Genomic DNA, 96,899 nt, shown 5'->3' on the forward strand with positions numbered 1-96,899 from the left:
CGCTGCGCTTCCTGGCGGAACTGCTCCAACTCCTTCTCCAACTCCACGGACCACCTCCTGGCGTGTGGCACACGGAGGTCTCACGCGCGGCTCGGCACGTCACGACGGGGCACGGCGAGGTCTTACGGACAAGTCACCCCGGGAGGTGCGCCGACTCGCCCGCGTGGGCGGTGCTCGTCAGCAGGTGTGCGACCTCTACGAGAGCGGCCATGTTACCCTGAAGCAGGCCGAGGCCCTGGCGACTGGGCGCCTGAAACTGCTCAACCTGAAGAAGACGAACAGTGACCAGCGGCTGCTCGATGCTCTCCGCTACGTCCTGAAGGCCATCAGTACCGAACGGCCCCAGGCAGCAACCCGCAGGCAAGCCCTGAAGCTCATTGGTGAGATCGAGGAGGCACTCTCGTGAGGGCGCCCGGTGTTCGCTTCGAGCCTGCAACCGCGAACCGCAAGCTGGCGCCCGTCGGTCTCACGCCCGACACGGGAGGTGTTCGGCCCCGACCCATGCCGCTTGGGCCCTTCTGTGCGACGACTGCGGTGAGTATGGCCAGTTCCTGTCCGAGTAGCTGCCCATGGTTGCCCACCCCTGGGTACCCCGGGAGCTGCTACGCCAGCAGCGGGTTCACATCGCACGTCGCTCGGGCACTGGACCGAGAGGCTGAGATGATGGACCCCGTGGAGGTCATCCGCGCCGAGGCCCAGTTGATCAAGGACAGCTTCCGCGGGGGGCCGGTGCCCCAGGATGGCCCTGCCGGCCGAGGAAGGGCACTGAGACTCCACACCATCGGTGACGTCGAAGGCCGTTCTGGCGCCGAGGCTCTGTCTGATGCTGCCCAGGACTGGATCGAGCGCCAGGGATCGCGGCCGTTCTCGTACACACACCGATGGGCCGAGGTTCATCGCCGACACTGGGGACCCATCTCCGTGCTGGCCAGCATCGAGGACCCTGCCGATCTGAAACATGTGGCTCGCCAGGGCTACGCCCCGGCCCTCGTCGTCGAGAGCTTTGCGTCGGAGCACGCCTTCAAGCTCAAGGGCTGGAAGTTCATACCCTGCCCCTACGAGGCCCACCCCACCGCGCCACCCTGCACAAGCTGCCGGTTATGCTACGACGCGGAGCGCCTGCTCGCCTCGAATATTGGGATCGCTTTCGCACTGCATGGGCCTAGGCGACGGAAGGCCACGGGTGGCCCACCGTGAGCGCGTGCGAGGTCATCAGGCCGGCAGCCGCTTGAATCGGGCCATGAACTCCGCCCGGTCTTTGGGCACCTGCACTTCCCTCTGCTGCGACGCCTGCGCTTTCTCGCTCTTGCGCCGGAGGATCTCTGGGAGCCCGAACTCCTCGAACAGGTGGCGTGACAAAGAGTGGGGCTCGGCGCTGGGGTGGGCAACGGCCATCGCCTGAATCTGCGCCTGCTCGATGCCCGCGGCGAACCTTCTGGCCAATGACCGGCCGAGGTCAGGCATCCCCTCAGACGGGGCTCTGGGAACAAGCCCCTCCTCGACCAGGCGCTCTCGGAAGTCTTCTTCCAGCAGCGCTTGGAACGTCATGCCGGGCTGAACCATAGTTTTCAGCGTCAGTGAAGGCCCCTCCTCGGCCTCGGCAAGGGTCTTGATGCCAGTGATGTTCGTCCACAGCTCCGAAAGACGCTCGATCAGGCCTTGGAGCCCGTAGCCTCGGGCTCGCGATCTCGCGGCGGTAGACACCCACTTAGGCAAATGCTGGAGGCTGCGCCTCGCGTTCGAGCGGTCGATCAGAAGAACCTTCGCCAGGAACCGCTGAGATAGGAACGGCTGGGGGTCCTCGCGCGGGTTCCAGAGCGCAGCGAGGAGCAGCAGCACGCGGGCATGGCGGTGGTTCTCGAGCTCCAAGCCAGCATGGACCTGAAGCCACACCCAGGGTATGCGCGCGTACTGCGAGCCGTCGTACTTCGTCCAGAAGCCAGTCGCATCGACGGCGCCATCCTCAAGCCTGACGATGCCGAGGTTCAGCGACACGACCTTCGAGATCGACGAGCTGACTGCCGGGGCGCGCAGTCCAAGGTCGGCGGCGAGAACAGATGGCTCCGGCCGCCAGACCGGACTCTCCTTCGTGGCGCGGCCCAGCATGGCCGTCAGCACCAGGAACTGCCTGTCGGTGAGGACGTGCTGGTCCTCCAGGAGGAAGGGCCGCGGAATCGCAATCCATCCCTCGGCCTGTAGGTGTTGGGGGAGCATCGAAAAGAAATCGGACTGGGCGTCGTCCTTCTTGGGGCTGCGGCAGGATGGGGTGGGGGGGGCGCGAAAGTCGGTCATGCCAACCTATAACGAATCGCTTCCAGGCCCTTTCCGGGCCACACGTGGGCAGCGCGCGCCGGACTACGACCCTTCAAGGCGATGCTCGACGGGTTCGTCACCACCAACGCGCAGAGCGTGGCGCGTTGTCATCAACGCCCCCGACTACCTGACTAGAAGACCAGCCCACCAACCGACCAAGCCGACAAGAAGACATGAAAACCGAAGTGTAGGTGACTCTGTGTAATTGAGATGCGTTCGCCGCCTGGATGCCCTCGGGGCCGAGCGGCCGTCACCTCATCAGTTGGTTCAGCCTTGCGACCTCGAACTTCGCCCTGAAAGCAGGTCGCCGCCAGCCGAGCTTCATCCTGCCGGCGGAAGACGGTTCTGCGGAGGCAAGCCGGCGGCAATCTTCATGGTGATGCTGAAGATCAACGACCAGCTCCGTGCTGAGACTGTGGCTGCGTACCTGAGTGGAACCGTCACGCAGAAGGAGTGCTGCGCCATTTTCGAGGTGCAGACTGGCCACCGGCTATCCGTTAGGACTTTGAGGTCATGGGTCGCCCGATTCGGTGCATCTGGTCGTGTCGATGCGCGGATCCAGGATCTACTCGCTGATGCACTTGACCAAGTACGAGCCCTGGCGGCTTGCCTCCAGGCGGTGCTGGACCGCCTTGATGGCGAGGCTGCCGCTCCAATGCCGGCTCGACACGTAGAATCCAGCGACGAGCCCCTGCCGCCGGCAGCCTCATCGGCAGGTCCCGCGACCGCCAGCGCCGCTTCGGTCGAGTCTCGATGGGCGGCTGCCGCTACACTGCCACCCGGCACTCAGGTGGTCGCTGACGCCGATGAACGGACCTCGATCAAGAGCTTCTGGGACTGATGCGCTTGCTCGTTGCCCATCACCACAGGCAGAAGCCCTTGGCGGATGGGCGGCGCCGGTGAGTCAGCTATTCCGAGGCGGCGATGCTCTCGGCAGCCAGCGGCAACAGCCGCTGGAGAGCCGCTGCCCATCCAGCGAGATGCTCGGCCACGGACTCGATGCGAGGGACCTTGTCGCCGATTCGGACCTGCCACTTGGTGCCAGCGCCCCAGGGCGATTCGTGGGCGCTGCCGTGCCATGCGCTAGCGAGCGCCTTGTTGTACTCGCGGGCAAAGCCGTCACCGAGCACGAACCCCGATTCACTGGTCCACACCTGCCCATCACGCTGGATGATGCCAAGGTTGGCGATCTTGCCGTTTGGTGCCGCCCACTTGAGGTTCAGGGCCCGCCGGTACTCCGGGTAGACCCCCAGCGGCGATAGGGCATCCAGGAACGCCTTCAGCCGCTCGGGAAGGGCAGGGTGGCGGTCCCGCATGGCCTCGAAGAACTCCTCGGTGCTGATACTGCCGGGCACGGACTTAGGAGTAGAGGCCGCGGCGGCGCTGGGAGCACCCGCCGTAACCGTAACGCCGTTGCCCTCGATGCGGACGACGCCCCGTTCGATGAGCTGCGTCCGAACCAGGGTACGGGGCACGACCAGTCGCTGGCCGGTCCCGGGCAGGTCGAAGATCGACAGCTCGACAAGGGCAAACGTGAACCGGAAGCCGCCGTGCGACTGGAGCGACTCCATGAGCCGCTCCGTCTCGGAGCGGATGCCGTCACCAACGATGAGAACCACAATTCGACCGGAACGTAGGTTCCCGTTCACGGCATCCACGAACTCCTGTTCCGGCAGTCGGTCTGGCTCCGGGATCAGGGCCCAGAGGCTAGACGGCTTCGGACGTCCGCCGAACTCTCCGCGAAGGGCGGCAGCCTCGAAGTCCGAGTAGCGCATCTCGAAGATACAGCTCGCGTAGTCCAGGGCCTGTGCGACAACCCTCCGTCGGGATTCAGGGTTCCGCCAGAGCTTCGCCTCGACGATGACGATGTTTCCGTCCGGGGTAATGAAGAGGTTGTCCACGGGGCCGTGCTTCGTTGGGAACTCCCGGCACACCGGCACCAGCGTCTCGAACGCCGGCTCGATCTGCTCTAATGGGAGAACCTCCGGGTGCTCGAACAGGAGTTCCTGGAGGAAGGACTCGTCGATGCCGCCGTTGTCGGCCTTGGTGCCAAGCTCGACCTTGGTGAGCGCCACTGCGCCCTCTTTGGTGACGAGCACTGGTGTTCCATCGCGCTGACTCACTAGATCCTCCAGTCCATTGAGAGCACGTCCACGAGTACGACCAGCCCCAGGAGGGCCTCCACGCCGCCCCGGCGATGCGGGTGGTGTGCATACGCTGCCCCAGCGCAGGGGAATCGGCAAGGCGGGCATGCCCCGGGGCACATGGAGTCCGTTCCCTGAGGTTCGGCCTTTGGAGCACCCGCCGTGCCTCAGGCAGTGTTGGCATCGCCCTGCCTCCCATCAGTGGGAATCAGAGCTGGGGGGCTTGGGGGCCTGCTCTTCGGAACCGTTCGGCGATTCGGGGGGCGCCTCCTTCCGACCCCTCTTCTTGGGTTCCTTCGGTGCCCTCGGAGCCTCCTCCTGTGGATGTGGAGTCCCCGCCACCACGGGCAAGCGGGGGGTGTTCCAGGAGAACAGGACGATGTCCTCGGGGAAATCGCTGCTTGTCGCTGGAGCCTCCACGCTGTTGTGAGGGGCCCTGAGGTGGGCCGGGTCCTCCTCGTTGCGGACCACGCGTCGAAGCTGCCCGATGCGCTCAATCACGAGGGCCAACATGGACATGATGCAGGCGGGGGCAGCCCGCTCCAGCTCTTCATCTGGAAGTCCATGCTGGGCCTGGAGGTTCGCTAGAATCTGGGCCCCCCGAGTCGCGCTGGCCAGAGTGTTCAGCTCCAGGTCCAGGCTCAGTGCCAGAGGCGAGGAGAGGCTTCCGTTCTCTTCGGTCATGTCGGCCGTCCTTTCGTGGGTCAAGACCTGCTGGGAGTGTAGCTCATGAGCTACATCCTGCCATCCCGACCACGTGCGGCCAAGTAGTTCATGAGCTGTGTAGTTCATGAACGACCCTCAGTATGTCCGGCCTGTGCCTACAGCAGGGGATGCGCCCACCAAGCGCGGTCGTTCGGAGGTCTGGACCCGAGGTCCGACAGCCCGTGCCATCAAGCGAGAGTTGCGCCGACTAGGGGTACGGCTCCGGGAGCTGCGGTTGGAGCGGGGGCTCACTCAGGAGCAGGCCGCCGAAGCCATCGGTGTCCACCCGAAGCACATCATCAAGATGGAGCAGGGGGCCGCAAATGTCACGGTGGCCACGCTGGTAGCCGTGTCCGTGGCTTTCAAGGTGCCACTCCGGGATCTGTTTCCTGATCCTGATGAGGAGGACACCAGCAACAAGTGACGTGATGGGGCTACCGCCATCCAAGAAGCATGTAGCTCATGAACTGTGTAGCTCAAGAGCAACCTTGGATAAGCCCGTAGCGTGCCCACAGGGAAGCCCCCCGTTAAGCGTGGTCGTTCGGAGGTCTGGACGCGAGGTCCGACATCTCGTGCCATCAAGCGGGAGCTACAGCGTCTCGGGGTGCGGCTCCGGGAGCTGCGGTTGGAGCGGGGGTTCACGCAGGAGCAGGCCGCCGAGGCCATCGGCGTTCACCCGAAGCACATCATCAAGATGGAGCAAGGGGCAGCAAACGTTACAGTGGCCACCTTGGTGGCCGCGTCCGTAGCCTTCAAGGTGGCACTCCGCGACCTCTTCCAGGAGATCGAGGAAGAGGATAGCGGTAAGTGACGAATTGGGCTCTTGGCCCAACATTTAGATCGCCTGCTGCACGAAGCCTCGCTTGGGTCATCCCGGGGGCTGGAGGGGCGTGACGTTGGCAATGGAGAGCTGAGGAGTTGCTGGATTGGGGCCCACCTACTACCGCCAGCGGCGGGGCTGCGAGCTTCATCCTTGCGTGGTCCGCCTGGTGGGTTTTTCGTGCGGACCCCATGTGACCTGCCAGGCGAGATTGGTCCAAATCAGCCAGGACTAGGCGGGAGCGAAGGTGGGCGCTGCCGTAGGGGAACCGGGGTAACAGTTCGACTGCACTCAGCTTTTCCCCTCATCGGAGACACTTCGTAACCCGGTTGGCCAAGCGGTGGTCTGCTTGAGAGGCCGGCGTGTGCCGGAGGTCGTCGTGGCGGGTCTTTGCTGACCGCGCGCTCCGTCCGCCATGCTCTAGATGCCCCTGGAAAATCATGACAAAGTTTAGAACGGGAGGTGGGGGACCTGATGCCGACGATGGGCAAGGTGCGACGTGTTCTAACGGTCAGATTGGGGTTCGTGATCAACGGAGCGGCGGTTTACCCGACGCCCCCGGAGAGGAAACGGCTGCTGCTCCGGGACCGGAGGCCCTGCTTCCGCGCACGAGCCGCCCCGTGACCAGCGCGTCTCCGGTGCTGGTCTCGTGGGTCGCCGTCAACAACGACCCCTATGAGCGCAATACAAAGACCGGCGAGTTCCTCCAGGAGGGCGGCCAGCCGGTCCCGGGTCCCACGCTGACCTGTCTGTTCGACGCGGACTCCCCCTTTTCCGGTCGGATCAGGGACGTCGTCCTGCTGCATCGCACGGGGGACGGACAGGACGATGCGCGAGAGCGACGTGCCATCTCGGAGTTGGTTGGCGTGCTCGAGCAGCGCGACGCGAGCCTTCGCGTCCATCACGAGCCCTGGAAGAGCGCCGACCCCACCGACCATCGGGGTATCTTCGAGTTCCTGCGCGAGCGACTCCCGGCCATCCGGAGGCAGTTCGCAGGGAGCGAGCTCGTGCTTCACATCAGCCCCGGCACGCCGTCAATGCAGACGGTCTGGGTGCTGATGGCCGAGACGGGCTTCGTCGAGCCGCCGTTCCAGATGGTGAAGTCGTACCGCCGCAGCGAGCGGCTCGGCCGGCTGCCGGTGGTCCCGGTCGAGCTCGGCATCGACACCTTCTACAAGGTCTATCGCTCGTCGCATCCGAGCCAGGTCGCCTCCGAGGAGCAGGTTGTCTCGCTGGACCCGGGGAAGTTCCGGACCGAGCGCATGCGGAGATTGTTCGACGAGGCCCGACGGTTCGCGCAGGTCAAGGTCCCCGTCCTCATCCTGGGCGAGCGCGGCACGGGCAAGTCGACCGTGGCAAGCTGGATGCGGCTGCACAGCCCGTACAGGAAGCAGCAGCTCGACGCCCACTGGCCGGCCGTCGCGTGTGGCCAGTATAACCCCGAGACGATGCGCTCGGAGCTCTTCGGCTACCGGCGCGGTGCGTTCACGGGGGCCACCTCCGACAAGGACGGGCTCCTCGCTGCGGCGCACGGGGACACGCTCTTCCTCGACGAGATCGGTGACATCAGCCGCGATCTCCAGCGCTTGCTTATCAAGGCCGTCGAGGAGAAGCGCTTCTTCCGACTCGGAGATGACAGGCCCATCGAGAGCGACTTCCGCCTGCTCTCCGCCACGAACCTGCGGAACGACGAGCTTGAGCGGCGGCTCGACCCCGACTTCCTCGACCGCGTGAACGCGCTCACCCTTCGCCTGCCTGCGCTGCGGGAGATCCGCGACGAGCTCGGCTGGCTCTGGGAGTCCACCTTTCACGAGGCCGCGGCGCGCGCAGGCGTGGGCCGGCGCCAAGTGCAGTTCGCCGAGACGCACCACCAGCACGTCGTCGCGCGCCTGCGCCAGCATCCACTGCCGGGCAACATGCGCGACCTCTTCCGGGTCGCCTACCGGATTGTGGCCGCGCGCGGGGATGCGTACGCCCCCCTGTCACCGACAGATGCCGTCGAGTACGGCCTGGGTGCGCTCTCGGCCGACAGTGCCCCCTCCGGTGAGACGTCGCGGGCAATCGCCCGTGCCTTTGCCGACATGCTTCCCCTGGACGGCGTGATTGCGCTCACCGGAACCATCTCCACCAGGTCCCTCGAGCGGGACATGCGCAGCTACGTGGCGCAGGAGTTGCGGCGGATTGCGAAGGAGCGCTCCTTGACGGTCGAAGACCTCTGCGACGTCACTGAGCGCTCTCTCCGCACCTGGGCAAGCGGCGGCAACGAGCTTCCGCGCAGCGGAAGCCCGGATCCGGAAGCCTTGAGCGCACGTCCACCTCGGGGTCGTTCATGAGGGCCGGGGCAGAAGCATCGGCCCGAATTTCAGGCGGTTGGCGTCCAGGGGGCGCTCGCGCCGCCGGCTGGCACGCCCTTCGCTTTGTCCGTCTCCCGTGAAGGCGAGCAACGCCAGCGCTCGCCACGTGGCACTGGGGGGCTGCCGGCCGCGGGCCCCGAGGAAGGAAACCCATGGCTCTGAAGCGATTCGACCCCTCCAAGTTCACCGCCAACACGGCCAAGCCGTTGCCGGTCATGCTGCTCCTGGACGTAAGCGCGAGCATGGGCGAGGTGCTCGACGGCACCTACGCGCGGACGGGAAGGACCGTCTACGAGGACGGCCAGAAGTGGGAGCTCGTCAAGGGCGGCCGCACGCGGATCGACGTCCTGAATGAGGCTGTGCGCGAGATGCTCGCCTCGTTCGCGCGTGAGGAGCAGCTTGAGCACGAGTTCCTCGTGTCTGTGATCACCTTCGGCGGCTCCGCCCTGGTGCACCTGCCCCCGACGAAGGCGTCCAAGGTGGAGTGGAAGCCGCTCACGGTGGCCGGCGAGACGCCCCTCGGTGAGGCCATCGCGCTGGCCAAGAAGCTCATTGAGGACAAGGAGACCACGCCCTCGCGGGCCTTCCGGCCGGTCGTCATCCTGGTCTCGGATGGCAGGCCAGACGCCGGCTGGGAGGCGCCCCTGGAGGCCTTCGTTGCGTCCGGCCGCTCGATGAAGTGTGACCGGATCGCACTCTCAATCGCGGAGGGCACCGACGAGCAGGTGCTGAGGCGTTTCATTGCCGGCACGCCGAACCCCCTGTTCCGTGCGACCGACGCGGGCCAGATCCTCGAGACATTCCGGCGCGTGACGATGTCGGTGACGCTCCGCAGCAAGTCCAAGGACCCCAACCAAGCCCCTGCAATCGAGAGCGTGGTGGCGGCGTCGCCGCCAGCGCAGACGCAGCCACCGGCGCAGGCACCGGCGCAGGCGCAGCCGCCCCCGCCGGCGGCACCTCCGCGCCCCGTAGGCGACCCCGATGACGGCTACTGGTGAGGGCGCTCCGATGGTCGACGAGCGTAGGACCATCGTCGTAGCCGACACCTCGGGCAGCATGTCCGAGCACGGCAAGCTCATGCTCGTGCGCAACCTTCTCACCCACGTCCGCCAGTGGGCGCGGGAGGCGGATGGAGCACTCGCCGCGCGGGCACCGTTCCTCGTCCGCTGGAGCACCGAGGCCGTGGTCTTGGAGGTGCCCGCGCACGAGGACCTCCCCATGCTGCGGGCGGACGGGCGGGTGGCGGTGGAACCGTTGCTGGCGCTGCTGGACTCGCTCACCAGTGATGGAGGGCCAGTGGCGCTCCTCCTCCTGTCGGATGGGCACCTGGCGGCCGCGGACGTCAGTGCGTTCCGCGCCTGGCTGCGCCGTCATCCGAACGTCTCGGTGCGTGCGATCGCCGTAGGACCGGACGCCGTGACCACGACGCTCGCGCGCCTGTCGAGCGCGGTTGACGTCGGCGAGCGGCGTTCGTCTGAGACGGCGGTCGCGGGCAGCCGGGGATGGTTTCCTCCAGAGGAGATCCTCTGTGCGCTCGAGGCCTGGCCGCTGTCCGGGCCGGCTCCGCTGCCGGAGCGGGTCGCCGAGGTCGTCGGTGAGGGGCAGGGTACGCGCACATGAGGAGCGCGCGGTGGTCGGGGTGGGGCGTCAGCGTGACCGGCCCCTCGCATCTGCGCCTGGGCGAGCCGAACCAGGACGCCTGGGCCATGCGGCGCTTCCGCACAGGCGTGGTGGCGACCATCTCCGACGGGCTGGGGAGCTGTCGGCACGCGGACCTCGGCGCTCGTGCTGCCTGTAGCGCGGTGATGGAGGCTGCCCGCCTCCACCTCCGCCTGGGGGCTCCGTCCCTGTGCTCCATGCCAATGCTTGTGCAGCAGCTCTGGCCGCTGATGCTCTTGGGGCATGCTCCCGGGGACTGCTCGGCGACGTGCACGTTCGTCGTCGCCCGGCAGGGTGGGGGAGCGTTCCTCGCGCAGCTCGGTGACGGGCTCCTCGCGGCGTGCCGCACTGATGGCACGGTCGATCTCCTGATGCCCGACAAGAGCGACTCCTTCGCCAACCTGACTGTCGGGCTCGCCTCCAGCAGTGATGCGGCCCCCTGGCGAACGGTCAGCGTTCCGGACGACCGCTACTGCGCCTTCGTCCTCTGCACGGATGGAGTCGCCGACGACCTGGAGCCGGATGCGGTCCGTGGCTTCGCCTGGAGCATCGTCTCGCACTACCGGCAACTGCCAGGGGCCCAGCGCCGCCGCGAAGTGCGCCGCTGGCTGCAGGACTGGCCCGTGCCCGGACACACCGATGACAAGACCCTCGCCTGCGTCTACCGGGAAGGAGACCTCCATGAGTAGCCAGAGCTCGCGCTTCGTCGACGAGTACTTCAATGTGCACGAGCGCGGCACGGAGCTCGGTCGCGGCGGCCAGGGCATCGTGTTCCGCACGAAGGACCCCGGTGTCGCGGTGAAGCTCGCGCTCGACGGTGAGGGCCGTCCGGTGACGCACGCTGGCTACGCCGAGAAGCTGCGGCGGGTCCGCGCGCTTCCGGTGCCGCCCGGGCTCAACCTCGCGGCGCCCATGGCAGTGCTCCAAGGGACGGCCGGCTACGCGATGCGGCTGTTGACCGACATGGTCCCCTTCGCCTCCTTCTGGCCGGACCCGAGCGGCCGCACGCCCGAGCGGCTCGCGGGTCTGCCACCCTGGTTGGCGTCGATGCCGGAAGAGCTTGCCTTCAGCCTCGTCTGGTACCGCGACTCCGGCGGGCTCCAGCGGCGGCTGCTGGCCTTCTACAAGTGCGCGTCGATCCTCTCGCGGCTCCACGGCGCGGGGCTCGTCTACGGGGACGTTTCGCCGGCCAACGCGTTCATCTCGCAGGACCGGTGCTCGCGTGAGGTCTGGCTCATCGACGCCGACAACCTCCGGTACGAGACGCCACGCCCGGGTGGAGGGGTGTACACGCCGCGGTTCGGTGCACCGGAGCTGGTGCAGGGGCTCGACGGTGGGCGCCAGCGCACGGACTGCCATGCCTTTGCGGTCATGGCGTTCTCGGGCCTCACGCTCCTGCACCCGTTCATCGGCCGCCACGTCGAGGCCGGTGGCGACGCCGACTGGGCCGACGACGACGCCAGCGCGACCGACCTGGACGAGCGCGCCTACGCCGGTCACCTCCCGTGGATCCTCGACGCGCAGGACGACCGCAACCACAAGGACAATGGCCTCATCGCGCTGGTGCTGACCGATGGCCTGTTGGCGCTGTTCCAGGCGACATTCGGCCCGGGCCGCACGAAGCCCTGGATGCGTCCGACCATGGCGCGCTGGGCCCGGGAGTTCGCGCGCGCGGCCGATCAGGCCGTGCTCTGCGGGGGCTGCGACATGAGCCACCTCTTCGACTTCGACGACGGCGCCCAGGCCTGTCCGTTCTGCGAGGCGCCCCGTCCTTCGACGTTGGTGGCGACGGCGCACGACTGGCTCGGCGAGCCTCCCCAGCACAGGGCACCCGCGTGGCGCCTCGCGCGGAGCCTGCGGCCCACGGAGTCCACCCTCGTGCTGCCCCACCGGCTGTTCTACCCCTTCTCCGTCGTCGACGGTGACCGGGACCTCCTGGAGCTGCGCTGGGAGCGCGACGAGCTGCGCCTGACGTGCCGCGACGTGGGGCGCAGCCACCGCCTCGCGGTGGCGGTCGAGCTCGAGGGGAGCGACGCGTTCGTGGAGTTCGAGGGCACGGCCGCCATCCCCCTGCCTCTGCCGGAGAGCGGGTTCTGGCTTCGTGTGGGTGGCCTCTATCCGAGGGTGGTCCACTGCACCCTCCAGGGAGGCCACCCATGAAGCCTCGCGACGTACTCACCCCAATGACCCTGTCGCTCTGGCTGACTCCCGAGCCGGGCGGACCGGAGCTGCAACCGGGCGGGGCAGAGCTGCGGTTCGGCGATGCGCCAGGCGTCTACTTCATCACGCAGGGCAAGCACCTCGTTGCCGCCACCCTGAGGGCCTCGCGACAGGGCCAGGCGCTCGACGCGCAACTCGGGAGCGGCCGCGCCCGACTGACCTCCATCGATCAGGTGTCCAAGGACGGCACCGCGGTGCAGCTGACCGTCCGCTTCTTCAACGGCCAGCTCGTCGAGATGGGTGACGTCGAGGTCGGCATCGACGACCGGGTGCACGCATCGGCGAGGAGGCTCCTCAGGACGGGGGACGCGAGCGTTGGCGCGGTGGGCCGGTTCCTGGCGGAGCTCTGCGTCCTCGAGCCCGAGCCGGGAAGCGACGTGGGCTTCTTCCTGATGACGACAGGCCCGGCGGCCGACAGCGAGTTCGAGACGGCGCGGGGCACCGGTGACGCGGAGGCCCCACCAGTCGTCGTCTCCGGCGCCGAGCGTGCCTTCTGCATCCACGGCAAGGGGCTCCGGATCGCGGTGGCGCGCAAGCGTGTGAGCCCCGATGAGACGAAGTACCTCGCGATCCGTCTCAACGGCGCGCTGGGAGGCGACCCCGACGGGGCGGTGCGCCTGGCGCGGGGGCGGCTGAGCTTCACGGACTTCACCCGGACGGGAGCGGTGCAGGCGCTGGCGGCCGGCACGATGGCCCGCCTCATGGAGGGACAGAACGGCTACCTGAAGAAGTGGGACGAGTACGGCGAGGTCGAGGGGGACCTGCTTCTTGCTCGCGCGCGCAAGGTGGGCGCGCTGAGGTGGACGGCCGCCGATCACCTTTCGCGCGGTGCGCCCGGGGTGAAGCTGTTCCTCGCCGAGCCCCTGCCGGAGCTCCTCGGCGTCGACGACACGCTGGAGATCGTTGACAAGATGCCGGTGCACCTCGAGCGGCCGGAAATGACGTGGAAGGATTACCTCCAGCAGGTCGAGAAGGAGTCCGAGGCGCAGAGCCTCCGGCAGGAGCTCAGGGACGCGGGCGGTTCACGGCCCCAGGAGGACGACGCGTTAACGCTCGTCGCCGACGTGCTGGAGGTCTCGGAGCAGAGCCTCGTCCTCGACCTCCCGGTGCCCCCCAACCGCGAAGGCCTCTTCCTGGTGCTCTCGCTGAGCGGCGAGCGCACGCAGATCGAGCGTCGCATGGAAGCGCGCCGCCGTGTGCTGGAGGGCCGCAGCGCCAACCCGATGCTCGGGCTCCTCATCGAGGAGGGCGGGAAGCCTCCCGTGCCGTCGCGCCCACAGAAGATCAAGCCCCTCACTGCCTTCGTGAAGCGGAAGGTCTTCCCGCGGCGGCCACCGACGCCCAGGCAGGAGGAGGCCGTCTCGATCGCGCTCAACACGCCCGACATCGCGCTCATCCAGGGCCCGCCCGGCACGGGGAAGACGACCGTGATCGCGGCCATCGTCGAGCGCCTGAACGAGCTCGCGGACAAGGGGGAGGGGATCCAGGGAGAGGTCCTGCTCTCCGCTTTCCAGCACGACGCCATCGAGAACATGATGGCGCGGCTGGCCGTGAACTCCCTGCCGGTGCCGAAGTTCGGCAGGCGCTCCGGAGAGTCCGGGCCCGACGACCGCAACGCCGAGCAGACGCGTCGCTGGTGCGGCGAGCTCGCGGCGAGGCTGCGCGCGCAGAACCCCGGCCTCGGGGCCCCCGAGCAGCTGCTCGACGCGAAACGACGCTGCCACGAGTACGTGCTTGCCCCCTCGCTGGACAACGCCGTCGCGACGATCCGCGCGTTCCTGCAGGTTCCGGAGGGCCACCTCCCGCAGGAGCTCGTCGAGCGCGCCCGGGTGCTCGAGGGACGGCTGCGCCAGGAGCGCGAGGGCAACCATGAGCAGGGGGAGCCGGAGCTGCTGCGCGGCGTGTGGAGCCTGCGCACGAGCGCCGAGGCCCTCCAGGACGACGGACCGGCCATGGCCCAGAGCCTCCTGGACAGGTGTGGAGACCAGCTCCTGCCAGGGGAGCGGAAGCTGCTGGAGCAGGTCGCGGCCTGGCGCTCCGAGGAGCCTCCGCCCTTCCTGCACGAGCTGCGGGGCCTGAAGGCCACCCTGCTGGAGCGCTTCCGTCCGCGGGCGACCTTCCGGCTCGATAAGCCCCGCGTGGACGTCCTGGAGTTCGTGGAGGAGGCCGCCCGTGCGCTTGAGACCGGGAGTGGCGCCAGCAGACGAGACCGTATCCTCGCGGAGTTCCTGCTGGAGCTCGAGAGCCACCCCGCGGCGGTGCATCGTGCGGTCGAGGAGTACGGCTTCGTCTTCGCGGCGACCTGCCAGCAGTCCAAGGGCCGGGCCATCACGCGCAGGAAGCGCAAGATGGCCGAGGGCAAGGGGCTGGTGGACTACGACACGGTCATCATCGACGAGGCCGCGCGGTCCAGCCCGAGAGATTTGCTCATCCCCATGGCGCAGGCCCGCCGTCGGATCATCCTCGTCGGCGACCACCGCCAGCTGCCGCACATGATCAACGAGGAGATCGCGCGGACCCTCGAGGCACGTGGCGGCGGGAGCGGAGAGCGCGCGGCGAGCCAGGAGGACTCGTACGTCCGGCGCAGCATGTTCCAGTACCTGCTCTCGCGTCTGAAGCAGCTGCAGGCGAGGGATGGCTTCCAGCGCTGGGTGACACTCGATCAGCAGTTCCGCATGCACCCGCTCCTGGGCAACTTCGTCAGCGACCACTTCTACCGGGTCCACGATGCGCGAGAGGCGTTCGCCTCGCCGCTGCCCGCGGACGGGTTCGCCCACGACCTGCCGGGCATCGGGCCCGTCCCGGCCGTCTGGATCGACGTCCCGGCGCGCCACGGAGAGGAGACCCGCAGCGGGACGAGCTGGAAGCGGAGCGCGGAGGCTCGCGAGATCAGGAGGCGGCTGAAGGCCTGGATTGATTCCCCGACGGGCCGCCGCCTCACCTACGGCGTCATCTCGTTCTACAAGCCCCAGGTCAACGAGGTGTTCGAGGCGCTGTCGGGCGCTGACCTCACCCTGCGCGACGGCCCGAGCGGTCAGTGGAGGGTCGCGGACTCCTACACCCTTCGGCCGCCGGAGGAAGGGTTGCCGACGGAGGAGCGGCTGCGCATCGGCACCGTCGACTCCTTCCAGGGCATGGAGTTCGACGTGGTGTTCCTCTCCATGGTGCGCTCGCGCAGAAAGCTGCCCGGCGTGCCGGCGGACCTCGCGGAGCTGGCGAGGCTGGAGCGCTCGGTCTACGGCCACCTGACGTCGCCCAACCGCCTGTGCGTCAGCATGAGCCGGCAGAAGCGGCTGCTGGTCGTGGTGGGCGACAAGGCGGTGGTCGAGCACGACCTGGCGCGGCAGGCCGTCCCAGGCCTCGTCGGCTTCCTCGAGCTCTGCAAGGCCCACGGGGCCGTGCTGAGCGGTGGAGGCGCGGATGAGTGAGAGACCGCAGGACCGCCGTCCCCGCGTCCTGGACTACTCGCGGCCCGTCGACGACGTCCGGGCTGTCCAGAACCTCGGCTGGCAGTGCCACGCCTTCCGGGTGACGACCCCCGTCCGGCCTCCGGCACACCTCAACCTCTTCGAGGAGCTGGTCCTGCGCCTGCTCGACGACGCGCGCATGGACGAGCGGCGGCTCGCGGAGGTCACGACCCTGGACCCCTCGCTGCTGAGGCTCGTCTTCAGCCGGCTGCGAGATCAGGAGTTCATCACGGAGCAGAACGAGCTGGCCGACGGCGGCCGCGGCTACCTGGCGCAGCGGGAAATGGAGGAGCCCCGGTACGAGGTCCGGACCGTCTTTCGCGAGTGCATCTCCGGCGCGCTGCTCCCGGTCATGCTCGCGGGCTCACTCGGCTACGAGGAACTGGCTGACTGGAGCCATACGCATGCACGGATCCGTCAGGGGGAGCGGACGGAGTTCCTGCGCCTGCTGCGCCCTCCGCGCGGCGAGACGCTGCTGCCGCCGACCCCAGCCGATGTCCTGCGCGTCGCGAAGCGCCACGCCGAGCTGGGGCGCCAATACGCCGTCCTGCGCAGTGATGCCGCCTCTGCCGCGCCAGAGCTCACCCACGTCCGCCAGCTGAGCGTGGACCCGGAGCCGGAGCTCGTCTTCCTGCGCTGCCGCGTCGTCATCCCCGCCGCGAGCGACGACTACCGGATCTGCGACCCCTTCGGGCTCGGCTTCTCCGACACGCTGTTTCGCGCCTACGAGTCCCTGCGGAGCGACTCGCAGGAGGAGCAGGAGTTCATCCGCGATCTGCGCAAGAAGTCGCTCACCGTCCGCGCGCGTCCCCCGAAGGGTGGTGAGCGGGAGCACGAGGCGGAGAAGGTGGTCCTGGAGCGGCTGGGGGACGCGGTGTCGCGCTTCCGAGAGCTCTTTTCGAAGCTGCGTCAGGCCGAGCGGGAGATCCTCGACAGCGGCCAGCCGCCGCGCAACTCCGATGAGGAGGCCCACTTCCGCTACGCCGCGCAGCAGGCGGCGCAGTCGCTCGCCCAGGCGCTTGAGCTGGCCCTGGTCCACGTCGTCTCTGGCGCGCGTGCCCCTGCCTGCGAGACCCTGCTCGCAAGCCAGGCCCAGCTGTCTCGGGACAACGCGGCACTGCTGGTCCGCCTTGCCCAGCGCCTGGGGTTCCAGACCGAGGACACTGGAAGCCTGCTGCACGTGGCGCCGGGGCGGATCCGGGGCCTGCGTCAGGGCGACGTCGACCTGCAAGCCCTACTGGCCGTGGCGCTCGCCGCGGCGGACGAGAGCCCCGAGCACCCGCTGCGCGCGCTGGCCGCACATTTCCCCCAGTGGCTCGTGTTCTTGCGCGCGCTGAAGCACATGCGGGATGCGGGAGCCCATGGCATGGCGCGGAAAGACGGCCGCATGCAGCTCGCCGCTCTTCGTGAGGGCACGTATCTGTCGCTCGAGGGGCTGCTCCCGGGGCTCGGGCGCCGTTCGGCCGGGCCCGGGCCGGTGCACAGCGAGCAGAGCATGGACACGGCCCACGACGACCGTCGTCAGGCTCTGACGAGGCTCGAGGAGGTCTTCGGAGTCCAGTGGTACACGCGGGTGCGGACCGACACGGCCGAGCTCTTCATCCAGGCCGAGCTCTTCGCGAAGTCGCTCCGAGCCGAGGCCGAGCCGCACGACGTCTCCCGCTTCGTCAATGACCTGTCCTCGCTCGTTCAGGCGCTGGTCCACCGGTGCGTCCCCGCGGCCAGTGAGGCCCCTGTGTCCGTCGAACGGCCCAACGACGTGGCGCAGCGGCACGCGATCGAGGCGGGCCTGCTGCGCGCCGGCGAGGTGCTCCCGGAGACGCTCAGCAGGGTGCAACAACGGCGCATCGAGGAGGCCATGCAGGGGCTCAGCCCGAGCCTGGGCGCCAACGTCGTCGCGCTTCTCGTGCGCTCGCGCCTGGAGTGGCTGCAGCGCCTGGCGAAGGCCTCGCCAGAGTTCCTGAAGCAGACGTCGCGCCTGCTCGAGCTGCGAGGGCATGGCAACCGGCCGGTCCTGATGTCGGGGGCACAGGCCGTACTTTGGAAGGACGCGGTATTCCAGCTGTGTGGCGCGCTCATGGAGGCGTAGACGATGGCGCTGTTCGCGACGATGTCCGAGGACGAGATCCGCAAGCGGGAGGCGCAGCTGGATGAGCGCCAGCATGAGCTCGAGCGCCGACACGCCGAGCTCGCGCGGCGGGACGAAGGGGTGAAGCAGGACGAGGAGCGCATCCGCACGCTGCAGTCTGTCCTGGACAGGGACCGGGCCACGTTCCAGGACGACGTCGTGGCCAAGCAGCGCGAGCTCGCGGAGGCCGAGCAGGCACTGGCGCTGCGAGAGGCGCAGGCGCGTGCCGGCTTCGTCGAGCAGCAGCGCGCCGCGTTCCGTGAGGTCTTCGAGGCGCGCACCCGGGAGCTCGACGCACGGGAGGCAGCGCTCGACGCCGAGGAGGCCCGGCAGGTGCGCGCCCTGGAGGGCCGGCGGGCCACGGTCGCCGAGCAGGAGGAGGCCCTGGCGCGCCGGGAAAGCGAGGCGCGCGAGCGCCACCGGCTGCTGGAGCAGCGCGCAGCGGCGCTGGCGGTACGCGAGACGCAGGTCGCGCAGGCGGAGGCCGAGCGCGATTCGGGCTTCGCCGAGCGGCGCAGGGCCTTCGAGCAGGAGCTCCAAGCCCAGGGCGCTGTGCACGAGGCGCGTGCCGAGGCGCTCCGTGCGCGCGAGGCGCAGGTGGCGCTGGCCGAGCAGGCGCGTGACGCCGGATTCACGGAGGCCCGCCGGCGGGTGGACCTCGAGCTGCACGAGCGCCGTCAGCAGGCGGAGCAGGCCCTCGCGCAGCTGCACGAGCAGCGGGTCACCGCGATGCAGCAGGAGCTGGCCGAGCAGCGGCGCCGCAGGACCGAGGCGCTGGAGCACGAGCTGGACGCGCAGCGCGCCCGTGCCGATGCGCGCCTGGTGAGCGAGCGCACGGCCTTCGAGGCGGCGCGTGACCAGACGCTGGCCTCGCTCGGCGAGGCCGAGGCACGCGCGGGCAAGCGGGTCGCGGAGCTGGCCGCGAAAGAGCGGGAGCTCGGCCAGCGTCAGCAGCTTCTCGACGCACGCGAGGGCGAGCTGGAGACGCGGCGCAAGAAGCTCGACGAAGAGGTGCGCCAGCTCGTGGCGCACCGCCAGCGGGCGCTGGACGCGGCGGAGACCGCGCTCGAGGAGCGCAGAGAACAGCTTGAGGAGGAGGTCGAGAAGGCCGTCGCCACGCGCCGGGGCTCTTTCGAGCAACGGGAGGCGACGCTCAAGGCCGACCTCAGCCGTGTGCAGGGACAACTCCAGAGCGCGGATCGGCTGATCGGCCAATTCGAGAGCCTCAAGCGGCAGCTCGGCGGGCGCGATGCCGAGCTCGTCCTCGCGGACCTCAAGGCGTACCAGGAGCAGCTGAGCACGCTTCGGGAGGAGCTGGCGCAGCAGCCTCTGGCGATGCGCGAGGAGTTCGAGCGAATCCGCCTGGAGCGGGACCGGCTGCAGGCCCTCTCCGGCCAGCAGAGCCAGGATCTCGAGGACCTCAAGGCGCGGATGCGGGGCGAGGATGCGCTGCGCCGCGAGTTGCTGGACGCGCAGAGCCAGACCCAGTGGCTGACCACCCAGAAGGACTCCCTCCAGGGACGGTGCGACCAGCTCGTGGAGGACAACAAGCGGCTGCGCGCCGCCTACAACCGCGAGGAGGACCGGGCGGCACGCATCCGGGACATCGAGACGGTCGACCTCACGGAGCTGGCGCGGCGCCCTCCCGAACAACCGGTGAACGAGAAGGAGTGGCTTGAGGGGATCGACGCGCGGTGCAAGGAGTATGGGCTCCACTTCAACCCGCGCATCCTCAAGGCCTTCCACACCTCGCTGAAGACGGCCGAGTGGGCGCCCCTCACCGTGCTTGCCGGCGTGAGCGGCACGGGCAAGTCCGAGCTGCCCAGGCTCTATGCACACTTCGGCGGGCTCACCTTCATGAGCCTGCCCGTGCAGCCGAACTGGGACAGCCAGGAGGCGATGCTCGGGTTCTTCAACTCCATCGACAACCGCTTCGACGCCCAGCCGGTGCTGCAGCTGCTGGCGCGCAGCCAGAAGCCGTGGGACGAGACCAACCACGGGCTGCGGGACTCGCTGGTGCTCATCCTACTCGACGAGATGAACCTCGCGCACGCGGAGCTGTACTTCGCCGAGTTCCTGAGCAAGCTTGAGTCCCGCCGCGGGACGAAGGGGGACCCGCCGAAGCTCGAGGTGAAGCTGGGCTCCGGCATGGAGCGCTACAACCTGCCCCTGGGGCGGAACGTGCTGTGGACCGGTACGATGAACCAGGACGAGACGACCAAGTCGCTGTCGGACAAGGTCCTCGACCGCTCGATAGTCATCCACTTTCCGCGACCGGTGCGGCTCGAGCGCCGGCTCGAACTCAAGCCGCTGCCCGCTCCGGCGCCGCTCCTGCATCGCAAGACGTGGGAGTCGTGGTGGTCGCGCAGCAGCGGGTTCACCGACGAGCAGATCGCTCCCTTCAAGCGGATGATCGAGGACATCAACGACGCCATGTCCACGGTCGGCCGGGCTCTGGGCCACCGCGTGTGGCAGTCCGTCGAGTACTACATGGCGAACTACCCTGACACGCGGGAGGCACAGCGGACAGGTGATGCACAGGCCCTCCGCCTTGCCATGCGGACTGCCTTCGAGGATCAGCTCGCCCAGAAGGTGATGCCCAAGCTGCGTGGCATCGAGACGCGCGGGCGTAGCAAGACTGGGTGCCTTGACAAGATCCGCACGCTGCTGATCAACGAGGCCTACGGCATCGTCCAGGACTTCAACACCTCCCTCGAGTCCGGCTACGGGCAGTTCATCTGGCAGACGGCGAGCTTCCTCCAGGAGGCTCCACCAGAGGTCGCCGGGCGCACTGGGGCGACGGCCGGCGATTCAGTCGAGGCGTCAGTTGCCGCCGCTCCTGTTTCGGTCCCTGCCCAGTCCACAGCGGCTCCGAGGGCACAGGAACTCGGCGCGAAGCCTGCTGAGGACCACCCGCCCGAGAAGTTCCTGCCGGGCAAGCCGGACCGGGTGGAGAAGTGGCGCCAGTTGAACCCTGACAAGCGGCAGAAGTACCTGCGCGCCCAGAACGGAACGCCCCAGTGAGGACGCCACCCCGAGCCGTGGGCCGCGTGTCCGTCGAGTCATGCCACGCCGCCCTCCGGGGCGGTGGGCCCGAGCGCATCGCGGTCGAGGCGCTGCTCGGGAGGAGGCACTGGCTCCACGGCCTGGCGGACTTCGACCTGCGGACCGGGCAGATGCTACTGGGTTCGCTCGAGAGCATCTGCGCTCGCATTCGTGCCGCGCCTCCGCGAGGGGTGGGTGAGGGCTTCAAGGACCGGCTCTACCGGATCGTCGAGCACGCCGACAGGCCGCTCCGGGAGATCCTGCGCCACCTGAACGAACGGATGGTGCGCGAGCATGCCACGCTCCCCATCCGTGCCGTCCGCGAGCTGGACAGCACCAGCATCCTCGCGCTCGGTCGCCGACCGGGCCGCACCGTCCGGGAGAAGGTCGCGGACCGCCCATACCTCCTGGCCGTCGAGCGGCGCTGGACCAGCGATACGTCCGAGAACCGCCTCGTCAAGGCACTGTGCCTGCGGCTCGCCCAGCTTCTCGACGAGCGACGCCAGTCGCAGGAAAGCGGCACCGAGTCGGTGGTGGACGACTTCAGTGCCCTGGTCGAGAGGTGGCTCCAGAGCCCCGCGGCACAGGAGATCGGGCGCTGGGAGCACGTCCCGCCGAACAACATCCTGCTCCAGCACCGCGACTATCGACCGCTATGGGACGCCTGGTCCTGGTGTGAGTCGCTCGACGAAGACCTCCAGCGGGATCAGGACGAGGGCCTGCTCCAGTGGACCACCCTGGTCTTCTGGTCCATCGTCTCGCGCCTCGCGGGCGCCGGGGGTGTGCGGGTCCTCGAGCAGCCCTGCCATCCGGACTACGAGGCGTTCTCGATCCTTCCGGCGCGCGGGGCCTCCCAGGGCCGGGTGACCGTGGAGGGAGTGATGACCGCGGCGCGGGGAACGCACAGTGCCGCGGCCGCCGGGGAGCGTCCGGGCCAGCGAGAGGTGAGCGCCCCGGCGCCTGAGCCCTTCCGCATCGTGTTGACTCCGGGCGTTGACATCCACCTCGAGGCCGCCCGAGGCGCCAGGCTCCAGCTCCGGTTCAGCCCCTCCGGGCCGTACGCCCGCGTGCAGGCAGGGGCGAAGGTGGCCATCGCGGAGATGACCGCGGAGGAGGCTGTCACCATCGCGGCCAACGCCGTGTCGGGCGCCTTTGGTGCGGGGGCCCTGCGGCCCGGACCCGCGGCCATCGCCGCGCCGAGCGCCCCGCTCCCGGCTCCCTTCTACGCCGTTGATCTCTGCCACCCGCAGCCGCGATTCGCGGACGAGGCGCGCAGCGGCACGCTCCCGTTCCGGCTGCTCTGGCAGCTCTGGGACAGCCCAGGGCAGGAGGCGGCCGAACTCGATCTGGGCACTGCATGCGCGGTCGCGCTCGGCTCCGAGCTCACGACGGTCAGCATCCTCGACCTTCTCGCGGCCGAGACGGAGCTCCCCGCGGACGTGCTCAGCCGGGCAGGGCGCTTCTTTGCCACGAAGCTGGCGCAGGCCCTACCGGCCCAGGCGCTGGCGTACGTGGTCCCCGACGCGACGGATGACTTCGCACTGGGTTTTCTGCGGCGGAGCATCAACGCCGAGTTCCGCGCCGCCGAGCCCATTCCCCGGAGCGTGGCCGCGGTTTTCGCGTGGCAGTCCTCGACGGGCTTTCCTGCCACCGGGCTCGACGAGGACGACTGCGTCCTCGTGCTCGACACCGTGGGGAGCAGGCTCAGCGCCACGCCGCTGCTGGCGCACCGCAACGGCGAACTCGCGAGGCGCCTGCCGGAGTCGGCGGGCCTCTCGTGGAAACGCCTGCCGACTGTTCTCTGCGAGGCCTCCGTGACGTCCACGGCGCTGGCCACGGCGACGCTGGAGCAGCTCGCCTGTCCATTCCCCGCGGAGCCGGCGCGCCTGCTCGGCTTCCAGGGACTGACCAGCGAGGGCAGTGGGCTCAGCTGGCAGGGCGAGGACGGCGCGTGGTTCACGCTTCCGGACCCGCGGAAGACCGCGGAGCAGAGCGTGTTCGGTGCTGGCCCGGACATCTGGAGCCAGCTCGTGAGCGGACTCACCCCCGAATTCCGTCGCCTGGCTGCCGGGAAGCGGGTCTTCGTCCTCCGGGCAGTTGGTGCCCTGCAGGGTGCCAGACTCGGGGTGCCGGGCGTCCACGAGGGACACGCGGTCCGCCTGGTCGGCGACTACGAGGCGCACCTTGGCGCTGCGGTCCTCCATCGCTGGCAGGCCCGCGCTGGCGACATCCCGCTCTGGCGCGACCACCTGCCAGACCTGAGCATGCGGGTCGTTCAGGACGGACGCCACTCCCGCTTCGAGCTGGTGAAGGACGTGAGCGTGGCTCCGCGGCGCGGCCAGGCGGTCCGTATCGAGATTCGGGACCGGTTTCTCCTTCCCGCGGGGCTGCCGGACTATCGCTTCCCGCTGTTGCAGGGGACGGGCGGAAGCGCCCTGCGCTACGAGGCCTTCCTCCGCTCGCCCGCCTTCCCGCTCGCGCAGGACCTCGAGGTCGAGGTGCGACTCACCTACACGTACGGGTCCGATACGCCCTATGAGCTCGTGTTCAAGCCCCTGGTCGAGGTTCCCGGTCTGAACGGGGTCCGTGCCGAGTGGCGCCTGCGTACCGAGGTCGAGGACCTGCCCGCGCACTTCCCCACGCTGCCGTCGGCCGTGCCGTGGAGCACGATGGAGCGGTATCCCAAGCGCGACTCGTCCGAGACGAGCGACTTGCTGGCGTGGATTCGAAAGGAGCTTGAGCGTCACCGCCAGAGCGGAGCGGCGCTCGCGTCACCGAGGACCGGCGTCGTCGTCGACGGTCCGAGGACGTTTCCGAAAGGGGGACGGTACTTCCTCGCGCAGCTCGATAGCGGGCGCATCCGCTGCCAGGAGGCGGACTTCCTCGTCCGCGGCACGTTCGACGCCGTCAAGCTTGGTGACTCGCTCACGTTTGTGGTCGAGGCGGACAACGCGAGCCGCGCCCGTGCCATTGCCGCCGGGACCGACACCGAGAGGGGGAAGGAGGTCCTGGAGGACCGGCGCCGGAAGCTCGCGCAGGATCTCAAGCGGGGGCTCCGCTTTCCCTTTATCACCATCTGGTCGGGAGGGCGGACGCTGAGCTCCCCGGAGGCGCCCGGTGCATTTCGAGAGTTCATGTGCGAGGGCATGGCGACGTTGCTCTCGCTTCGCGCGTTTCAAGAACGAGGACGTACAGCGGGAACAGTCGCACTCGCGGATGAGGCGCTCTTCCTGCTCTGCTGCATGCACGCGGACGCTCCTACGGAGGTGGTAACCTTCCTCAAGGCGGTGTTTCCGCCTGAAAGGTGTTCGGTCCTTCAGCTCAAGCGTTATCATCGGCACATCGCGCTCGCGCTGGGGGCGTGCCAGACAGACTGGCAGCGCGAGCTCCTCGAGGCGGTCAGCTCCGCCATCGCACGCGACGCGTCACCAGTCGAGGTCCATGGCCTGTGCCTGGGCATCCTCGGAGTGGCGCTGTGGCGCTGCGGAGAGGCGCTCGACGAGCTCTCCAACGAGGCGCTCGTGGCGATCATCGAGCGGCTGACGCAAGTTCTCGGGCAGGCGCACGCGAACATCGAGAACAGACGCCCGGGCTGGTCGCCGCTCATGCTGAAGGACCACCTCGAGCTCGTGCTCGCGCTCCTCAGGACGCGGGGGGCGGAGGACCCCGTCCGGAAGGGGCTCCTGGCCCCTGGAAGGCCCACGACGCGGGCGCTCGCGCGCACCATCGAGGACATCGTCGACTCGGTCTCCAAGCACGACATCGCGCTTGAGTCGCGACTCTCTCTCGACGTCGAGAAGCCACCAGCGCTCTCCCGGACGCCGACGCTGCTCTACGCCCTGAAGCTTTACCTCACCGGTGACGACAGTGCGCGCGCCATTCGGGTCATGGAGGTGCGAGATGATGGCCGGGACGGTGTGTGACCGAATGCAGGAGCCTGGGACTCTGGAGACAGCGACCATGAAGCGCTTCCTTCTGACGTGGTACGGCATCACGGACCTAAGGGCTGCGCTCGGGTTCGAGGAGAACGGCGGACCGATCCTCGCCGCGCTGATGACGCGCGAGTACTCACACGTCCTCGTCCTGGCCTACAGCGATCCGGCCAAGACGGGCCCCGACATCGAGCGGGCGCAGCAGCGCTACACCACGAAGCTCGCGCCTGTCCTGGCGAACCCGGCCTCGGAGAAGCCCAGCCGAGCGGAGCAGACAGAAGCGGTCGACGCCTTCAGCAACACGCCGGAAGGACACGCGCTGTTCCGCGCCTGGCTCCACGAGGAGATCCGGCGGCTTGACCTCGGAGTCGCGATGCGGTTCGTGCCCAAGGAGCTTGCATCACTCAACGACGCGAAGGGCATCTACGATGCGGCGGCGGAGGCGCTGGACGTCGTTCTCGCCACGGAGGGCGAGAAGGAGGTGTCGCTGTATCTCAGCCCGGGGACGCCCGTGATGGCGTTCACGTGGGCATTCGTCTCGCTCATGAACCCGGAGCTCGGGATCCGGGCCATCGTGTCGCCGGACCCCCGTCAGCCACCGGCCCAGGTTCGGCTTCCCTACGAGCTGCTCGATCCGTCGAGGCGGCAGAGGCGTCCGGGCAATGCGGTCGCGGAGGGTGGGTTCGACACTGTCTTCCACCTCTTCGGCGAGCAACGGCTCCCGGGTCTCCTGGGGGTGCTGCAGTTTCCGTCGAAGCATCACGTCTTCGTGAGCAGTCCGAAGTACCCCGCGGAGTGCATGCGTCGCTTCCTGCCGCAGGATGCGTCTTTCGCAGAGCTGCATGTCAACCCCTTCGATCCGATGAGCACGCACCAGGAGATTCTCGGGGCAGTTGCCGCCATGCCCGGGAGTCAGCGGGTCGGCTTCAACTTGACGGGGGGCACCAAGCTGATGTTCGCGGGCGCCCAGGCGGCATGTCGAAAGGTCGGCGGGGTACCGTTCTACTTCGAGACACGTGACCACTCGCTCGTGTTCCTAGACGACTTCTCGATGATGGAGGTGCGCGGCGTCCAAAACGTCGAGACGTTCGTAGAACTCAACGGCTTCGTCGTCTCTCGCCCCGGCCACTGGGCCGACAATCCTGCCCGGGAGCGGAGGAGGGAGCTCACGAGGCTTCTGTGGCGTGAGCGCAGACTGATCGCCAGGCTCTACCAGGCCCTCGCCGAGGTGAACTGCAAGCCCTTGGGGCCCTTTCACGTCAAGAGGGAGGGCGTCGAGGCGAGCCTGGACTCCGAGATGCGGGGTCACCTGCGGCTGGGCAATGCCGTCCAGGTCGTCCCCGGGTGCCCCGACTTCGCCTTCTACCTCTGCGGTGGCTGGCTTGAGGAGTACGCCTTCATGTGCCTGGAGCCAGCGCTCAAGAGCGGCCGGCTCCGCGACCTGCGCATCGGACTCGAGGTGGCGTGGCCCGGAATGCCGAATGGCACAGGGCGTCATGCGGCCCAGGAGTTCGACGTCGCGCTCACCGATGGGCGGCGGCTCTTCCTCCTTGAGTGCAAGGCGGGAAGGGTGCTGAGCGAGGACATCTACAAGCTGGAGAACTCCGTCAGGAACTACGGCGGTCTTGAGGCACGGGGTATGTTGGTGGCTGCCTTCCCGCCACCGGACGCATCAAGGCGGAGGCTGGAAGGGGCAAGGAACCTGACCTGGCTGGATGGCAATCGGGTTCCTTCGCGGTTGATCGACGAACTCCTTGCGCACGGCAAGCCCTGAGCGTTCGATGGCTCGGAGGGACGGCCCAGTTGTGCGGCGGAAACAGGCTTCCGGTGGCAAAGAAGGTGGCTTCCGAAGCCGCGTGCCCCGAGACGGCTGTCGACGCCGAGTTCGGCCGTATCATGTTGAAATCACTGGGAGCGGGCCTCGGGGCGGCAGTTGGCACGCCGTGCGCTCTGCTGGGCGCGTGCTGCGATCGAGCAGCACCCAGAGAGGGCAACGCAATGCCGACAAGAAACCAGAAGGTCCATGGAATCGTTCACACCGCGTCGACTGCAGCCGCAGCCGTGGGGGCGGGGCTCGCACAACTTCCCGGCTCGGATGCCCCGGTCCTCGCGAGCATCCAAACTACGATGATCATCGCCATCGCGAACGAGCACGGCGCGGCGATCTCGAAGGCGACGGCCGCCGATCTGCTCCTGACGTTCTCCGCGACGCTTGTCGGGCGGGGCTTCAGCCAGTGGTTGGTCGGCTGGGTGCTGGGATGGGGCAACGCGATCAACGCGACGACGGCTGCTGCGCTGACTGAGGCCGTGGGCTGGGCCGCGGACGCTTACTTCTGCGACGAAACGCAGGCTGCAGCCTGACTGGAGCGTGGCGCGCCGATCGCGCTGGTCCCGGCCTGGGGCGCGGTCGGGCCCACGGGCGTACGTGGGCCCGCCCTTCGCATCGGGCGCGGGCGTGTTGATCGCCGGGGTGCCGTCACAAAGCTCCTGCGCACGCTCTCATCTCGCCGCCGCTGCGATGCCCGCGCCCTCAGCCCACGCGAGGGTCACGACGCGGGACGCGAGGAACGAACGCTCGCCGTCCGTGGCGTCCGGAGCCAGCATCACGACCTTGCTGCCGTCGCTGCCTTGGCGCACGTCGAGGACGACGCGGACGCGGGGGGATTCGTGAGCGCTAAGAACGACCAAGTCCCCTGGCATCACACGCCGCGCGGTCTGTCGGTGCTCATCCGGCGTGAGCGCCACCAACGCGAAGGTCTCCAGCGCCGCACGATGCACCGCACTCCACCGCTCCCCATCGACTCGGAAGCGGGGTGTGCGGGCGATGCTTTCCTCGAGGATGGTCAACGCTGCATCGTCGTCCACGAGCCACGAGCTTAGCACCGCCAAGAGCTGGACGGCGTACCACTGCTGGTCCTCAAGCCCTTCGAGGCCGCCTCGCTGCGAAGCCACACTGATGTCGGTCTCGACGTCCCACGCGAGCCACGCGAGGAGCCCAACGACCATCGACAGCTCGGCGAAGCCCTCGCCGCCTGCTTCAGCGACGGCTCTCGGGGCGAGCGCGTCAGGCCCCCACGCGACCGCGATGGCAGCCACCTGCAAGAGGTTCCACTCGTCGGTCCTGTCGACGAGCTCGCGATGCATGCGCTTCCACTCGGGGCGCTGCTCGACGAAGCGCAACGTGCGGATAACGCCGAGCACCGCCGCCAACTGCACGATGCCTCGACGCGCACGATCGGGCGCGGCGGCAAGCTCGAACTGCTCCTGCATGCGCTTGATGAGGCGACGCACCTTCCCGCGGCAGGCCTTTGCCAGCACATCGAAGTCCGGCACCTCCCGAGCGAGCTCGCCCCCTTCTTCGTCGTCGGCGCCGATCTCCTCCTCCTCGCTGCGCAGTCGTGACGAAGACGTCGTCGTGAGCCCCTCGCCAAGCCGACGCATGAGGGCGTCTAGCAAGACGACGATGTCGCCGCTCGCGAGGCTCCTGGTGCGCCGCGACGAGGACCTCCGTCCGGCAGCCTCCAACGCGAGCGAGGCCGGCGCAGGGGGTGCCTCCGCGTCCGCACCGGGCCCGGCCGTCGGGCGGAGCGGCGTCGTGCGCACCACGTCGTCAGAGTCGAAGATGACCTTCTCCGTCAGTTTCAGCAGCGCCTCGAGCTGCGTCGGATCTTCCTCGAGCGTGCCAAGCGCCTGTCGCAAGGCCTTGCGCGTGTCGCCGCCGAGGTTCTTCGCGATGTCCTCGGTGCGGTGAACGACGACTAACGTGTGCTCGTTGGGCGAGCGAACATCGAGGTAGCGAGCACCGTCGCGCACCGCGTCGGTCGCATCGACGACCCCCGCCTCGCGAACGATCGCGTCACCAAGCGGTGCATCCATGTCGCCTGCACCGTGAAGCACAAGGCCGACCCGCAACGGCTCCTGCGCCAGGAAACCGGTTGGCGTGGGCGTGGCGATGTAGATGCGCCGCGACTCCTCGGCGGTCGCGGAGGGTGCAGCCTTCCGGCGTGCGATGACGGCGTTCCAGTCCGTCGCCGTGACGGCAGGCGCGCCAAGAAGCGCATCCATGCCGAGCAGATCGGCCGCGCCCTTGCGGCGATCGGCGACTACCGCCTCCGCATTTCGCGCATTTGGTGTGGCGAAGAACGCTGCGACGCTCGGGTTCGCGCTTCCCGTGACGAGCAGATCGTCCTGCTTGCTACCGAACCAAAACACCTTCGCGTGCAGGTAGCGCGACGCTCCTTCGCGCCGCTGCGGGATGATCGGGACGCCGGCGATGTTCACCCACTCGACGCCCTCGAGCTTCGCAGCCTCAACCGGATCGATCTCCACCGACTCCGGGTCGATGCCGATGACGAGCCGCTTCGGCCTCACCTCCCGTTGAAGACGGCGAATCAGCGCGAGCGCCGGGTCGAAGAACGGGCCGCCGATGAAGGCGGTCGTGACGTCCTTCGGGATGAGGGGCGTGAGCTTCGACCAGAGGTCGGGGCCCGCACTCGCCATCGTGAGCAGTTGCCGATCCTGCGGGTCAGTCCCGAGCGGCCCGTCGAGCCACGGCACACCAATCTTCACGCCTTCGAAAGCCTCGACCACGTCTGGAAGGTTCGCGGGCACGAACCCGGCGAGATAATCGAACGCCTGCCGGAACGGCGCGCCGCCCGCGCGCAGCGCCGCTCCCTCAAGGCGGAAGACGTTGGTAACCTCGTCGTTCAGACCGAAACCCGAGAGCGTCATGTTGTGACTGCCGACGAGAAGCGAGCCCTTCGACTTGCTGAAGCGCAGGAACAGCTTCGGGTGAAAGGCGCGGCCGACCTTCACAGGGATGAGCGTGTAGTCGCGCCCTGCGCGACGCGGCCGCAGCTCCTCGATGGCGAACGCCTCGGCACAACGGGTGGCATCGACCATCAACACATTGTGCGTGCAGCCCGCCGCCATCAGGCGTCGGAGGACCACCTCCTCGTAGAACGGGAAGTAGCAGCTATAGGTCGTGATGACCGACGCGCGGAAGCCGGTCTCGGCGACGTGGTCAAGGAGCGACGTGGACGCGAGCTCACCCGACACGGCACGCCTCCAGCTCGGTGCGTCCACGGTCGGTCAGGACCATCACGCCCTCGGCGTCGTACTCGACCAAGCCGAGGTCGCGGAGGATCTGCTGCGCCCGACTCACCCGCGGGATGGTGAAAACGGGCGCCGGGGCTTCGACGACGCGCAGCTCGCCCTCAAGCGGTCGAATCCGGAAGGTGTCGCGCCGCTCGCCACGCAGTTTACGGAGCGCTACGCGTAGATGCCGGGCGACGCCCCACTGCACCGCGACCCAGCGAATCCAGGCTTCGACCGTCAGCCCGATCCACTCGTTCTTCGAGGCGTGACGAAGCGAGAGCAGGTGGACCTCGCGCGGGTCGAAGTACTCCGGGTTGAGCTCAAAGTCGCCGTAGGGGTACTCGTCGACGCCGCGCGCTAGGAGCGCCAAGAGGATCTCGACGCTCTCACGCGCGATCTCCTCGAGATTCGTGTCGTCGTCGAGCCGCAGGCTCTGAAGGCGCCAGCCGCGCTGAAGCTCGTGGTCCTCGTGCTTCCAGTCGGCCAACGCGGGCAGAGACCCGCGAACGCGCGTGACGAGCGCGTACAGCGGCAGCTTCAGGTTGGCGCCGAACGACGAGAGCAGCCGGATCGCAACTTCGGCAGCCTCGCTGGCCTGCCGGATCTTGCTGGCCTCATCACGCTCGATGGCGCGAAGGATCGCCGCGAACAGCCCCTGCACGGAGATCGAGAGCAGCTCGTTGCGCTGGTATGTTCCCCAGCCACGCAGCACACGCTGGTGCGCCTCGGTGACCTGCCACGCCGCGCCGTCGACCAGCGCGCCCGTGTAGGCAGCCCCGCGAAGCAGTCCCTCGAAGGCGTACTCGGGATCGCGCGCTTGCTGACTCGCGAGATCGAGCATCAGCCCGAGGGACGCGCGCCGCTTGGTCCCTCCGTCGCCCTGAAACAGCTCGGTGCGCGCAAGGAACAAATCCAGCAGCAGCTCATGCTCGGCGGTGTTGTCGCGAAGCCCGCACGGGCAGAACGCCACCAGCTCGTCGAGCTCCTCCCACGTGGTGGTCTCTTGCTCCAGCACGCGGAAGAAGGCGTCCTCCGGGACGGCGCTCGCGAACGCTTCCGCGAGTTTCCGGCCGCGCTGGTCGTCGTAGCCCGGATAGCCCGCGCCCTCGTGGTGGTCCAGCACGCGCAGGTCGCGCAGCGGCCCGAAGTAGTACTGGCCGAGCCCGCCGAGCTTGTTCTTGAAGTAGCGGTTCGGGCCCTCGAGCGTCGCGTAGTCCTCAAGGGCGAAGCCGTCCGCGTCCTCCTCGATGCGCAGAAGCTTGTCGCGTCCCACCATCGCGCGGCCATGAAGCCCATCGTCCCGGTCGCCAACGACGCGGGCATGACGGATCGCGATGAGCGCGAACAGGCACTCGGCACGACGAAGGACACGCCGGAACTCGTCGACGGAGTGGTCGGAGTATTGGCGCTCGAAAGCCCAGAGCACCCACGGGTGGAACGAGTAGTAGCGAGCGCGATCGGTGACGTTCGTGATACCAGGGAGGAGTTGACCGTAGAGCGCGATGCAGGGCGCCTGCACGCCGAGGTGGTCGAGGCCTCGGATCGGCTCGGGCGGCTTCACCCACGCGACTGTCTCGAGAGGCGCAGCCACTACACGCCGCCCTTCTGAAACACGCGCTCTCGGTGCCACGGCAGGTAGCCCCGATGTCCATCCGCGAGGCCGCGAACGCGAAGCGGCTTGTCGAGCCCCAGCACCGCGCGGGCGTCGGCATCGAGCGTCTCGCTCACGACGAGCGCGCCGTCGTCGGCCACCGTGATGAAGCCACGGTCGAAGGCGGCGTCGAGGTGCGGCGCGAGCAGGATGCCGTTGTAGACGTCGAGGCGTTCGGCGTCGGTCTCACAGTCGGCCCACGGCTTGATGTGGCTGGCTCGAAGGAGCGCGGACACTGTGAGCCCGGTGACGGCGCACCGCCCCTCCCACAGGTCGAGGAGGCCGTCGCGGAACAGGTTCTGCCCGACGCGCTGGACGACGAGCCGCTCGGCCTCCGTCGCCTTCGGCAGTGCGGCGACCTGCTTCTCGAACGTGTGAAGGAGTTCGTTCGGCAGCGCCTTCGAGAGCTGGAGCGCGCGTCGGAGGAGCCGGTGCAGCGCGGGCACGTCCGGCACCGTGCGCCCGCCCGCGGCGCCCTTGGGCATCGGGGGGGCCATCGGCGTCCCGTAGTTGCCGAGTGCGCGAGCGACGTTCTGCTGCGAGAACGCGGCGAGGAAGACGGCATCCCCAAACGCTCCGAGCCACACGCGCAGAGGGCATTGCGTGCTCGCTACGACGAGCCAGTCGCCCTCGGGCTCGAGCGCTTGGTCGAAGCCGTTGTCCGTGGCCGCCTTCTCGAGGCGCGAGGCAAGGATGGGCGAGAGCGCCGTCGTCACAGGTCGCTCCTCAACAGTCGCTCTTCAGCCGGGATGCCGGAGAGCTGAAGCCGGAGCCACGGAGTATTGGGCTGGGTGAATGCGGCCGGAGGCTCCGTGGTCGTCGTGAGGACGTACTGGAACGCCGGTTCGCCCTTGAAGCACTTCTCAAGTTCGTGAGCGAAGAGGAACAGGCGCTCGTACACGTCGGGCGCCATGTCCGCCTCGCGCGGCCCGTCGTGGATGAGGAAACGAGGGTGCGCACCATCGCCCTCGATGCTCGTGACCACGGCAGCGAGGTCGAAGGCGAGGAGCTTCACGGTAGCGATGGCGGCGCTGTCGCGTTCCCCGTGCTCCTCCACCGTCAGCGCCAGTGAGCGCCCCGCGGTGTCGACGCGACCCGTGACCTTGTCACCGATGATTGCCCGCACGACGTAGTCGAAGCGCGCCGAGAAGCGGCTGATCGCTGCCTCCTGCCCTTCGCGAATCTCGTCCTGCAGCTTGTAGGACTCATCAATGTCGCGCGTGAGCTGCGTGATCGACTCGGCCTTCGTCGTCGCATCCTTGGCCGCCCCTTCAGCGGCATCGACGAGTTGGACGAGTTGACCCAACCTCGAGCGCTCGTCCCGCAGCCTCGCGCTCGCCTCTTCGTGGTCCGTCTGAGCCTTGAACAGCGTGCGCCGCGCCACTTTCGTGCGCTCCTGCGCGGCCTTGAGGGCTCCCTCAAGTCGCGTGACCTCCTGCTCGATCGACGCGGCGACAAGGCGCTCGGCAGCGAGGTCCTGCTCGGCCGACCTCTCGCTACGTTTCGCGGAGAGGTCGCTGGGGCGAGCCACAGCAAGTGGGCATCCTTTCTCGTGCGCGATCCGAAGAGGCACGTTGCAGAAGCCGCGCGACGGAGGAAGTGAAGCCAGCAGGCCAGACTGGTTCTGTCCCGCAAGCTCACCGACCGATCCCTGAACGACCGCAAGCCGGTCCTTTGTCTCCTTGAGAGATTCGCCGAGAGCACCCTCGGCCTGGTTTGCTTCATCGAGAGCGGCCTGAAGGTCCTTGCGCCGGTCGCCGTCCTTGAGGGCCTTCTCGCGCACCTCAAGGTCGGCACGCATGCGCGCCAGCTCGGCGCGGGCTTCGGAGCCGAAGAGCGGCGTCGACGACAGCGGCAACTCCTTGCCGAGCGCCTTCGACAGACGTCCACGGTCCGTCTCTGCCTGATGCCTAAGCAAGGGCTCCAACCGCGCAGCTTCCTTCTTCTCCGCGACCAGCCGGGCGTTCCTCTGCTGCTCGGCGCGCTCGGCATCGGAGATCAGCCCGAGCACCGCACGCACGATGAACTGCCGTTCGTCGACGTTGAGCGACGGCGCCTCCGAGCCGCTGGAGCTGTGGCGCCATTCAAGGAAGTCGGCGAAGCGGCATTCCTGATCTCGCGCGAGCCACGGGAGCACGTGCTCCCACCGCACCTCCTCGTCGCTCGCGGGGAATCGAGCGGCCGGAAGTTGCGCGGTGGTCGTCGCCCCGAGGGCGGTCAAGAACTCCTGGTACTCAAGCCGCTCGGTCGCGTCAGCGACAGACGCGATATCGGCGCCCCGAAGGCAGAACGGGCGCGGACCGATGCCAAGAGGACGCGCAACAACCCACGTCACGTCGTTGATGACGACCTCCGCGACGACCCACGCCGTCGGGAGCTTCGACCGAATCCGACGACGCACGCTGTCGGGCGCGAAGCCGCGCTCACCGAGGACATGACGAAGGAGGCGGCAGAACGTGCTTTTCCCCGCCGTGTGGCCAGCTACGCCGTCACGGAAGAGCGCGTTGTCTTTGCCCGCCGAGTGCGGTGGCGCCCAGACGATGTTGAAGCCCCGCCGCAGCTCGACGTCGCGGACGACATACTCTTCACCCGTAGCCAGCTCGCGCAGGACGCGGAGACGTCGAACCCAGAATGCAGGGGCGGGACGCTCTGCGCTCGGGCGAACCTGGCGCGGAGGATCGATGCCGGGCAGCCGCATCTGGGTCGCGGTCATGACGCCTTCCTCTTGGTTTCGATGAGGCTGCGATCATCACCAGCCAGCGACTCGTCGATGGTCTTGAAGGCGCTCGTCGGTTGAGCCCGAAGCACCTGCAGCGCGATGTTCGCCTCGAATCGGAACCACGGATCGATGCGGTCTTCCGGCGGCGTGTTCTGGCTCGCGCTGACGGTGGACTTCGACTCGACATTGACCCCGAGCGTTATGCCGTCTCGAGCGGCGAGCGCTCGTAGCGTTGCAGCGAGGCCCCCCTGAGCCACAGAACGTGCCGCGACCTTCGCTGCCCACTCGCTGACTTGCGGAATGCTTGAGGGAGCGAGCTGGGCGAGGAGCGCTGGACGGGCGCGTAGTGCAAAAGCGCGCGCGAGGTCGGTGCGAGTGATCGTTCCTCCCGCTGCATGGACGATCGCCCAGATGACGATGGCCGCCTCGTCTGCCGGCGGGAGTTGCGGCACGACGGTCGGCATGACCGGCAGCGTGGTGCCGACGTCAACCGCCAAGTCCGCCTTCGCTCGCTCGACGGGATCTCGCGGCGGCAGGTTCTCGACGAGCGTCTTCTCCTCGGTCGGCGTCATCTCGAACGCGCGCATAACGGCTTGGTCAAGCGCAAGCTCCAGACGGGCCCTTGCCGCCGCGCTTCCTTCGCTCATGATCTGCTGACCGAGATTCGCGATCTCCGCGCGCAGTTCAGGCGACACCACCGGGATCGGCAGCTTCTTCAGGTACTGGACGTCGACGCTAAGTCCCTCGTCCTTCATGTGTTGGAAGGTCCGATTGACGATCCACCACACCAAGCGAGAGTTCAGCACGGCCACCAAGAACGGGTCGTCGCTCGGGACGATGAGTACCTTGTTGTTGACTACGTGGCCGCCGTGATCGAGCGCGAACTGTGAGTAGTACGCGATGCACTGGACAAGGATCTTCGGCCCATCGAGGACGTCGTAGTAGTCGCAGGAGCGAAGCTCCCACCAGAACGTCCCTCGGTCCTGTCGGGTTCGAAGTGACGACTCAAACTTCTTCAGGTGCTGGTGAACCGAGGGATGCGTCTTGGCGAAGACGCTCTCGGCCTCCACCTCCGTCGTGCATGCGGACCAAGGCCAGGTACGATTCTGGCTCGACGCGATCACGATATGCCACAACTCAGCCCACTCCGGCGACCAGCGCTTGATGTCGCGGCCGCGAAGCATCTTCTTGAAGAGCGAGGCCGACGACGGATCGAGCGCGACCAGAGCGTCTCTCGTGGGGCCATCGACGTAGAACGCGTCGTTGAAGCCCGTCTTCAGGCCGCTCAGCAATCCACGCGGCAACGACGACTCAAGCGTCTTTCCCGTCCCAAGCAGTCGATCGAGGAGGCCCGTGACTGCCGCATCTTCGAGATGCCAGTGCTCGCGCTTTAGGCTCGCGTGGGAGACCGCGACGCGTCCAGTCGCGATTCGTTCCCTCAGCGATTGCTTCGCGAGATCCGCGTCGTGTGCACGAACAAAGGTGGCCGTTTCGGTATCCGCTACGGGCGACTTGACAGGTCGGAATGCAACAAGGGCAGGAAACGTATCGGCGTCCGGGAAGAGCGTTCGAGAGTGCCCGAAGTCGACGATGAACGTGACGCGGCACTTCTCCCTTACAAAGGTGCGCAGTCCTTCAGCGTAAGCGGCTCGAAACCACTTGTTCGGCGTGAGCATAGCGACGAAGCCGGTCGCGCTTCCGACTTCGATCCCTCTCTCGATGAAGTACACCGAGGAGTCGGCGGTGCTCGCAAACGACGCGAACTGCGCAAGGAAGCGCTTCTCGACCTTGAGCAGCTCCTGACGCACCCACGGCGGGTTCCCGAGGACGATGTCGAAGCCACCCTTCGCGGCGATCTGGGGAAACTGAAGGTGCCAGTGGAAGAAGCGGAGCTTCTCAGCCAGCACTCGGACAGTCTTCGTCGTGAGCGAGGGCGCCTCGCCTTGCCCATCGCGGAGCTGTCGCCACAGCTCGTTCGTTGGGGCGGCATCCGCCATTTCGCCCGGCTGCTTCGGCCAGAAGAAGGCCGAGCACCATGCATCGGCAACGAACTTCTGGTGGAGGTACTCGGGCGAGCCGAGGATGCCGTCCCAGCGCTGTTCTTTCTTCGTGAGTGCTTCGACGCTCGCATCGCTCGCCGCGTCGAGTTCCGCGACCGCACGCGTAACGGTTTGCGCCTCAGCGTCCCCCGGTTTGGACCACAGGGTGTCGAGCGAGCGCTGTCCCTCGGTGGCCTTCTTGTTCCGCTTCTTCAGCGCGGTCGCGGTCTTCTTGTCATCTCCATCGCCGGCATCCCATGCGGCGTCGGGTATGCCCTTCGCCATCAGGCCGGGCGTGGCCCCGAGCAGCGCGTTGCCGTGCTGGATGTGAGAGTTGAGGAAGGTGAGCGGCAGGCCGGGCTCGACCGCCTCCATCCACAGGCCGACCTTGCAGAGCTCGACGGCCATCGGGTTCACGTCGACGCCGAAAATGCATCGCCCGACGACCTGACGAAGCGCGTGGCGATATTCACCAGCGGACGGCGTGCCGTTCGCTTGGAGTCGCGCAACATGAGCCGCGAGACGACGCGCGGCGGCGAGGAGGAAGTGTCCCGAACCACACGCTGGGTCCACGATGGAGAGCCCGAGAAGAGCGTCGATCGGATTCGCAGGGTGCTTGGCGATCGCGTCGGCGACGACGGGCTCTAGCGCATTGTCGAGGAGCACCTGCACCAAGCTGTCGGGCGTGTAGTAGCTCCCCGTCGTGTGGCGAGCGTTGCCCGTGACATCGTCACCGGTCGCGAAGCCGAATTGGCGGCCGTCCTTCGCAATGCGAGGATCGAGTTCGAGGAGGCTCTCGTAGACCGATCCCAGCTCCTCGGGCCCCATGTCGCGCCAGTTCACGCGCGACAGGCTGCCGTCTTCTCTGAGCCACGCGAGCTTGAACACGGCGAGCAGCAGCGCGCGGTTCTCGAGCTTCGCCCCGTCGAGCGCCGGGCACTGGTTGGCGGCGAAGATGCCCGCGAGCGCCGGAAGCCCGAGGCGCGGCTCCCCCACAGCGAGGCCACGGCACACGACCTTGGTCGCGTCCCACAGGTCGGCGAAGCGATCATGCGCGCTGCGCTTCACCGAGCGCTCGCGCAGGCGGCGGATGCCGTAGCCGTTGGCGTAGAGCGCCTTGGTCGCGTCGCTCGTACCGCCGGAATGCAGGAGCCCGCGCTCCTCGACGGTGAGCAGGAAGATGAGGCGGTAGACCAGCCGCAGGAGTTGGTTGAAGTAGTCTTTCACCGGCAGCGTGCCGTTCTGCAGCTCGGCGCGCAGTGCGACGTTCTCGGCGTGTGAGAGGAAACCCTGGCCGAGCGCGACTAGCGCCTCCTCGACTCCGCGCCGGAGGTGTTCGCGAGCGCGCGTCCCTTCCTCACGACCGGCGCTGCGCCAGACTTCAAGCGCGCACTCCGTGACCGGCTGGCCCTCGCGACCGAAGCGCGTCTCGTGGCAGAGCAGCCAGAGCGCTGCGAAGTCGGCGTAGCGGTCCTCCGTGAAGATGCGCTGGAGGTCGGCCTGGATCCACGCCGGGCGTGTGAGGCTCGCGTTGTCGCGCACGATGCGGAGTGCGACGCCGTCGCTGGCGATGCCCCAGAGCGCGCCTTCCTGCGCGTTCAGATACTCCTGCGCGAGGCCGAAGGCGCTGCGCCGACGAGCACCATCTCCGAACGCCGGAGAGAGCGTGTCGAGTCCGCTGTCGGCAGGAGCGACGACGACGGGCACCCGCCCGCCTAGCGTCGCGTGGCCGATGGGGTACGTGCGCTCCTGCAGGACGGAGGGCTCCACGGGCGTGAGCGCCGTGAAGCCGAACGCGTCGCGAAGCAGCGCGAGCACGAAGCGTTCGGCGGTCGCCTTCGCGTCGGCCTTCGCCTCGCGGCCGGACTTGAAGTCGGCCCAGTGTGCCTGCGCGATGCGCCAGTAGCGGCCGATCTCGTCGCGGAGGTTGAGCCCCTTGTGGATGCGGTAGTTGGCCTCGGCCTGCGTGCCCGCCTGAAGCTGGGCCACCTTCGAGAGCCACTCGGGTGACAGGAGGCCGCCTTCGATCGAGAGGGCTTCGAAGGCGAGCTGCGCCTCGCGAGCTTTCGTCTTTCGCTTTGCTGCCATGTTCAGTCCACCTTCGGCAGCAGGACGAAAAGTCCGATGACGTCCGCAGGGAGTAGAGCCTTCACGCCGTAGCGGCCGAGGGCTTCGGCGGCTTCCCGCACACGACGATGGTCGGCGAGGAGAGCTTCCGCGCGTCGCTGGGCGAACGCATCAAGCTCCGGCAGGCGCGTCTGGAGCTGGCCGAGCGCCTGCGTGACCGCGCGCTCGCGCACGTGCGGGGGCGGGTCGGAAATGGGAACCGGCGACAACAACGCGAGCGCGTCGGGCCCTTCGAGTGGGATCGGAGCACCGGTCCACGCGATGGCGGTCGCCTCCTCGACGAGGAGCGTCTTCTGCTGATGTCCGCGCTGCGAGGTGAGCTGGTGACGCAGCCGAACGAGCGCGACGAGCGTGCGCGCCGTGATGCCGTCGGCGACCCAACAGCCGACGCGCCCGAGCACGCCCGGGTCGTTTACGTCGGAGATGGCGTCGCTGCCGAGGGTGCGTTCGAGCATCGTCTCGGCGAGGACCGAAACAAGCGGGTGGCTGCGCTGCACCGGACGGCAACGCGGTGCGGGCGGGTACTCGAAGTCGATGAGGAGCGAGCCTTCGAGCCCCTCGACCTCAAGGCGCTCGCGCACGTCCTCGGGGAGCGCGGTGAGCGGCGTCTTGAAGCCGCGATGCTTGCTGCTCCCCACGGGCTCCAGGGCCCCGCCCAGACGGGCCAGGGCGCGTCCCGTGAAGCGCTGCACGTCCTCCTTGCCACCGAGCGCGGCGAGGGATTTCTTCCACTCGGGGAGCACGTCCTCGGGCTTGAGGCGGCGCTGCGCGAAGACGGTGCGGTTCTTCTTCGCCTTTTCGGCGGCGTCCAACCAGCGCGTCTCAATGGCCTTGGCTTCCTCCATCTCGACGAACGAGAATGCCTGCTGCCGTTTGCTGTCGCGCTCGCGGTCGCGGAGCAAGACGGCCTTCATCAGCGCTTGGCTGAGCGTGTGCCCGTCGTCGGGCAGCGGCACCGGTACGCCCAGCTCCTCGCGGATCTTGTCCGCCTTCTTGAGAATGACCTCGAGCACCGCTCCGTCGACAGGGTTGTTCGCGCCGTAGATCAACGTGGCGCGTACGACGCCGCTCTTCTGGCCGAAGCGGTCGACGCGCCCTTCGCGCTGCTCGTGTCGCGTGGGGTTCCACGAGAGGTCGTAGTGGACGACCGCGTCGAAGTGGTCCTGGAGGTTCACGCCCTCCGAGAGGCAGTCGGTGGCGACGAGGATACGCTGCTCCGCGTCCCCGAGCAGCTCGACCTCCTCCTTGCGCTCGTCCGAGGTCAGCTCGCCGGTGACGACGCCGACCGTAACGTTCTTGATCTTCGCGCCGAGGTGCTGCCCGAGGTAGTGGGCCGTCGCGATGTAGCGGCAGAACACAACGGGGTTGAAGCCCTCCTTCACCAGCTCCGCGACGTGGTCGGTGAGGAGCTTGAGCTTCGGATCTCCTGCCTGACCCGCGAGTTCTTCGGCCTGCGCGATGAGCGCAGCAAGCGCCTTGTCGTCGGAGGCAGCGGGCGGCTCGACGTCGTCGTCCGGGAGCGCGTCGGCGGCGCCGTCGAACACGCGTGCTTCGACGTCGTCCTCAGCCACTTCGTCTTCTAGGCCCGCGCGCGTACGCAGGGCCTGGACTGCGGCTGCAGGGCTCGACGCCACGCAGCGCATGAGCGCCAACGTGCCCCAGAAGTTGAGCCGCTGCTTCTTCGTGTCCTCGCCAGCCGCCGCGACGACGGAGGCGCAGTAGTCGAGGACGGCGTCGAAGAACTTCTCCCACGTACCGGTGAGCTTGTAAGTCAGCTCCTTCGTCTCGCGGCGCGGAAAGATGTTACCTTCCTTCCATTCGGCGATGTCCGGACGACGGCGCTGGACGAGGTGAGCCGCGAGGCGGTCACGAAGCTTCTTGTGCTCATCGCCCGCCGCGCCCGAGAGCGCGGTGAAGTCGGGGTGCAGAAGCCCGAGGAGCCGGAAGTATGCGTCCTCATCACCGCTGTGCGGCGTCGCCGTGAGCATCACGAGGTGGCGCGCCTTCTCGCTGACGAGTCCCTTCAGCAGCTCGTAGCGCTGGTGGCGCCCCTGGCCGGTCGACGCGCAGGTGTGCGCCTCGTCGACGATGACCAACTCGGGGCACGCGCGAAGAAACTCGGCGCGGCGCCGCTCGCTCTTGATGTAGTCGAGGCTGACGACCGTGTGCGGGTGCGTCGTGAAGATGCTCTCGCTCGGCGGGAGGTTGCGCTCGAGGCGGGCGGCACTCGCCGCTGTGACTGCGACGGGCCGGAGGTGGAAACGCCCCTCAAGCTCGGTCACCCACTGGTCCACGAGGTGCGGCGGGCAGAGCACCGCGAAGCGCTCGACGTCGCCGCGGTCGAGCAGCTCGCGCGCGATGAGCGCGGCCTCGATGGTCTTGCCGATGCCGACGTCGTCGGCGATGAGCAACCGGACCGGATCGAGCTTCAGCGCCATGAGCAACGGCACGAGCTGGTAGGCACGCGGCTCGATGGCGATCTGGCCGAAGCTGCGGAACGGCCCTGCGCCACGTCGAAGCGACAGCACGAGGGCGTCGCGTAGGAGCAGCGCCGCGTCGTGGCCGGCCTTCTGTGTGGGCTCGGGTTTCGGAAACGAGGCGTCGGCGATCGGCACCGCCTCAAGCGCCATGTGGATGTACGTCTGGTCCTCCTCGGAGCCCGATACCGGGCGCACCCGAAGCACCTCGGCGTCGCTGCCCGAGAGTACGATCCACTCTCGGCCGCGCGCGCGAACGAGGCTGCCGGGGCTCCATCGTGCTGCGGCGTGGGATGCGGGCGGTGTCGAGGTCGTAGCCGTCGTGCTCACGCCGGCCTCCCGAGGAGCTTCGCGAGGGTCGAGGTAGGACCGGCCCACACCGCTTCGCTCTCACCCAGGACCACGACTTCGAACCCCTTATTCTCCAGCTTGCTTGAAAGGTCGCTGCTCTCCGTGAAGATCGCGGCGACGTAGTGGCCTCGCCACACGAGTGCGACGGCCTGTCCATCAATCACAAGGGGCTCCGAGTCAGGTGAAGGAAGCTCGCGTCCGCGAGCGTAGGTGCACCACGCGGATGCGAGGTCGCCGTTGGCAGAGATGGGAGGCGGCTCCGCGGGCCGCCGCGTGACCGGCGCTGCGAGGCCCTCGAGCCTGCCGCGTGCGAGGCGCAGCAAGAGCGCGCGGGCGTCCTCGTCGCGGCGATCGAGTTGCTCATGGTCCGGCTGGTTGAAGTACGACATCACGCAGCGGTAACAGGCCGCGACACACGCGGTGCCGGGCTGGTCGACGAGCGTCGTCGCGACGGTTGGCAGGTCGTTCGACAGGTCGAAGTGCATGATCTCGAGCGCGCTCTTCGCCACCTCGGCAAGGCGCTCGGGCTCGGCGACCAACCGTGTGAGGACACCGGCGCCACCTTCGGTCGCTTCGTAGAATAGGAAGCCCGTGCGCGCGTCGCGCTGGGGCATCGGCTCGGCGAGGATTTCGCCTTCCTCAAGCTGGAACACAGCATCAATGCCACGCAGCAGCGCGTGCTGCAGGGTGGTCAAGGTGACCTGCGAGAGTTCAGCGTCACTCGGCTGAAGGAGCAGCGCGTTCTTGCGGTCCTGCACGCTCGGGACGATCCACTGCCGGGGGGACGTGGTCGGATCGGAGGTCTCGTCGCCTTCGTCCTCGTTCTTCGCCCAGTATCCCGAAACCGGGTCCATCATGAACCCGAGCTGCGTGCGTTGCTTCCGGCGGCGCAGGCCCTTGTTCAGGCGCGTGATGGTGGCGCCCGGTCCGTACGCGAGCCGAGCGATCTCGCCGTCGTCGTCGAGGGCGACGCCCCGACGCACGTCGAGCGCGTAGTCGCGCGTGGCCCACTCGAACGTGGTCTGCAGCTCGAAGCCTTGGCGCTGGCGCTCCTCGTCGTTCGCAGTGATGCGCTCGGCAGGCTGTGTCGAGACGTTCTCGATGCGGTACGTGTGGTTGACGATCTCCGCGTCGCCGAGCGACGCGCTGCACGCGTGGCACATCGACACTTCGTCGGCCCAGTGGCCCGCACCGCACGCCTTGCAGATGCGGACCGTCTTCGTCGGGAGACGCACGTCCGTCGTGGCGCCCGCCTGATGGTTGAGCGACAGCATCGCCCGCACGACGCGGTACGCGCGTCCCTCGTGGTAGACGAGACTCCTCGGCCCGAACTCCGAGAGCGCGAGGAAGCGAGGCCGCTGCAAGTACGTCTGCCGCCCGCGTCCGTCGTTGGTCGCCGGGATGTACGCCATCAGCGGGAGGCGCGGGAAGTTGTAGCCCGGCAGGAAACCCTCGGTCGCGAGGTAGCGGTACGTGTTGAAGTCGCTCGACGGACTGTTCGAGTTTCGCGTGTTCGACTGCAGCAGGTTGAGCTGGTCGATGGCCTGCGCGTGGCGGCTTTGCGCGGCGCGCTTCTCGTTCTGCGGTGCGGAGTAGTCGTCCATCGTGCGGCGCGCGGCGTCGCGCTGCCGCTCGGCGGCGGCGAAGAGGTCGCGCCAGCGGTTGAAGGCCTGTTCGAATCGCCTGAGCGCGCGCTCCACGACCTCGTCGGCGAAGACGTCCCGGCCCGGGTACCAAGGCGCGAGCGCGGGCGAAAGGTCCTCCTCAAGCAGGTTGAGGACACGCTGGATTCGACGACGGGCTTCGTCGGCCACCTTCGGGAGCGCCATCGGCTCCTTCACTTCTTTCTTGAGCGGGCGCCCCGTCTCCGCGAGCACGAGCAGCTCGGCAATCGACGGTTCGAGCGGCAGCTCCGTGCAGGCAAGCCAGACTGCCGAGAGGTGGCTCTCGACGAGGTCGCGGTTCGCGAGGTCGAGGAGCGGCGGGCGAACCTCGCCATGTACCATCGCCTTGGGGTCGCGGAAGAAGTACTGGTCGTGCGGGCTCTGCGAGGAACTGTACGTCAGCACCAGCGCGGCCTGTCCGCTGCGGCCCGCGCGACCGCTGCGCTGCGCGTAGTTCGCGGGCGTCGGCGGGACGTTGCGCAGGTATACGGCGTTCAGCGCCGAGATGTCGACGCCGAGTTCCATCGTCGGCGAGCAGAAGAGAACGGGCAGGAAGCGGTTGGCCTCGCCGATCTCGCGGAGGTGCTTCTCGTTGGAGCCGAGCTCTTCGCGCTCCTTCGCGCCGAAGCGGAAGCGCTTCTCGCGCACCGCGCGCTTCTCGCCGTCGACCTGTGCGGTGTGCTCACGCGCCTCGAATCCGAAGAGCGGGTGGACGGGCTTGCGCAGCGTGGCCGCGAGGTTGGCGTAGAAGTCGCGGAAGAACGCGTCTTCGTTCGGGTGGTTCGGGTCGATGACGGGCGTGCCGCGCTTGAAGAGCACGCAGGCGTCGTTCAGGCGGAAGCCGGTCTGGTCGCCGAACGGCGTGACCTCCTCGGACACGAGCCCGTGGGTGACGGCGGCCTTGAGCAGCGCCTCGATGAGCGCGTCGAAGTGCTTAGAGTTGAGCGCGCGCACCGCCGCGGGCTCCGACCAGAGCTTGCGCCCATCGGGCTCCTTCGACGTTCGCGTGCCGCGCGACGACTTCAGGAGCTTTCCGAGCGAGCTGCGCGAGCCGCCGCGAACGATGAGATCCTCGTCGCGCAGGCTGGTGTCCTTGCGTGGCGGCGGCGAGATGAGCAGCCAGCGTGCCTTGCGCGGCTTCTCGTCGTTGCCGAAGCCCCAGGGGGCACGGAGGCGGCTGTGGGACTTCTGCAGCATCTGCTCAATGACCGTCGGGTCGAGCACCTGGCTGCGGATCGCCATCCACTTCCGCAGATGATCGAAGACCTCCATGTAGACCGCCTTGCGCACGGCGGGCGACGCGAGCCGCAGGACGTCGGGCGCGGCCGCGAACAGCTCCTCGTCCGAGGCCAAGTCGTCGATGCCGAGGTACTCGACGTCGACCAGCCCGAGCTGCTCAAGGTTCGGGTTCGTGTACCGCCAGCCGCGACGTTGATCGAACCACACGCGGTACGAGAGCACCTGCCGGAGCGCGCTCTCGGCCTCCTGCAGGTTGAAGCCCTTGAGCGACGGCTCAAGGAGCCACTCGCTGCGCAACTCCGGCGCGGGGCGGTCGAATCCGAGCGCTCGCTGCTGAGCGGCGCCGAGCTCATCGCTGCGCAGCCCCTTGTCGCCTACCATGTCAAGTGCGCCGAGAAAGGCGGCGCGGATGACGCTCACGAACAGGAAGTCGTTGAAGTGACCCGACTGGAGCGCGGCGTCCTGGCGGTTGTCGGTGAAGCCGAGCAGCTTCCTCGTGTGCGTCGGGAGGCCCGAGTCCTTCCCGTGCATCCACCGGAGCGCGCTTGAGACGAGCACCGTGGTCGCTGAACTTCGGCCTTCCGCCGAGAGCGACGCGAGGCGCGTGCGATCGCGGGCCGACGTGCTGTGCGTCGCCCCGCAGCGAAGGCAGAACCGGAAGCGGCCAGGGATAAACCATGCCTTCGCGCCGGAGCCCACCTTGCCGTTCGGGGCGACGATGACTTCGCGAGCGCGCGCCCTGCGGTAGTGGTTCTTGATGCGCGGGTTGCCGGCGGCGTCGAAGTCGAGCCAGGTCTCGGGGTAGTCCTCGTCGCGGTCGTCGAACGTGAACTCGGTGTCGCGCGCGTGCAGCGTGATGAAACCGAAGACCTCGCGATCGGGCGACTCCTCGTCCTCGCCCTCTGGCTCGTCGTCGTCCGACCTCGCCGGGGCGGCGTCGTCGATGTCGCGCGCGAGGAACCTCCGCTCGCCGTCCTCCGAGACGAAGCGGACCGGATGGTACTCGTGCCCGCATTCGCGGCAGAAGTGTACCGGGTAGAGCCGCTTGTCGGGATCGCCGGGCAGGTACTGCTGCCCCTCCACCGTGACCATCCGTTTGCCCGGAGGCTCGAAGGTCGCGAAGGCATGGCCGGCGCCCGAGATGAACTGGTGCAGCTTGAAGGCGAAGAAGCTCCGATGGGACGCCGACTCGTTGCCCGTGCGGTCTGCCTCGGGGAGGCTCGACACGAGGAGCAACGTGCGGAGCGCGTCCTTGCACGCCTGTTCGTCACGCCCTGCCTCGGCGGCAAGCTCGCGCGCGGCCTCATCGAGCGTTCGCGGGCGAGCACGGTGCCACGCAGGGTTCGCGTCCGTCGTGGTGATGCCGAGGCGCGTCTCGGTCCAGATGGCGAGCGGATGGTTGCGGAGCGCGTCGTCGGTTATGTTCGACGGGATACCAGCGTCGATGGCCGGGCCGAGCGCGCTTCTTACCGACTCGGCGCGTTTCGACTTGTCGGTGACGCGTTCGAGCTCCTCGATGATGACGTGGCTCGGATCGACCGCCGTCGAGAACAGCTTGGACGCTACATTGGCGACGACCTCCTGCTTGTTCCGCGCGGTGCCCTCGCTGGCCATCGTTGCCGACGTGCCGATGCACTGGAGCTTCTCGGGGGACAGGCGCTCGCGGACGCGGCGCACGAGCAGCGCGACGTCGGCACCCTGGCGGCCTCGGTACGTGTGCAGCTCGTCGAGCACCAGGAAGCGCAGTCCCTGGCAGTTGCCGATCACCTTGCGATCGAGCTCGTCCTGCCGGGTCATCAGCAGCTCGAGCATCATGAAGTTGGTCAGCAGGATATCGGGCGGGTTGTCGGCGATGCTTCGCCGCTTCTCGTTGTCCTCCTGTCCCGTGTAGCGCGCGAAGGTGATGGGCTTTTCGCCCTGGACGTTCGCGACGAACTTGTCGAGCTCCTCAAGCTGGCTGTTGGCCAGCGCGTTCATCGGGTAGATGATGATCGCCCGCGTGCGGCGAGCGGCGCTCGCGCGCTTCTCGGCGAGCACGGCGCTCACGATCGGGATGAAGAAGCAGAGCGACTTGCCCGAGCCCGTGCCCGTCGTGACGACGTAGCTCTCGCCCTGCGAGGCGAGGACGACGGCCTGCTCTTGGTGCTTGTAGAGGGAGAGCGGCGCTCCGTCGGCACGGAAGACGTCGGCAGTGCGCGGGTCGAGAGCGCCGTTCGCAATGAGCGTCTCAAGGTTCAGCCCGCGCTTGTAGCTCGGGTTGATCTGTAGGAGCGGGTCCGGCCAGAAGCGCCCCTCCGAGTAGATGGCCTCGACCTGCGCGCGGATGTCCTCCGCGTGGATGGTCGTGAACGAGGTCGCGAACTTCCGGTACTCGCCGACGATCGAGTCGCGCAGCAAGAAGACGTCCATGCTCTTTCCACTCACGACCGCCTCCTCTTGGCCTTCGGGGGCTTTTGGGAGGCGGGCTTCTCGCCGCCATCCGCACCCCCAGCGCGGACCCACTCGTCGACTTCGGAGAGCTTGGACTTCCAGAGTCGGCCGATCTTGTGAGCTGGCAGATCTCGGGCCTCGATCCAGCGGTAGATCGAGTCCTGCGCCACTCCCAAGTGTTTCGCGACCTCGTCCACCGAGGACCAGGGCTCCGTCATCTCAAGTTGCTCCATGGGCACACGAGTGCCCATGCGACGGTATTTCACGGAGGGGGGCGTCGAGAAGAGCGGGAGAGGGTCGGACAGGATCGGTTTGGGGCCAGCGCCCCGTGGGTACCGTCAGACCTCGGCTTCGGCGGCAAGATACTGGAACGACTGGGGCGGCGTCGGAGAGCCTGAGACGTCCTCGATGTTCTTCGGCTTGGCGTACCGCTTGGGGTTTTTGACCGCGATCGCCATCGCGTGCTCACGGCCGTCGAGGTAGCTGTCGAAGAACGCGCGCGTGATGCCCGAGTCGAACACGTTGTGCTCGGTGAGGTCGGCGCGGGTCAGTCGCTTCTTGAGCGCCGCGTTGTAGGTGAACCGGATCAGCGTCGGGTACCGGCGGTTCGCCCAGAACCCGCGCAGCTCTTGCTCGGTGCTTAGACGGGGAGGGGAGGGGCAATTTCTGAAGGCCATTTCCGTACGTAATCCGTACGTAATCGACCGAACTTCAGTGAACTCCCCTGAACGGTTCAGCCCCGTAAGTACCCTGTGTTTCCGGGTACTTACGGGGCTGTTCCAGTGTCCCCGACGGGATTCGAACCCGTGTTACCGGCTTGAAAGGCCAGCGTCCTGGGCCTCTAGACGACGGGGACGTCGTCACGGCTTGAGTCGCGGGGGGCTCGAACCCCCGACCCTCGGCTTAAAAGGCCGGTGCTCTACCAGCTGAGCTAGCGACTCGCTATTCTTTTTTGGGCAACGACCGCGGATCCGCCAGCGCCTCCGCGAGGCGCTTCCTACCAGCAGCGCCCGGGGAGTTCCACTGGCGATCGCAGTCGCCCCGTTCTGACACGCTCCGGCCCGACCCACGGTGAACATCCGCCCGCCGGTTCCCGCCACACGTCAGCGTCCGGCGCTATACACGGAGCATGTCCCAGGACGTCTCCGAACCGCCCGACACCCCCGAGGACGAAGAGGCAGGCGAGCAGGCCCCGCTCCGCCGCTACCTCACCCGCACGGGCGCCGAGCGCATGCACCGCGAGCTGCTCCAACTCATCAACGAGGCCCGCCCCAAGGTCACCGCCGAGGTCTCCGCCGCCGCCGCCCAGGGCGACCGTTCAGAAAACGCCGAATACATCTACGGCAAGAAGCGCCTGCGGGAGATCGACCGGCGCATCCGCTTCCTCCAGAAGCGCCTGGACACCGCCACCATCGTCACCCCCTCGGAACAGGGCGACCGCTCGAAAGTCTACTTCGGCGCCACCGTCACCCTGGAGGACGAGGACGGAAACCGCAGCACGTACCAGATTGTGGGTTCGGACGAGATCGACGCCTCCGGAGGCCGCATCAGCGTCGAGTCCCCCATGGGGCGCGCACTCCTGCGCAAGAGCCCGGGCGACGCCGTGGAGGTGCGGCGCCCTCGGGGTGAGATTGAGCTCACCCTGGTGGACATCCGCTACGACTAGGACACCCGCCATGCCCCGGACGCCAGAGCCCAGCCCCCATGCTCGCCGCACCTACGCGCGCCTGAGCAGCCTGGACCTGGCCGCGTCCGCGGCCGGGCCCCTGTCGCTCGACGACCTGGGCCTGGACTCCGGCGGTGACCGCGTGAGCCTGGCGTTCGGCACCTACAGCCGCGAGGGCCTGGCGCACGCCCTGAAGGCCTATGGCTTCACACGGCGGCTGGAAGAGCGCGTGGGCCCCGTGGAGCTGCGCCTGTCCTGCCAGGACCCGTTCCTGCCGCGCATCACGCTGCTGAGCCGCCGCTACCACTCGCCCGTCGTGGACCTGTCCCTGCGCCGGGCCCCGGGCTCGGAGGTGGGCTTCACCCACGCGGCCGCGGAGGCCCCGCTGCTCTACGTGGACAGCCTCCTGTTGCAGCACCCCGGCCGGCCCTTCGACTGGAACCGGCCGCCGCTGCCCGGCCAGCTCCACCCCGGCCTCTCCCTGGCGCGCGACCTCCTGGAGCTGTTGCAGCTCATGGGCCGCCGCATCGGCGCGAAAGGCGTGGCGCTGATGCCCGCGACGTTCGCCGCCGCGTGCGTCTACGAGCCGCGCTTCACCTTCGTGGACGGCGCCGCGCAGGGGCACTTCAGCGCCCTTCGCCGCGCGGGCCGCGGCTGGCCCCGCTGGCTCCTGGCATGGGCGGTGGAGCTGGGCTGCATGCGGGACGCGCGAGGACAGCCGGCCCTCTTCAAGCCCACGCCGATGATCAGCCCCCTGTCGCGGCGGCTGGCCCGGCGGCTCGACACGCGCGGCTGGCACGAGGCCCGGCGCTCCCAGGCGAAGCAGGGGCTGTCCCTGGACGAGGAGGCGCTCCAGGCGCGCTTCCCCTGGGCCCGCATGCCCCCCGGCCCCCCGCCCGAGAGGCTGGTGGAGGTCCTCGGGTATGATCCGCTGGCGCCCGCGTCGCCGTACCAGGATGCCGGGGAGTTAGCGCCCGCTCCGCGGCGCACGGCCGCGACGTCCTGAGGGGCGCTGTAGCGTCCTGTTCCGTCGGAGAGGGCCGTGCTGTTTCGGACGGAGGCGCGCGCTTTCAGCCGGGAATGCGGCTGCTGCCCCCTCGTTCGGTGCCTATATTGTGCGGCGTCGGTCATCCTCGGTCGTCGCTCGCCGTCCGCAATCGCACCCGAACCACGTCAGGTCGCGAAGCCCTCGATGCGAAAGAACTTCATCCTCGACACGAACGTCCTCCTCCATGACCCCCGCAGCATCTACGGGTTCAAGGACAACAACGTCATCATCCCCATCTACGTCATCGAGGAGATCGATCAGTTCAAGCGCGACCTCTCCGAGCTGGGACGCAACGCGCGGCTGGTGGCGCGCTACCTGGATTCCTTCCGCGCCGAAGGCTCCTTGAAGGAGGGCGTCCCGCTGCCGCACGGCGGGATGCTCCGCGTGGCCTTCACCGACCGTTCGCTGCCGTCCTCGATGGCGGACAGCAACCTGGTGGACAACCGCATCCTCGCGGTGGCCCTGGACCTGATGGAGACCGAGCCGGACACCCAGGCCGTCTTCATCACCAAGGACACCAACCTGCGCATCCGCGCGGACGCCCTGGGCCTGTCCGCCCAGGACTTCGACACCGAGCGCGTCGAGATCACCGACCTCTACACGGGCTTCACGGAGCTGCTCGTCCCCACGGAGATGGTGGATCAGCTCTACAAGCCCGGCGGCGAGGTGGAGCTGCCGGCCCAGGACCGGCTCTTCCCCAACCAGCTCGTGCTGCTCAAGGACGAGCTCAACCCGTCCCACACCGCCATGGCCCGCTTCCACGGGACCAAGGCCCGGCTCGTGCCGCTCGCGCGCAACAGCAAGGAGGGCACCTGGGGCATCCGGCCGCGCAACATGGAGCAGGCCTTCTGCCTGGACCTGCTGCTCAACGACGACATCAAGCTCGTCACGATTGTCGGCAAGGCGGGCACGGGCAAGACGCTGCTCGCCATCGCCGCGGGCCTGCAGAAGGTGACGGAGGAGGGCCTGTACCACAAGCTGCTGGTCAGCCGTCCCATCTTCCCCCTGGGCCGGGACATCGGCTACCTGCCGGGCAGCGTCGAGGAGAAGCTCAACCCCTGGATGCAGCCCATCTTCGACAACGTCGAGTTCCTCATGAACCTGAGCCGCGCGGACAAGAAGGCCGGGCGCGGCCACCACGAGCTCATCGACCTGGGGCTGATGGAGATCGAGCCGCTCACGTACATCCGCGGGCGCAGCATCCCCAACCAGTTCATCATCGTGGACGAGGCGCAGAACCTCACCCCGCACGAGGTGAAGACCATCCTCACGCGCGTGGGCGACAACACGAAGATCATCCTCACCGGCGACCCGTTCCAGATCGACAACCCCTACGTGGACTCGACGAACAACGGGCTCGTCCACGTGGTCAACCGCTTCAAGAACGAGAAGATCGCCGGCCACATCACCATGGCCAAGGGCGAGCGCAGCATGCTGGCCGAGTTGGCGGCCAACCTGTTGTGAAGCGCCCACGGCCTGTGCCTGATAGAGACGAGTCATGACCCAGGACGGCACCGACAAGCCCGACACCCCCGGCGAGGAGAAGAAGCCCCTCGTCGAGTACCCCTCCGTCTACGAGTACAAGGTGATGGGCAGGGCGACGGTCGAGGAGACGCCCGACTTCGAGGAGCACGTGCGCTCGCTCTTCCGGCGGAAGCTGGGGACGGACGTGTCCCCGGACTCCATCCACGTGCAGCACAGCCGCAAGGGGAAGTTCGTGTCCCTGAGCGTGTCCGTGCTGCTCCTGTCCGAGGAGCAGCGCCGGGCCATCTACGCCGAGCTGCACCAGGACCCACGCATCGTCTACTACCTGTGAGGCAGGCGGTGCGGGGGCGGATGCCCCAGGGCGCCCGGAGCCCGCCGGCGGCTGGAAGTCCGGCCGGGGTGCGTATATGAGGGTGGAATGAGCCCCGCCGAGCATTTCCCGCTGTACCACCCGCCGGGGGCGCAGCGCGCGTTCGGATCCGACGACGCCACGCGCCGCTTCGCCAAGGTGGCCCAGCTCGAGCCGGGCTCCCGCGTGCTGGTGCTCGGCTGTGGCCCCGACGGCGGCGCCGCCATGCTGCTGGCCCAGGAGCTCAAGTGCTCCGTGGTGGCCGTGGACGTGGACGAGGCGCTGGTGTCCCCCGTCCGCGAGCGCGTCCGCGCCCAGGGCCTGTCGGACCGCGTCGAGGTGCGCCGCGTGGCGCCGGACGCGCTGGGCCTGCTGGATGGCCCCTTCCACGGCATCCTCGTGCCGGGGCGCGTGCAGTACCCCTTGGACGTGTCGCTGCGCGTGTTCCGCCCGCTGCTGGGCAAGCGCGGCCGCGTGGGCTTCACCTTCCCGGCGCGCGTGGGCCGCTTCACGCCCAAGTCCGTCCTGGACTTCTGGGAGAACCGCCTGGGCGCGCCGCTCCTCCTGCCGCGCGAGCTGCTCCAGGCCCTGGAGGCCGCCGGCTTCGAGCCGGAGTCCGTGGAGTCGCTGCACGACACGGAGCTGGACGCGTTCTACAAGGAGCTGGAGGCGCACCTGCCGGAAGGTGACGCGCCGGAGAGCGCCGCCTTGCGCGAGGAGCTCGCCCTGCACCGTGAGCACAACCAGCGGCCGGGCGTCAGCTACGCGTTCGCCGTGGGCCGGCGCAAGGAGCCGGGCGAGAAGCCCCCGGCGTCGCGCGACCGCGGCTAGGGCTCGCGTCGGGGCTGCTTCGTGAAGCGTGGGGGAGGGCCGGAGGCTTCGGGCCCTTCGAGCGCCGGAAGCTACTGCACGCCGTTGAAGTCGAGCAGCTCGATGGACTCGGGCGCCACCGACAGCGTGACCTGCTCGCGGTAGCCGGCCGCGTCGCCGCCGATCTGGAAGGGCATGGGGCGCGCGAAGCGGATGGTGACCTCGCGGGCGTGGAAGTCGTGGAGGCCTTCCGGGGACCAGCGGCCGTTCCACAGGCGGGGCAGGTTGGCCAGCACCTGCGTGGGCGTCACCTGGCCCAGGCGCAGCTGCAGGAAGCCCCGGCGGTCATTCGCGTGGGGGAACATGCGGAAGCCGTAGCCGTAGAAGGGCATGGTGCCCGCGGCCGCCATCATCAGCTTGCCCCGGAAGAGCAGCGCGCCCGGCGCGAGCGGCGCGCCCTCGGCCTGCCCCTCCGCGCCCAGGCGCCAGGCCTCCGACGGGCCGTTGACCACCTCGCACTCCACCTGCACGGAGCTGGTGAGGTAGTGCGGCACCGTCTTGAAGGCCACCGCGGAGAAGTAGCCGCCACCGCCGGACATGACCCGCTTGAACATGCCCTTGCCCAGCGACTCCTTCACGGAGATGTAGTCGTTGAGCACCTTGCCATCCACGCCCAGGCCCGCGAAGGGCGCGCGCTGGCCGTCCACCTGCACCAGGTCCATGGTGCGCACGCCCGGGACCTCCGCCGCGCGGGCGCGCACCACGTCGTTGAGGATGCCGTCGCCCCGCGTGCTGGACGCGTTGACGAACGCCGCGATGCCGTTGCCCGTGCCCAGCTTGAGGATGCCGAAGCGCGGCGCGGCCTGGCCGGCGAACTTCCCGCGCGGGCCCACCTGGTGCAGCACCTCGTTGACGAAGCCCATGAAGGTGCCGTCGCCGCCGCCGGTGAAGACCGTGGGGTAGCCCCGCTCCAGCACCGTCTGCGCGATGCGCCGCGCGTCCAGCGGCGAGCGAGACAGGAACAGGTCCTCCTCCGGCACCACGTGCGACAGCAGCTTGACCACCCGGGCGTCCACCTTGCGGGCGTTCGCGTTCAGCAGCACCGCGACCTTCGGCTCGGCGGACGGGAGCGCCGCGGGGGAGCGGCGGAAGTCCGTGGAACGCAGGGGCTGGACCAGCATGGACGACTCCAAAAGGGGCGGGGAGCGGTATGACAGCGATGACGCGGTTCGGACTGTGCACTTTTCTCGCCAACCCCTGACGCGGGGTGTCAGGCGGACAGGTTGAAGTGATTCCGAGGGGTTGAACGGTCCGCTGGTGTCCAAAATGCCCGCCCGGTTGCTACCCCGAGGTGACGGCGGTGTAGAGCGCGTTACGCACCCGTGGCGCGTGGATGGCGTTCCAGTGACGGGCGGCCTGCCAGGGCTGCGCACTGCGCTACGCAGCGGGCGTCATCACCTTTGCGCTGGGTGCCCGGGCCTACGGGGAAACCCGCCCTCGCGTTTGACACGCCAGGGGGGGTGGTTACGTTGGGCATACATCGGGATTTCGTAGGAAAAACGCAGTAATTTCCAGAGGATGGGAACCGTGGGCAAGATTATCGGAATCGACCTGGGCACCACGAACAGCGTGGTGGCGATCATGGAGGGTCGCGAGCCCAAGGTCATCGTCAACGAAGAGGGAGCCCCCACGACGCCTTCGGTGGTCGCGTTCACAAAGGACGGGGAGCGCCTGGTCGGCCAGGTGGCGAAGCGCCAGGCCATCACCAACCCGGAGCAGACCGTCTACTCGGTGAAGCGCTTCATGGGCCGCCGCGCCGAGGAGACGACCGAGGAGGCGAAGCTCGTCCCCTACAAGGTCGTGAAGGGCCCCAACGGCGACGCGCGCGTGGAGATCGCCGGCAAGCAGTACAGCGCGCCGGAGATCAGCGCGCAGGTGCTCCTGAAGCTCAAGCGCGCCGCGGAGAACTACCTGGGTGAGAAGGTGACGGAGGCGGTCATCACCGTCCCTGCGTACTTCAACGACGCCCAGCGCCAGGCCACCAAGGACGCCGGTGAGATCGCCGGCCTCAACGTGCGCCGCATCGTGAACGAGCCCACCGCGGCCGCGCTCGCGTACGGCATGGACAAGAAGAAGGATGAGAAGATCGCCGTCTACGACTTCGGCGGCGGCACCTTCGACGTGTCCATCCTGGAGGTGGGCGAGAGCGTCGTGGACGTGCTCGCGACCAACGGCGACACGCACCTGGGCGGCGACAACATCGACCTGGAGATCATGAACTGGCTGATCAGCGAGTTCAAGAAGGACACCGGGCTCGACGTCAGCAAGGACAAGATGGTCATCCAGCGCCTGAAGGAGGCGGCGGAGAAGGCCAAGATCGAGCTGTCCAGCGCGACGCAGACGGAGATCAACCTGCCGTTCCTCACGGCGGACGCCTCCGGTCCGAAGCACCTGAACGTGAAGCTCACGCGCGCCAAGTTCGAGCAGATGATTGGCCCGCTGGTGGAGCGCTCGCTGGAGCCGTGCCGCAAGTGCCTGAAGGACGCGGGGCTGGACCCCAAGGACCTCAACGAGGTCGTGCTGGTGGGCGGCACCACGCGCATCCCCATGGTGCAGGAGGCGGTGAAGAAGCTGTTCGGCAAGGAGCCCAACCGCTCCGTGAACCCGGACGAGGTCGTGGCGGTGGGCGCCGCGGTGCAGGCGGGCGTGCTCTCCGGCGAGGTGAAGGACATCCTCCTGCTGGACGTGACGCCGCTGTCGCTGGGCGTGGAGACGCTGGGCGGCGTGATGACGAAGCTCATCGAGCGCAACACCACCATCCCCACGCGCAAGTCGGAGACCTTCTCCACGGCGGCGGATGGCCAGACGCAGGTGGAGATCCACGTGCTGCAGGGTGAGCGCGAGATGGCGAGCGACAACCGCAGCCTCGGCCGCTTCCACCTGACGGGCATGCCCCCGGCGCCGCGCGGCGTGCCGCAGATCGAGGTGACGTTCGACATCGACGCGAACGGCATCCTCAACGTCAGCGCGAAGGACAAGGCGACCGGCAAGGAGCAGAAGGTCCAGATCACCCACTCGTCCGGCCTGTCGAAGGACGAGGTCAGCAAGATGGTGGAGGACGCGCGCAGCAACGAGGCCGCGGACAAGGCGCGCCGCGAGCTGGTCGAGGTGAAGAACCAGGCGGAGAGCCAGGCCTACGCCGCGGAGAAGATGCTCAACGAGAACAAGGAGAAGCTCTCCGCTGACTCGGCGAAGGCCCTGGAGGAAGGGGTCGCGGAGCTGAACCGCGTGCGCGAGGGGCAGGACAAGGACGCCATCAAGGCGGCCCTCGAGAAGCTCCAGCAGGCCAGCTACAAGGTGGCCGAGGAGATGTACCGGGCCACCGGCGGCGCGCCGGGCGCCACGCCTCCTCCGGGCGCCGAGCCCTCCGCGGCTCCGGGCTCCAGCGCCCAGCCGTCCGCGAAGGACGACGTGGTGGACGCCGAGTTCCGCCAGTCGTAAGGCCGTGAGCCTCCCGCCGCGCGGCGGGGGCTGAAGTCCCAAGGGCCGGTGCTCCGACGGGGGGCGCCGGCCTTCTTCTTTCTCCGCGCCGGTGGACGGGTGTGCCGGACGCGGGATGAGGGGCGGGAGCAACCCCGCGGATTCACGCGGGACGCGCGTGGCGGAGTCGCTGCAAGGGGCGGGTGGGTTCCTCGCAGTCCACCTCGAAGGTGTTCCGCCATGTCCCGCATCGACTCCCCGTTGTCCGGCCTGCTCCCCGACCTCGCCGCCCCCGAGGGCGCCTCCCTTCCCCTGGCCCCGCGCGCGGAGGTGCCTTCACGGGCGTCGGCCGCGCCGGCCAACTCCGTGGAGGTGTTTCGGGGGACGGGCGGGCCGGCCCCGGCGCCCACGCGGGCGCCGCCGGTGGCGCCCCGGGCGCGGGAGGGCAACGGCTTCGACTTCGGCGTGGGGGGCGCGTTCCCTCCGAAGCCCACGGGCTCCCTGATGGAGCAGCTGAAGCAGGGGGCGCGGCTCTTGGAGCAGACGCAGGTCGCCGCCTTCAGCGTGACGTTGGACAAGGGCCCGGCGATGGATGCCTACGCGCGCACCCTGCTGGCGGGCCTGGACCCGAGCCCGCCCATCGCGGGCGCACCCACGGCGCTCACCGACTACACCAGCACCCTTCCGGGCGTGTCCGCGAAGGAGGCCTTCGAGGCCTTCGTCAGCAACCCGGAGCTGCTCTTCGGCGCGGCGGGCATCTCGCTGCGGCCGGCGGCGAGCGCGCTGACGGACGGCGCCCGGCTGTTCCTGGAGGAGGCGGGGCCGCCGCCGGTGTGGGCCCCCATCACCGTGAAGCTCAACGAGACGGAGCGCGTCGTCCACATCACCACCCTGGACGGCCACCCGCTGCGCGGCACCAATCAGTTCGTCTTCGACGATGATGGCGGCGGAGGCACCCGCATCCGACAGTACTCGGCCTTCCAGGGCAGCTCTCCGGCGACGTCGGTGGGGCTCGCACTGATGGACCCCATCGAACGGCAACACGACATCTGGCGCAGCGTCCACGGACAACTGCATGAGATGCTCAGGCCGCGTTGACATACTGTGCCCACGGGAAGGTGACGCATGACGACGCTCCACACGACGCCGCCGGGACATGACGTGGTCCTCTACGACAGCCACTGCCGCGTGTGCAGCGGCGCGGCGCGGGAGATGCGCAAGCTGGTGGGGGGGCAGGGCACCCAGCTGCTGTCGTTCCGCGACGAGGGCGTCCTGGACGCCTTCCCGGGGGTGAGCTTCGAGCGCTGTGAGAAGGCCATGCAGCTCATCCAGGCGGACGGCCGGGTCCTGGAGGGCGCGGAGGCCATCGTCCGCGCGCTGGGCCGGCGGCCGTTGGGGCGGCTGCTCTACGTGTACTACGTCCCGGGGCTGCGGCAGCTGGCGGACGCGGTGTATGGCGTCGTCGCCCGCTACCGCTTCCGCATCGCGGGTCGCAACTGCCCCGACGGGGCCTGCGCGGTGCACTTCAAATAGGGGGAGGGGCGCGGATAGCATGCGGCCTCCCCCGCATCCTCCTCTGGCCCTTTCGTGACCTCGCCTTCTCCCAACCTGCTGGCCGCCCAGTCCTTTCGCCGCTTCTTCGGAGAGCTGAGGGAGACGTACCTGGAGCGGGAATCGCTGTTCACGCAGATTGAGCTGGCGCTGCTCTGCCGCGAGCACGTGCTGGTGGTGGGGCCGCCCGGGACGGCGAAGAGCGCGGTCGCCAGCGCCGTCCTGGGGCGCATCACCGACGAGGTCTCCGGGCTGCCGTCGCTGTTCTCCAAGCAGATCGCGGAGACGACGCTGCAGACGGACCTCATCGGACCGGTGGACTTCAAGGTCCTCACGGAGACGGGGCGCACGGAGTACCTCACCGACGAGGGCATGCTGGGCGCGGTGCACGCGTTCCTGGACGAGGTCTTCGACGGCCGGGACATGCTGCTGCGCTCCATCCTCAACGTGATGTACGAGCGCGAGCTGAAGCACGGCCACAAGGTGACGGCCGGCCGCACCGAGTGCGTGGTGATGACCAGCAACCGGTACCTCACGGAGGTGCTCGCGCGCTCGCCGGAGCTGCTCCTGGCGTTCGCGGACCGGCTGAGCTTCATCAGCTTCGTGCCCAAGGCCTTCGCCCGGCGGGAGAGCCGGGCCGCCATGCTGCACCGCTTCGTGCACGGGACGCGGCCGGAGCTGCGCGCCACGCTGACGCTCCAGCAACTGGACGTGCTCCAGGACGCGGTGGCCCAGGTGAAGGTGCCCGGCCACGTGCTGGAGGGCGTGGAGATGCTCACGGACGCGCTGGAGCGCGCGCTCGTGGCGCAGGTGTCGAAGCTGCCGGACTACGTGCCCACGAAGTACTTCTCCCAGCGCTCGGTGGTGAAGGCGCTCTGGACGCTGAAGGCGGCGGTGGTGCGCGATCAGATCTACCGCCGTCCGGACCGGCCGCTCGAGGCGACGGTGGAGGACCTGGACGCGCTGCGCTGGTTCTTCCTCCTGGGCGGTCCGCCCGCGGCGGAGGTGGACGCGCTGCTCAAGACGGCGGTGGACCCGCGCGAGCGGGCGCAGCTGGAGATCGTTCGGCTGGAGCAGCGCACCTTCGACGAGGTGCTGGGCAAGGTGCGCCAGGAGCTGGGCGGCGGCGTGGAGCGCGAGGCGACGACGCTCGCGGCCGCCGACGACGTGAACGCCGCGGAGGGCCTGAGCCGCAACTGGCAGGCGGGCGTGGTGTCCACCACCGCGCGCGCCGTGCTGGGCAAGCTGGTGCCCGGGCCGCGCCACGCCCAGAACCGGGCGCCGCTGCTGGCGGCGGCGCGCGCGTTGGTGGCTGCCCTGGAGCAGCGGCTGTCGCGCGGCATGACGGCGGGGCAGGGGGAGGGGCGCGGCGGGGTGGCGCTGCTCATCGCCATCCGTGACGTCCTGGAGCTGAGCCGGGCCGTGCCGGAGCTGCGGCCGGGCTACCCCGCGCTGTGCGAGGCGGCCGCGCGCTTCCTCGCGCAGGCGCTGGAGCTGAGCGCGTCCGCGGCGGAGGGGCTCGCGTTCGAGGACAGCGTGAAGATGGAGTGGCTCGTCGGCCTCGCGGAGAACCTGGAGGAGGAGCTGGGTGTGATGGGCTCGCTGGCGGCGATGCTCGGCGAGGCGGTGCCAGCCCTCCAGGAGCGGCTGCGCGACGCGGACCGGGACACGCGCCGCCGGGTGGTGGCCGCGCTCCGGCGCCGGGTCTCCGCGGCGTTCCCCGCGCAGTCGCCGCGGGGCCGCAAGGATCCGCTGGACGCGCTGTCCGCGGACTCGCGGCGCCTCACCCAGCTGGAGAACGCGCTGACGGCGCTGGACCCCTCGCAGGCGGGGTTGAAGCAGGAGCTGCTCCGGCCGCTGAGCCTGGCGTACGCGCGCGAGGTGCTGGGGGCGACCCCGTTCGAGCGCATCGAGCAGTACGGCCGCGCGGTGCAGGCGGTGGCGGAGAACCTGCGGCGCGAGGGCGTGACGGCGGAGCCGGTGCTCGCCGAGTGCCGGGACCTGATGGAGAACCGCCTCCGGGAGCACGCCCGCGTGCTGTCGCGCGAGGTGGCCAGCCCGCCTCCGGCGCCCAGCGCCGTGCTCAACGGCGACGCGTACACCTACTACCGGGGCGAGCTGTCCGCGCAGGCCCCCGACGGTGAGCTGTCCGCGCTCGTGGGCCTGGACGGCCAGCTGATGGCGGCGCGTCCCCCGACCGCGTCCTCGTTCCTCTCCGACACGGTGCGCGCGGCGGTGGCCGAGGCGGAGCTGTCCTTCCTCCTGTCGCGCATCAAGTACCTGCGCAGCTGGCTCACCCAGCTGCTGACCGCGCTGCCCGCGCCCGAGGCGCTCCACGGCCGCGCCGAAGCGGAGCGCACCTTCGAGCGGCTGGTGCGCAGCCGCTTCCCCCAGCTCACCCTCAAGGAGGGCGAGCTGGTGCGGCTCAAGGCCACGCTGGGCATGCTGGAGGCGCTGCCGGGCGAGCTGGGAGAGCGCGCGCGGAAGCTGTCCGCCCAGCTTCGCGGCATCGACGAGGACTTCGGGCACTTCAGCCGGCAGGTGCTGGAGCGGCGGACCGAGCAGTGAGGGGCCGGGGCTCGCACGGAAGGCGGCGCTGAGACGTGCTGGCGCGTCGGCTCACTCCCCTGCGGCAGCGCCTGGATGCGCTCCGCCAGCCCGCGGTGGCCCGCGGCGGCGCGTGGTCCTGGCCCTTTGGCCGCAAGCTGAAGGGACCGGAGGACCTGGCCCTGCCGGTGCTCGTGGCGCTCGACCGCGAGCTGGACCGCGTGGGCGTCCACACCGCCGCGGATGCCCGGCTGCTGCTCGCGCTGGGCACCCAGCGGGGCAGGGCGGGGGCGCTCGCGCAGGGGCTCGCGGCGCGCGCGAACCAGGCCCTGGAGGAGTACGAGGAGTGCCTCCGCCTCGTGGAGAAGGCGCACCGCGCCGGGGAGATGCCCTCGGGGGCCCTGACCGCGCTGGACCGGGGCTTCGTGCGGCTGGCCCGCGCGGTGAAGGTGGCGGACCTCTTCAGCCGGCCGCTGGACGCGCAGGGCGGTGACGACGCGCCGTTCGAGATCTTCGCGCGCCCGGCGACGACCCGCGAGCGGCCGCCGGCCAACGCGCGCCTGGCCGTCGCGGAGCTGCTGGCCGCCCGGGCGCGGGAAAACGTCGTCGACCTGGTGCAGAAGCGGCGCGACCTGGACCTGGCCCACGAGCTGCTGCTGCGCCTGGGCACGTCGGACGCGGACCGCGCGCGGAGCATGGCGCTGCGCACCGACGTGGCGGAGGCGCGCGAGCGGGTGCGCGAGGTGCCGCCCACGCGCTCCCTGGAGGCGCTGGTGCGCGGCGTGCGGGAGACCGCGCAGAAGGACCCCCGAGGGGCCTACCGGACGTTGCAGGGGCTCTACGAGCGCGCCATCGAGGCGGGGGACTCGGAGCTGGCCTCGGCGGCGCGGCGCGCGCTGACGCCGCTGCTGCCGCCGGAGCGCCGGCTGGCGCGGATGGTGGAGGAGGCGGAGGCGGGCGCGCGGCTCGACTGGCTGGGGGAGGCGGATGCCGAGGCGGAGTCCGGGCGCGAGGCCGAGGCCGCGCCGGACGAGCAGCTCGCGGACCTGGCGTTCTCCCTGAAGCCGGAGCAGCTGGCCACGTTCGACCTGGCGGCGGGGTGCGCGCGCTTCTTCGACGTGGAGGACGCGCTGTCGGAGGAGATCGTCGAGAAGGACACCGCCGCCGCGCGGGCCGTGCCGCGCCAGGTGCCCTATCCGACGCAGACGATGTCCTTCGCCACGACGGGGAGCCTGGACGAGGTCCACCACTTCGTCATCACGGATCCGCGGCGCATCGTCCAGGACCTCGCGGGACACCGGCAGCTCGTGCGCACATACCTGGACGACGCGCCGCCTCCCAAGCCGCGCAAGGTGAAGCGCACCGCCGTGCGCGTCTATGTCTGCGACGCCTCCGGCTCCATGCACGGCGCGCGGGCGCGCTTCCGGGACGCGCTGATCATCGCGGAGCTGAACAACCTGCGCGTGAAGGCGCGGCGCGGGGAGAGCTTCGACCCGCTCTACTTCAGCTTCTTCAACGACGTTCCCACGGAGCTCGCGCGCGTGGACACCGCCGCGGAGGCGACCCGGCAGATCGAGAAGCTCTTCCGCGACTCCCCCGCGGAAGGGCAGACGGACATCTCGCTCGCCCTGCTGTCCGCGTTCGACTCCATCCGCGCCGCGCAGGGGCGCGACCCGTACCTCGCGCGCGCCACGGTGGTGCTGATCACCGACGGGGAGGACCGCGTGGACCTGGACCTCATCCGCCGCACCCGCGCGCCCATGGGGGCCCTGGACATCGCGCTGAGCTTCATCTCGCTGGGGGAGGAGAACCCGGACCTCAAGTCCCTGGTGCTGGAGCAGCGGGCCGCTGGCGGCCGCGCCTTCTACCACCCGCTGTCCGACGAGGAGATCCGCTGGGCGCGCACGGAGTTCGACACGCCCTGGCGCACGCTGCTGCCGCGCGACGTGCCGGCCTCGCTGGAGGCCCTGGAGGCCCTGGCCCCGCACCTGGACGCGCTGGAGGCGGTGGCGGCGGGCCGCGCGCCCGGGACGGGCGTGGCCGTGGAGGCCTCCTTCGACGCGCTCTTTCCTCCCACGCCCGCGGCGCCCACCGTGCCGGAGACGCCCGGCGCGGAGCTGGTGGCGCGGGTCACGGACATCCTGGAGGCGGTGGGCGAGGCCGCGTCGCTCGCCCCCGCGGACCGGCGCGCGACGGAGAGCGTGGTGCTCTTGCAGCACCTGCTGTCCGTCTACGGGCTCACGCCCGCGCGCTACCTGGCCGTCCTGTCCGGCGGCGGGCGCCCGGTGGGCGAGGCGCTGGAACGGGTGCGCCTGCTGTGCCGCCCGTTCGGGTAGGCTTCGAGGCACGCGCCATGTTCGGCTTCCTCAAACGCAAGAAGGCACCTCCGGCGCCCGTGGACCCCCTGGCCACGTTCGACCGGCTCATCGAGGACCTGGAGCGCCAGGCGGCCGAGGTGCGCAGGTCCGCCGCCACGCTGCTGGCCCTCAAGGGGGAGCTCTCCCGCGCCGTGACGCGCTACACGGCCCGCCTGGGCGACATCGCCGGACGGTGCCAGACGGCGCACGACCGGGGCGACGCCAAGGGCGTGGGCGTGCTGGAGCGCGACCGCGTGCAGACCGAGCGCCTGCTGGAGTCCACGCGCGAGTCGCTGCGGCGCGCGGAGCGGGACGCGGAGCTGCTGCTCGGCGCGGCCGGCGAGCTGGGCGAGCGCGTGGCGGACCTGCGCATCGAACGGGAGAGCGCGTCCGCGCGCATGGCCGCGGGCGGCATCGTCACCGAGGCGCTGCGCGAGCAGGTGGAGCGCTTCGACCGGGTGATGGCGCTGGACGCGGCGCGCGACGAGGTGGAGAAGGCGCACGCCCTGGCGGACATCTACCGCGACGAGCACCCGCCCACCGCGGCGCCCGAGCGCGTGAAGTAGGGGAGGGCGCCCTCAGGTCCGCCGCGCCGTCTGGTGCAGCTCCAGCACGATGTTGCCGCCCTTGAAGAGCCGCACCGCGCCGGACGTCTGGCTCACCGTGAGCGCGATGCAGTGGGTGGAGGACGTGATGCCCGCGGAGGCCGCGTGGCGCGCGCCCAGGCCCAGCGGAATCTTCACCGTGTCGTCGTTGGCGGACAGGTAGCGGCCGGCGGCCAGCACCACGCCGTCCTCGCGGATGACGAAGGCGCCGTCCAGCACGGAGAAGTTCTTGATGGCGTCGCGGATCTTCGGGTCGAGCACGTTGCGCTCGGACTCCGACAGGCCCTGGAACGGGTTGATGGTGAGCTGGCGGCTCTTCTCCAGCACGCTCGTGTGGTCGCCAATCGTGATGATGGTTCCGATGGGGTGGCCCTCGAACCCCTCCTGGCCAATCTGCAGCGCCAGTTGGATGAGCGCGTCCACCACCTGCGAGTTGAACTCCTCGCCCAGCTTCACGCCCTCGATGGCCAGCCGGTCATCCAGCGACCCCCCGATGCGCATCTGCATCAGCGTGTCCGGCGCGCGCCCCACCCTGCCCGTCATGCAGAGCACGAGGTCGCCTTCCTTGAACGCCCCCTGGGACAGCGCGGACACGAGCGCCACCTTCACCCGCTCCGTGCGCGAGTAGTCGTACGCGGGGATGACCAGCGCGCGGACCTTCTTGTGCTGGAGGTCCTGCGCCAGCTTGTCCAGCGTCACCGCGTAAACCAGCTTCTTGCGCGCGGGCTTGCCCCGGAGGTCCTCCGGCGCGATGGGCGTGTCGCAGATGTAGAGGAAGTGGTCGACCTCGCTCTTGGCGGCCAGGGAGAGCGCCGAGCGCAAGAATTCCCGATCGAACTTCGTGTTGTCGCTCAAGGGGCTCCTCGTGCACCCACGTTTTGAAGCAGGTCAGCTTGACACTGGCAACTGCATGAATAAAGCTTTCGGGCCCTTTTTTTCGGGGGCAGGCCCCCTCTACCCGTCCCAACGGAGCCGCCGGCTTTGAACCAGAAAGATCTCAAGCGTTACAAGAAGATGCTCGAGGACAGCAAAACGAGCCTGCTCGAAAGCGCGAAGAAGACCCTGGTGGAGGAGTCATCCTTCGACACGGATGACCTGCCTGACGAGATCGACCAGGCCTCCTCCGAGTACAACCAGTCCATGGTCTTCCGCCTGCGGGACCGCGAGAAGTTCCTGCTGCAGAAGATCGAGGGCGCGCTCAAGCGCGTCGAGGACGGCACCTTCGGCATCTGCGAGCGCTGCGAGGAGGACATCTCTCCCAAGCGCCTGGATGCACGTCCGGTGACGACGCTCTGCATCCGCTGCAAGGAGGAGCAGGAGAAGAAGGAGAAGTCCTACGGCTGACGCCGTGGCTTCACCGGGCCGCACGGCGCTCCCATGCCCGTGCGGTCCGCGCCTCACCGGTGGAGCGCGATCGCCTCAGGCCGCCGCGGGCTGGATCTCCACCCGCAGCAGCTGACGGCCGATGAGGAAGTGATCGCCGTTGTCGACGAAGGTCGGCCCCGCGAGCCGGATGAAGGTGCCGTTGGACGAGCCCACGTCGCGCACCATCAGCCGGTCCCCCCGCACCTGTAGCAGCGCATGCCGCCCGGACACGAAGCCGTCCGTGGGGAAGGCGATGTCGCCCTGCTCGCGGCCCAGCAGGTTGTCGCCGTCCTTGAGCGGGAAGGCCGCGCCGCGCAGGCCGCCCTCCAGGAGCTGGATGAGCCGCAGCCGGTAGCCGGGATCCGGGGAGCCCCACACCTGTGTGCCGCCGGGCCCCAGCGCCGCGGTGGGGATGGGCTCCAGCACCAGGCGCTGACGGCCCAGGCGCAGCTCGCCGCCAGCGGGCAGCTCGCGCTCGTTGCGCAGGCGCACGAAGACGCCGTTGGCGCCGCCCACGTCCTCGACGGCCAGGCGGGCGCCGGAGAAGAAGAAGCGCGCCTGCACGGGCATGATGAACGGGTCGTCGGTGAGCGCGATGTCCGCCTGCTGGCCGCAGGTGAGGGTGTCGCGCTGCATGCGCACCAGCGATTCCGGGCCGCCGTCCGCCCGCACCACGCGGATGGACACCTGCGGGCGCGACGAGATGTGCGCCACGGCCATCACCATGGTCCCGGAGCGCAGCGCCGAGCCGCAGGCTCGGCAGACGGTGGCATCCCGGGAATTCTCGGTGTCACAGCGGGGGCAATAGTCCACGGCGTCCATGCGAGCCTCCCTTCTAGCAGGCCCGCGCCGCCTTGGGGGGACGACCGCGCACGGCTTGCTCCCCACCCGAAGGGCATGGTGAAGTCCCGGCCCCACCGACTGGACGCTGACGTGTACTGCCCTTCCTGCGGCGCCGACGCCGAAGACTCCTCCCGCTACTGCCCTGCCTGCGGCGCGACGCTCCTGCGCTCGGCGGAGGGCGGCGACGAATACGTAGGCAAGACGATTGCCTCCAAGTACCGGGTGGAGGCCCTCATCGGCGAGGGCGGCATGGGCAAGGTGTACCGCGCCCGCCAGCTCGCGCTCGACAAGGTGGTGGTGCTGAAGGTGCTGCGCCACACGCTGCTGTCGGACGAGCGCACCGTCGCGCGCTTCCAGCGCGAGGCCAAGGCCGCCAGCCGCCTCAACCACCCCAACTCCATCAGCGTGCTGGACTTCGGTCAGGCCGACGACGGCGCGCTCTTCATCGCGATGGAGTACGTGGCCGGGCAGGACCTGCATCAGATCCTCAGCCGCGAGTGGCCGCTGGGGGAGGCGCGCGTGGTGCGCATCGCCCTCCAGATCCTCAGCGCGCTGTCGGACGCGCACGGCGCGGGCGTCATCCACCGGGACCTGAAGCCCGAGAACATCATGGTGGAGCAGCGCCGCAACGAGCCGGACTTCGTGAAGGTGCTGGACTTCGGCATCGCGAAGATCACCGACTCGCAGGACGAGGGCCCGGCCCTCACGCGCGCGGGCTTCGTGTGCGGCACCCCCGAGTACATGTCGCCGGAGCAGGCGCGGGGCGCGGTGCTGGATCACCGCTCGGACCTGTACGCGGTGGGCGTCATCCTCTACCAGCTGATGACGGGCCTCCTGCCCTTCGAGTCCGACTCGGCGGTGGGCTTCGCCACCAAGCACCTCACCGAGGATCCGCCGCCGCCCACGCGCCGCCGCCCGGACGCGCGCATCTCCCCGGGCATGGAGCGGCTCATCCTCCGCGTCCTGTCCAAGGACCCGGATGACCGGCCGGCCAACGCCGCGGCCTTCAAGGCGGAGCTGCTCGCCGTCGACAAGGAGCGCCGCCGCGGGGGCGCCGCCAGCGAGTCCGGTGGGCGCCGTCCGCAGGCCTCCGGCGTGCTGGCCCCCATCCCGCGCCGCTCCCAGGCCGCGCAGAGCGCCGCGCGCAACGACACGGGCTGGAACGACGTGACGGTGGAGGCCACCGTGCAGGGCCTGTCCCACTCGCGCACCCCGGTCTCCGAGGAATCCACGCTCGCGCCCGAGGGCACCCGGACGGCCGTGCTCGCGCCCGCCTCCAGCGGTGGCGACGGCATCATCCTCTTCTTCAAGGCGCTCACCACGGTGCTGGTGCTGGGGGCGGTGGGCTTCTTCGTCTACTACTTCGGCATTGGCGCCGGCAGCGGCTCCGAGAACGGCGGCTATCAGCTTCCGCAGAACGCGCCCCGGCCCATCAACGCGGGCGCGGACGTGCCGGACTACCAGCGGCAGATCCCCAGCGCCTCGCGCAACGTGGACAAGGCCCGCAAGCTGACGCGGGACGGGGACCGCGACGTGATGGCCGGCGAGCTGGTCCGCGCCACGTCCCTCTACCGCGAGGCCTTCCTCTACAACCCGGAAGCGGAGCTGGCCCTCAAGCTGGGCGAGCTGTACTGGCAGCGCGACAACACGGACGAGGCCCGCGGCTGGTGGGTGCGCCACCTGACCGACATGCCGGACTCTCGCGCGCGCGCGTACATCGAGGTCCGGCTCGGCAGCCCGGTGGCGCGTCCCTCGACGCCCTGACGGGCTCGGGCGCCTGGCCTGGTGGCGCGCCCGGTGAGGCCGGGGCTCCTTCCCGTCAGCCCAGCGTCTCCACCTGCATGACGTGCTGGCCCAGGCGGACGCGGTCGCCCGGACGCAGGGGGCGCTCCGTCGCGGGCGGGATGCGCACGAAGGTGCCCAGGCCGCCGGAGAGGTCGCGCAGCATCGCGCCCGTCGCCGTGGGGCTGAGCTCGCAGTGACGGCCGGCGAGCCCCTCGTCGTTCGGGTACGCCAGGTCGCAGTGCGCCTGCCCGATGGTGAGCAGCGCCGCGGCCGTCACCACCGCGCGGCCCGCGCGACCGCCCATGTGCACCTCTTCCACGCCGTACAGCGCCTGGCCCAGCGGCACGGGCGAGCCGTACGCGGTGGGCCGGCCGGACACGGGCGCGGGGGCCTCCACGCGGCCGGTGAAGCGGAACAGCCGCTGGCCGGCGCTGAAGAGGGCGCGCGGCGCCAGCGGCTCCGTGCCGGCGAAGGTGACGTAGACGCCCGACGCGCTCGACTCGTCGCGCACGAAGAGGGCGCCGTCCTTCACGAGGAAGGTGGCGTGCAGCGGCGACACGAAGACGTCGTCCGGGAAGAGGATGGCGCCGCGCTGGCGGCCCACCACGCAGCCCGTCACCGGCAGCTTGTAGCGCTGGCCGCGCGTCGTCCCGGCGATCACCGCCAGCCCGAAGCGCGAGGCCACTGGCGGAGGACGCGCCGTGGCGCCCGTGGTGGCGGGGGGCGTGCCCGCCGGAACCGGCGCCGTGGCGCCCGTGCCACCCCGGGGCGGCAGCGAGTTGTCCGGCACGGGTGGGGGCGGCCGGGTGTTCGCGGGCGGAATCGCCGGCCCGTAGCCCGCGCGCGGCGGGGCTCCCGCGGCTGGCGGGGCGGCGCGGCGGGCCTCCACCATCAGCCCCTGGGCGGCGGTGGGCGGCGGCGTGCGCGCGGAGGGCTTGAGCCCGGGGGGCACCGCGCTGGGATGCGGAGGCGGCGTGGGTGGGGAGAACACCTCGCCCGGGCGCGTGAAGCTCGCGACGGCGGCGGGACGGCCGGGCCCCGCGGCGGGGGGCGGCGTGCCCGGACGGGCAGGGGGCGTGGCCGCAGGGCGGGGGGCCGGGGCGGCCTCTTGCAGCGCCTGGCCGCACAGCGCGCAGGTGGCCGAGCGTGGCGGGTTGTAACCGTCACAATTCGGGCAGACCACCGGAAGCGCGGACAGCAGAAGCTGAGACATGGGCAGAGGGCCAATCTAGGGGGGCGTGAAACGCCGGGTCAACGAAAGCCTCGGGCGATTCTCCAGGGGTGTCCGGGCCTTGGAACCCGGCGAGCCCCGCGATGTTCCAGGGTAACGTTGCCCCTGCTGTTTGAGGCAGTTACGATTGTCACGCCTCGATGATTCGCCTGAACGACATCCTGCAGCGGGTTGCGTCGTACCACCCGGACCCCGATCTGGACATCATCAAGAAGGCGTACGTCTACTCGGCCAAGGTCCACCAGGGACAACTCCGCAAGTCGGGAGAGCCCTACCTCATCCATCCCCTGGAGGTCGCGGGCATCCTGGCGGAGCTGAAGCTGGACGAGGCGTCCATCGTCACCGGCCTGCTCCACGACACCATCGAGGACACGCTCGCCACCGCGGAGGAGCTCACGGAGCTCTTCGGGCCGGAGGTCGCGCAGCTGGTGGACGGCGTGACGAAGCTGTCCAAGTTCTCCGCGTCCGCGACGCTCTCCCAGGAGGAGAAGCAGGCGGAGAACTTCCGCAAGATGATCATCGCGATGGCGCAGGACATCCGCGTCATCCTCGTGAAGCTGGCGGACCGCACGCACAACATGCGGACGCTGGACCACATGTCCGAGGAGAAGCAGGCCCGCATCGGACAGGAGACGCTGGACATCTACGCGCCCCTGGCCAACCGCCTGGGCATCTCCTGGATCAAGACGGAGCTGGAGGACCTGTCCTTCCGCTACGTGAAGCCGCAGGAGTTCTTCGCGCTGGAGGAGCAGCTCAACAAGCGCAAGAAGGAGCGGGAGAAGTACATCGAGGACACCTGCGACCTGATGCGCGACAAGCTCCAGGAGCGCGGCCTCAAGGGCGACGTCAGCGGGCGCTTCAAGCACGTCTACAGCATCTGGAAGAAGATCAAGTCGCAGGGCATCGACTTCGATCAGATCCACGACATCATCGCGTTCCGCATCATCGCGCCGTCGGTGCCCGCCTGCTACGAGGCGCTGGGCATGGTGCACCAGATGTGGAAGCCGGTGCCCGGGCGCTTCAAGGACTTCATCGCCATCCCGAAGCCCAACATGTACCAGTCCCTGCACACTACGGTGATTGGTCCGTTGAGCGAGCGCGTGGAGGTGCAGATCCGCACCGCGGAGATGCACAAGATCGCGGAGGAGGGCATCGCCGCGCACTGGGCCTACAAGGAAGGCCGCGCGCCCATCTCCAAGGACGACGAGAAGTTCGCCTGGCTGCGCCAGCTGATGGAGTGGCAGCAGGACCTCAAGGACCCCAAGGAGTTCCTGGAGACGGTGAAGGTGGACCTCTTCACCGACGAGGTGTTCGTCTTCACGCCCAAGGGCGACGTGCGCAGCCTGCCGCGCGGCGCGACGCCGGTGGACTTCGCGTACGCCATCCACTCGGACGTGGGCGGCCGGTGCGTGGGCGCCAAGGTGAACGGGAAGATCGTCCCGCTTCGCTACAAGCTGAAGAACGGCGACACGGTGGAGGTGCTCACCAGCCCGCAGGCGCACCCGTCCAAGGACTGGCTCACCTTCGTCAAGACGAGCCGCGCGCAGCAGCGCATCCGCGGCTTCATCAAGCAGCAGCAGCGCGACAAGAGCCTGCAGCTGGGCCGCGAGCTGGTGGATCGCGAGTTCAAGCGCTTCCAGCTCAACTTCAACAAGCTGATGCGCTCCGGCGAGGTGAAGAGGGTCGCCGAGGAGCTGGGCTTCCGCGTCGAGGACGACATGCTGGTCGCCATCGGCTACGGGAAGGTGACGCCGCAGCAGCTGGTGCAGCGCCTGGTGCCGCAGGAGAAGCTGGCGCAGGCGGAGCCGCCCCCGCGTCCCAGCGCGGACAGCGGCGGGGCGGGCCATGGCGCGGGGGCCAACGGCTCCATGCTGCCGGGCCTGTCCCGCATGACGGACCTGGCCAAGCGGCTGGTGGGGCGCAACAACCGCAGCGGCGTCCAGATCGGCGGCGTGGACGACGTGCTCGTGCGCTTCGGGCGCTGTTGTAACCCCGTTCCCGGGGACCCCATCGCGGGGTTCATCACCCGGGGGCGGGGGGTAACGGTGCACACGGTGGGATGTGAGAAGGCCCTGGCCACGGATCCCGAGCGGCGCGTGGACGTGTCCTGGGACGTGAAGGGCGACTTCAAGCGGCCGGTGACGCTGCGCGTGCTGACGGCGGATCGGCCCGGCCTCCTGGCGGACATCACCAACACGTTCTCCAAGAAGAGCGTCAACATCTCCCAGGCCAACTGCCGGGCCACCGGCGACGACCGGGCGGTGAACACCTTCGAGGTCACCATCTCCGACCTCAAGCAGCTGACGGACCTGATGCGCTCCATCGAGCGGTTGACGGGCGTCTACTCCGTCGAGCGAATCTAGGCCGCTCCTGTGCTACAGCGCCCGGCGGACCCGCGGCCCCGCTTCCCCTGGGGGCCGCCTCAACGCGAGGTGTGCTGCATGGCGCGCAAGGCAATCCACTCCGACGACGCCCCCAAGGCGATTGGCCCCTACTCCCAGGCCGTGCAGGTGGACGCCGGGAAGATGACCTTCCTGTCCGGCCAGATTCCCCTGGACCCGAAGACGATGGAGCTCGTCCCCGGGGACGTCGTCGCGCAGGCCGAGCAGGTGATGAAGAACCTCCAGGCCGTGCTCGCCGCCAGCGGCCTGGACTTCAGCCACGTCGTGCGCTGCACCATCTTCCTCACCAACCTGGGTGACTTCGCCAAGGTGAACGAGGTGTACGCCCGCGCCTTCCCCGGCACGCCGCCGGCCCGCGCCACCGTGCAGGTGTCCGCGCTGCCGCGCGGCTCCCAGGTGGAGATCGACGCCATCGCCGTGTCCTGACGCCTCTCCGGACACCCGCTGGAAACACGAAGGCCGCCGGTTCCCGTGGGAGCCGGCGGCCTCGTGTGTTTCAGGGGCGGAGACGGGCTACTTCGCTTCCGCCGCCATCGCCACGCCGGCCTTCTTCAGCTCCTCGTCGATGACCCGCTTGAAGGCATCGAAGGGCTGCGCGCCCACCAGGGGGCGGCCGTTGATGAAGAAGGTGGGCGTGCCGTTGGCGCCCTTGGAGGCACCGTCCGCCATGTCCGCCTCGATCTCCTTGTCGAACTTGTTGGAGTCCAGGGCCGCCTTGAACCTGTTCATGTCCAGCTTCAGCTCCTGGGCGTACTTCTCCAGGCTCTCGCGGTCCAGGGCGCGCTGGTTGGCGAAGAGCTTGTCGTGCATCTCCCAGAACTTGCCCTGCTCGTTCGCGGCCATGGAGGCCTGCGCGGCGAGCTTCGCGTGCTGGTGGAAGGGCAGCGGCTGGTGCTTGAAGGCGAACCTGACCTTGCCCTTGTACTCCTTCTCCACCTGCTCGATGGTCGGCACGGCGCGGCCGCAGAAGGGGCACTCGAAGTCGGACCAGGCGACGATGGTCACGGGCGCGTTCTTCGCGCCGCGCACCGGGGCGTTGCCCAGCTCCACCTTCTGCACCGCCGGCTCGGCGGGCGCCGCGGGGGCGGCCGGCGCGGCGTTGACGTTGTCCTGGTTCAGCTTGGCGTAGAGGTCCTCCGCCTTGGTGCCCGCGGCGAGCGCCTTGTCGGCCTTGGCGATCTCCTGGTCGATGAGGGGCTTGAAGGCCTCGAAGGGCTGCGCGCCGGAGAGGAAGCGGCCGTTGATGAAGAAGGCCGGGGTGCCGTTGGCGCCCACCGCCATGCCCGCGGAGGCGTCCGCCTCCACCTTGGCGGTCGTCTTGCTGGACTCCAGGTCGGCCTTGAACTTGTTCATGTCCAGGCCCAGCTCCTGGGCGTACTTCTCCAGGTCACCGCGCTCCAGGGCGCGCTGGTTGGCGAAGAGCTTGTCGTGCATCTCCCAGAACTTGCCCTGCGCGTGGGCGGCCGTGGCGGCCTGCGCGGCCAGCTTCGCGTGCGAGTGCATGGGCAGCGGCTGGTGGCGGAACACCACGCGCACGTCCTTGCCGTAGGTCTCCTTGATCTTGTTGAGGGTCGGCACCGCGCGGCTGCAGAACGGGCACTCGAAGTCGGACCACTCGACGATGGTCACCTTCGCGCTGGCCGGGCCGAAGACGGGGGAGTCCGCGGGGATCTCGATCTTCTTCGCCGCGGCGGCGGGCTCCGCCTGCTGGCCGGGGCGGGACGGGGCGCGCTCGACGCCCTTCTCGATGATGCGCGCGTACACCTGCGACGGCGCGACGCCGGACTTCACCAGGCCCTCGGCCTTGGCGAGTTCCTCGTCGATGAGGGCCTTGAAGTTCTCGATGGGCTGCGCGCCGGAGAGGAAGCGGCCGTTGATGAAGAAGGCCGGCGTGCCGCTGGCGCCCAGCTGCTGGGCCAGGGCCTGCTCCTTGTCGATGGTGGCGCCCAGGCGGGCATCCGCCATGTCCGCCTTCCACTTCGCCAGGTCCAGGCCGAGCTGCTTGGCGTAGCCCTCCAGGCTCTCCGCATCCAGCTTCTTCTGGTTGGCGAAGAGGAGGTCGTGCATGTCCCAGTACTTGCCCTGCTCACCGGCGGCGAGCGCCGCGAGGGCCGCGGGCCGGGCCTGCGGGTGGAAGGACAGCGGGTTCTGGCGCATCACCACGCGCAGCTTGCTGCCGTAGTCCTTCTGGAGCTGCTGGACGGTGTTGTGCGCGCGGCTGCAGAACGGGCACTGGTAGTCGGAGAACTCCACCAGGGTGACGAGCGCGTTGACGCTGCCCTTCGTCGGGGCGCCGTCGATGGGCACCTTGAAGACGGTGGGGTCCACGGCGCGCGCGGCGGGCTTGTTGGCGCCCTGCGCGACGGAGGGCGTGTTGCCGGCGGTGGGCTTCGAGCCGGTGGCGGCACGGCCGCCAACGAACCCGAGCACCAGGCCGACCAGCAAGGCCACGATGACATTGGGCTTCATGGGTTGGGAATGCTCCTGCGCCATAGGTCCGACTCCGGGCCCCAAGCGGGTGTCTGGGTAGGGAAAGGGCGGGGTACTTAACAGAGGGAATTCCAGACACGCAAGCCGCGATGACCGCCTGCGTCCGCCCGTTATCCAGAGGCCTCGAAGGGTCGGACAACGACGTGGGGAGCGCCAAAATTCCCTCTACGAGCGCATTGGGGATGCGCTTGGGACGTCGCGGATCCGTGAGAGGATGCGCGGCCATGGAAGCCGGTGTGCGCGTGGATACGTCCGGGGCCCTCTGCCCGGTGCCCATCCTGGAGATCGCCAAGGCCATGCGCCGGCTCCCGCCGGGCACGCTGGTGGAGCTGCTCTCCACGGACCGGGGGCTGGAGGCGGATCTGCCCGCGTGGTGCGACGCCACGGGCAACGAGCTGGTCCGCCTGGAGCGCCGCGGCGCCCACTATGTGGGCTGGGTGCGCAAGGCGGGGTGAGCCTCCGTGGGGGGCGGGCCTACAGCAACTGGAGGACGCGGTCCTCCAGGCGGCGGCCGCGGCTGACCCCGAGGATGAGCACCTGGTGCTGGAGGAGGTGGCCGACGGTGCGGCTGATGACCTCCTCGGCCTTGTGGGCCTGGCCGTCGAAGCGCACGCGCAGCACGTCGGTGCCCTCCATGCGCGCGTCGGTGACGCCGGGCAGGGAGGTGATCTCGGGGAGGAGGACGTCGCCCCGGGCGATCTGGACGCGGAACTCGGCGCCCTGGCCGGTGAGCTCGGACATGGTGCCGGCCTGCGCGAGCGAGCCCTTGTCGAGGATGGCGGCGGCGTCGCACAGCTCCTCCAGCTCCTGGAGGTTGTGGCTGGAGACGACCACCGTCTGCGCGCCCTTCATGTCCTTGATGACCTGGCGCACCTGCGCGGCGATGCGTGGATCCAGGCCGGCGGTGGGCTCGTCCAGGAGGACGAGGGGCGGGCGGCCCATCAGGGCCTGGGCCATGGCGGCGCGCTTGGCCATGCCGTGGCTGAGCGCCTGCGTCTGGACCTGCCAGGCCTCCATCAGGCCCACCTTCTCCAGGGCGCCGCGGGCCTCGTGCTCGGGCTGGGGCAGGTCCGACAGGCGGGCCCAGTACGTGAGCAGCGCGCCCACCTCCCAGCCCGGGGGCAGCACCGCGTCCTGGGGCAGGGCGCCCACGCGGCCCTTGAGGGCGCCGGGGGTGGTGGGGGACACGCCCATCACCTGGAGCGAGCCCTCGGACGGGTAGAGGTAGCCGCACATCATGGAGAAGGTGGTCGTCTTGCCGGCGCCGTTGGGGCCGATGAGGCCGAAGATGTCCCCCTTCTGGACCTGGAGGCTCACCGCGTTGACGGCGACCTTGGGGCCGAAGTGCTTGGAGACGTTGTTCAGATGGATGGCCAGGTCGCTCACAGGTCCCTCGCGCGCAGGACGCCGTAGGCGCCGAAGAGGAAGACGGCCGCGAAGGCGGCGTAGGCCGCGCCGCTGACCGCGAACTCGGCGAGCTTCGGGTGCAGCAGGTTGACCGAGTAGTACGACGGGGACAGGTAGCGCAGGAAGCGCAGCACGTTGTCCTCGCCCACGGCGCGCCCCACGGAGTCCATCAGCCAGAAGACGAAGAGCAGGATGAAGTTGAAGACGAGGCTCACCGCGGGGCTGCGGAAGAGGCTGGAGCACAGGGTGGTGAGCGAGACGTACGCCAGGGAGAAGACGATGGTGGCGCTCCAGAACTTCAGGAGGTTGAGCACCAGCACCCCGGCGGCGAAGTCGTCGTTGATGATGCGCGCGTAGATGAAGATGGCCAGGTCGATGATCAGCACCAGCCCCACCAGCAGCGTGGCCTGGCAGAGGAACTTGCCCAGGAGCACCGAGGAGCGGCGCGCGCGCACCGTGAGGTAGCGCATGGAGCGCGGGCCCACTTCGCCGCTCACCTGATCAAAGCCCATCAGCGCGATGTAGGCGGGCAGGAAGAAGAGGGTGATCTTGAAGACGATGAGCACCACGATGGGCACCTGCTCCAGGGCCTCCATCATCGCGGCGTCGTTGTTGGCGAGGAAGCCCAGCACCCCGCGGTGCATCTGCTCCGCGGCCTGCGTGGCGAGCTCCGAGTCCCCGCCGGACTCGGCGAGCTTCGCGTTCAGCTGGGCCTGTAGATCCCGGGTGACGAAGCCCACCACGAGCAGCACCAGCGCGGAGAACATGCTGTAGAGGCCGAGCAGCACGATGGCCCGGCCGCTCTTCATGGCCCGACGCAGCTCGGCTGCCCAGATCACCAATGTCTCTTTGAGTCCGTCCAAGGTGCACAGGACCCTACTGGACCTCCGGGCACCTTCCCAGGTTTCTCGCGGGCGAAGGCGGCAGTCGAGGAGGCAAGCCGTGGACAGCGCGCTCCCAGCGACTAGGATCCGGCGGCCTGCTCCCTGCCCCCCAAGGAGAGCCCCGAAGCATGACGAAGCGCCGCCTCCTCGCCGCCTTGCCGCTGTTCCCCCTCACGCTGCTCCTGGGCGCCTCCGCGCCCGGGACGGACGCGAGCCCCGCGCCGTCACCCGCCGCCCCGTCGGATGCCCAGGCGCTGGCGCGGTCCGTGACCGCGCTGGGAACGGACGCGGGCCCCGTGGGCGCCCGCGCGCTGGTGGAGCAGGTGGAGTCCGAGCAGCGCGCCCAGGTGGCCTCGCCGGACGCAGGGGCCACCGCGGGTGTCGTGCAGGCGCCGGCCGCTGCCCCGCCTGACACCGACGCGCAGCGCCCGGCTGCTCCTTCCGTGGCGGAAGCGGAGGAGCGCGTTCCCGCGCAGGGCCTGGACACGCGCCCGGTGGATGCCCGCGCGCTGGCGGAGGCGCTGGCCGCGAAGGACGCCGCCGCGCTGGAGCCCGGCATGGTGCCTCCGCTGCCGGTGCCCTCGCGTGAGAAGGCTCCGCCGTTCGGCAGGCTCCAGGGGCTGCCCCGCGCGCAGGACCTGGTGGCGCGCGCGAAGCTGGAGGGCAACAAGCTGGTGGTGAAGGGCGGCAAGAGCGCGCCGGATCAGGTGCTCACCATCGACCCCGGCCTCCAGGCGTCCCTCACCAAGATCATGCAGAACTACCAGGTGCCCTACGGCGCCGCGGTGGTGCTGGAGCCCTCCACCGGCCGCGTCCTCGCGATGGCGGAGCACTCGGAGGCGAAGCCGGAGCTGCGCGGGCTGCCCATCCGCGCGGTGTACCCGGCCGCCAGCATCTTCAAGATCGTCACCGGCAGCGCGCTCCTGGAGGCCGGCGTGTCGCCCGACACCGAGGCCTGCTTCCACGGCGGCAAGCGCCGCCTGAGCGAGCGCCAGTTGGAGGACACCGAGCGCGACGGCGCCTGCTATTCGCTGGCGCTGGCCATGGGCAAGAGCGCCAACGTCATCTTCGCCAAGATGACCAGCAAGCACCTGACCGCGGACGCCCTCAAGCGCATGGCGGCGCGCCTGCGCTTCAACCGCGAGATCCCCTTCGCCCAGCCGCTGGACGTGTCGCTCGCGTACATCCCGGAGGACGGCTTCGCGCTCGCCAACACCGGCGCGGGCTTCGGCGACGTGTACCTGTCCCCGCTGCACGGCGCGCTGCTGGCCGCCGTCGCCGCCAACGAGGGCCGCTGGGTGGACCCCGTGCTGGTGGAGCCGGAGCCCTTCATGCCCCTGCCGGAGCCGGAGCCCGTGCTCACCCCCACCGCCGCGCACGAGCTCACCCGGATGCTGGAGGAGACCGTCACCCACGGCACCGCGCGCGGCGTCTTCCGCGAGCGCGGCTTCCAGGTGAAGGACGCGGTGGGCAAGACGGGCACGCTCGCGGACCGCGAGCCCTTCCGGGACTACTCGTGGTTCGTCGGCTTCGCGCCCAAGGACAACCCGCGCGTGGCCGTGGCCGCCCTCATCGTGAACGATCCGAAGTGGCGCATCCGCGGCTCCTACCTGGGCCGCGAGGCCCTGCGCCTGGCGCTGGAGCGCATCCCCGCGCCGGTGGAGCTGACGGCCCCCGCGGGCGCCGCCGGCAAGCACTGACGCCGCGCTCAGGACAGCGGGCGCGCGGTGAGCTTCACCAGCCCCGTGTCCACGAAGCCCTGGAAGAACTTCAGGGCCTCCAGCTCCTGGAGCGGCGACACATGCACGATGGCCGCCACGTCCCGCCGCCCGTTGATGCGCGACAGCAGGTAGCGCTCCGGTGACGTGAGGGGCAGCGTCTTCAGGTGCGCGGGCGTCACCAGCAGCGTCGGCACCCGCGACGGCTCCATCAGCGCCTTGCGCAGCTCCGTGAGCAGCCGCGCCTCCGCGTCGCGCAGCAGCTTCGTGGTGTGCTCGGTGGGCGCGATTTCATGCGCGCGCCGGGCCAGCGCCTCGCCGTCGCGCAGGTTGCCCGCGTCCAGGAAGAGCCGGGCGGCCTGGAGCACCTCGTCGGAGGAGGACTCGGAGCCGATGACGCTGCTCGAGCCCAGGTCGTCCTCGTCGTCCTCCTCCACCACGACGACCGTGTTCGCGCCGGGCTCCGGGGCGGGCAGGGGGGCCTCGTCCGACACCCGCAGCGCGTCCTGGCGGTAGAGCGCGTACAGCCGCTGGTAGAGGAAGAAGTCGGTGGCGTGCAGCGCCAGCGCCATGCCGTCGATGCTGAGGCCCTCCTTCGCGAGCTGCACGATGCGCTCGTCGATGCTTCCGGCCTTGCGGTCCGTCAGCTTGTGCGCGTCCACCTCCAGGCGCACGCGGCCGGAGGGGAAGACCGCGCGGATGGCCTGCCACGCCGTCTCGCGGAACTCGCCCTCGCGGTGCACGTCCAGCAGGTCCACGCTGACCTCCAGGCCCTCCAGCTCCGGGACGACGTCCGTGGGACGGAAGTCGAAGCCGCCCTCCTCCCAGGTGAAGGCATCCAGCAGCATCTCCCGGAACTTGTGGGAGAGCACCTGGCGCACCGTGGCCTCGGACACCGTGCCCGTCATCGTGAGGATCTTCCCCAGGAGGATGTGCGTCTCCGCCTGCGTGGCGAACGCGCGCTCCAGCTGATCCTCCGTGAGGTGGCCCTGGTTGATCAGGAACTGGCCAAAGTATTCGCGCGGCTGGTTGGAGCTGGCGGTGATGACGTTGCCCTCGCGCAGCAAGAGCTGCTTGCGCACGTCTCCCCGCTCCACGTTCAGGGTGCCGGTGGCCCGGCGATTCCCGAGGTGGACGACCAGGTCCTTGAGGGGCATCGTCGAAAAATCACCACACACGCCGCGCATCGAGCGCCCATCCTGCAACGCATGCGAGTCGATATCTACTCGAAACCCCGGTGTTCCCTCTGTGAGAAGGCCCTCGCCGTGGTCGAAGCCGTGCGGTCCCGGCTGCCGTTCGAGCTCTACGTCACCGACATCCTCCAGAGCCCGGACCTCTTCGAGGCCTGGCGTTACGACATCCCCGTGGTCCTCATCGAGGGCGTCCCTGTCTTCAAGTACAGGGTCGACGAGGCGACCCTGGAAGCCCGGATCCGCGAGGTGATGAATGGCATACCCATTGCTAAAACCGTGGGCCAGGATGGGTAACGAAGTGTCCTTCGCTAAGAAATCCGGGGGGATACGAAGGGCTCAGGAGTGACGGGGCTGTAAATCTGGGCGGGCAGGAGGGGTGGTGGGGAAGAAAATGCTGGAAGGGAGGGCGGGGCGGTGGGCGTGAAGCGCAAGCGAGCGGGGAAGTCGGGCCAGCCTCCGACCGTGCTGCTGGTGGAGCCGCGCGCGGAGGACCTGGAGCGCACCCGGGCGCTCCTGGGGGAGGCCGGCTTTCGCGTCGTCCCCCTCACGCGCTTCGATGCGGCGGTGCCCCTGTTCGAGGTGATCCGCCCGGACGCGGTGCTGCTGGCCGCGCAGCCGCCGGACTTCGCGGCGGTGCAGACGGCGCGGCGCCTGCGGCAGGTGGGGCGCGGCACGGTTCCCATGCTGTACCTGGTGGATTCGCACGACCGGGACGCGTGGCGCTTCTGCGTGGAGAAGGGGCAGTGCGTGGACGTGGTGCCGCGCACGGCGGAGGGCGCGGAGCTGTCCCTGAAGCTGCACGCGCAGATGCGGCTGAAGCAGTCGGTGGAGCGCGCGGCGGCCGGGGAGGAGGCCGGCACGGCGCTCGCTCTGCATGATCCGGTGACGGGGCTCTACAACCGGCCGTTCCTCCTGGCCCTCATCGGGCTGGAGGCGCGGCGGACGGAGCGCTACGGCGGGACGTTCTCGGTGGTGGCGGCGGAGGTGACGGGGGGGAGCGCGCTTCGCAAGGAGCACGGCAAGAGCATGGCGGAGCGGCTGCTCGTCTACAGCGCGGTGGTGCTAGGCCAGACGGTGCGCGAGGCCGACGCGGTGGCGCGGGTGGGGGAGTGCGAGTTCGCCATGCTGCTGCCGGGCACTCCCGCGGAGGCGGTGCCGGACGTGCTGGCCCGGGTGGAGGCCCGGTTCGAGGCCGCCCGGTTCCAGATGGAGGGTCGCGTGGTGCGCACGGCGCTGGAGTTGGGGGCGGTGAGCTTCCCGGACACGGTGGGGGCGCCCACCCAGCTCCTGGGCGCGGCGCTCCAGACCTTGAGGCGGACACGCGAGCTACGGCGGGCAGCCTGTCCAGCCCGCCTGATGTCGGTTTGATTCAGTTCACGAGGGTTTGATGCACAGGGCGAGCGGAGGCGAGGGGATGGATCGGATCGCGGTGCTGGTGGTGGATGACGAGGAGTCGGTGCGCACCTTCCTGTCCGAGCTGCTGGGCAGCTCGGGGTACCAGGTGCGCTGCGCGTCGAGCGGGACGCAGGCGCTGGAGATGCTCTCCGGCGGTTCGTTCGACGCGGTCCTCCTGGACGTGGTGATGCCGGAGATGAGCGGCCTGGAGGTGCTCCGGCGCTACCGGAGCACGGGGGGCACGGCCCCGGTCATCGTGTTGAGCGCGCTGTCGGGCGCGGACGACGCGGTGCGGGCGCTGAAGATGGGCGCCTCCGACTATCTGGCGAAGCCCTTTGGCAACGACGAGCTGCAGGACGTGCTCGCGCGCGCCCTGGGGACCCGCGTGCCGGAGCGGCAGGCGTCCGCGCCCGCGCCCCGCGTGGTGATCACGCCCGCGGAGGCCGCGGCGGAGGCCCGCGTGCTCATCTCCACGTCGCCGGCCATGCGCCGCGCGCGCGCGCTGGTGGAGCGCATCGCGGACACGGACGTGCCGGTGCTGCTCCTGGGGGAGTCCGGCACGGGCAAGGAGGTCATCGCCCGGGAGATCCACGCGCGCAGCCAGCGCCATGGCCGGCCGTTCATCAAGGTGAACTGCGCGGCGCTGCCGGGCGAGCTGCTGGAGAGCGAGCTGTTCGGCCACGAGCGGGGCGCGTTCACCGGCGCCACGGCGGAGAAGCCGGGCAAGTTCGAGCTGGCGGATCAGGGCACCATCTTCCTGGACGAGATCGGCGAGATGGCCATCCGCCTCCAGGCGAAGCTGCTCCAGGTGCTCCAGGACGAGGAGTTCTTCCGCGTCGGTGGCAAGAAGAGCGTCCGCGTGGACAGCCGCGTGGTGGTGGCGACGAACCGCGACCTGGAGAAGGAGATCGCGCTCGGCAACTTCCGCGAGGACCTCTACTACCGCCTCAACGTGGTGGCCATCCGCCTGCCGCCCCTGCGCGAGCGCCGCGAGGACGTGGTGCCGCTCACCGACCACTTCCTGAAGCGGTACGGCCGGGGCTTCATGACGAACGTGTCCGAGCTGCCCTCGGAGGTGCTCCACGCGTTCAGCGAGTATGAGTGGCCGGGCAACGTGCGCGAGCTGGAGAACATGGTGCGCCGGCTGTGCGTGCTGAAGGATCCGACCCTGGTGCTGGATGAGATCCACGCCAACGGCCGCGCGCCGGCGAGCGCCCCGTCGCTGCCCACGTCGTTCGGCGGTGGGGACGACTTCATCCCGACCCCGTCGCGCCACGTGGAGGAGGTGGCCCGCGTCTTCGCGGCCCCGCCGACCGTGTCCTCGGCGACGGCGGGCTCCGGCGTGCAGGTGCTGGAGATGCCCGTGCGCGGCGCGTCGCTGACGCCCGCTCCGGTGCTGGATGCCGCGCCGTCCAACGCCGTGACGCCGCAGCGGTACGCGAACCCGTTCGACGCGCCGCAGCCGCCGCCCCCGCCGCCGCCGGCCGGGGAGCTGTCGCTCAAGGACATCGGCAAGCGGGCGGCGATGCTCGCGGAGCGCGAGGCCATCCTCGCGATGCTCCAGCGCACCGCGTGGAACAAGCGCCGCGCGGCGGGCAAGCTGCGCATCAGCTACAAGGCGCTGCTCTACAAGATCAAGGAGTGCGGCATCATCGACCCTCGCGCCAGCGCGGAGTTCTGAGCCGCGCGCAGGGGCTGGGCGTGAAGCCGTGAGGTGACGGCCCTCCTTCCGGATGACGGGAGGAGGGCCGTTCTCTTGGGCCCCGGGCCTTGCGCGGAGCGGGCGTTGCCCGGTATCGCGGAGGCCATGACCGCTCCGCTCCTCCTCCTTGGCTGTGGTTACACGCTCACGCGGCTCGCGGTGGCGGAGGCCCGCGCGGGCCGGGAGGTCCTGGCCACGACCCGGGATGCCTCCCGCCGCTCGGTGCTGGAGGGCGCGGGCGTCCGGGTGCTGTCGATGGAGGCCGCCCTGGCTCGCGCGGAGGGCGCGCACGTCGTGGACTCCGTTCCTCCGGAGGCCGGGCTGGATGCGCGGTTCGCGGAGGCCCTGTCGCGCTCGCGTCCCTCGCGGCTCGTCTACCTGTCCTCCACGGGCGTCTATGGCTCCGCGCGCGGGGACGTGGATGAGGCGACGCCCGTCGACCGGACCTCCGCCGCCTCCCGTGCGCGACTGGACGCGGAGGCGCTCTTCCTCCCCCTGGGCGCGAGCGTGATGCGCATCGCGGGCATCTACGGCCCGGGGCGCGGCACGTCCGGCCGCCTGAAGGCGGGCACGCTGCGCCTCCCGGACTCAGGTGGGGGACGACTCTCGCGCATCCACGTGGATGACCTGGTGGACGCGGTGCGTGTGGTGCTCGAGCGCGGGGGGCCGGGCGAGGTGTACTGCGCGGCCGACCGTCGGCCCGCGACGCAGGAGGAGGCGGCCTCGTGGCTGTGTGAGCGGCTGGGGCTCCCCCTGCCGCCGCGCGTGCCCTTCGAGTCCCTCCATGAGTCCCTGCGCGGCGACCGCGCCATCCGCGCCGCGAAGCTGGAGGCCCTGGGCTGGACGCCTCGGTACCCGGACTTCACCACCGGCTTCCTCGCGGCCATGGAGGAGGAGGCGCGCCAGGGGCAGGGCGTGGGGTGACCTGGCGTCCGCCGCATTCCGGACGCTCGCGGCGCTCGAGCCCCTCCTGTCGGACATGCGGCCAAGGAGCGGGGCCCACGAGCGTTGGGAGGGATAGCAGGGGCCGCGCCACGCCAGACGGCCCCCGGGGGGATGCGCATGTGGATGTCCGTCGTGGTCGCGGTGCTTGTGTCCACGGTCGGCGAGCCCGGGCTGATGGCCCGAGAGAACGCCGAGCCGGGCAGCGCGGAGTGGAGGCTCACCCGCGCCGCGGTGTCCTCGCAGCTGGAAGGCTACGCGGGCGCGACCAGCGTCCAACACGGGGCGTCCATCGACATCCACGCGCGGACCGACGGCAACCACACCGTGCGGTGGGAGCTGTACCGGATGGGCTACTACGACGGCCTGGGGTCCCGGAAGATGGCCACCGGCGGCCCGGTGAACGTCGGGCCCCAGGCAGATCCGGTGCCGGACCCCGCGACGGGGCTGGTGGAGTGCCGCTGGCCCACGTCCTTCACCATCCAGACCCAGGCGACGTGGCCCAGCGGCGTCTACCTGGTCAAGCTCATCCGCGAGGACGGGCTCCAGTCCTACGTCCTCTTCGTGGTGCGCGCGGACGAGCGCAAGGGCGTGGCCCTGGTGCAGATCCCGTTCACCACCTTCCAGGCCTACAACACCTGGGGCGGTGAGAGCCTCTACGTGGACTCGCTGGGCCTCACCGGCGGCCACGCGAAGATCGTCTCCTTCGACCGGCCGTTCGCGGATGGAGGCGGGGCGGGCGAGTACTTCTACTACGTGCACTCCTTCGTCCAGTGGGCCGAGTCCCGCGGCTATGAGCTGTCCTACGTGACGAACGTGGACCTGGACCGCGACCCGTCGCTCGTGCGGGGCCAGAAGCTGTTCATCGCCGTGGGCCACGACGAGTACTGGTCCCGGCCCGCGCGCGCGGCGGTGGAGGCCGCGCTGGCCTCCGGGGTGAACCTGGCGGCGCTCGCGGGCGACACCAGCTTCTGGCTCATCCGCCTGGAGCCCTCGGTCACCGGCCTCCCGTACCGCCGACAGGTCTGTTACAAGGAATGGGCGATGAAGGAGGACCCCCGCGCGGGCTCCAACGTCACCACCGTCCGCTGGCGCGACGCGCCGATCAACGAGCCGGAGAACGGCCTGTTCGGCGTGATGTCGGACTCGTGGGGGCTGGTGGAGCAGCCGTTCGTGGTGACCCACGCGGAGGCCTGGCCCTTCGAGGGGACCGGCCTGGCCAACGGCGACACGCTGCCGTCCGTCGTGGGATACGAGATGGACCGGACCTTCACCAATGGCCGCGCGCCCGCGGGCTTCACGTCGCTGGGCCACTCGCCGGTCATCAGCAACCTGGGCGTGGGCAACTGGCACGACGCCGGGCTGTACACCGCGCCGTCCGGCGCGTTCGTCTTCGCCGTCGGCGGCATCGCGTGGTCGCGCGCCCTGGCGGACCCCGGCTACGCGGACGCCCGGGTGCAGCGCATCACCAGCAACCTCTTCCAGCGCGCGGGCCTCGCGCCCGCGGGCCCGGGGGACACGTTTGGCTCGGAGAAGAGCCGGCCCGTGGACCGCACCGGGCAGGCGGCGGGCGTGGCGCTGTTCGCGGGCGCGCCCTTCCAGGAGGGGCGGGTGGACGGGCCCGCCTCCTCGGCGCGCTTCCGCCGGCCCGTGGGACTGGCCGTGGACGCCTCGGGGAACGTGTTCGTCGCCGACACCGGGAACCACGTGGTGCGGATGATCGCCAACGACGCGGCGCGGACGGTGTCCACCCTCGCGGGCACCGGCGTCGCGGGCGTGGGCGAGGGCCCGGGCGCGAGCGCCGCGCTGCGCTCCCCGCAGGCCATCGCCGTGGGGCCGGACTCGAGCCTGTATGTGGCTGACACCGGCAACCACCGCATCGTGCGCATCGCGCGGGACAGCCGCTGGACGGTGAGCACCTTCGCCGGCTCCCGCGACGGGCGCTCCGGCAACGCCGAGGGCGTGGGGACCGCCGCGCGCTTCTCCACGCCCAGCGCGCTGGCCTTCTCCGGGAACGACCTCTACGTCGTGGACACCTTCAACCACCGGCTGGGCCGGGTGACGCCGGACGGGCGGGTCACCACCGTCGTCGGGAAGCGGGGCGCGGGCAGCACCGACGGCGCCGGAGCCCAGGCGCGCTTCAAGCGTCCCACGGGCCTCGCCGTGGGGGGCGGCGCGCTGTGGGTGGTGGACACCGGCAACCGGGCGGTGCGCCGCGTGGCGCTCGACGGCGCCTTCACCACCTCCACGCCCGTGGGCAACGGCGCGGGGGGCTTCGCGGACGGCGCGGGCAGCTCGGCGCGCTTCATGCCGCTGCTGGGCGCGGCGTGGGACAACGGCCAGCTGCTCCTGACGGACACTGGCAACGCGCGCATCCGCGCGGTGGTGGACGGCCGGGCGCGCACGTTCGCGGGCACCGGCGCGCACGGCGCGAAGGATGGCGCCGCGGACAAGGCCACCTTCAGCCTGCCCACCGGCATCGCCCGGCTGCCGGATGGCACCGTGCTGGTGGTGGAGCAGGGCGCCTCCACGGTGCGCAGGCTCACGCGAGAGGGGGGAGGCGGGCCGGTCACCGGGCCCATCCCCATCATCTCCGGAGGGCCGTTCTCCAGCGCCCAGGCGCCCTACGACGTCTTCCTGGACGGCACGCTCACCCGGACGGCGGAGCCCGGCGGGTGGATCCAACGCTTCCAATGGAACTTCGGGGACGGCACCCAGGCCGAGGTGGGCTACTCCATCCACCGCTTCCAGTCCCCCGGCCGCTACACCGTCACCCTCACCGCGACGGACGGCAAGGGCGTGAGCGCGTCCGCGACGCAGGTGGTGACCGTGGGCGTGCCCGCGGCCCCCGGTGGCACCGGACGCTAGTCGGCGGCCTCCGCCCGCAGGAGCTGTTGCAGGTCGAGCTCCGACCAGTCCAGCTCCTGCTCCACCTGCTGGAACGCCGCGTCGCCGATGGTGCCGTTCGCCCGGAGCTCCGCCAGCTTCCTCCGTCCCGCGGCCATCGCGGCGCGCACCGTCCGCGCGTCCTCCGTGGGCGGGCCCCAGGGCGCGCTGGGGCTCCCCGTGCCCGTGAGGGTGTGCTCGTCCAGGAGCTGCCGCGCGCGCCGCAGCTGCAGCTCGTACCGGCGCAGCACCAGGGCCGCCATCTCCGAGCCCGGGGCGTCCCGCGTGGCCTCCAGCCCCGCGCGCAGCGTCTCCACGCGGGCGAGCCGCACTTCGTGGTCCACCTCGCCGTCGTCGCCCAGCTTCAGCCGCGACATCAGGGGCCGGAGCGTCATTCCCTGCACCACGAGCGTCCCCAGCACCACGGAGAAGGACGTGAAGAGGATGAGGTCCCGGTAGGGGAAGGCGGCGGCCCCCTCGTGGCCCGTGGGCAGCGCCAGCGCCGCCGCGAGCGTCACGATGCCCCGCATCCCGCACCAGCCCACCAGCACGGCCGCGCCCGGCGAGAGCGTGACGAGGTTGGAGCTCGACTTGCGCTGCCGCCAGCGGTTGAACGCCGCCGCCCCCAGCACCCAGGCGAAGCGCGCGAGGATGGCCGCGCCCGTCACCACCGCCGCGATGGCCGCGGACTCCAGCCACGTCGCCCGGTCGAAGCGCGCGACGATGGGCTTCAGCTGGAAGCCCACGAGCACGAAGGCCAGCACGTTCAACACGAACGTCGCCACCTCCCACACCGCGTAGGACGGGATGCGGATCCGCGCGGGGGTCATGATCGACGCCTGGCGGGAGATGGTCATCGCGTAGACCACCGTGGTCAGGATGCCGGACAGGTGCAGCCGCTCCGCGAGGATCCACACCGCGAACGTGCTGCCGAACTGGGTGATGACCGCCGTGGACACGTCCTCCACGCTGGCGTTGATGCGCAGGCTCACCCGCGACAGCACGACGCCCAGCAGGGCGCTGCCCGCCGTGACGACGAGCAGCGTGGGCACCGCGCTCCAGCCCAGCACGCCGCCCGCGGCCACGGTCCCCAGCGCGAGCCGGTAGATGAGCAGGGCGCTCGCGTCGTTGAACAGGCTCTCTCCCTCCAGGATGACCAGCAGCCGGTGCGGGGGCTTCAGCTGCTTGAGCACCGCCGTGGCCGCCGCCGCGTCCGGGGGCGCGACGATGGCGCCCAGCGCGATGGCCGCGGCCCAGGGCATCGCCGGCACCTTCCACTTCACCGCCACCGCGACGGCGACGACCGTGACCCCCACCGCCCCCAGCGCCAGGCCCGCCACCGGCCGCCAGTTCGCTCGCAGATCGCGCGGAGAGGCGTCGAAGGCCGCGTCCAGCAGCACCGGCGCGACGAACAGGGTGAGCGCCAGCTCCGGATCCAACACCAGCTCCGGGCTGCCCGGCACGAGCGCCAGCACCGCCCCGGCGAGCGCCACCAGCGCCGGGTAGGGCGTGCCCATCCGCCGGGACAGCGCCGCCAGCCCCGCGCCGCCCAGCAGCAGCGCGATGACGATCTCGAACACCAGCATGATGACCTCGGGGCGCAGCCCGCCGTGGAGTCCCGGCGACCTAGCCCAGGAGGGGGCGCCGGGGACAGTGGTGAGTTCCGGACGGCGGAACCGGCTGTCGGCTGGGAGGCGGCCCGCGTCATCAGCGGAACGCGATGGGTGCCATCAGCCGGGAAGGGGGGCCGCCTTTGCGACGCGCTGGCCCCCGGTGACAGGCTTGCGCCTTCGGGCCGTGTGGAAGCGCCCGGCCCTGATGCGAACCTTGCCCCCTGGGGGAACTGAAGATGTCCAGGTCGTTGCTGTTGGCGGCGTTCAACGAGGGCGTCCACCGTTCCATGGCCGGCAACCACGAGGCCGCCGTCCAGTCGTTCAACCAGGTCCTCGCCGTGGATCCGCGCCACTTCCCCGCGCTCACCGCGAAGGCCTCCGCCCTCAAGCAGCTGGGGCGCCTCGACGAGGCCCTGGAGGGCTTCCAGCGCGCCATCGAGCTGGACCCCTCCGCCGCGGACCCCCACCGCGAGGCCGCGCTCTGTCAGCTGGAGCTGGGCGAGCCGGAGGCCGCTTCGCTCCTGATGAACCGGGCCATCCAGCTCAACCCCACCTCCGGCTACCGCGAGGCCGCCGCCGTCGAGGTCTACCACCTGGGGAACGCGCTGCTGACCCAGGGCCGGCGGCCGGACAAGGCCCGCTACCGGCTGGCCCGCCAGGTCTTCGAGCTGGCGCTGGAGCTGTCGCCGGCCTACGTGGGGGCGGCCAAGGCCCTGGCGGACGTCTGGGAGCACCTGGGCGACCCTGCCCAGCGGGAGCACTACACCCAGCTGGCGACCCGGCTGCGCCCCGCCTCCTCCTGAGGCGGCCCGCGTCCATTTCCAGACGAATGCGGAGGGAAAGGGCGGGGTGCCGGTGTTGAATGCCGAAGCGGCCCCCCCACCAGGAGAACCCCTCGCATGATCGTGATGCTCGAACCGGATTCCCCCGAATCCGTCGTGAACGCCGTCCTCCAGCTCGCTTCGCAGTACGAGGGCGTCACCCCGCGTGCCCACGTGGTCCAGGGGGCCGAGTCCACCATCACGGAGCTGTACCTGCTGGGCTCCACCGCGCAGGTGCCGCTGGAGCCCTTCCAGCAGCTGCCCGGCGTGCGCCAGGTGGTCCGCGTCTCGCAGAAGTACCGCATCATCGGGCGGCACGGCGGTCAGCGCGGCACGGCGGGCTTCGAGTACAACGGCGTCACCTTCGACGACGACTCGGTGAACCTCTTCGCGGGCCTGTGCGCGGTGGACTCGCTGGAGAGCGTGGACGCGATGATGGCGGCGCTCGCCCGCTGCGGCATCACCACCACGCGCATGGGGGCGTACAAGCCGCGCACCAACCCGTATGAGTTCCAGGGCCTGGGCGCCAGGTGCCTGCCCTGGGTCTTCGAGTCCGCGGGCAAGCACGGCATCAAGGTCATCGCGATGGAGGTGACGCACCCGCGCCACATCGACGAGATCCACGACGCGCTGAAGAAGGCGGGCACCGCCACGGGCGTGATGCTCCAGGTGGGCACGCGCAACGCGCAGAACTTCGAGCTGCTCAAGGTGATTGGCCAGCAGCGCACCTTCCCGGTGCTCTTCAAGCGCGGCATGGGCATCACGCTGGAGGAGTCCCTCAACGCGTGCGAGTACGTGGCGAGCGAGGGCAACCCGAAGATCGTCTTCTGCCTGCGCGGCGTGAAGACGCACCTGGGCGACCCGCACCGCAACATGGTGGACTTCGCGCACGTGCCGGTGGTGCGCCGGCTCACGCGCATGCCGGTGTGCGTGGACCCGTCGCACGCGATTGGCCGCGCGGAGGCCCCGCCGGACGGGCTGCCGGACATCTTCCACGCCATTGGCCAGGGGCTCATCGCGGGCGCGTCCATGGTGCTGGTGGACTTCCACCCGACGCCGGAGAAGGCGCTGTGCGACGGGCCGCAGGCGCTGCGCCTGGAGCAGCTGGCCGCGCTCCAGCGCTACACGCAGATCGTCCGCACCGCGTACACGGAGGCCGTGCGCAACGGCGACGGGACGCAGCCCGCCGCCGCTCCGGCCAGGGCCGTCAGTCGCTGAGCGCGTAGCTGCCCAGGACCCGGAGCGACGTGCAGGCGCTCCGGGCCTCGTCCAGGGCGGCCCTCACCGGCGCGGAGTCCCCCGCGCCGTCCACGTCCAGGCACCAGCGGTAGTCCCACGCGCGGGCGCCGCCGGGCCGGGACTCCAGCCGGGCGACGTTCACCCCGTGGGCGGCGAAGGCGGTGAGCACGCCCGCGAGCGCGCCGGGGCCGTTGTCGAGCGTCAGCACCACGGACGTCTTCCACCGCGAGCCCAGGTTCGGAGGCACCGCCGGGCCCACCGCGAGGAAGCGGGTGGCGTTGTCCGGCGAGTCCGCGATGTCCTCGGCGAGCACGCTGAGCCCGTAGCGCTCCGCGGCCGCCCGGCTGGCGATGGCCGCGGTGCCCTCCAGCGCCTCCTGCGCCACGCGCCGCGCCGCCACGGCGGTGTTCGCCTCGGGGACGGGCTCCAGGTGGTGGCTTCGCAGCCAGGCTCCGCACTGCGCCAGCGCCTGGGGATGCGACAGCGCGCGCGTGAGGCCCTCCAGCGCGCGGCCCGGCGGCGCGAGCAGGCAGTGGCGCACGCGCAGGCGCAGCTCGCCGGAGAGGCGCGGGGTGAACTCCAGCAGCAGGTCCACCACCTCCGCCACGGGGCCGGCGAGCGCGCTCTCCATGGGCACCACGCCGCCGTCCACCGAGCCCCGGGCCACGGCCTCGAAGACGGCGCGGAAGGTGGGGCAGGGGATGGGGGTCACGGCGGCGCCGAAGAGGGCGCCCGTGGCCTCGTCGCCGAACGCGCCGCGCTCACCCTGGAAGGCGATGCGGCGGGGGGCGGCGTCAGCCATCGGCGGGCTCCGCGCGCGGGTACGTGCCCAGCACGCGCAGCGACGACGTGAGCGGGCGCAGGTCCTCCAGCGCCGCCGTCACCGCGGCGGACGCGGCGTGGCCCTCCACGTCCAGGTAGAAGCGGTACTTCCAGGGCGCGCCGGGGATGGGGCGCGACTCCAGCTTGGAGAGGTTCACCCCGCGCTGCGTGAGCCGCTGGAGGACCTGGCCCAGCGCGCCCGGGCGGTGCTCCAGCACCACCAGGAGCGACGTCTTGCACGGCACTTCCGGCGCGAGCGGCGTGGGCTGGCGCGCCACCTCCACGAAGCGGGTGAAGTCCGCGCCGGCGGGTTGCAGGGTGCTGGCGAGCACCACGAGCCCGAAGCGGCCCGCCGCGGATTCGCTGGCGATGGCGGCCACGGTCGGGTCGTTGCGGTCCGCGACCATCTGCGCGGAGATGGCGGTGTCCGGCCCCGACACGGCGCGGGCCCAGGGGACGTGGGTGCGCAGGAAGTCCTCGCACTGCGCCAGCGCCTGCGGATGGGAGAGCACCTCGCGCAGGTCCTCCACCTTCGCGCCCTTCACGCCCAGCAGCCGGTGGTCCACCTGGCTCACCACCTCGCCGGTGATGACGGCGTCGCCCGCGGCGAGCACGTCGTACGTCTCGTTCATGCTGCCCGCGGTGGTGTTCTCGATGGGCAGGAGCAGCAGGTCCTGCTCGCCCTGCTTGAGGGCCTCCACGGCCTGGCGGGCGGAGTCGAAGCCGGTGAGGAGCACGCCGCCCGGACGGTGGCCATAGCGCTGCCGGGCGGCCAGGTGGCTGTAGGAGCCCTCGACGCCCAGGTACCCCACGCGCAGGGGCGTGGTGTCCAGCCGGGTGACCAGGGCCTGCTGGCGGGCCACGGACATGTCCAGGATGACGCGGTAGAGGCGCTCGACCTCGTGCGGATCCAGGCCGCGCTCCGCTGCCCGGCCGCGCAGCCTGCGCAGGAGCAGGTCCTCGCGTTGCGGGTCCCGGAAGGGCCAGGCCGTCACCAGCTTGGCGCGCGCCACGTCGTCCGCCAGGGCCATGCGCCGCTGGAGGGCATCGAGGATGTCCTCGTCGATGCGTTCGATTCGCGTCCGCAGGCTCTCCAGGGAGGGGATGTCCGCCATTGCGGGAACATAACAACTCGCGTCGAGGGAGCGGACCTCCCTGGTGGGGCCCTCACATTCCCAGGCGGCGCGTGAGGTCGTGGGGGACCGGGTAGACGGACTCCCTCGGCAAGAGGCGCGTGGCCTGGTCCGCGCGGCCCTCGTCCAGGTGCTTGCGCAGCTTCTGGACCAGGGGGGTGAGGTCGGTGATGGAGACGGTCCAGTCGTCCACGAAGCGCTGGATGACGGCGCGGCTCAGGCCCACCTGGATGCTGTCGTGGGGCAGGCTCGCGCCGCGCAGCGTCCGCTCCGGGTCCCACTGGACGTGGACGGGCGCGGCGTCGAAGGCCTTGCGCCACGCGTCCGGCGAGCCGTGGGCGCGGGGCTCATGGCCGGTGAGGACGGCGGAGGCCAGCGCCTCCTCCCAGCCGGAGCGCTTGATGCGCACCGCGAGCGTGCGCTCCTGGCCGCTCTTCCGGCCCCAGTTGGACCGGTGCATGAGCCACAGGAAGCTGGGCTTGATCCACGTCATCCGGCCCACGGAGAACGGCGGGCCGAACTTCTGCTGCTTCACGGCCACGTCGGCGATGGCGTCCGGGTAGGCCTGGTACATCACGATGGTGGCGCGGTCGAAGTCGGCGCGGACTTCGCGGGCGGCGCTCATGAGCGGGCCCTGGGTTTGGGCTTGGGCCTGGCGGCGGTCTTCGGCAACCGCGTCTTGCCCATCTCGAGGACGCGCTCGAAGTGCTCGAAGGAAATGGGCGTCACGCTGAGGCGGCTGCGGGTGAGCAGCGGGAAGTCCTTGAGGGCGGGCGTGGCCTTGAGGGTGGCGAGCGTCACCGGCGCGGTGAAGGCGACCACGGGGCCCACGTCCACGGAGGCCCAGTCCTCGCCGGGGGCGGTGGGGTCCGGGCCCGGGTTCGAGAGGACGCGCGCCACGCCGACGACGGCCTTGTCCTCATTGGAGTGGTAGTAGAGGCACAGGTCCCCGGGCGTCATGGCCCGGATGTTGTTGCGCGCCTCGAAGCTGCGCACGCCCGTCCACTCCGTCCTGCCGTCCTCCTCCAGCTTCGCGTACGCGTAGACGGAGGGCTCGCTCTTGATCAACCAGTACCGCGGAGTCGCCATGGCGGCGCACCCTAGCGCAGGGCGCTCAGTAGTCCACGCTCCACAGCCCCACCGTTCCGTCTCCCTGCCCCCAGGCAATCGAGCGACCATCCGGTGAGAAGACCGCGTCGCTCGTCTGAAGGTCATTATTGTCGCCGTGTCTGAACACCCTCTCTCCCGTGTCGAACCGGTGGATGGCGAAGCCCCGGCCATCACCGCCTGCGGCTAGCAGGTCCCCCGCTGGGCTAAAATCGAGGTTGCTGGGGAGGCAGTGGAAGCCCGTGAGAGTCTTGGTGATGCGTCGCTCCCTCACATCGACCACCTCGACCTCGTTCGCGTTTCCACCCACGACCAGCAATGGTTGCGACGGGTGAAACGCCACGCTCCAGCCGAGAGGCACCTTTAACGGCAGATAGGTGGGGCTGGTGCTCTTCTCCAAATCCCAGAGCCACAGACCCGCAGGTGTCCCGTCATAGGGCGTAGCGACCATTGCGACATGACGCTCATTGGGAGAGAATGCGCAGGCATTGATCATAGCGGGAATATTGATGCCGTTAAGGCTTCGCATCAATCGCCAGTCTTTCAGGCTCCACAGTTGCGCTCCACTCTCTTCCAGCAGAACCAGCGCCATGCCTTGCCCGCTGACGCCAAAGCCTGAAACGGCGGAGGGCAATGCTTCCTCATGCCGAAGCCCTCCATCTTCGAGAGATATCGCCATGATTCGATACCGCCACGGCATGGCGGCGTCCGCGACAGGCTCGCCAATCGCCACGATGCTACCGTCGCGGAGGAAGCTTGGCTTGAAATCAGCCAGGGGAAATTCGCTCTCAATCTCGTCCTCGCTGCTGAGATGCTTCCACCAGCGCAGCCGCGAACTGCTCGTGTTCCATGCGAACAGGTGATCACCCGCCAGCGCGAAGCCAAGGTGTTGTCTCCCAGTGAAAGGGGTTCGAGGTAAACCCAGTTGCCGAAAGCGCGTCAGGCGAGCGGCGTTGTCCACGGTGATGACAGGCGGAAGGGGATTCATGCTCACTCCATGCTTCAAAGCTACCGCTGCGTCAAGCGCCACGGGAAGCGGAGGCGCGAAACGCGCCCCCGCCGCCTTGGGTCATGGACTCAGGTCCACGTGGCTCGCATCACCCCAGACTTTCAGCAGTATGTCTCGCTCTTTGAGGGTTAAATCTCTGGCGAAGGCATTCTTCGATTTGGCCATCATTGCTTGGCGGAACCACGTATTGAGGCCGTTCCTGGCTTCATTCGTTCCTTGCGGGACCAGGGCATTGGCGTCGGTCAATTTGCAGGCAATCGCCTCGTCCGACCAGTCGCCGGGGACCTTCGACACTTCCTTCTTGAGGTGGATCCGAGGACGCGCCTGAGTGCCCTGAGGGGCGATGCGAATGATGGAGCCATCCACATGGGTCCAGACCTCCTGCGCTGCGGTGGAGGACTTCTTGACGAAGCCCTTCTGCGTTAGAAGCAACTCCACCTCTGGCAGGATCATCCCCTTCATCGGAGGCAGGGTGCGTACAGTGCCTCCCAGGTTCTTCACGAAGAGCGCCTCGTGAACGGCTGGACTCCATGGCCAGTTGAGGTTCAGAGTGGTGACCTTCTGCATTGCGCCGCCGCCCACAGAAGGGGCGAAGGTGGTGATGAACGTATCCCCATAGGTGTCCGCGAGGTGTTTGATCTGCTTCCCGGTGAGTTCCTCCAGATGGGAGAGCGCACTCTCCCCCAGCCGGGTCCGCAGCAGGCGGGCCTCGGTAGCTCCCAGGTCCACCACCAGATTGTCCAGGATGCGGCCAACGCGCCCCGCGACGGGGGCCACAGCCATGACGCCGTGCCAGAAGGCGCCGCTTCCGATGACGACACCCAGGCCTGAAGCAATCCGTTCCTCCGCTGAGAGTTCCTCGCCGCCTGGTATGCAGAACTTCTTGCCGGTCACAGCCTCGCACAGGTCGAGGACGTCTCCCACCGGCGTAAAGCCAACCGCGAACCTGCTAACTTCCACTGCCGCCGTGGCAATGGAGTTCGTGAGCCGCGTGAGTTCCGCCAGGGCGGAGAGGTCCACGCTGAAGATGGACGCGGCAGCCCCTTGCAGCATCGCGTTGATGGTGTCGAGAATCAGCTGTTCCTCGGGTGACATCGTTGAGTCCCAGCCTGACAGTGCATCCTTCAGGGCCGTGGCCGCCTGGGGCGTCCGGGCCATGAGCACGGAATCCAGCCGGACGCGGATGTTCACGGGGATGGGACTATCCAGGAACCAGCCCGACTCATCCATGAAGTTGCGCACGTAGTTCGCCACCCCATGGCGGGCGTTGAGGAATGCTCCCCACTCCTCAGTCGAAACCGCGGCCCGGGCTTCGAGTGAGCGTTGCATGGCTGCCACGTTGGTGCGCCAAGCGCGAACAGTGCTCAGGAAGCCCATCCGGTCCTGGCTGGCTGTATTCCCCATTTGTTGCTGGAGACGGCTCAGGACCTGCTGTGCATATACGGCATAGAAGTCGTGTTCGGGAGCGAAGTCCTCATTGGGCTCGACTTCAGGAACCGTGACGTCCTGAACGTCGTCCAGGCCGTTGCCCGGCTCAAAGTGGTCAGGGGAACTCAGGTCATGGCCCGCTTGCGCTACGGCGGCTTCCACCAGGGAAGTGGCTTCGTCCACGTGCAGACCCAACTCCGCGGTGATGCGGGCGATCTCCGCGCGAAGCTGCTCGATGTTCTTCTTGAGGTCCGCCACGAGCGCCACGAGTGCCTGTCGTGTTGCAGTGGGCACATCTGGATAGCGCCGGAGGAGTGTGTCGAGCTCCGCTGCGGTCAGTTCGTCGAATCCCTTCTGGAGCAGCGTTTCAAGCTCGGCTTCGAGGTTATCGAGCCGGGCCTGCTGAGCCCCCAGGTCGGCGATCTGATTCGCGTTGCCTAGGAGCTTGTTGCGGTCCTCGTTGATGGCCCGCTCAAGCGCATCGATTCTATCCGCCAGACCAGGATTCAGGTCGCGCAATCCGAAGCTGACATTGGTCTTTCCGCTGTAAGCGACGCCTTGACGCTCAATGGCGAAAAGCGGGAGGGGCGGGTGACCGGCTCGGTGGAGCTTGACGAGCTCCGAGGTCACAGTTCCCTCGCTGCCGCCTTGAGTGTCGACGCTGAATTTAAAGGTATTGTTGCCCGGCCTCAGCAGCACCGAATCAAACGACGCATGAAAGGCGTTGTAGCGGTCGTTGTTCCGAGCAACTCGGAACATGTTGGGGATGGTATAGGTTGGCAGTGGGAGCTGGTTGATGGAGAAGATGGGCTCTCCTTCATTGACAAGCTGAGCGCTGTTGTTGCTGCCCTTTGAGCCTACGTATGAGATTGTTTCCCAAACAATGTCAAAGCCTTCCGCGTGAGCTGATGGTGCAATGCAGAAGGCAAGCATCAGCAACAATGAGGACTTCCGCATTGGAAGAGTCAGTGCGTGCAGGGAGCCGGCGAACGAGCATTTCATCAAGCACCTCACATCCCGTCCGACACACGCAGGGCAGCGTCATGGACCGTGGTGGCAGCCTTGAGCTGGCCTGCGGTTGTCAGAGTCTCCACTTCAGCCAACATCGCTGCTGGCACATTTCCCGCCTGACGCATCATCGCCACGTTGAGTCGCAGCGTGCCGGGGAGCGTGGACGTCCTCCAGGTCTTGGCGCGAGCGAAGTCCCGTCTCATGGCGGTACATCCTGCCTCTCGCCAGGAACGGGTCCCCGCCGCAGGGGGCTCGCATGCGGGTTCGAACTGGAGGTACGACTCCATCTGGTCGAACTTCTCCGATAGGAATGACAGCTTCAGCACCGTGCTCTTTGGCGCCAGTTGCCAGAGCTGAGTGCTCCGGGTGCTCACGTCACTCAAGAATCGTTGGGATGCGGTGAGGAAGGCCTCATCCGCCAGCGCCTGCCGGGTGGCCTGATTCGCCTCCAATGCGATGAGTGCGTCACGCCGTTGCTTCATCCCCTCCAGCAGCCGATCCACGGTGGTTAGCGTCTTGTGTATGCGGGCCTCGCAGTATCCCTCGATGCCTTCCATCATCTTTCGTTCCCCAACTACTAGATCACCTAGTTGCAGACCGTGCTTTTGGATGAACTCGCGATGAGGTGTCAGGCTCGCCGCGTAGTCTTCCTGCGTTTGGGCCAGTTGGTAACGCAGCCTCCTGGCATCCATGATCAAGGCACTCGCCACTGTGCTTTCGTGATGGGCGAGGTCAGCTGCCGCGAGCAGCGCGGTCTCAAGCCCTTGGAGGTCCGCCATCGACCCCTGGGCGGCCAGAGCCTGAAGGGCGGTGACGGAGTTGGCTTCGGTGCTCCTGTACGCCTCGAACTGTCCCACAAGTGACACGATCTTTGGACTCAGGGCCTCCAGCGAGGCTCGAGCCTCGGCGACCACCAAGTCCAGCTGGGTCATGCCTGCCTTGACCTCCGCTTCTTCCATCACGACAGGATCCCTGTAAGCACTGGCCTGCATTTTGACCTGTGTCTCCACGTTCTTGGTGATCGTGCTCAATCGCTCCGTCCCTTCGGCGATGAGCAGTATTTGCTGATTGTAACGGACCTTTCGCTCCTCTGAATGAAGGAACAGACTCCGATGTAGCGTTTCGGCGCTCTGCTGGGTGGTTTTTAGGAAATCAATGACTTGGTTCTGTGCCTCAAGCCAAGCCACAATCTCAGCGGTGGAGGCGTTCGCTTCCGGAGACGTGGCCCACACCTGAATGGGCTGGTAGCGGCAGGTGAGATCTGCACCGCATTGATTGATCTGATCGCTGAGAATCTGATCGTAGACCCCTTGAGGAGTTTGCGGCGGACGGTCGCAAACATGACGGTCATGATGTCCCGGGCGTATGGCGCAGAACATGGGGATGTAGTCCGTCGTGCGTTGTTTCTGGGTGTTCACCTGTATTTCTTTCGGGCGCGACTCCTGTGCGCAGCCCAGTCCCAAGGTCGCGACGAGCGCGGCTTTGAGCCATCTGAGATAAGTATTTGATTCCATGCTTTTTGTTTTGCTGTTGTGCGGGGATGTGTCGAGCATCAGGGCAGCCAGGGTGCGAGTTGTGCCAGTGCCAGTGATTTCTTGTTCTTGAGCCGGATGGCCTCGGTCTTCGCGGCCTCGTAGAGCTGGGCGTAGTCCGGGGGATTTTCGCCCTGGTGAGCGAGGATCGCGTTCAGCCGTGCCAGGATCTCAGCCGCGCCCGGGCCGAGGTGATCCTCCAGGGTCATGACGGTTCCGTCCGGGCGCTGCCAGTCCTCGGGCTGGCCGAGCACCCAGAGCGAGCTGTGGAGGCGCAGCAGTGCTAGGCGCTCCTCGAACGACAGGTCCCCGCAGTCGAGGATCATCGATTCCATGGGTCAAGTCCCGAATCTTGTGTAGTTGGTTCGGAGGGGGTTCGGGGGAGGGAGGCTCCTTGGCGGTATCAAGCAGCGGCAGTGTCAGGGGGTGATTTCAGCAGAGACATGTCGAGGTAGCGGCGGT

At 69.2% G+C, this 96,899-nt stretch carries 68 protein-coding genes and 2 tRNA genes; 39 read left to right on the forward strand and 31 right to left on the reverse strand.

Going from position 1 to position 96,899, the window contains the following annotated elements:
* Positions 1 to 145 precede the first annotated feature (145 nt).
* Positions 146 to 406: a hypothetical protein gene (locus U8525_RS27485; protein WP_374269588.1), complete on the forward strand. Its 261-nt coding sequence runs from the start codon at positions 146 to 148 to the stop codon at positions 404 to 406.
* 254 nt (positions 407 to 660) lie between these two features.
* Positions 661 to 1,197 carry a hypothetical protein gene (locus U8525_RS27490; protein WP_374269589.1) on the forward strand — a complete coding sequence of 179 codons (537 nt, stop codon included), beginning with the start codon at positions 661 to 663 and terminating at the stop codon, positions 1,195 to 1,197.
* A gap of 15 nt (positions 1,198 to 1,212) precedes the next feature.
* Here the strand turns inward: U8525_RS27490 and U8525_RS27495 are convergent, their stop codons facing one another.
* From U8525_RS27495 to U8525_RS27505, 3 genes are all read right to left on the reverse strand, one after another.
* Positions 1,213 to 2,292, reverse strand: a complete 1,080-nt coding sequence (locus tag U8525_RS27495) for a hypothetical protein (protein ID WP_374269590.1) — start codon at positions 2,290 to 2,292, stop codon at positions 1,213 to 1,215.
* A 929-nt stretch (positions 2,293 to 3,221) separates the two neighbouring features.
* Complete coding sequence (locus U8525_RS27500) at positions 3,222 to 4,436, reverse strand: hypothetical protein (protein WP_374269592.1); 1,215 nt, start codon at positions 4,434 to 4,436, stop codon at positions 3,222 to 3,224.
* Between the two features lie 219 nt (positions 4,437 to 4,655).
* Positions 4,656 to 5,141, reverse strand: coding sequence for a hypothetical protein (locus tag U8525_RS27505; RefSeq protein WP_374269594.1), 486 nt, complete (start codon positions 5,139 to 5,141; stop codon positions 4,656 to 4,658).
* 106 nt (positions 5,142 to 5,247) lie between these two features.
* On the opposite strand from U8525_RS27505, the gene U8525_RS27510 reads away from it, so the two are divergent.
* The 13 genes from U8525_RS27510 to U8525_RS27570 all read left to right on the forward strand — a co-directional run bounded on the left by U8525_RS27510 (position 5,248) and on the right by U8525_RS27570 (position 27,148).
* Positions 5,248 to 5,586, forward strand: a complete 339-nt coding sequence (locus U8525_RS27510; protein ID WP_374269596.1) for a helix-turn-helix domain-containing protein — start codon at positions 5,248 to 5,250, stop codon at positions 5,584 to 5,586.
* 180 nt (positions 5,587 to 5,766) lie between these two features.
* A complete protein-coding gene (locus U8525_RS27515; RefSeq protein WP_374269597.1) occupies positions 5,767 to 5,973 on the forward strand; it encodes a helix-turn-helix domain-containing protein in 207 nt (68 codons plus the stop codon).
* A gap of 629 nt (positions 5,974 to 6,602) precedes the next feature.
* Positions 6,603 to 8,315, forward strand: a complete 1,713-nt coding sequence (locus U8525_RS27520; protein WP_374269599.1) for a sigma-54-dependent transcriptional regulator — start codon at positions 6,603 to 6,605, stop codon at positions 8,313 to 8,315.
* A 173-nt stretch (positions 8,316 to 8,488) separates the two neighbouring features.
* Entirely contained in the window at positions 8,489 to 9,334 is an 846-nt protein-coding gene (locus tag U8525_RS27525; RefSeq protein WP_374269601.1) for a VWA domain-containing protein, read from the forward strand.
* Between the two features lie 10 nt (positions 9,335 to 9,344).
* Positions 9,345 to 9,956: a hypothetical protein gene (locus tag U8525_RS27530; protein WP_374269603.1), complete on the forward strand. Its 612-nt coding sequence runs from the start codon at positions 9,345 to 9,347 to the stop codon at positions 9,954 to 9,956.
* Positions 9,953 to 10,684, forward strand: a complete 732-nt coding sequence (locus U8525_RS27535; RefSeq protein ID WP_374269605.1) for a PP2C family serine/threonine-protein phosphatase — start codon at positions 9,953 to 9,955, stop codon at positions 10,682 to 10,684. Before U8525_RS27530 ends, U8525_RS27535 begins: the two co-directional genes overlap by 4 nt.
* Positions 10,677 to 12,155, forward strand: coding sequence for a serine/threonine protein kinase (locus tag U8525_RS27540; RefSeq protein WP_374269606.1), 1,479 nt, complete (start codon positions 10,677 to 10,679; stop codon positions 12,153 to 12,155). The genes U8525_RS27535 and U8525_RS27540 overlap by 8 nt, the downstream gene beginning before the upstream one ends.
* Positions 12,152 to 15,643, forward strand: coding sequence for a DEAD/DEAH box helicase (locus tag U8525_RS27545; protein WP_374269608.1), 3,492 nt, complete (start codon positions 12,152 to 12,154; stop codon positions 15,641 to 15,643). Before U8525_RS27540 ends, U8525_RS27545 begins: the two co-directional genes overlap by 4 nt.
* Positions 15,636 to 17,771, forward strand: a complete 2,136-nt coding sequence (locus U8525_RS27550; RefSeq protein ID WP_374269610.1) for a hypothetical protein — start codon at positions 15,636 to 15,638, stop codon at positions 17,769 to 17,771. The genes U8525_RS27545 and U8525_RS27550 overlap by 8 nt, the downstream gene beginning before the upstream one ends.
* Before the next feature lie 3 nt (positions 17,772 to 17,774).
* A complete protein-coding gene (locus U8525_RS27555; protein ID WP_374269612.1) occupies positions 17,775 to 20,834 on the forward strand; it encodes a chromosome partitioning protein ParA in 3,060 nt (1,019 codons plus the stop codon).
* A 17-nt stretch (positions 20,835 to 20,851) separates the two neighbouring features.
* Positions 20,852 to 24,778 (forward strand): DUF2357 domain-containing protein, encoded by a 3,927-nt coding sequence (locus tag U8525_RS27560; protein ID WP_374269614.1) that lies wholly within the window; start codon positions 20,852 to 20,854, stop codon positions 24,776 to 24,778.
* Positions 24,779 to 24,815: 37 nt separating this feature from the next.
* A complete protein-coding gene (locus U8525_RS27565; protein WP_374269616.1) occupies positions 24,816 to 26,561 on the forward strand; it encodes a Card1-like endonuclease domain-containing protein in 1,746 nt (581 codons plus the stop codon).
* A 353-nt stretch (positions 26,562 to 26,914) separates the two neighbouring features.
* Positions 26,915 to 27,148 carry a hypothetical protein gene (locus U8525_RS27570; protein ID WP_374269617.1) on the forward strand — a complete coding sequence of 78 codons (234 nt, stop codon included), beginning with the start codon at positions 26,915 to 26,917 and terminating at the stop codon, positions 27,146 to 27,148.
* A gap of 138 nt (positions 27,149 to 27,286) precedes the next feature.
* Here the strand turns inward: U8525_RS27570 and U8525_RS27575 are convergent, their stop codons facing one another.
* From U8525_RS27575 to U8525_RS27625, 11 genes are all read right to left on the reverse strand, one after another.
* The gene (locus U8525_RS27575; RefSeq protein WP_374269618.1) at positions 27,287 to 29,845 is read right to left on the reverse strand and encodes a hypothetical protein; all 2,559 of its coding nucleotides are present in this window, start codon (positions 29,843 to 29,845) and stop codon (positions 27,287 to 27,289) included.
* Positions 29,835 to 31,445, reverse strand: coding sequence for a hypothetical protein (locus U8525_RS27580; RefSeq protein ID WP_374269619.1), 1,611 nt, complete (start codon positions 31,443 to 31,445; stop codon positions 29,835 to 29,837). Before U8525_RS27580 ends, U8525_RS27575 begins: the two co-directional genes overlap by 11 nt.
* 29 nt (positions 31,446 to 31,474) lie before the next feature.
* Positions 31,475 to 32,251, reverse strand: coding sequence for an HNH endonuclease (locus tag U8525_RS27585; RefSeq protein WP_374269620.1), 777 nt, complete (start codon positions 32,249 to 32,251; stop codon positions 31,475 to 31,477).
* Positions 32,248 to 34,248: a hypothetical protein gene (locus U8525_RS27590; protein WP_374269621.1), complete on the reverse strand. Its 2,001-nt coding sequence runs from the start codon at positions 34,246 to 34,248 to the stop codon at positions 32,248 to 32,250. The genes U8525_RS27585 and U8525_RS27590 overlap by 4 nt, the downstream gene beginning before the upstream one ends.
* Positions 34,245 to 38,381: an Eco57I restriction-modification methylase domain-containing protein gene (locus U8525_RS27595; RefSeq protein WP_374269622.1), complete on the reverse strand. Its 4,137-nt coding sequence runs from the start codon at positions 38,379 to 38,381 to the stop codon at positions 34,245 to 34,247. The genes U8525_RS27590 and U8525_RS27595 overlap by 4 nt, the downstream gene beginning before the upstream one ends.
* A 2-nt stretch (positions 38,382 to 38,383) precedes the next feature.
* Positions 38,384 to 41,227 carry a helicase-related protein gene (locus U8525_RS27600; RefSeq protein ID WP_374269623.1) on the reverse strand — a complete coding sequence of 948 codons (2,844 nt, stop codon included), beginning with the start codon at positions 41,225 to 41,227 and terminating at the stop codon, positions 38,384 to 38,386.
* Positions 41,224 to 46,560 carry a DEAD/DEAH box helicase gene (locus U8525_RS27605; RefSeq protein ID WP_374269625.1) on the reverse strand — a complete coding sequence of 1,779 codons (5,337 nt, stop codon included), beginning with the start codon at positions 46,558 to 46,560 and terminating at the stop codon, positions 41,224 to 41,226. Before U8525_RS27605 ends, U8525_RS27600 begins: the two co-directional genes overlap by 4 nt.
* Positions 46,561 to 46,571: 11 nt before the next feature.
* Positions 46,572 to 46,799: a helix-turn-helix domain-containing protein gene (locus tag U8525_RS27610; protein ID WP_374269626.1), complete on the reverse strand. Its 228-nt coding sequence runs from the start codon at positions 46,797 to 46,799 to the stop codon at positions 46,572 to 46,574.
* A gap of 120 nt (positions 46,800 to 46,919) precedes the next feature.
* The gene (locus tag U8525_RS27615) at positions 46,920 to 47,258 is read right to left on the reverse strand and encodes a hypothetical protein (protein WP_374269627.1); all 339 of its coding nucleotides are present in this window, start codon (positions 47,256 to 47,258) and stop codon (positions 46,920 to 46,922) included.
* 106 nt (positions 47,259 to 47,364) lie between these two features.
* Positions 47,365 to 47,437, reverse strand: a tRNA-Glu gene (locus U8525_RS27620).
* A gap of 12 nt (positions 47,438 to 47,449) precedes the next feature.
* Positions 47,450 to 47,522, reverse strand: a tRNA-Lys gene (locus U8525_RS27625).
* Between the two features lie 188 nt (positions 47,523 to 47,710).
* Between U8525_RS27625 and greB the strand changes: the two genes are divergently transcribed.
* The 5 genes from greB to U8525_RS27650 all read left to right on the forward strand — a co-directional run bounded on the left by greB (position 47,711) and on the right by U8525_RS27650 (position 51,960).
* Positions 47,711 to 48,247: a transcription elongation factor GreB gene (gene greB, locus U8525_RS27630; RefSeq protein ID WP_374269628.1), complete on the forward strand. Its 537-nt coding sequence runs from the start codon at positions 47,711 to 47,713 to the stop codon at positions 48,245 to 48,247.
* A gap of 10 nt (positions 48,248 to 48,257) precedes the next feature.
* Positions 48,258 to 49,253 carry a deacetylase gene (locus U8525_RS27635; RefSeq protein ID WP_374269630.1) on the forward strand — a complete coding sequence of 332 codons (996 nt, stop codon included), beginning with the start codon at positions 48,258 to 48,260 and terminating at the stop codon, positions 49,251 to 49,253.
* Between the two features lie 186 nt (positions 49,254 to 49,439).
* Positions 49,440 to 50,759, forward strand: a complete 1,320-nt coding sequence (locus U8525_RS27640; protein WP_223645156.1) for a PhoH family protein — start codon at positions 49,440 to 49,442, stop codon at positions 50,757 to 50,759.
* 34 nt (positions 50,760 to 50,793) lie between these two features.
* Positions 50,794 to 51,111, forward strand: a complete 318-nt coding sequence (locus U8525_RS27645) for a YbeD family protein (protein WP_374269632.1) — start codon at positions 50,794 to 50,796, stop codon at positions 51,109 to 51,111.
* 87 nt (positions 51,112 to 51,198) lie between these two features.
* Complete coding sequence (locus tag U8525_RS27650; protein WP_374269634.1) at positions 51,199 to 51,960, forward strand: cyclopropane-fatty-acyl-phospholipid synthase family protein; 762 nt, start codon at positions 51,199 to 51,201, stop codon at positions 51,958 to 51,960.
* A gap of 71 nt (positions 51,961 to 52,031) precedes the next feature.
* On the opposite strand, the gene U8525_RS27655 is transcribed toward U8525_RS27650, so the two are convergent.
* Positions 52,032 to 53,120: a diacylglycerol kinase family protein gene (locus U8525_RS27655; protein ID WP_374269636.1), complete on the reverse strand. Its 1,089-nt coding sequence runs from the start codon at positions 53,118 to 53,120 to the stop codon at positions 52,032 to 52,034.
* Between the two features lie 406 nt (positions 53,121 to 53,526).
* Between U8525_RS27655 and dnaK the strand changes: the two genes are divergently transcribed.
* From dnaK to U8525_RS27685, 6 genes are all read left to right on the forward strand, one after another.
* A complete protein-coding gene (gene dnaK, locus U8525_RS27660; protein WP_374269638.1) occupies positions 53,527 to 55,440 on the forward strand; it encodes a molecular chaperone DnaK in 1,914 nt (637 codons plus the stop codon).
* 219 nt (positions 55,441 to 55,659) lie between these two features.
* Positions 55,660 to 56,517, forward strand: coding sequence for a hypothetical protein (locus tag U8525_RS27665; RefSeq protein ID WP_374269640.1), 858 nt, complete (start codon positions 55,660 to 55,662; stop codon positions 56,515 to 56,517).
* A 27-nt stretch (positions 56,518 to 56,544) separates the two neighbouring features.
* Entirely contained in the window at positions 56,545 to 56,952 is a 408-nt protein-coding gene (locus U8525_RS27670; protein WP_374269641.1) for a thiol-disulfide oxidoreductase DCC family protein, read from the forward strand.
* Between the two features lie 54 nt (positions 56,953 to 57,006).
* Positions 57,007 to 59,538, forward strand: coding sequence for an AAA family ATPase (locus tag U8525_RS27675; RefSeq protein ID WP_374269643.1), 2,532 nt, complete (start codon positions 57,007 to 57,009; stop codon positions 59,536 to 59,538).
* Positions 59,539 to 59,573: 35 nt separating this feature from the next.
* Positions 59,574 to 61,853, forward strand: coding sequence for a VWA domain-containing protein (locus tag U8525_RS27680; RefSeq protein WP_374269644.1), 2,280 nt, complete (start codon positions 59,574 to 59,576; stop codon positions 61,851 to 61,853).
* Between the two features lie 17 nt (positions 61,854 to 61,870).
* A complete protein-coding gene (locus tag U8525_RS27685) occupies positions 61,871 to 62,440 on the forward strand; it encodes a PspA/IM30 family protein (RefSeq protein WP_374269647.1) in 570 nt (189 codons plus the stop codon).
* Between the two features lie 12 nt (positions 62,441 to 62,452).
* Here U8525_RS27685 and U8525_RS27690 read toward each other — a convergent pair whose 3' ends face one another.
* Entirely contained in the window at positions 62,453 to 63,334 is an 882-nt protein-coding gene (locus U8525_RS27690; protein ID WP_374269648.1) for a DNA integrity scanning protein DisA nucleotide-binding domain protein, read from the reverse strand.
* Positions 63,335 to 63,460: 126 nt separating this feature from the next.
* Between U8525_RS27690 and U8525_RS27695 the strand changes: the two genes are divergently transcribed.
* Positions 63,461 to 63,823: a TraR/DksA family transcriptional regulator gene (locus U8525_RS27695; protein WP_374269650.1), complete on the forward strand. Its 363-nt coding sequence runs from the start codon at positions 63,461 to 63,463 to the stop codon at positions 63,821 to 63,823.
* A gap of 75 nt (positions 63,824 to 63,898) precedes the next feature.
* On the opposite strand, the gene U8525_RS27700 is transcribed toward U8525_RS27695, so the two are convergent.
* A complete protein-coding gene (locus U8525_RS27700; protein ID WP_374269652.1) occupies positions 63,899 to 64,666 on the reverse strand; it encodes an FHA domain-containing protein in 768 nt (255 codons plus the stop codon).
* A gap of 111 nt (positions 64,667 to 64,777) precedes the next feature.
* On the opposite strand from U8525_RS27700, the gene U8525_RS27705 reads away from it, so the two are divergent.
* Positions 64,778 to 66,451 carry a protein kinase gene (locus U8525_RS27705; protein WP_374269654.1) on the forward strand — a complete coding sequence of 558 codons (1,674 nt, stop codon included), beginning with the start codon at positions 64,778 to 64,780 and terminating at the stop codon, positions 66,449 to 66,451.
* A 55-nt stretch (positions 66,452 to 66,506) separates the two neighbouring features.
* Here U8525_RS27705 and U8525_RS27710 read toward each other — a convergent pair whose 3' ends face one another.
* On the reverse strand, positions 66,507 to 67,685 hold the full coding sequence (locus tag U8525_RS27710) for an FHA domain-containing protein (RefSeq protein WP_374269655.1): 1,179 nt from the start codon (positions 67,683 to 67,685) through the stop codon (positions 66,507 to 66,509).
* Between the two features lie 158 nt (positions 67,686 to 67,843).
* Here U8525_RS27710 and U8525_RS27715 point away from each other — a divergent pair, with 158 nt between their 5' ends.
* Positions 67,844 to 70,066 carry a bifunctional (p)ppGpp synthetase/guanosine-3',5'-bis(diphosphate) 3'-pyrophosphohydrolase gene (locus U8525_RS27715; protein ID WP_374269657.1) on the forward strand — a complete coding sequence of 741 codons (2,223 nt, stop codon included), beginning with the start codon at positions 67,844 to 67,846 and terminating at the stop codon, positions 70,064 to 70,066.
* A gap of 78 nt (positions 70,067 to 70,144) precedes the next feature.
* Entirely contained in the window at positions 70,145 to 70,531 is a 387-nt protein-coding gene (locus tag U8525_RS27720; RefSeq protein ID WP_374269659.1) for a RidA family protein, read from the forward strand.
* An 87-nt stretch (positions 70,532 to 70,618) separates the two neighbouring features.
* Here the strand turns inward: U8525_RS27720 and U8525_RS27725 are convergent, their stop codons facing one another.
* On the reverse strand, positions 70,619 to 72,574 hold the full coding sequence (locus U8525_RS27725; protein WP_374269660.1) for a DsbA family protein: 1,956 nt from the start codon (positions 72,572 to 72,574) through the stop codon (positions 70,619 to 70,621).
* A gap of 245 nt (positions 72,575 to 72,819) precedes the next feature.
* Here U8525_RS27725 and U8525_RS27730 point away from each other — a divergent pair, with 245 nt between their 5' ends.
* Complete coding sequence (locus U8525_RS27730) at positions 72,820 to 73,050, forward strand: sulfurtransferase TusA family protein (protein WP_374269662.1); 231 nt, start codon at positions 72,820 to 72,822, stop codon at positions 73,048 to 73,050.
* Between the two features lie 19 nt (positions 73,051 to 73,069).
* Here U8525_RS27730 and U8525_RS27735 read toward each other — a convergent pair whose 3' ends face one another.
* On the reverse strand, positions 73,070 to 73,981 hold the full coding sequence (locus tag U8525_RS27735) for an ABC transporter ATP-binding protein (protein ID WP_374269664.1): 912 nt from the start codon (positions 73,979 to 73,981) through the stop codon (positions 73,070 to 73,072).
* Positions 73,978 to 74,811 (reverse strand): ABC transporter permease, encoded by an 834-nt coding sequence (locus U8525_RS27740; protein ID WP_374269694.1) that lies wholly within the window; start codon positions 74,809 to 74,811, stop codon positions 73,978 to 73,980. Before U8525_RS27740 ends, U8525_RS27735 begins: the two co-directional genes overlap by 4 nt.
* Before the next feature lie 203 nt (positions 74,812 to 75,014).
* On the opposite strand from U8525_RS27740, the gene U8525_RS27745 reads away from it, so the two are divergent.
* Positions 75,015 to 76,586, forward strand: a complete 1,572-nt coding sequence (locus U8525_RS27745) for a penicillin-binding transpeptidase domain-containing protein (protein ID WP_374269665.1) — start codon at positions 75,015 to 75,017, stop codon at positions 76,584 to 76,586.
* 8 nt (positions 76,587 to 76,594) lie between these two features.
* Here U8525_RS27745 and U8525_RS27750 read toward each other — a convergent pair whose 3' ends face one another.
* Positions 76,595 to 77,791, reverse strand: coding sequence for a DUF4388 domain-containing protein (locus tag U8525_RS27750; RefSeq protein WP_374269667.1), 1,197 nt, complete (start codon positions 77,789 to 77,791; stop codon positions 76,595 to 76,597).
* A gap of 21 nt (positions 77,792 to 77,812) precedes the next feature.
* Between U8525_RS27750 and U8525_RS27755 the strand changes: the two genes are divergently transcribed.
* The 5 genes from U8525_RS27755 (at position 77,813) to U8525_RS27775 (ending at position 84,704) form a co-directional block, all read left to right on the forward strand.
* Positions 77,813 to 78,091: a glutaredoxin family protein gene (locus U8525_RS27755; RefSeq protein ID WP_374269668.1), complete on the forward strand. Its 279-nt coding sequence runs from the start codon at positions 77,813 to 77,815 to the stop codon at positions 78,089 to 78,091.
* A 120-nt stretch (positions 78,092 to 78,211) separates the two neighbouring features.
* The gene (locus U8525_RS27760) at positions 78,212 to 79,165 is read left to right on the forward strand and encodes a GGDEF domain-containing protein (protein WP_374269669.1); all 954 of its coding nucleotides are present in this window, start codon (positions 78,212 to 78,214) and stop codon (positions 79,163 to 79,165) included.
* 46 nt (positions 79,166 to 79,211) lie between these two features.
* A complete protein-coding gene (locus U8525_RS27765; RefSeq protein ID WP_374269671.1) occupies positions 79,212 to 80,873 on the forward strand; it encodes a sigma 54-interacting transcriptional regulator in 1,662 nt (553 codons plus the stop codon).
* 126 nt (positions 80,874 to 80,999) lie between these two features.
* A complete protein-coding gene (locus U8525_RS27770) occupies positions 81,000 to 81,818 on the forward strand; it encodes an NAD-dependent epimerase/dehydratase family protein (protein WP_374269672.1) in 819 nt (272 codons plus the stop codon).
* Positions 81,819 to 81,962: 144 nt separating this feature from the next.
* Positions 81,963 to 84,704, forward strand: coding sequence for a N,N-dimethylformamidase beta subunit family domain-containing protein (locus U8525_RS27775; RefSeq protein WP_374269674.1), 2,742 nt, complete (start codon positions 81,963 to 81,965; stop codon positions 84,702 to 84,704).
* Here U8525_RS27775 and U8525_RS27780 read toward each other — a convergent pair.
* Positions 84,701 to 86,308, reverse strand: coding sequence for a cation:proton antiporter (locus U8525_RS27780; RefSeq protein WP_374269676.1), 1,608 nt, complete (start codon positions 86,306 to 86,308; stop codon positions 84,701 to 84,703). The genes U8525_RS27775 and U8525_RS27780 overlap by 4 nt on opposite strands.
* Positions 86,309 to 86,571: 263 nt before the next feature.
* On the opposite strand from U8525_RS27780, the gene U8525_RS27785 reads away from it, so the two are divergent.
* Positions 86,572 to 87,138 carry a tetratricopeptide repeat protein gene (locus U8525_RS27785; RefSeq protein ID WP_374269677.1) on the forward strand — a complete coding sequence of 189 codons (567 nt, stop codon included), beginning with the start codon at positions 86,572 to 86,574 and terminating at the stop codon, positions 87,136 to 87,138.
* Positions 87,139 to 87,234: 96 nt separating this feature from the next.
* The gene (locus tag U8525_RS27790) at positions 87,235 to 88,374 is read left to right on the forward strand and encodes a 3-deoxy-7-phosphoheptulonate synthase (RefSeq protein WP_374269678.1); all 1,140 of its coding nucleotides are present in this window, start codon (positions 87,235 to 87,237) and stop codon (positions 88,372 to 88,374) included.
* On the opposite strand, the gene U8525_RS27795 is transcribed toward U8525_RS27790, so the two are convergent.
* The 8 genes from U8525_RS27795 to U8525_RS27830 all read right to left on the reverse strand — a co-directional run bounded on the left by U8525_RS27795 (position 88,364) and on the right by U8525_RS27830 (position 96,772).
* On the reverse strand, positions 88,364 to 89,197 hold the full coding sequence (locus U8525_RS27795) for a prephenate dehydratase (protein WP_374269680.1): 834 nt from the start codon (positions 89,195 to 89,197) through the stop codon (positions 88,364 to 88,366). The two genes, U8525_RS27790 and U8525_RS27795, sit on opposite strands and share 11 nt — an antisense overlap.
* Positions 89,190 to 90,332 (reverse strand): prephenate dehydratase, encoded by a 1,143-nt coding sequence (gene pheA / locus U8525_RS27800; RefSeq protein ID WP_374269682.1) that lies wholly within the window; start codon positions 90,330 to 90,332, stop codon positions 89,190 to 89,192. The genes U8525_RS27795 and pheA overlap by 8 nt, the downstream gene beginning before the upstream one ends.
* Positions 90,333 to 90,384: 52 nt before the next feature.
* Complete coding sequence (locus tag U8525_RS27805) at positions 90,385 to 90,975, reverse strand: DUF4291 domain-containing protein (RefSeq protein WP_374269684.1); 591 nt, start codon at positions 90,973 to 90,975, stop codon at positions 90,385 to 90,387.
* On the reverse strand, positions 90,972 to 91,439 hold the full coding sequence (locus U8525_RS27810) for an EVE domain-containing protein (RefSeq protein WP_374269686.1): 468 nt from the start codon (positions 91,437 to 91,439) through the stop codon (positions 90,972 to 90,974). The genes U8525_RS27805 and U8525_RS27810 overlap by 4 nt, the downstream gene beginning before the upstream one ends.
* A 25-nt stretch (positions 91,440 to 91,464) precedes the next feature.
* Positions 91,465 to 92,445: a WD40 repeat domain-containing protein gene (locus U8525_RS27815; RefSeq protein ID WP_374269688.1), complete on the reverse strand. Its 981-nt coding sequence runs from the start codon at positions 92,443 to 92,445 to the stop codon at positions 91,465 to 91,467.
* Between the two features lie 81 nt (positions 92,446 to 92,526).
* Complete coding sequence (locus U8525_RS27820) at positions 92,527 to 94,896, reverse strand: hypothetical protein (RefSeq protein ID WP_374269689.1); 2,370 nt, start codon at positions 94,894 to 94,896, stop codon at positions 92,527 to 92,529.
* A gap of 8 nt (positions 94,897 to 94,904) precedes the next feature.
* A complete protein-coding gene (locus U8525_RS27825; protein ID WP_374269691.1) occupies positions 94,905 to 96,458 on the reverse strand; it encodes a hypothetical protein in 1,554 nt (517 codons plus the stop codon).
* Positions 96,458 to 96,772, reverse strand: coding sequence for a hypothetical protein (locus U8525_RS27830; protein WP_374269692.1), 315 nt, complete (start codon positions 96,770 to 96,772; stop codon positions 96,458 to 96,460). Before U8525_RS27830 ends, U8525_RS27825 begins: the two co-directional genes overlap by 1 nt.
* Positions 96,773 to 96,899: the final 127 nt, after the last annotated feature.

The organism is Corallococcus sp. RDP092CA (assembly GCF_041903675.1).
Taxonomy (GTDB): Bacteria; Myxococcota; Myxococcia; order Myxococcales; family Myxococcaceae; genus Corallococcus.

Bases quoted from the DNA above. Each gene is read 5' to 3' on its own strand.
- U8525_RS27490 (WP_374269589.1), top strand. From the start codon at position 661: ATGATGGACCCCGTGGAGGTCATCCGCGCCGAGGCCCAGTTGATCAAG.
- U8525_RS27495 (WP_374269590.1), bottom strand. From the start codon at position 2,292: ATGACCGACTTTCGCGCCCCCCCCACCCCATCCTGCCGCAGCCCCAAG.
- U8525_RS27505 (WP_374269594.1), bottom strand. From the start codon at position 5,141: ATGACCGAAGAGAACGGAAGCCTCTCCTCGCCTCTGGCACTGAGCCTG.
- U8525_RS27510 (WP_374269596.1), top strand. From the start codon at position 5,248: ATGAACGACCCTCAGTATGTCCGGCCTGTGCCTACAGCAGGGGATGCG.
- U8525_RS27525 (WP_374269601.1), top strand. From the start codon at position 8,489: ATGGCTCTGAAGCGATTCGACCCCTCCAAGTTCACCGCCAACACGGCC.
- U8525_RS27530 (WP_374269603.1), top strand. From the start codon at position 9,345: ATGGTCGACGAGCGTAGGACCATCGTCGTAGCCGACACCTCGGGCAGC.
- U8525_RS27535 (WP_374269605.1), top strand. From the start codon at position 9,953: ATGAGGAGCGCGCGGTGGTCGGGGTGGGGCGTCAGCGTGACCGGCCCC.
- U8525_RS27540 (WP_374269606.1), top strand. From the start codon at position 10,677: ATGAGTAGCCAGAGCTCGCGCTTCGTCGACGAGTACTTCAATGTGCAC.
- U8525_RS27545 (WP_374269608.1), top strand. From the start codon at position 12,152: ATGAAGCCTCGCGACGTACTCACCCCAATGACCCTGTCGCTCTGGCTG.
- U8525_RS27550 (WP_374269610.1), top strand. From the start codon at position 15,636: ATGAGTGAGAGACCGCAGGACCGCCGTCCCCGCGTCCTGGACTACTCG.
- U8525_RS27555 (WP_374269612.1), top strand. From the start codon at position 17,775: ATGGCGCTGTTCGCGACGATGTCCGAGGACGAGATCCGCAAGCGGGAG.
- U8525_RS27565 (WP_374269616.1), top strand. From the start codon at position 24,816: ATGAAGCGCTTCCTTCTGACGTGGTACGGCATCACGGACCTAAGGGCT.
- U8525_RS27570 (WP_374269617.1), top strand. From the start codon at position 26,915: ATGATCATCGCCATCGCGAACGAGCACGGCGCGGCGATCTCGAAGGCG.
- U8525_RS27590 (WP_374269621.1), bottom strand. From the start codon at position 34,248: ATGACCGCGACCCAGATGCGGCTGCCCGGCATCGATCCTCCGCGCCAG.
- U8525_RS27595 (WP_374269622.1), bottom strand. From the start codon at position 38,381: ATGGCAGCAAAGCGAAAGACGAAAGCTCGCGAGGCGCAGCTCGCCTTC.
- U8525_RS27605 (WP_374269625.1), bottom strand. From the start codon at position 46,560: ATGGACGTCTTCTTGCTGCGCGACTCGATCGTCGGCGAGTACCGGAAG.
- U8525_RS27610 (WP_374269626.1), bottom strand. From the start codon at position 46,799: ATGACGGAGCCCTGGTCCTCGGTGGACGAGGTCGCGAAACACTTGGGA.
- U8525_RS27615 (WP_374269627.1), bottom strand. From the start codon at position 47,258: ATGGCCTTCAGAAATTGCCCCTCCCCTCCCCGTCTAAGCACCGAGCAA.
- greB (WP_374269628.1), top strand. From the start codon at position 47,711: ATGTCCCAGGACGTCTCCGAACCGCCCGACACCCCCGAGGACGAAGAG.
- U8525_RS27635 (WP_374269630.1), top strand. From the start codon at position 48,258: ATGCCCCGGACGCCAGAGCCCAGCCCCCATGCTCGCCGCACCTACGCG.
- U8525_RS27640 (WP_223645156.1), top strand. From the start codon at position 49,440: ATGCGAAAGAACTTCATCCTCGACACGAACGTCCTCCTCCATGACCCC.
- U8525_RS27645 (WP_374269632.1), top strand. From the start codon at position 50,794: ATGACCCAGGACGGCACCGACAAGCCCGACACCCCCGGCGAGGAGAAG.
- U8525_RS27650 (WP_374269634.1), top strand. From the start codon at position 51,199: ATGAGCCCCGCCGAGCATTTCCCGCTGTACCACCCGCCGGGGGCGCAG.
- U8525_RS27655 (WP_374269636.1), bottom strand. From the start codon at position 53,120: ATGCTGGTCCAGCCCCTGCGTTCCACGGACTTCCGCCGCTCCCCCGCG.
- U8525_RS27665 (WP_374269640.1), top strand. From the start codon at position 55,660: ATGTCCCGCATCGACTCCCCGTTGTCCGGCCTGCTCCCCGACCTCGCC.
- U8525_RS27670 (WP_374269641.1), top strand. From the start codon at position 56,545: ATGACGACGCTCCACACGACGCCGCCGGGACATGACGTGGTCCTCTAC.
- U8525_RS27685 (WP_374269647.1), top strand. From the start codon at position 61,871: ATGTTCGGCTTCCTCAAACGCAAGAAGGCACCTCCGGCGCCCGTGGAC.
- U8525_RS27700 (WP_374269652.1), bottom strand. From the start codon at position 64,666: ATGGACGCCGTGGACTATTGCCCCCGCTGTGACACCGAGAATTCCCGG.
- U8525_RS27710 (WP_374269655.1), bottom strand. From the start codon at position 67,685: ATGTCTCAGCTTCTGCTGTCCGCGCTTCCGGTGGTCTGCCCGAATTGT.
- U8525_RS27715 (WP_374269657.1), top strand. From the start codon at position 67,844: ATGATTCGCCTGAACGACATCCTGCAGCGGGTTGCGTCGTACCACCCG.
- U8525_RS27720 (WP_374269659.1), top strand. From the start codon at position 70,145: ATGGCGCGCAAGGCAATCCACTCCGACGACGCCCCCAAGGCGATTGGC.
- U8525_RS27725 (WP_374269660.1), bottom strand. From the start codon at position 72,574: ATGAAGCCCAATGTCATCGTGGCCTTGCTGGTCGGCCTGGTGCTCGGG.
- U8525_RS27730 (WP_374269662.1), top strand. From the start codon at position 72,820: ATGGAAGCCGGTGTGCGCGTGGATACGTCCGGGGCCCTCTGCCCGGTG.
- U8525_RS27740 (WP_374269694.1), bottom strand. From the start codon at position 74,811: ATGAAGAGCGGCCGGGCCATCGTGCTGCTCGGCCTCTACAGCATGTTC.
- U8525_RS27745 (WP_374269665.1), top strand. From the start codon at position 75,015: ATGACGAAGCGCCGCCTCCTCGCCGCCTTGCCGCTGTTCCCCCTCACG.
- U8525_RS27750 (WP_374269667.1), bottom strand. From the start codon at position 77,791: ATGCGCGGCGTGTGTGGTGATTTTTCGACGATGCCCCTCAAGGACCTG.
- U8525_RS27755 (WP_374269668.1), top strand. From the start codon at position 77,813: ATGCGAGTCGATATCTACTCGAAACCCCGGTGTTCCCTCTGTGAGAAG.
- U8525_RS27765 (WP_374269671.1), top strand. From the start codon at position 79,212: ATGGATCGGATCGCGGTGCTGGTGGTGGATGACGAGGAGTCGGTGCGC.
- U8525_RS27770 (WP_374269672.1), top strand. From the start codon at position 81,000: ATGACCGCTCCGCTCCTCCTCCTTGGCTGTGGTTACACGCTCACGCGG.
- U8525_RS27775 (WP_374269674.1), top strand. From the start codon at position 81,963: ATGTCCGTCGTGGTCGCGGTGCTTGTGTCCACGGTCGGCGAGCCCGGG.
- U8525_RS27780 (WP_374269676.1), bottom strand. From the start codon at position 86,308: ATGCTGGTGTTCGAGATCGTCATCGCGCTGCTGCTGGGCGGCGCGGGG.
- U8525_RS27785 (WP_374269677.1), top strand. From the start codon at position 86,572: ATGTCCAGGTCGTTGCTGTTGGCGGCGTTCAACGAGGGCGTCCACCGT.
- U8525_RS27790 (WP_374269678.1), top strand. From the start codon at position 87,235: ATGATCGTGATGCTCGAACCGGATTCCCCCGAATCCGTCGTGAACGCC.
- U8525_RS27795 (WP_374269680.1), bottom strand. From the start codon at position 89,197: ATGGCTGACGCCGCCCCCCGCCGCATCGCCTTCCAGGGTGAGCGCGGC.
- pheA (WP_374269682.1), bottom strand. From the start codon at position 90,332: ATGGCGGACATCCCCTCCCTGGAGAGCCTGCGGACGCGAATCGAACGC.
- U8525_RS27805 (WP_374269684.1), bottom strand. From the start codon at position 90,975: ATGAGCGCCGCCCGCGAAGTCCGCGCCGACTTCGACCGCGCCACCATC.
- U8525_RS27810 (WP_374269686.1), bottom strand. From the start codon at position 91,439: ATGGCGACTCCGCGGTACTGGTTGATCAAGAGCGAGCCCTCCGTCTAC.
- U8525_RS27815 (WP_374269688.1), bottom strand. From the start codon at position 92,445: ATGAATCCCCTTCCGCCTGTCATCACCGTGGACAACGCCGCTCGCCTG.
- U8525_RS27820 (WP_374269689.1), bottom strand. From the start codon at position 94,896: ATGAAATGCTCGTTCGCCGGCTCCCTGCACGCACTGACTCTTCCAATG.
- U8525_RS27825 (WP_374269691.1), bottom strand. From the start codon at position 96,458: ATGCTCGACACATCCCCGCACAACAGCAAAACAAAAAGCATGGAATCA.
- U8525_RS27830 (WP_374269692.1), bottom strand. From the start codon at position 96,772: ATGGAATCGATGATCCTCGACTGCGGGGACCTGTCGTTCGAGGAGCGC.